119 protein-coding genes, 1 tRNA gene and 1 pseudogene (1 of these 121 cut by a window edge) are annotated in these 113,002 nt (G+C 68.3%); 34 read left to right on the top strand and 87 right to left on the bottom strand.

The annotated features are described in order from the left end of the window. The first annotated feature begins 127 nt into the window (after window positions 1-127). Window positions 128-1,411, top strand: a complete 1,284-nt coding sequence (locus WC971_04310) for a GDSL-type esterase/lipase family protein (protein ID MFA5844037.1) — start codon at window positions 128-130, stop codon at window positions 1,409-1,411. A 137-nt stretch (window positions 1,412-1,548) separates the two neighbouring features. Beyond that, complete coding sequence (locus tag WC971_04315) at window positions 1,549-2,397, top strand: FkbM family methyltransferase (protein MFA5844038.1); 849 nt, start codon at window positions 1,549-1,551, stop codon at window positions 2,395-2,397. 53 nt (window positions 2,398-2,450) lie between these two features. On the opposite strand, the gene WC971_04320 is transcribed toward WC971_04315, so the two are convergent. The 16 genes from WC971_04320 to WC971_04395 form a co-directional block, all read right to left on the bottom strand. Next, on the bottom strand, window positions 2,451-3,875 hold the full coding sequence (locus tag WC971_04320) for a hypothetical protein (protein MFA5844039.1): 1,425 nt from the start codon (window positions 3,873-3,875) through the stop codon (window positions 2,451-2,453). Between the two features lie 10 nt (window positions 3,876-3,885). Continuing rightward, window positions 3,886-4,815, bottom strand: coding sequence for a phosphoglycerate dehydrogenase (locus tag WC971_04325; protein MFA5844040.1), 930 nt, complete (start codon window positions 4,813-4,815; stop codon window positions 3,886-3,888). After that, entirely contained in the window at window positions 4,812-5,582 is a 771-nt protein-coding gene (gene kdsB, locus WC971_04330; GenBank protein ID MFA5844041.1) for a 3-deoxy-manno-octulosonate cytidylyltransferase, read from the bottom strand. Before kdsB ends, WC971_04325 begins: the two co-directional genes overlap by 4 nt. Next, window positions 5,579-6,328, bottom strand: a complete 750-nt coding sequence (locus tag WC971_04335; GenBank protein ID MFA5844042.1) for an SDR family oxidoreductase — start codon at window positions 6,326-6,328, stop codon at window positions 5,579-5,581. The genes kdsB and WC971_04335 overlap by 4 nt, the downstream gene beginning before the upstream one ends. Window positions 6,329-6,357: 29 nt before the next feature. Further along, a complete protein-coding gene (locus WC971_04340; protein ID MFA5844043.1) occupies window positions 6,358-7,146 on the bottom strand; it encodes an SDR family oxidoreductase in 789 nt (262 codons plus the stop codon). Window positions 7,147-7,156: 10 nt separating this feature from the next. Continuing rightward, the gene (locus tag WC971_04345; protein ID MFA5844044.1) at window positions 7,157-7,504 is read right to left on the bottom strand and encodes a hypothetical protein; all 348 of its coding nucleotides are present in this window, start codon (window positions 7,502-7,504) and stop codon (window positions 7,157-7,159) included. Further along, a complete protein-coding gene (locus WC971_04350; protein MFA5844045.1) occupies window positions 7,501-7,848 on the bottom strand; it encodes a hypothetical protein in 348 nt (115 codons plus the stop codon). Before WC971_04350 ends, WC971_04345 begins: the two co-directional genes overlap by 4 nt. A 283-nt stretch (window positions 7,849-8,131) precedes the next feature. Then, window positions 8,132-9,733, bottom strand: coding sequence for a methyltransferase domain-containing protein (locus tag WC971_04355; GenBank protein MFA5844046.1), 1,602 nt, complete (start codon window positions 9,731-9,733; stop codon window positions 8,132-8,134). Continuing rightward, complete coding sequence (locus WC971_04360; protein ID MFA5844047.1) at window positions 9,730-10,536, bottom strand: aldolase/citrate lyase family protein; 807 nt, start codon at window positions 10,534-10,536, stop codon at window positions 9,730-9,732. Before WC971_04360 ends, WC971_04355 begins: the two co-directional genes overlap by 4 nt. Then, window positions 10,533-11,219: a transaldolase family protein gene (locus WC971_04365; protein MFA5844048.1), complete on the bottom strand. Its 687-nt coding sequence runs from the start codon at window positions 11,217-11,219 to the stop codon at window positions 10,533-10,535. The genes WC971_04360 and WC971_04365 overlap by 4 nt, the downstream gene beginning before the upstream one ends. Window positions 11,220-11,231: 12 nt before the next feature. Next, window positions 11,232-11,846 carry an SIS domain-containing protein gene (locus WC971_04370; protein MFA5844049.1) on the bottom strand — a complete coding sequence of 205 codons (615 nt, stop codon included), beginning with the start codon at window positions 11,844-11,846 and terminating at the stop codon, window positions 11,232-11,234. Window positions 11,847-11,860: 14 nt separating this feature from the next. Continuing rightward, entirely contained in the window at window positions 11,861-12,796 is a 936-nt protein-coding gene (locus tag WC971_04375; GenBank protein ID MFA5844050.1) for a methyltransferase domain-containing protein, read from the bottom strand. After that, window positions 12,793-13,908: a Gfo/Idh/MocA family oxidoreductase gene (locus WC971_04380; protein MFA5844051.1), complete on the bottom strand. Its 1,116-nt coding sequence runs from the start codon at window positions 13,906-13,908 to the stop codon at window positions 12,793-12,795. Before WC971_04380 ends, WC971_04375 begins: the two co-directional genes overlap by 4 nt. Next, window positions 13,872-15,992, bottom strand: coding sequence for a hypothetical protein (locus WC971_04385; protein MFA5844052.1), 2,121 nt, complete (start codon window positions 15,990-15,992; stop codon window positions 13,872-13,874). The genes WC971_04380 and WC971_04385 overlap by 37 nt, the downstream gene beginning before the upstream one ends. 4 nt (window positions 15,993-15,996) lie before the next feature. After that, window positions 15,997-16,461: a YhcH/YjgK/YiaL family protein gene (locus WC971_04390; GenBank protein MFA5844053.1), complete on the bottom strand. Its 465-nt coding sequence runs from the start codon at window positions 16,459-16,461 to the stop codon at window positions 15,997-15,999. A gap of 7 nt (window positions 16,462-16,468) precedes the next feature. Beyond that, window positions 16,469-16,594: a hypothetical protein gene (locus WC971_04395; GenBank protein MFA5844054.1), complete on the bottom strand. Its 126-nt coding sequence runs from the start codon at window positions 16,592-16,594 to the stop codon at window positions 16,469-16,471. Between the two features lie 190 nt (window positions 16,595-16,784). Between WC971_04395 and WC971_04400 the strand changes: the two genes are divergently transcribed. Further along, window positions 16,785-17,510 carry a TylF/MycF/NovP-related O-methyltransferase gene (locus tag WC971_04400; GenBank protein MFA5844055.1) on the top strand — a complete coding sequence of 242 codons (726 nt, stop codon included), beginning with the start codon at window positions 16,785-16,787 and terminating at the stop codon, window positions 17,508-17,510. 46 nt (window positions 17,511-17,556) lie between these two features. On the opposite strand, the gene WC971_04405 is transcribed toward WC971_04400, so the two are convergent. The 7 genes from WC971_04405 to WC971_04435 form a co-directional block, all read right to left on the bottom strand. Further along, complete coding sequence (locus tag WC971_04405) at window positions 17,557-18,693, bottom strand: cupin domain-containing protein (protein MFA5844056.1); 1,137 nt, start codon at window positions 18,691-18,693, stop codon at window positions 17,557-17,559. After that, window positions 18,690-19,784, bottom strand: coding sequence for a 3-dehydroquinate synthase family protein (locus WC971_04410; protein ID MFA5844057.1), 1,095 nt, complete (start codon window positions 19,782-19,784; stop codon window positions 18,690-18,692). Before WC971_04410 ends, WC971_04405 begins: the two co-directional genes overlap by 4 nt. After that, entirely contained in the window at window positions 19,781-20,521 is a 741-nt protein-coding gene (locus tag WC971_04415; protein ID MFA5844058.1) for an SDR family oxidoreductase, read from the bottom strand. The genes WC971_04410 and WC971_04415 overlap by 4 nt, the downstream gene beginning before the upstream one ends. Continuing rightward, a complete protein-coding gene (locus WC971_04420; protein MFA5844059.1) occupies window positions 20,518-21,240 on the bottom strand; it encodes an SDR family NAD(P)-dependent oxidoreductase in 723 nt (240 codons plus the stop codon). Before WC971_04420 ends, WC971_04415 begins: the two co-directional genes overlap by 4 nt. 418 nt (window positions 21,241-21,658) lie before the next feature. Beyond that, window positions 21,659-23,053 carry a hypothetical protein gene (locus WC971_04425; GenBank protein ID MFA5844060.1) on the bottom strand — a complete coding sequence of 465 codons (1,395 nt, stop codon included), beginning with the start codon at window positions 23,051-23,053 and terminating at the stop codon, window positions 21,659-21,661. 366 nt (window positions 23,054-23,419) lie between these two features. After that, window positions 23,420-24,148 (bottom strand): sugar phosphate nucleotidyltransferase, encoded by a 729-nt coding sequence (locus tag WC971_04430; protein ID MFA5844061.1) that lies wholly within the window; start codon window positions 24,146-24,148, stop codon window positions 23,420-23,422. 249 nt (window positions 24,149-24,397) lie between these two features. Then, window positions 24,398-25,354, bottom strand: coding sequence for a class I SAM-dependent methyltransferase (locus tag WC971_04435; GenBank protein MFA5844062.1), 957 nt, complete (start codon window positions 25,352-25,354; stop codon window positions 24,398-24,400). 229 nt (window positions 25,355-25,583) lie between these two features. Here WC971_04435 and WC971_04440 point away from each other — a divergent pair, with 229 nt between their 5' ends. Beyond that, window positions 25,584-26,315 (top strand): class I SAM-dependent methyltransferase, encoded by a 732-nt coding sequence (locus WC971_04440; GenBank protein MFA5844063.1) that lies wholly within the window; start codon window positions 25,584-25,586, stop codon window positions 26,313-26,315. Here WC971_04440 and WC971_04445 read toward each other — a convergent pair. The 13 genes from WC971_04445 to WC971_04505 all read right to left on the bottom strand — a co-directional run bounded on the left by WC971_04445 (window position 26,312) and on the right by WC971_04505 (window position 38,107). Next, window positions 26,312-27,301, bottom strand: a complete 990-nt coding sequence (locus tag WC971_04445) for an NAD-dependent epimerase/dehydratase family protein (protein MFA5844064.1) — start codon at window positions 27,299-27,301, stop codon at window positions 26,312-26,314. The two genes, WC971_04440 and WC971_04445, sit on opposite strands and share 4 nt — an antisense overlap. Next, window positions 27,298-28,275, bottom strand: coding sequence for a glycosyltransferase family 2 protein (locus WC971_04450; protein ID MFA5844065.1), 978 nt, complete (start codon window positions 28,273-28,275; stop codon window positions 27,298-27,300). Before WC971_04450 ends, WC971_04445 begins: the two co-directional genes overlap by 4 nt. 195 nt (window positions 28,276-28,470) lie before the next feature. Beyond that, complete coding sequence (locus WC971_04455) at window positions 28,471-29,493, bottom strand: Gfo/Idh/MocA family oxidoreductase (GenBank protein ID MFA5844066.1); 1,023 nt, start codon at window positions 29,491-29,493, stop codon at window positions 28,471-28,473. 14 nt (window positions 29,494-29,507) lie between these two features. After that, the gene (locus tag WC971_04460) at window positions 29,508-30,089 is read right to left on the bottom strand and encodes an SIS domain-containing protein (GenBank protein ID MFA5844067.1); all 582 of its coding nucleotides are present in this window, start codon (window positions 30,087-30,089) and stop codon (window positions 29,508-29,510) included. Then, entirely contained in the window at window positions 30,070-31,140 is a 1,071-nt protein-coding gene (locus WC971_04465) for a hypothetical protein (protein MFA5844068.1), read from the bottom strand. The genes WC971_04460 and WC971_04465 overlap by 20 nt, the downstream gene beginning before the upstream one ends. 12 nt (window positions 31,141-31,152) lie before the next feature. Beyond that, window positions 31,153-32,367, bottom strand: coding sequence for an N-acetyl sugar amidotransferase (locus WC971_04470; protein ID MFA5844069.1), 1,215 nt, complete (start codon window positions 32,365-32,367; stop codon window positions 31,153-31,155). Between the two features lie 12 nt (window positions 32,368-32,379). Beyond that, window positions 32,380-33,063, bottom strand: a complete 684-nt coding sequence (gene hisH / locus WC971_04475) for an imidazole glycerol phosphate synthase subunit HisH (GenBank protein MFA5844070.1) — start codon at window positions 33,061-33,063, stop codon at window positions 32,380-32,382. Continuing rightward, entirely contained in the window at window positions 33,056-33,925 is an 870-nt protein-coding gene (locus WC971_04480; GenBank protein ID MFA5844071.1) for an imidazole glycerol phosphate synthase cyclase subunit, read from the bottom strand. The genes hisH and WC971_04480 overlap by 8 nt, the downstream gene beginning before the upstream one ends. Beyond that, the gene (locus WC971_04485) at window positions 33,922-34,638 is read right to left on the bottom strand and encodes an acylneuraminate cytidylyltransferase family protein (protein ID MFA5844072.1); all 717 of its coding nucleotides are present in this window, start codon (window positions 34,636-34,638) and stop codon (window positions 33,922-33,924) included. Before WC971_04485 ends, WC971_04480 begins: the two co-directional genes overlap by 4 nt. Then, complete coding sequence (locus WC971_04490; GenBank protein ID MFA5844073.1) at window positions 34,631-35,605, bottom strand: Gfo/Idh/MocA family oxidoreductase; 975 nt, start codon at window positions 35,603-35,605, stop codon at window positions 34,631-34,633. Before WC971_04490 ends, WC971_04485 begins: the two co-directional genes overlap by 8 nt. Then, window positions 35,602-36,363, bottom strand: a complete 762-nt coding sequence (locus WC971_04495) for an SDR family oxidoreductase (protein MFA5844074.1) — start codon at window positions 36,361-36,363, stop codon at window positions 35,602-35,604. The genes WC971_04490 and WC971_04495 overlap by 4 nt, the downstream gene beginning before the upstream one ends. A 14-nt stretch (window positions 36,364-36,377) precedes the next feature. After that, window positions 36,378-37,439, bottom strand: a complete 1,062-nt coding sequence (locus tag WC971_04500; GenBank protein MFA5844075.1) for a nucleotidyltransferase family protein — start codon at window positions 37,437-37,439, stop codon at window positions 36,378-36,380. 29 nt (window positions 37,440-37,468) lie between these two features. Then, window positions 37,469-38,107, bottom strand: a complete 639-nt coding sequence (locus WC971_04505) for a winged helix-turn-helix transcriptional regulator (protein ID MFA5844076.1) — start codon at window positions 38,105-38,107, stop codon at window positions 37,469-37,471. A 218-nt stretch (window positions 38,108-38,325) separates the two neighbouring features. On the opposite strand from WC971_04505, the gene WC971_04510 reads away from it, so the two are divergent. The 13 genes and pseudogenes from WC971_04510 to WC971_04570 all read left to right on the top strand — a co-directional run bounded on the left by WC971_04510 (window position 38,326) and on the right by WC971_04570 (window position 44,320). After that, entirely contained in the window at window positions 38,326-38,859 is a 534-nt protein-coding gene (locus tag WC971_04510; GenBank protein ID MFA5844077.1) for a D-sedoheptulose 7-phosphate isomerase, read from the top strand. After that, window positions 38,841-40,040 carry a D-glycero-beta-D-manno-heptose 1,7-bisphosphate 7-phosphatase gene (gene gmhB, locus WC971_04515; GenBank protein ID MFA5844078.1) on the top strand — a complete coding sequence of 400 codons (1,200 nt, stop codon included), beginning with the start codon at window positions 38,841-38,843 and terminating at the stop codon, window positions 40,038-40,040. Before WC971_04510 ends, gmhB begins: the two co-directional genes overlap by 19 nt. Before the next feature lie 43 nt (window positions 40,041-40,083). Further along, complete coding sequence (locus WC971_04520; GenBank protein MFA5844079.1) at window positions 40,084-40,302, top strand: hypothetical protein; 219 nt, start codon at window positions 40,084-40,086, stop codon at window positions 40,300-40,302. Beyond that, on the top strand, window positions 40,302-40,718 hold the full coding sequence (locus WC971_04525) for a putative toxin-antitoxin system toxin component, PIN family (GenBank protein MFA5844080.1): 417 nt from the start codon (window positions 40,302-40,304) through the stop codon (window positions 40,716-40,718). Before WC971_04520 ends, WC971_04525 begins: the two co-directional genes overlap by 1 nt. Before the next feature lie 376 nt (window positions 40,719-41,094). After that, window positions 41,095-41,331: a DUF6364 family protein gene (locus WC971_04530; GenBank protein MFA5844081.1), complete on the top strand. Its 237-nt coding sequence runs from the start codon at window positions 41,095-41,097 to the stop codon at window positions 41,329-41,331. Continuing rightward, window positions 41,328-41,750, top strand: a complete 423-nt coding sequence (locus WC971_04535; GenBank protein ID MFA5844082.1) for a PIN domain-containing protein — start codon at window positions 41,328-41,330, stop codon at window positions 41,748-41,750. The genes WC971_04530 and WC971_04535 overlap by 4 nt, the downstream gene beginning before the upstream one ends. A gap of 87 nt (window positions 41,751-41,837) precedes the next feature. Further along, complete coding sequence (locus WC971_04540) at window positions 41,838-42,308, top strand: GNAT family N-acetyltransferase (protein MFA5844083.1); 471 nt, start codon at window positions 41,838-41,840, stop codon at window positions 42,306-42,308. A gap of 155 nt (window positions 42,309-42,463) precedes the next feature. Next, on the top strand, window positions 42,464-42,745 hold the full coding sequence (locus WC971_04545) for a type II toxin-antitoxin system Phd/YefM family antitoxin (GenBank protein ID MFA5844084.1): 282 nt from the start codon (window positions 42,464-42,466) through the stop codon (window positions 42,743-42,745). Window positions 42,746-42,747: 2 nt separating this feature from the next. Next, window positions 42,748-43,038 carry a type II toxin-antitoxin system RelE/ParE family toxin gene (locus WC971_04550; GenBank protein MFA5844085.1) on the top strand — a complete coding sequence of 97 codons (291 nt, stop codon included), beginning with the start codon at window positions 42,748-42,750 and terminating at the stop codon, window positions 43,036-43,038. A gap of 46 nt (window positions 43,039-43,084) precedes the next feature. After that, window positions 43,085-43,252, top strand: a pseudogene (locus WC971_04555) (type II toxin-antitoxin system RelE/ParE family toxin). A 13-nt stretch (window positions 43,253-43,265) separates the two neighbouring features. After that, a complete protein-coding gene (locus WC971_04560) occupies window positions 43,266-43,580 on the top strand; it encodes a HigA family addiction module antitoxin (protein ID MFA5844086.1) in 315 nt (104 codons plus the stop codon). A 139-nt stretch (window positions 43,581-43,719) separates the two neighbouring features. Next, the gene (locus tag WC971_04565) at window positions 43,720-44,001 is read left to right on the top strand and encodes a type II toxin-antitoxin system RelE/ParE family toxin (protein MFA5844087.1); all 282 of its coding nucleotides are present in this window, start codon (window positions 43,720-43,722) and stop codon (window positions 43,999-44,001) included. A 13-nt stretch (window positions 44,002-44,014) separates the two neighbouring features. Next, on the top strand, window positions 44,015-44,320 hold the full coding sequence (locus tag WC971_04570) for a HigA family addiction module antitoxin (GenBank protein MFA5844088.1): 306 nt from the start codon (window positions 44,015-44,017) through the stop codon (window positions 44,318-44,320). Here WC971_04570 and WC971_04575 read toward each other — a convergent pair. The 23 genes from WC971_04575 to WC971_04685 form a co-directional block, all read right to left on the bottom strand. Continuing rightward, complete coding sequence (locus tag WC971_04575; GenBank protein ID MFA5844089.1) at window positions 44,317-44,688, bottom strand: DUF1667 domain-containing protein; 372 nt, start codon at window positions 44,686-44,688, stop codon at window positions 44,317-44,319. The two genes, WC971_04570 and WC971_04575, sit on opposite strands and share 4 nt — an antisense overlap. Further along, window positions 44,681-45,916, bottom strand: a complete 1,236-nt coding sequence (locus WC971_04580) for an FAD-dependent oxidoreductase (protein ID MFA5844090.1) — start codon at window positions 45,914-45,916, stop codon at window positions 44,681-44,683. Before WC971_04580 ends, WC971_04575 begins: the two co-directional genes overlap by 8 nt. Beyond that, entirely contained in the window at window positions 45,913-47,370 is a 1,458-nt protein-coding gene (locus tag WC971_04585) for an NAD(P)/FAD-dependent oxidoreductase (GenBank protein ID MFA5844091.1), read from the bottom strand. Before WC971_04585 ends, WC971_04580 begins: the two co-directional genes overlap by 4 nt. Next, window positions 47,367-48,338 carry a Gfo/Idh/MocA family oxidoreductase gene (locus tag WC971_04590; protein ID MFA5844092.1) on the bottom strand — a complete coding sequence of 324 codons (972 nt, stop codon included), beginning with the start codon at window positions 48,336-48,338 and terminating at the stop codon, window positions 47,367-47,369. The genes WC971_04585 and WC971_04590 overlap by 4 nt, the downstream gene beginning before the upstream one ends. 8 nt (window positions 48,339-48,346) lie before the next feature. Next, window positions 48,347-49,342, bottom strand: coding sequence for a Gfo/Idh/MocA family oxidoreductase (locus tag WC971_04595; protein ID MFA5844093.1), 996 nt, complete (start codon window positions 49,340-49,342; stop codon window positions 48,347-48,349). 17 nt (window positions 49,343-49,359) lie between these two features. Continuing rightward, a complete protein-coding gene (locus WC971_04600) occupies window positions 49,360-50,466 on the bottom strand; it encodes a TIGR00180 family glycosyltransferase (protein ID MFA5844094.1) in 1,107 nt (368 codons plus the stop codon). Next, window positions 50,438-51,943, bottom strand: a complete 1,506-nt coding sequence (locus tag WC971_04605; protein MFA5844095.1) for a radical SAM protein — start codon at window positions 51,941-51,943, stop codon at window positions 50,438-50,440. The genes WC971_04600 and WC971_04605 overlap by 29 nt, the downstream gene beginning before the upstream one ends. Then, on the bottom strand, window positions 51,936-53,903 hold the full coding sequence (locus tag WC971_04610) for a hypothetical protein (GenBank protein ID MFA5844096.1): 1,968 nt from the start codon (window positions 53,901-53,903) through the stop codon (window positions 51,936-51,938). The genes WC971_04605 and WC971_04610 overlap by 8 nt, the downstream gene beginning before the upstream one ends. Continuing rightward, on the bottom strand, window positions 53,900-55,729 hold the full coding sequence (locus tag WC971_04615) for an ABC transporter ATP-binding protein (GenBank protein ID MFA5844097.1): 1,830 nt from the start codon (window positions 55,727-55,729) through the stop codon (window positions 53,900-53,902). Before WC971_04615 ends, WC971_04610 begins: the two co-directional genes overlap by 4 nt. 7 nt (window positions 55,730-55,736) lie before the next feature. After that, window positions 55,737-56,942 carry a DegT/DnrJ/EryC1/StrS family aminotransferase gene (locus tag WC971_04620; GenBank protein MFA5844098.1) on the bottom strand — a complete coding sequence of 402 codons (1,206 nt, stop codon included), beginning with the start codon at window positions 56,940-56,942 and terminating at the stop codon, window positions 55,737-55,739. Window positions 56,943-56,979: 37 nt separating this feature from the next. Then, complete coding sequence (locus WC971_04625; protein ID MFA5844099.1) at window positions 56,980-57,972, bottom strand: kinase; 993 nt, start codon at window positions 57,970-57,972, stop codon at window positions 56,980-56,982. Window positions 57,973-57,993: 21 nt separating this feature from the next. After that, on the bottom strand, window positions 57,994-58,926 hold the full coding sequence (locus WC971_04630) for an NAD(P)-dependent oxidoreductase (protein ID MFA5844100.1): 933 nt from the start codon (window positions 58,924-58,926) through the stop codon (window positions 57,994-57,996). Between the two features lie 24 nt (window positions 58,927-58,950). Continuing rightward, on the bottom strand, window positions 58,951-60,006 hold the full coding sequence (locus WC971_04635) for a transketolase C-terminal domain-containing protein (GenBank protein MFA5844101.1): 1,056 nt from the start codon (window positions 60,004-60,006) through the stop codon (window positions 58,951-58,953). Beyond that, window positions 60,003-61,025: a thiamine pyrophosphate-dependent dehydrogenase E1 component subunit alpha gene (locus WC971_04640; GenBank protein ID MFA5844102.1), complete on the bottom strand. Its 1,023-nt coding sequence runs from the start codon at window positions 61,023-61,025 to the stop codon at window positions 60,003-60,005. The genes WC971_04635 and WC971_04640 overlap by 4 nt, the downstream gene beginning before the upstream one ends. After that, on the bottom strand, window positions 61,009-61,995 hold the full coding sequence (locus WC971_04645; GenBank protein ID MFA5844103.1) for a GDP-L-fucose synthase: 987 nt from the start codon (window positions 61,993-61,995) through the stop codon (window positions 61,009-61,011). Before WC971_04645 ends, WC971_04640 begins: the two co-directional genes overlap by 17 nt. Window positions 61,996-62,111: 116 nt before the next feature. Next, entirely contained in the window at window positions 62,112-62,768 is a 657-nt protein-coding gene (locus WC971_04650; GenBank protein ID MFA5844104.1) for a sugar transferase, read from the bottom strand. Window positions 62,769-62,773: 5 nt separating this feature from the next. Continuing rightward, on the bottom strand, window positions 62,774-63,736 hold the full coding sequence (gene gmd, locus WC971_04655) for a GDP-mannose 4,6-dehydratase (GenBank protein ID MFA5844105.1): 963 nt from the start codon (window positions 63,734-63,736) through the stop codon (window positions 62,774-62,776). Next, complete coding sequence (locus WC971_04660; GenBank protein ID MFA5844106.1) at window positions 63,736-65,226, bottom strand: mannose-1-phosphate guanylyltransferase/mannose-6-phosphate isomerase; 1,491 nt, start codon at window positions 65,224-65,226, stop codon at window positions 63,736-63,738. Before WC971_04660 ends, gmd begins: the two co-directional genes overlap by 1 nt. After that, on the bottom strand, window positions 65,219-66,094 hold the full coding sequence (gene galU / locus WC971_04665) for a UTP--glucose-1-phosphate uridylyltransferase GalU (protein ID MFA5844107.1): 876 nt from the start codon (window positions 66,092-66,094) through the stop codon (window positions 65,219-65,221). Before galU ends, WC971_04660 begins: the two co-directional genes overlap by 8 nt. Before the next feature lie 21 nt (window positions 66,095-66,115). Continuing rightward, window positions 66,116-67,399, bottom strand: a complete 1,284-nt coding sequence (hemL, locus tag WC971_04670) for a glutamate-1-semialdehyde 2,1-aminomutase (protein ID MFA5844108.1) — start codon at window positions 67,397-67,399, stop codon at window positions 66,116-66,118. Window positions 67,400-67,472: 73 nt separating this feature from the next. Continuing rightward, window positions 67,473-69,467, bottom strand: a complete 1,995-nt coding sequence (locus tag WC971_04675) for an O-antigen ligase family protein (GenBank protein ID MFA5844109.1) — start codon at window positions 69,465-69,467, stop codon at window positions 67,473-67,475. 96 nt (window positions 69,468-69,563) lie between these two features. Then, on the bottom strand, window positions 69,564-70,898 hold the full coding sequence (locus WC971_04680) for a radical SAM protein (protein MFA5844110.1): 1,335 nt from the start codon (window positions 70,896-70,898) through the stop codon (window positions 69,564-69,566). A gap of 96 nt (window positions 70,899-70,994) precedes the next feature. After that, a complete protein-coding gene (locus WC971_04685) occupies window positions 70,995-72,020 on the bottom strand; it encodes a PDDEXK nuclease domain-containing protein (GenBank protein MFA5844111.1) in 1,026 nt (341 codons plus the stop codon). Window positions 72,021-72,450: 430 nt separating this feature from the next. On the opposite strand from WC971_04685, the gene WC971_04690 reads away from it, so the two are divergent. From WC971_04690 to WC971_04700, 3 genes are all read left to right on the top strand, one after another. After that, on the top strand, window positions 72,451-72,999 hold the full coding sequence (locus WC971_04690) for a nucleotidyltransferase domain-containing protein (protein ID MFA5844112.1): 549 nt from the start codon (window positions 72,451-72,453) through the stop codon (window positions 72,997-72,999). A gap of 104 nt (window positions 73,000-73,103) precedes the next feature. Beyond that, window positions 73,104-73,394 carry a DUF1778 domain-containing protein gene (locus WC971_04695; protein MFA5844113.1) on the top strand — a complete coding sequence of 97 codons (291 nt, stop codon included), beginning with the start codon at window positions 73,104-73,106 and terminating at the stop codon, window positions 73,392-73,394. Then, window positions 73,384-73,929, top strand: coding sequence for a GNAT family N-acetyltransferase (locus WC971_04700; protein ID MFA5844114.1), 546 nt, complete (start codon window positions 73,384-73,386; stop codon window positions 73,927-73,929). Before WC971_04695 ends, WC971_04700 begins: the two co-directional genes overlap by 11 nt. Here the strand turns inward: WC971_04700 and hemB are convergent. The 22 genes from hemB to WC971_04810 all read right to left on the bottom strand — a co-directional run bounded on the left by hemB (window position 73,887) and on the right by WC971_04810 (window position 91,470). Continuing rightward, window positions 73,887-74,870, bottom strand: a complete 984-nt coding sequence (gene hemB, locus WC971_04705; protein MFA5844115.1) for a porphobilinogen synthase — start codon at window positions 74,868-74,870, stop codon at window positions 73,887-73,889. The two genes, WC971_04700 and hemB, sit on opposite strands and share 43 nt — an antisense overlap. A 31-nt stretch (window positions 74,871-74,901) precedes the next feature. Then, window positions 74,902-75,153: a hypothetical protein gene (locus tag WC971_04710; protein ID MFA5844116.1), complete on the bottom strand. Its 252-nt coding sequence runs from the start codon at window positions 75,151-75,153 to the stop codon at window positions 74,902-74,904. Window positions 75,154-75,241: 88 nt separating this feature from the next. Then, window positions 75,242-75,317, bottom strand: a tRNA-Ala gene (locus tag WC971_04715). A 61-nt stretch (window positions 75,318-75,378) separates the two neighbouring features. Next, on the bottom strand, window positions 75,379-76,170 hold the full coding sequence (locus WC971_04720; protein MFA5844117.1) for a uroporphyrinogen-III synthase: 792 nt from the start codon (window positions 76,168-76,170) through the stop codon (window positions 75,379-75,381). 12 nt (window positions 76,171-76,182) lie between these two features. Then, window positions 76,183-77,151: a hydroxymethylbilane synthase gene (gene hemC / locus WC971_04725; GenBank protein ID MFA5844118.1), complete on the bottom strand. Its 969-nt coding sequence runs from the start codon at window positions 77,149-77,151 to the stop codon at window positions 76,183-76,185. Beyond that, entirely contained in the window at window positions 77,141-78,505 is a 1,365-nt protein-coding gene (gene hemA / locus WC971_04730) for a glutamyl-tRNA reductase (protein ID MFA5844119.1), read from the bottom strand. The genes hemC and hemA overlap by 11 nt, the downstream gene beginning before the upstream one ends. Window positions 78,506-78,703: 198 nt before the next feature. Beyond that, the gene (locus WC971_04735; GenBank protein ID MFA5844120.1) at window positions 78,704-79,528 is read right to left on the bottom strand and encodes an SDR family oxidoreductase; all 825 of its coding nucleotides are present in this window, start codon (window positions 79,526-79,528) and stop codon (window positions 78,704-78,706) included. After that, window positions 79,521-80,177, bottom strand: a complete 657-nt coding sequence (locus WC971_04740) for a bifunctional precorrin-2 dehydrogenase/sirohydrochlorin ferrochelatase (GenBank protein ID MFA5844121.1) — start codon at window positions 80,175-80,177, stop codon at window positions 79,521-79,523. Before WC971_04740 ends, WC971_04735 begins: the two co-directional genes overlap by 8 nt. Further along, entirely contained in the window at window positions 80,174-81,031 is an 858-nt protein-coding gene (ccsA, locus tag WC971_04745) for a cytochrome c biogenesis protein CcsA (protein MFA5844122.1), read from the bottom strand. Before ccsA (WC971_04745) ends, WC971_04740 begins: the two co-directional genes overlap by 4 nt. A gap of 9 nt (window positions 81,032-81,040) precedes the next feature. Continuing rightward, complete coding sequence (locus WC971_04750) at window positions 81,041-81,229, bottom strand: CcmD family protein (protein MFA5844123.1); 189 nt, start codon at window positions 81,227-81,229, stop codon at window positions 81,041-81,043. A 5-nt stretch (window positions 81,230-81,234) separates the two neighbouring features. Further along, the gene (locus tag WC971_04755; protein ID MFA5844124.1) at window positions 81,235-81,939 is read right to left on the bottom strand and encodes a cytochrome c biogenesis protein; all 705 of its coding nucleotides are present in this window, start codon (window positions 81,937-81,939) and stop codon (window positions 81,235-81,237) included. Between the two features lie 56 nt (window positions 81,940-81,995). Beyond that, a complete protein-coding gene (locus WC971_04760; GenBank protein ID MFA5844125.1) occupies window positions 81,996-82,697 on the bottom strand; it encodes a heme exporter protein CcmB in 702 nt (233 codons plus the stop codon). Beyond that, entirely contained in the window at window positions 82,697-83,428 is a 732-nt protein-coding gene (locus WC971_04765; GenBank protein MFA5844126.1) for an ABC transporter ATP-binding protein, read from the bottom strand. Before WC971_04765 ends, WC971_04760 begins: the two co-directional genes overlap by 1 nt. Window positions 83,429-83,436: 8 nt before the next feature. Then, window positions 83,437-85,536, bottom strand: a complete 2,100-nt coding sequence (ccsA, locus tag WC971_04770) for a cytochrome c biogenesis protein CcsA (GenBank protein MFA5844127.1) — start codon at window positions 85,534-85,536, stop codon at window positions 83,437-83,439. A 48-nt stretch (window positions 85,537-85,584) separates the two neighbouring features. Further along, complete coding sequence (locus WC971_04775; GenBank protein MFA5844128.1) at window positions 85,585-86,271, bottom strand: cytochrome c maturation protein CcmE; 687 nt, start codon at window positions 86,269-86,271, stop codon at window positions 85,585-85,587. 173 nt (window positions 86,272-86,444) lie between these two features. Beyond that, on the bottom strand, window positions 86,445-87,368 hold the full coding sequence (locus WC971_04780; GenBank protein MFA5844129.1) for a quinate 5-dehydrogenase: 924 nt from the start codon (window positions 87,366-87,368) through the stop codon (window positions 86,445-86,447). After that, window positions 87,344-87,976 (bottom strand): transcriptional regulator, encoded by a 633-nt coding sequence (locus WC971_04785; GenBank protein MFA5844130.1) that lies wholly within the window; start codon window positions 87,974-87,976, stop codon window positions 87,344-87,346. Before WC971_04785 ends, WC971_04780 begins: the two co-directional genes overlap by 25 nt. Window positions 87,977-88,066: 90 nt before the next feature. After that, entirely contained in the window at window positions 88,067-89,167 is a 1,101-nt protein-coding gene (locus tag WC971_04790) for a HAMP domain-containing sensor histidine kinase (GenBank protein ID MFA5844131.1), read from the bottom strand. Beyond that, window positions 89,164-89,853 carry a response regulator transcription factor gene (locus WC971_04795; protein MFA5844132.1) on the bottom strand — a complete coding sequence of 230 codons (690 nt, stop codon included), beginning with the start codon at window positions 89,851-89,853 and terminating at the stop codon, window positions 89,164-89,166. Before WC971_04795 ends, WC971_04790 begins: the two co-directional genes overlap by 4 nt. A 102-nt stretch (window positions 89,854-89,955) precedes the next feature. After that, entirely contained in the window at window positions 89,956-90,495 is a 540-nt protein-coding gene (locus WC971_04800; GenBank protein ID MFA5844133.1) for a hypothetical protein, read from the bottom strand. A gap of 127 nt (window positions 90,496-90,622) precedes the next feature. Continuing rightward, window positions 90,623-91,000, bottom strand: coding sequence for a NifB/NifX family molybdenum-iron cluster-binding protein (locus WC971_04805; protein MFA5844134.1), 378 nt, complete (start codon window positions 90,998-91,000; stop codon window positions 90,623-90,625). Beyond that, a complete protein-coding gene (locus WC971_04810) occupies window positions 90,997-91,470 on the bottom strand; it encodes a PadR family transcriptional regulator (protein ID MFA5844135.1) in 474 nt (157 codons plus the stop codon). The genes WC971_04805 and WC971_04810 overlap by 4 nt, the downstream gene beginning before the upstream one ends. A gap of 174 nt (window positions 91,471-91,644) precedes the next feature. On the opposite strand from WC971_04810, the gene WC971_04815 reads away from it, so the two are divergent. After that, entirely contained in the window at window positions 91,645-92,454 is an 810-nt protein-coding gene (locus tag WC971_04815; GenBank protein ID MFA5844136.1) for a helix-turn-helix domain-containing protein, read from the top strand. Beyond that, window positions 92,451-92,699 carry a hypothetical protein gene (locus WC971_04820; GenBank protein ID MFA5844137.1) on the top strand — a complete coding sequence of 83 codons (249 nt, stop codon included), beginning with the start codon at window positions 92,451-92,453 and terminating at the stop codon, window positions 92,697-92,699. The genes WC971_04815 and WC971_04820 overlap by 4 nt, the downstream gene beginning before the upstream one ends. On the opposite strand, the gene WC971_04825 is transcribed toward WC971_04820, so the two are convergent. Next, window positions 92,665-95,727 (bottom strand): FAD-binding and (Fe-S)-binding domain-containing protein, encoded by a 3,063-nt coding sequence (locus WC971_04825; protein ID MFA5844138.1) that lies wholly within the window; start codon window positions 95,725-95,727, stop codon window positions 92,665-92,667. The genes WC971_04820 and WC971_04825 overlap by 35 nt on opposite strands. Window positions 95,728-96,043: 316 nt before the next feature. Here WC971_04825 and WC971_04830 point away from each other — a divergent pair, with 316 nt between their 5' ends. The 9 genes from WC971_04830 to WC971_04870 all read left to right on the top strand — a co-directional run bounded on the left by WC971_04830 (window position 96,044) and on the right by WC971_04870 (window position 102,853). Continuing rightward, window positions 96,044-96,241: a hypothetical protein gene (locus tag WC971_04830; GenBank protein ID MFA5844139.1), complete on the top strand. Its 198-nt coding sequence runs from the start codon at window positions 96,044-96,046 to the stop codon at window positions 96,239-96,241. A 24-nt stretch (window positions 96,242-96,265) separates the two neighbouring features. Then, entirely contained in the window at window positions 96,266-97,000 is a 735-nt protein-coding gene (locus tag WC971_04835; GenBank protein MFA5844140.1) for a FoF1 ATP synthase subunit a, read from the top strand. Window positions 97,001-97,003: 3 nt separating this feature from the next. Then, window positions 97,004-97,231 (top strand): ATP synthase F0 subunit C, encoded by a 228-nt coding sequence (gene atpE / locus WC971_04840; protein ID MFA5844141.1) that lies wholly within the window; start codon window positions 97,004-97,006, stop codon window positions 97,229-97,231. Window positions 97,232-97,253: 22 nt separating this feature from the next. After that, on the top strand, window positions 97,254-97,748 hold the full coding sequence (locus WC971_04845) for an ATP synthase F0 subunit B (GenBank protein MFA5844142.1): 495 nt from the start codon (window positions 97,254-97,256) through the stop codon (window positions 97,746-97,748). Window positions 97,749-97,758: 10 nt separating this feature from the next. After that, entirely contained in the window at window positions 97,759-98,331 is a 573-nt protein-coding gene (locus tag WC971_04850) for a hypothetical protein (GenBank protein MFA5844143.1), read from the top strand. A gap of 8 nt (window positions 98,332-98,339) precedes the next feature. After that, window positions 98,340-100,169: a F0F1 ATP synthase subunit alpha gene (gene atpA, locus WC971_04855; protein MFA5844144.1), complete on the top strand. Its 1,830-nt coding sequence runs from the start codon at window positions 98,340-98,342 to the stop codon at window positions 100,167-100,169. 10 nt (window positions 100,170-100,179) lie between these two features. Further along, the gene (atpG, locus tag WC971_04860; GenBank protein MFA5844145.1) at window positions 100,180-101,076 is read left to right on the top strand and encodes an ATP synthase F1 subunit gamma; all 897 of its coding nucleotides are present in this window, start codon (window positions 100,180-100,182) and stop codon (window positions 101,074-101,076) included. Window positions 101,077-101,183: 107 nt separating this feature from the next. Further along, on the top strand, window positions 101,184-102,587 hold the full coding sequence (atpD, locus tag WC971_04865) for a F0F1 ATP synthase subunit beta (GenBank protein ID MFA5844146.1): 1,404 nt from the start codon (window positions 101,184-101,186) through the stop codon (window positions 102,585-102,587). Continuing rightward, window positions 102,584-102,853, top strand: a complete 270-nt coding sequence (locus WC971_04870; GenBank protein ID MFA5844147.1) for a hypothetical protein — start codon at window positions 102,584-102,586, stop codon at window positions 102,851-102,853. The genes atpD and WC971_04870 overlap by 4 nt, the downstream gene beginning before the upstream one ends. On the opposite strand, the gene WC971_04875 is transcribed toward WC971_04870, so the two are convergent. Next, the gene (locus tag WC971_04875; protein MFA5844148.1) at window positions 102,850-104,043 is read right to left on the bottom strand and encodes a glycosyl hydrolase; all 1,194 of its coding nucleotides are present in this window, start codon (window positions 104,041-104,043) and stop codon (window positions 102,850-102,852) included. The genes WC971_04870 and WC971_04875 overlap by 4 nt on opposite strands. Before the next feature lie 186 nt (window positions 104,044-104,229). Here WC971_04875 and WC971_04880 point away from each other — a divergent pair, with 186 nt between their 5' ends. Beyond that, complete coding sequence (locus tag WC971_04880) at window positions 104,230-105,495, top strand: glycosyl hydrolase (protein ID MFA5844149.1); 1,266 nt, start codon at window positions 104,230-104,232, stop codon at window positions 105,493-105,495. A gap of 3 nt (window positions 105,496-105,498) precedes the next feature. Here the strand turns inward: WC971_04880 and WC971_04885 are convergent, their stop codons facing one another. Next, the gene (locus WC971_04885; protein MFA5844150.1) at window positions 105,499-107,361 is read right to left on the bottom strand and encodes a glycosyltransferase family 2 protein; all 1,863 of its coding nucleotides are present in this window, start codon (window positions 107,359-107,361) and stop codon (window positions 105,499-105,501) included. Between the two features lie 114 nt (window positions 107,362-107,475). Further along, window positions 107,476-108,240, bottom strand: coding sequence for a type III pantothenate kinase (locus tag WC971_04890; GenBank protein MFA5844151.1), 765 nt, complete (start codon window positions 108,238-108,240; stop codon window positions 107,476-107,478). 98 nt (window positions 108,241-108,338) lie between these two features. Here WC971_04890 and WC971_04895 point away from each other — a divergent pair, with 98 nt between their 5' ends. Both WC971_04895 and WC971_04900 read left to right on the top strand, forming a co-directional pair. Beyond that, entirely contained in the window at window positions 108,339-109,037 is a 699-nt protein-coding gene (locus WC971_04895; GenBank protein MFA5844152.1) for a response regulator transcription factor, read from the top strand. A gap of 18 nt (window positions 109,038-109,055) precedes the next feature. Beyond that, window positions 109,056-110,474, top strand: a complete 1,419-nt coding sequence (locus tag WC971_04900; protein ID MFA5844153.1) for an ATP-binding protein — start codon at window positions 109,056-109,058, stop codon at window positions 110,472-110,474. Here WC971_04900 and WC971_04905 read toward each other — a convergent pair. Together WC971_04905 and WC971_04910 are read right to left on the bottom strand one after the other, a co-directional pair. Beyond that, window positions 110,471-112,894: an AAA family ATPase gene (locus WC971_04905; GenBank protein MFA5844154.1), complete on the bottom strand. Its 2,424-nt coding sequence runs from the start codon at window positions 112,892-112,894 to the stop codon at window positions 110,471-110,473. The two genes, WC971_04900 and WC971_04905, sit on opposite strands and share 4 nt — an antisense overlap. Then, window positions 112,891-113,002, bottom strand: the 3' portion of a protein-coding gene (locus WC971_04910; protein ID MFA5844155.1) for a metallophosphoesterase. The gene runs 1,142 nt beyond the window's last position; 112 of the gene's 1,254 nt are visible here — the last part of the coding sequence; its start codon lies beyond the right edge, outside the window; its stop codon occupies window positions 112,891-112,893. Before WC971_04910 ends, WC971_04905 begins: the two co-directional genes overlap by 4 nt.

The raw sequence follows: 113,002 nt of genomic DNA on the forward strand, positions 1-113,002 counted from the left end.
TGCAACCCGCAATTCACGAAACGTGTATCTATGACATTTCGCGATTTCCGACTGGTCGCAAACCCCTGACCTGCACTTTTATCCTCGGACGTGGCCCAGAAGGGCAATTAGCTGCGGAACGCAGGTCTTGAGCGCCCTCTCGACGTCCGGACATCAGGCGCGACTGGGCCTTCCGGCCGCGATCGCCGTCGCGCGCGCGGTGCGTGGGTCGAACTCCGGGTCGGAGCGACTGCAGACGGGGCCGGGCATCTACCTGCTCGACTACGTGGAGTCCGAGAGGATCCCCGAAGGGTGGTCCACATCGGGCGACGTGACCGCGTTGCGCTCGAGTCTGGTCCGGCCACCGGGTATCCGGTATCGCATCCGTTTCCGGAAGCCGGCCGCCGAGACCCAGTCTTGGGCCACCGTGCCCTTCGACGCTCCGACCGGCAGGTACGTCGTGAAGTGGGACGTCCAGGCACCGGACATGAGCGCGGCACGGCTCTCGCTGCTCGACGAGAACGACGTCGAGCTCGCGCACGTGACCCTCGACAGGCTGATGATCACATTCGGGACGAACGGCACCGATGCGACCCAGGAGGGCCACTACTCGAACCAGTGGAACCGTGTATTCCTCGATGTCCTGCCCGATGGGACCGTCGCAGCGTCATCTGGCGGGGACGCCGTCGCCGACTACGCACGCCTCGGACCTGCCCTCCCGTTCGCGGGGAAGGTCGCGAAGATACGTATCAGCACGGCGGGCACGATGCCGGGGGCGTCGTACACCCAGGCCCTTCTGTGCTTCGAGCCCAAGATCGTGGCCATCGGGGACTCGCTGACCTTCGGGCACATCGAGGACATGGCGCCCTACTCCACCTGGGACTTCACGAACGATATCGCTTACCAGGCCAGCATGCGGCTGAACCCGCCGAGCTTCGTGATGAACCGCGGCATCGGTGGCATGACCTCGGCGGAGCTGAGGAAGCGTTTCGAGACCGACGTGCTCGTGCTCGACCCCAAGGTCGTCATCATCGAGTGCGGTGTCGCGGCGATCATCCGGGGCGAGCACGCCGACACCATCATCGAGAACGTGCGCGCGGTGCTCGATGCCGCCCGCAAAGCCGGGATACGCATCGTCCTGTGCGAGGCGACGCCGGCTAGCGTCTTCCAGGACGCGGACCCCGGCAACGCCGACAAACACGCGTACAACGCCTGGGTGCGAGCACAAGAGGGGCAGGGGGTGTCGGTGGCGCACACGCACGACGCATTCGCGTTCCGTCCGGACGGCAACGTCGGGAAGCCCTGGTACTACACCGACGGTATCCACCACACGAAAGCCGGAACCGCGCTGTTCGGCAGACTCGTCGCCGCCGCGGTGATGGGCACCGAGCAGGGCCAGAACCTGGCCCGCAGGGTACACCGCCCGCACTGACGTCGGCAGATCCGCTCAGACCGCCGAGACCGCGCAACGGCGGACGGTCAGGAACGGAAGAACTATGATGGTATATTGGACGCGCAGATGCTGCGGCGGCAGAGATGTTGCCCCACAGAGAAGGAGAAAGAGTATTCGTGAGCGTTAAGCAGAGAATACTAACAGTTGCTAGCAGACTTCTCATGAGAACTATCAGTATCGTCGGCGGGAACAGAGCTACACAGATATCCGCGTATTTGGCGGAGAATCTGTCGCCATATGTCACTCAGAAGACCGACCATGGCCAAATAGTGTTCTTCTGTCCTGGGAAGTTGCCTGAATGGCGTGCGCGAACCCTTCTTACGAAAGAACCCGAGACGATAGAATGGATAGGCACGTTCAAAGACGACGACGTCTTGTGGGACATCGGTGCGAATGTCGGTGCTTATTCTCTGTACGCAGCGACATTGGGACACCCTGTCTTGTCATTCGAACCTTCGCCAAGTAACTATTACTTGCTGAGCAGGAATATTGAGATCAACAGGCTGGACAACAAGGTATCTGCCTACTGCATAGCCTTCAATGACACAACGAAACTGGATGTCTTCTTCATGGCGAACACAGAACTCGGTGGAGCACTGAACAGCTTCGGCGAGGCGACTGATTGGCAAGGCAACCCATTTACTGCGTCATTGAAGCAAGCAATGGTGGGTTTTGGTGTAGATGATTTCATTGAACAATTCGGCCCTCCATTCCCAAATCACATCAAGCTGGATGTCGATGGGATAGAAGACAAGATCGTAAGAGGTTCCAGGCGCACACTTGCCGATAGTCGACTCAAGTCAGTTCTCATAGAACTACATACCGAGAGACGACAGTACTACCAAGAAGTAACGGCATTGTTTGAACGTTCGGGATTGAGGCTCCAAGAGCGGAAGCATGTTCCTGAGTCTGATGAAGGCGAATTCTCCAACGTATACAACCACATTTTCGTCAGACCAGAATGACAATGATAGGCCGTTCACGATGTGATGTCCTCGTGACACCTTCGGAGTAGGCCTCAGCCCGAGAACAACCGCGCGTAATCGACGACCGGGTGGTCGAGGCCGAGGCTAGCGCGCACAGCAGCGGGATCGACGGCCAGGTCGGCGGCACGCTCGATATCCGCCGCCTCGAACGATCCCGCATCCACTACGAGCGCGCCGCTCACACCCTCCACGTCGACGTACCGAACATACCGCTCGTCGGTGAGTTGCACGACCGGTCTGCCGAGCAGCAGTGCTTCCTCGAGCACGGTCGTACCCATACCGAGAACGACTGCCGCATCGGAGAGGTCGTCGCTCAAGGGCACGCCGCGCGAGACCTCGACGCGCCCCTCGCGCTCCCACGACGCGAGCCGACGGCGGTCGGCGCGCGAGACGTCGGCGAAGGGATGGAGACGCACCCGTACCGGCAGGCGGGAGCCGTCACGCACCAACCGCGCGACGGCGGCCAACAGGGTGTCGTTCTCGAAGCGGGCGAGAGCGCCGGCGGCGAGAACGCAGCGACCGGGCGCCACGAGCGGTTCGGCCGCCTTCCACCCCACGTAGCGGCCGGAGCAGCCGGGCGGGAAGCGCGTCGCGGTCAGGGCGGGACGCAGAAGCTCCGCCACGCGCTCGTCGAATGCGAAGAGGACGTCGGGGACGGCGAGACCCGCCTCGAGTTCCTCGCGCTGCGGGAAATACCACCGCTTCCCTTCCGTCACCGCGGCGTGCTGGACCGCCCGCCGCTCCAGGCCTCGCGCGGCTGCGACGCGCCACACGACCCGCGCGTACGGGTGCATCTCGTGGATGCAGCCCACCGCGGTCGCCGTGCGTGCATCGAGGTGGTCGTCGAGCGCGCGGTCGAGGTAGCGGTCGTGGAGCCATGCGAGGCCGAAGGACCACGCTTCCCACGTCGAGTGGAGCCAAACACGTTCGCGCGCCGTGCCTCCGGCCTCCCGCAGCGCGCGAGCGCCTGCCGCCGCAAGGCGAGACGCGATCCGAAGCTTCTCGCCGAAGCCCATCGGGCGCACGGGAGTCGCGCCGCTCGCGAGCCGGTCGGTGGTCCCGAATACGAAGACGGCGTCGTCCGATACGGTCGGGACGTACGGCGTGACGAAGACACCGTCGCGCTCCTCACCGCAGATGGCGGTCGCGACGAGCAGCTTCCCCGATTGCGAGCCGTAGGCCTTCCACGCGAACCGCCGATGCGTGGTGAGCAGCCGAACGAAGCCCTTCGCCGACTCCACGAGCTGCGCCGCAAGGACGGCGCGCGTGACGCGCCGCGGTTCGAGACGGCGAAGACCCTCGTGCCACAGCAGCGAGAGGTCGGGGCTTCGCACCGCGAGCGGGGATGCGAAGGCGAGCGTCGCAAGGTCTTCGGGCAGCTCGCGGGCGGCAGCTGCGACGAAGCGCGCGGCGGCGGCCTCGAAGCCGTCGTCGGCGATCGTCGCAAGGACTCCCACGTCGCCCCTCCTACCCGGCGCCGAGGGCGTCGAGGCAGTTCAGGACCGCCTCGACCTCCATGCGGAGCCGCGACTCGTGAGTGAGCGTCGCGACGTGAGGCGTGCAGACGACGTTCTCGAGCTCGAGGAGGCGCCCCGTGTACGGCTCGGCCGAGAAGACGTCGAGACCCGCTCCGGCGACTCGCCCGCTCGCGAGCGCGTCGTAGAGCGCGTCCTCGTCGACGTAGGCGCCTCGCGCCATGTTCACGAAGTACGCCCCGGGCCTCATAGCCGCGAACTCGGCGGCGCCGAGCCGGAACGGCACGTCCTTGGGCGCAGCGACGTGCACGCTCACAACATCGGCCGCGGCGAGAAGCTTCCCGAGGTCGCAGACGCCGACGCCGACGCGGCCCGCCCAGTCCGCATCGCACATCGGGTCGGCGCCGACGACCTCGGCGCCCACGGCGGCGAAGAGCTCCGCGACGCGGCGGCCGATGCGACCGAGACCGACGACGCCCACGGTCTTACCCGCGAGCAGGTTGCCTGTGTGCTTCTCCCAGCGGCCCGCCTTCATCGCGGCGGTCTGCACGGTGAGGCGGCGCATCAGGTCGAGAACGACGGCGAGCGTCATCTCGGCGACCGGCTGCACCACGACGTCGGGCGTGTTGCGCACGGCCACACCGCGCTCGCGCGCCGCATCGAGGTCGACGTTGTCGACGCCGACGCCGCACCGGCTCACGACTCTAAGCTCGGGAAGCGCCTCGAGGACCTCGCGGGTGTAGGGCTCGACGCCCGCGACGATCCCCGCGCAGTCGCGACCGAGCTCGACGATCTCCTCGGGCACGAGACGGCGCTTGTACTGGTTGAGCACGAACGGGCGTCCACTCGCCTCGAGCTCGTCGAGGGGACGGCGGCCGCTCTCGCAGAACGTTCCGAGGGCGATGAGTACCTTCTCGCTCACGGGCGGATCCTTTCCCATAGGGCTGCCTGTTCGGGATCGTCACGCAAGGCTCGCTCGACCGGCGGTATGTCGTCCTCACGGTCGACTCCGAGGGTGGGGCGGTCGAAGACGACGGCGCGTATCGAGCGGCCGTGCTCGAGGATGCGCAGGAAGTCGACGGACTCGGCGATCTCGAGCGGGGTCGGCTCGAGGGCGGAGAACTCGCGCAGGAACGCCGTCGTGAAGGCGGAGATCCCGGTCTGGCGGAACATCGGCGCGCCGGCGCGCACCCGCATGAACGGGATGGGCGCCCTGGAGAAGTACATGATCCGGCCGGCCTCGTCGAGCACGGCTTTCACGATGTCCTGGTCGAGCAGGTCGGCCTCGTCGTGGATGACGGAGACGAGATTCGTGCACGCCACCGCCGGGTCGGCGAGGATGGGCGCGACGAGCGGCTCGATGACACCGGGGTCGAAGAGCGGCTCGTCTCCCTGGACGATGACGATCACGCCGGCGTCGATGGACGCGGAAGCCTCCTCCACGCGGTCGGTGCAGCGCTCGTGCGTGTCGGCGGTCATGACGGCGCGGCCGCCGAAGCCCGACACGACCGCGACGATCGCCTCGTCGCACGTCGCGACGACGACCTCGTCGACGACGGGAGAGAGCGCGACGCGACGGCGCACGTGCTCGACCATCGGCAGGCCGGCGATGAGCGCGAGCGGCTTGCCCGGGAAGCGCGAGGCCCCCATGCGGGCCGGGATCACGGCGGCTATGCGCGGACGGCTCATGCGGGCATCACTCCGCAGTCGACGTGGAGGGACTGTCCGGTGATCGCGGAGGCGGCGGGCGATGCGAGGAAGACGACCGCGGCGCCCACTTCGGCCGCGCTCGGGAGACGCTTGAGGGCGGTCTGGTCGGCGGCGAACGCCGCGAGGTAGGCGCCGACGTCCCCTCCGCCGGCCGGCGAATGCGGGCCCTCGAGAGCCTCCATGAGCCCGTCCGTGTCCACGTAGACAGGACAGACCGCGTTGACGCGCACGCCCCCGGGCCCGAGTTCCTTGGCGAGCGACTGGGTGACGCCGGTGACGCCGAACTTGCTAGCGCAGTAGACGGAGTTGTTCGCGCTGCCGCGCCGCCCGGCGATGGACGAGACGTTCACGATCGCGCCGCCTGCGTCGAGACGCCCGGCGGCGACCTTGCACCCAAAGAAAGTGCCCTTGAGGTTGGTGTCGAGCATCTCGTCCCAGAACGTCTCGTCGACGTCCTCGACCCGGCGCCAGGCGGAGAAGCCCGCGCAGTTCACCCAGACGTCGAGCCGCCCCGTCCACTCGAGCGCGGCGTCGGCGAGCGCGGCAAGGTCGGCCTCCGAGCGGACGTCGCACCGCGCGAACCGCACGGCTTCGCCGAGGTCCTCCTCGAGGTGCGTGTCGGTGCGCGCGCCCACGAGCACGCGATCGCCCGCCGCCACGAACGCGCGGACGATGCCGGCCCCGATGCCCCGGTTGCCGCCGGTCACCACGACCGTGCGCGGCAAGAGAGTCTCCTGTGTCATCGCCGTCCCCTTCAGATCGTCATGCACGTGAAGCCGCCGTCGACCGTGATCTCGGCGCCGGTGACGAACGCGGACGCGTCGCTCGCGAGCCATATCACGGCGCCGACGAGCTCCTCCGGACGTCCGTAGCGTCCCATCGGCGTGTGCCCGAGGATCGCCGCCTCGCGATCGGCGTCGATGAAGTTCTTCATCGACCACTCCGTCGGGAAGAAGCCGGGCTGCAGCGCGTTCACCCGCACGCCCTTCTTGCCCCATTCGCGTCCGAGATTCTGCGTGAGGTTGCGGATCCCGGCCTTCGCGACCGAGTAGGCGAACGCCTTCGACAGCGGCGGACCGGCGGACGCCGACGACATGTTGACGATCGAGCCGCTCCCCCGCTCGACCATGTGCTTCCCGAAGACCTGGCACCCCAGCATCGTGCCGGTGGAGTGCGAGTCGACGATCGCGCGCCACTCGTCGACCTCGATGTCGAAGAACGGCGTCGGCGCGTTGATGCCCGCGCCGTTCACGAGGACGTCGACGCGGCCGAACGCCTCGAGCACGCTCGCGAGCGCCGACTCGTGACTCGCCTTGTCGACGACGTCGATGGGGATCGCGAGCGCCTCGCCACCGGCGTCCGCGATCTGCGCGGCGACCGCCGTTGCCTTGGCGGGGTCCTTGTCCAGCACCGCGACCTTCGCTCCGGCCCGCGCGAAGGCGCGCGCCATCTCCCCGCACAGGTGGCCGCCGCCGCCGATGACGGCCGCGGCCTTGCCTTCGAGGCTGAACAGCGTCCCGACGTACTCGTTCACCGCAGGCATGGATCAGTCACTACCCCTCGAGTTCGGGCTCAACCGCAAGTCGGGTCAGCCGATGGACGTGATCTCCGTCGAAGTAGTTGACGAACGGAATCCGAAGCCCGAGGACACGCGGCCCTCGCGCTGAATTATGTGGAGCTAGATAGTACCGGTGCCAGGGGCAGACACCATCAATCAGATCGGTATCAGTCTCCGACCAAGAGTACGACGCAAAATCGGAGACCTCACCGCCCGGCATCTCCTTGCGAACGCGATTGCAGCAGTAGAAGAGATTCTCAGTATCGACATTGCGACGCAGGAAATCGAAGTAGTCCCGCACCGTCTTCGGTGCCATTTCCTGCATCGACGCGATGTTCGTCACCAACTGAATGCCCCCCCCCGCGGCCAATCCGCTAAGCGTTCTGCGGGACAGTAGACGAAATCGACACCAGAGACATCTTCAACCTCGGTGTCGCCGAAGAGCACATGTGCGGCACCTGGGAACGCCCGACCAAGATGATGGGCCTGGAACAGCAACGTTTTGCCTAGGTCCACGAGACAAACCGTCGTATCGGACCAAACTTCCTTGATGAGGGCCGAGAGGAAGCCGTAGCCATCGCCGATACTCAGCGCGATCGTCGGTCCTGACGGCCAAGGAGCGCGCGAGCGTATCAGGCTGAATGCACAAACCTGCCGGAAGATGTCGTACGAGAAGATGAGTCCCATCCGGTCGGCGAGTCTGCGCGCTTGTCTCATGAGCTCACCAGACGGGCGATATTCTGCAGGCAAGCCCCCTTGATAACTCATGATGGTCATCGCGGACAAGAGTCGCGACGCCAGTGAGAGGTCGCATGCATCCCCAAAGCCGAAACCGACCAGCTGAGGTCGCTCGCCTTCGTCGAGAGTGACACGAGTCCGCTGGTGCATGAGACTCCAGTGCGAGGAGGTCACTCTGGCGGAGGGGTCCCCCTCCGCGAAGTACGTCGCATACAGCCTCCGTGTGATGTCTTCAGGTCCCATCTCGATCACTCCCCTCATTGTCGACAACCTGGTGCTTGCCTCCCACCGCGCGCAGCCAGGTGCCGTCCGCGTCGCGGCGCGAAGCGCCGAAGTACGAATCGAAGAATGCCGCCGACACGCGGGCGGGCAGCAGGCGTCTCAGCCCGTAGAGGCGCTCGACGGCGCGGACCTTGAGCGTGCGCCGCGCGCCGTTGATCGGCGACTTCACGTACGCCCGCCCGAACCCCTCGCACGCGAGCACTTCCAGACCGGCGCGCGCGAGAAGCCGCGAGAGTCCCTCGCGGCTGAAGAAGACGAGGTGCGGGAAGACGTCCGCCTTGAAGCGGTGATCGCCGTTCGGGACGTCGATGAGGACTAGCCCGTCTTCGCCGAGCTTCGAAGCGACGAGCGTCAGAAGCGCGAGCGGTTGCGCGACGTGCTCGAGGACGTTCGAGAGCACGACGAGGTCGAAGGCGCCCTCGGCGTCGGCGGCGTCGGCGCAGCCGCGCAGCGCGCAGGCCGAAGCGAGACGCGGCCACGCGGCCTCCAGCGACGAGAGCATCGCCGAGTCGGGCTCGGCGGCCCAGTACTCGACGCAGCGCACGGAAGCGCCCTGAGCGGCGGCGACGCCGAGGAAGCCGTGTCCGGCTCCCACGTCGAGCACGCGCGCACCGTCACGACCGTTCGCGGCGAGGAACGGCTCTACGAACGCCCATCGCGCGCGCGCGAGCGCCACGTGCCCCGGGTGCAGGTGCGGCCTCAGGTCGACGACATCGACCGGCTTCCAGTAGCCGCCCTCACCGTAGAGAGCGGCGGTCTGCTCGTCGGAGATCGGCGGGACGGCGACTCCCGTGCCGCACTCCGCGCAGACCGCGACCTCGCTAGGCAGACCGGGCGCGTCCTCGGAGCCGGATGCCGGGTACGGCAGACGCGGTCCGCTCTCGCGCCAGGGCTCGCCGCACGCGGGGCAGGACGCGGGCGCGCCGCCGGAGTCGAGGAACGCCGAGACGCCGCGCATGTCGGCGAAGACCGGCACGCCCTCGCCGAGCGGCTTGCCGCTGTCGCGACCGACGAAGGGGATGCCCGCCTTCTCGGCGAACGCGCGGTCCTCGGGCGTGTCGCCGACGAAGACCGCGTCGGCGGCGCTCACACCTTCCCGCGCGAGGATGTCGGCGAACGCGTCGGTCTTCACCCACGGCGTCGCGTAGACCTCGCGGAAGAAACCGGCGGCCTCGCGGGCCTCGAGGATGCGCGCGAGCTCGCCGGCGGGATTCACGGAGACGAGGTAGAGCGGCACACGCGCCGACCACTCCCGCAGGAACTCGAGCGCTCCGTCGACCCACGGGCAGGCGACGATCGCCTCGGTCACGCACGCCGAGAACTCGGCCGCCAGGCGCTCCTCCGTCTCGGGCGTGTACGGCTCGCCGAGGATATCCTCTGCGATGTGGCGGAACTTCTCGAAGCGGATCACCGCGTTGTTCGCGAGGTGGTACCGCTCGATCTCGGGCCACTCGGGCAGGTGCGCGTAGAGGGAGGCGAAGGCGCGGTCCTTGATGCCCACCGAGTCGACGAGCGTCCCGTCGAAATCGAGGATGACGACCTTCGGCGTCATGCCCGGGTGGAGGCGACGACGCCGCGCATGCGCTCGGCCCACTTCCACAGGAGGAAGACGTCGGAGGAGAGCACGACGAACGTGTAGCCCTCGTCGAAGGCGGCGGCGACCGACGCTTCGTCGGGGTCGACTATCTGGGTGCCGCACGCCTTGCCGGCGCGCCGGCACGCCTCGACCACCGCGGCGCCGGCCTCGCGCACCTTCGGGTGGTCGAGCTGCCCGGGGACTCCGAGCGAACCGGAGATGTCGTAGGGGCCGATCATCGCGCCGTCGACGGCGTCGTTCGCGAGGATAGCGTCTACGTTGGCGACACCGGTGACCGACTCGATCTGAACCAGAAGCGACCCCGCGCCGTTCCACGCGGCCGCATAGGCGTCGAAATCGAAGCCGTACCCCTGGGCGCGCGAGACGCCGAAGCTGCGCCGCCCGATCGGCGGGTACGTCGACCAAGCCACGAGGTCCGCGGCCTGCTCGGGAGTGTCGACCATCGGCACGATGAGACCGTCGGCGCCCGAGTCGAGGAAGCGCTTCATCGCCTCGGGGTTGTGAGAGGCGATGCGCGGAAGGCACAGCGTCCCTCCGGCCTGCGCGGCGGCGATCACGCACTGCGCCTGCTCGTGCGAGATCGTCCCGTGCTCGACGTCGATACCGACGAAGTCGACACCGGCGCGGGCAAAGATCTCGGTGATCGACGGGTGCGCCAGCGACGTCCACGCAGCGAGCGTGCGCTCGCGCCCGCGCAGGCGCGCCTTGAGCGCGCGGCGACGGGCGTTAAGCGAGTCGAGGTCGCTCTGGCCGCTCACAGCAGCTTCTCGCATTCCGCGGCGTCGCGCAGGAACATCTGCACCGTCTCCTTCGAGTACGGGTGCACGATCATCCCCTCCACCAGCGAGGGTACCACCGTGACGATGTGCGCGCCCGCGTGCAGCCACTCGATGATGTTGAGCACCTCGCGCGTCGATCCGACGATGATCCTGGAGTCGAGCTCGAAGTCGTCGATGAGGTCGCGGAGCTTGCGGATCTCCTCGCGCGGGTCGTAACCCATGTTCGCGACGCGGCCGCCGAAGATGGAGACATAGGTCGCGCCGGCGAGCGCGGCGAGGAAGCACTGCTGGGCGCTCATCATCGCGGTCACGTTCACGCGGATGTCGTGGACCGTCTCGAGCTCGTGGACGACCTCGAGGTTGTCGAGCTCGCCGTTCGGACCGTGGATGGTGATCTTCACGTTCACGTTCGGCGCGAGCGCGGCGATCTCCTGCGCCTGCGAGATCATCCCGGCGCGGTCGTTGGTGGTGACCTCCACCGACAGCGGCAGGGGCGCGATGAGCTTCGCGATCTCGACCGTGCGCTCTTGCACGGCGGCCATGCCGCCGGTCACGCCGCACTTCAGCAGGATCGTCGGGTTCGTCGTGACCCCGCGAACGATCCCCATGCGGTGGAACTGCTCGATCTCGGCGATGTTACCCGTGTCGAGGAAGATAGCCATGGCCTTCTCTCCTTACTCGCCGGTCTCGCCGGCCGCGGTCGATTCCCACTTGTTGCCGTGCGCCATCACCCTCGGGTCGGAGACGATGAGATGCCAGACGACCCCCGCGAACGCCTCCGCGTGCGGGGTCACCGTCGCCGGGTCGAGCGTCGGGACTATCACGCAAGCGTCCGCCACCTTCGCGGTGTGGCCGCCGTCGCGCCCGACGACGCCGATCACACGCGCGCCGACCCACTTAGCGTGGTCGAGCGCGCGCACGAGGTTCGCGCTGATGCCGCGCTTCGCGTCTCCCCCGCCGACGGAGAAGACGAGCACCGCGTCGTCCGCACGCAGGCGGCTCGTCTTCAGCCACTCGACGAAGACCGTCTCCCAGCCCTCGTCGTTGGTGCGAGCGGTGAGCTCGGAGACGTTGTCGACGGGAGTGTACGTCTCGATCCCGGCCAGCTTGCGGAAGTCGTTCACCGCGTGCGAGCACGAGCCGGCGCTCCCGCCGACGCCGAGGAGGAAGAGACGCCCGCCGCGCTCGCGCACGTCGAGCACGATGGCGATCATGCGCTCGATGGCGTCGCGGTCGAGAAGCCGGCAGATCTCGGCGGCCTGCTCGAGGTAGTCGTCGGCGTAGGACATGCCCATCTCCTTCTTCAGACCGTGGTGAGGACGACGCGGCCGTAACTGCTGAGCAGCTCGGACTGGAGGAAGCGCTGGAAATCGCGGCGCGTGTGCTCTTCGCGCGAGAGCAGGTAGCGGGCCCAGCGCGGAACGGGCAGCGAGGGGTCGCGCTCGAGGGCGGCCGCGACGATCTCGACGTCGAGGATGCCCGGCGTCGAGAACTCGATGGGCTCGAACCCGTGACGGGCTGTAAGCGTCTTCAGACCGTCGACCGAGAAGACGTTGAGGCGGTCGGGCGGGAAGATGTTGTCGGCGCGGTCCCAGAGCATCTGCAGGTCGAATCCGGACACGAGGATCGCGGTGACGAAGGCGAGCCCGCGCTCGCCCAGCATCGCGCGCGCCCGTGCGAAGAGCGCGTCGACGTCGGACGTGCGGTCGGCGACCTCGAAGAGCGTGACGACGTCGGCGCGCTCGAAGAGCGCGTCGCGGACGACGCGGTCGAACAGCCCCTCGGCCGCGATCTCGTCGATGTAGGTCGACTGCGCGGTGCCGATGTCGGCGCACAGCTTCGCGCCGGGCAGATGCTCGCGCGTCGAGTCGACGACCCACTCGCCTCTAGGTTTGACGATCTTCTCGCGCCGCGCCGCGCCGGAACCGGGCGCCAGCTCCTCGCGCCAGAAACGGCGGGCGGAGGACTCACGGTCGTAGCGATCGAGGCCCGAGTCGCACGGGCGCGGCGTCACGTAGAGCGTGCCGCACGAGGCGCACTCCGCGTACGTGAGGCCGAACTTCTCGAAGGTGGAGGCGACGTCCGGGCTCAGACACGCGGGGCAGGGCACGCGGAGCGCGGCGGCCGGTACGAGCATCTCCCGCACGTCCCGCTCGGTCAGCTCGACGTACTCGCGCAGGAGCGCGGGCGGCTTGAGGTCCTTCTCGCTGTAGTCGTCGAAGATGACGATGTTCTTCATCGTGCGGCCTCCCGCGGTCCGGCGTGCGCGTCCGCGTACGCCGCCTCGACGATCTCCATCACGCGCAGCGCGTCGAGAGACGAGCTGACAGCGACCGGCCGGTCCTCGAGCACGCACGCCGCGAACTCCGCGACCTCGAGGTCCCACGACTGGTCGCGGTCGAAGTACGTGACCTCCTCGGCCGGATTGCCGACCGCCTCGGCCTCGTCCTCGAACTGGCGCTTGCCGACGACGATGCGCTCGCGCCCGTAGCTTCCCGACTTCGAGAGCAGGCCGTCGACGACGAGGTAGCCCTCCTCGAGTATGACGTCGAGGCGGAACGTGTGCTTCCACAGCGTCGCGGACGAGTGCAGCATGGCCGAGCGCCCGGAGTCCGAATGGAGGACGACGTATGCGTTGTCCTCGATGTCGAAGCCCCAGAACGTGTTGTCGACGAAGCACTTCACGCGCTCGAAGTCGCCGCCGACGTAGCGGAAGAGGTCGAGCATGTGGATCCCCTGGTCGAGCAGGATCCCGCCTCCGGAGACGTCCTTGTCGTTGCGCCACGACGCCTTGAAGCCCACGCCACCCGACTTGCCGTAGACGCCGCGCAGCCCGATGACGCGGCCCATGCGGCCGGAGTCGACGATGACCTTCGCCTTGATGATGCCGGGGTGGAAACGGTGGTTGAAGCCGAACATCAGCTTGACGCCGGGCGAGGCGGCTTCCGCCTCGCGGATGCGCTCGATGTCGCTCACGCTGCGCCCCGGCGGCTTCTCGCAGAAGACGTGCGCCCCGGCGGCCATGGCCTCGACGCATGCGTCGGGCGAGAAGCGGTTCGGCGTGCAGACGAAGACTGCGTCCACACCCGAAGCGAGAAGGTCGCCGAGTGACGAGAACGCGGGCACGTCGCCGGCGCGCGCCCGGACCGCGGCGTCCGGCTCGACGACCCCGGCGAGCTCGAGGTCGGGCGAGCGGTCGACGACCGCGCGGCGGATCTCACCCATGTATCCGTAGCCGACGATGCCGGCCCGCAACACGCGCCCCACGACCTGCGTCACCTCATCTCGACCCGACTGTTCGGTTATTGAACATTCTACCGGCGCGCGGAAGGCGATGTCAAAGGCGCCCATGCGCGCGAGCCTACCCGCGCCACCTTGTCCGCTCCCCATGCGCCGGCGTATCGCTCGGCGGCCCGCTCGAGGACGGACTCGCGCGGCATGCCTTCGCGGAATCCGTCGAGGAGCCACGCCAGGTACGTGCCCATGCGCTCGGCCGCCCTCCCGTCGCGGAACGGGTCGAGCTCGGGCAACAGCGGCGACCAGTCCCCGAACCCCGGTGTCCCGCCTGGGACGCGAAGGTGCTCCTCGAGCGCGGCCCACAACTCGGGCCAGTCCGGGAAGGCGACCGTGCCGTCGAGAGCGTGCAGGCGGCTCCCCGGCCATCCCTCGCGATCCAGCAACAGCGTCGGAACGCCGACGAGCGCCGCCTCGAAGCCGGCGGTAGCGGCACACAGGTGCCCGTGTATCGCGATGTCCGCCGCGAGAGCGGCGATCGCGGGCGGATACGAGCCGTGCATCGCGCCGCGCTCTAGCACGAGGCAGCGCCCGGTCGCGATCGCGGCTTCGAGGAGTTCCGCGACCGGCCCGAGACGGCGTCTCAGCGTCCCCGGGACCTTCGGCTTGAGCACTAGCCCGAGCGTCGGGTCGGCCAGCAGACGCCCGAGGATGAACTCGTAGTTCACGCGCATGAAGCTGTCGCCCGTGTGCCACCGATCGTCCGCGGCGGAGTTCTCGTCGAAGAAGGCGAGGACGCGCGATGCCCCGGCGGCGAGCACGCGCTCGCGCAGCTTCGCGGCCGGCGCCTTCAACAGCGGGAACCGATGGTCGCCAACGTAGCCGGTCACCACGAGGTACGGGATCTCGGAGCCCTGCCGCGCCTCGATGTCGAAGGACTGCGGGGCGAAACAGAACGCCACGTCGGCGCCGATGGCCTGCTCGGGCGAGGGGAACTCCTCGAGGGCCCGCTGGTAGATCGCGGTGGCTCCTCCGGCGGCCTCCATCGCGTCGGCTATGACGCAGTGGTCGGCGACGTACTTGAACCACGAGACGTAGAGCTTCGACCCGGTGCTCGTGAAGAGGTCGTACCAGCGGTCGTGCTCCGCCCTGTACTGGGCGACCTCCTGCTCGAGCCACCGGCCACGCGGATCGCGCGAGCCGCGGGACACGGGGGAAGCGACGGGGCCGTCCTCCACGCGCCGCCAGTGATAGAAGACCGGCGCCTCGGGAGCGGTGCGCGCGCGAGGGGTGAGCGCGATCGCCGACATCCCGTGACCCGCGATCTCCGCCCACTTCGCGGGGTCGAGGGGATCGCCGGGGGTGTTGAAGGTCAGCAGCACGTCTTCTCCGCGCAGCTCCTCGGAGCGCTGCCAGAAGAAGGCGTCGCAGTAGAGTTCCGGCCGGTCGAGGTTGAGCTGGCCGTAGTACTCGACGGCGAGCTTCGGCTCCCCTTGGGACGGAACCGCGGACCTGCGTCGCATGGAGCGCAGCGTCCCGGCGACGCCCTGGTCGGCGATGGAGTCCCAGACCGATCGCGCCTGCAGGAAGCGCGTGCCGAAGACGCGGCGCACGACGTTCTTCGCGCCGCCTCGCGAGACCCTCGCGGGGACGACGCGCACGCTCCAATGCGCACCGTACGCCTCCACCTGCGGCTGCCAGGTGCTCCGGTTGATGAAGAGGACGGTCTCGGCGCCTTCGAGACCTTCGACCCGGCGCTTCCAGACGACGACCTGCGTGAGGTAGAGCGCGCGCCACACCGTGGTGGCGTTGAAGAAGTCGAACGCCGCGAGGCGCTTCGTGAGGAAGAGCGGGAGCCGGCCCGTGGTGGAGGGATCGCGCAGCACCCGCTCGAACGCGGGATCGCGCAGTATCTCGTCCGAGACCTCGCCGTAGTCGCTGTAGGCGGTGCGCAGCCGGATCAGTCTCCCCTGCTCGTCGCGCACGTCGACCATCCGGAAGTGGAACGGCTCGACCGACGCGCCGGCCAGGCGCGCCGTCGCCCGAGCGAGAGCGAGACCGCTTCCGGAGGCGTCGATGTAGCGCAGGACCGGCCGGCCGTCCGTCCGGCGCGCACGAGCGAGGAAGGGCAGGAGGACGCGGAGCCATGCGCCCGCGGTGAGGGTCTCGACGACGTAGAGCGCGGGCGGTGTCTCAGGCATATCTTCAGGCGACCTTCGTCTTGAAGACCAGCTTCACGACGTCGCCGGGGAGGCCTTCCGCGCGCACACCCGGCTCGTGCGCTTCTCCGGGGAAGAAGACGACGAACGAGCCGGCCTCCGCCAGGATCGTCGACACCCGCTCGGGCGCCCGGCATGCGAAGAAGCCGCAGTCGCCGGCGTCGTCCCAGAGCTTGAGCGGCGCGAGCGTCTCGGCAGACACGACGCGCATGATCTCGGCGCCCGAGACGACCACCTGGATGTCGGCATAGCGGCGGTGCGTCTCGAAGCCGTTCGTGCCCGGCTCCCAGGGGGCATAGCGCAGCACGCGCACGAAGAGGTCGCCGCCATCGATGACGTGCTCGCCGCTCGTGAGCGACGCCACGTCGGTCGCGGCCAGGTACTCGGCCACGCGCTGCGCGCGCGGGACGTTCGGGTACGCCGTGAGGCGGTCGATGCGGTCGAAGATCAAGAACGCCCTACCCTTCGGGATAGACGTGCGGGACGAGGTCGCGACTCACCACAAGTCGCACCGCGGGCTCGTCGCCGGCCGCGGTGATGCAGGGCACCCGGTCCTTGCGCATGAAGAGCGGCGACGCGCTCATGCGGAGACACCCCGAGCCAAATTTCGAGCAGAGAAGCCCCGCGGCGCGCGCGTTGACCCGCATTCCGCGTACCTGCTAGTGTTCGTGGCGGCGTTGCCGCTGTCCCAAACACCGAGCGGAAAAGGGTCGCCTTGTGCCTGTGCCTGTGCCTTACTCGCTGAAGCGCGCTATCCGCTCCGCCAGTCGGCGGATGATCGAGAAGTTCGTGCCTATCCCCAAGACCCATTGGGAGACGATCGCCGAGTACGTGTGCGCGGAGGCCGTCGAGGGCGACTACCTCGAGTTCGGGGTCTTCCGCGGCGGATCCTTCATCTCCGCGTACCACGCTCTCGAGGACGCGATCGCCGACTGGTCGTCGGAACGACGCAACGCGTGCGCCTACTCTGGCGATGCGAGACTGGGTGCCCCGGCCCCCCTCGTCAAGACAGGCGCCCGCTACTTCGCGTTCGACTCCTTCGAGGGACTGCCCGACGTCTCGGGCGTCGACGCTGGCAACTCCAGGTTCACCAAGGGTCGCTACAACTGCAGCGAGGAGGAGTTCCGAGCGATACTCTCCCGCTACGGAGTCGACCTCGATAAAGTCACCACCGTCCCAGGCTGGTACGACGATTCGCTCACGGACGAGATCAAGCAGCGGCATGGACTGACGGCGGCGGCTGTCGTCATGGTCGACTGCGACCTGTACGAGTCGACGCGACCGGTGCTGGCTTTCATCACCGATCTGGTCGTCGATGGGACCGTGATCGTTTTCGACGACTGGTTCAACTACCGCGGCAACCCCCTCAAGGGCGAGCGCCGCGCCGTTGCGGAGTGGCTGGCGGCCAACCCGCGGTTCCAGCTGACCGACTATCACATGGGCGGGTCGACGCAGAAGAGCTTCATCCTCAACATCGTGGAGCCCGCCGACAACGAGTGACGCGACGCGTGGCATACGACCGATGAGGCATTCCCGTATCACTGCCCTACCCTTCCGGATAGACGTGGGGGACGAGGTCCTTGCTCACCGCGAGGCGCACCGCGGGCTCGTCTCCGACCGCGGTGATGCAGTGCACCCGGCCCTTGCGCATGAAGACGACGTCGCCGGGGCGCACGATGCGTTCGGTCCCCTCGATCTCCCAGCGCCACGTGCCCTTCACGATGTACCACCACTCGTTCCACTCCGGGTGGTAGTGGAGCCGGTTGCCCTCGCCCGGGAGCTGCGAGATCAGCGTCGCGCTGTTGTTCTCGGTGTTCACGACGCGCCGGCACCAGGACCGGTCGTCGTCCGCCTCCTCGATGATCTCGAAGACGTTCACGCACTCGAGGTTCTCGTGGTCGAAGTCCTCGACGAGAACGCCGTCGCGCTTCAGTATCGCCGGGACCTCGCACTCGGAGACGAGATCGGGCTCCCAGAACCGCGGCTCGAGGCGCGTCGGGTCCGCGCGGTACGCGAGCGCGACCTCGGCGAGGTGGAAGTCCTCCTCGTTGTCGATGTCGATGGTGGCCAGGCCCTTGACGACGTGGTATCCGATGCGGCTCGACCCGCCGTGGTACGCGCAGCCGAGCTCGGCCATGTCCCGCTTCCAGGAGTCGTACGTCCACGCCATCAGCACGGTCGCGTAGGACTGGACGGGAGTCATCGTCTGCGACGACCTGTGCGGCTCCAGCGTCGAGAAGTTGACCGGCTCGCCTTCGAAGACGCACGCGATGCGGTGGTCCTCGACCGAGACGAGCGTCTCGAAGCCCTCGCGCACCATGCGCTCGACGAACTCCCGGATCTCCTCGGGCGTTATCAGAGGAGACGTCGGGAGGAGCTGCACGAGGACGTCGGCCTCGACGTTGCGCACGAAGTCGTCGGCGAAGGCGTCGTTGATCGCGGCGTTCGACGCGAGGTCGGCGGGTCGCTTGTAGAACCGCACTCCCCAACGCGCGGCGACGTCGGCGAAGACATCGGCCTCGCTGTTGACGTACACCTCGTCGAAGACGCCCGAGTCCTTCGCGGCCTCGATCGCCCACGCGATGAGCGGCTTGCCCGCGAGCAGGCGCAGGTTCTTGCGAGGCACCCGCTGGCTGCCGAGACGCGCCGGTATCATCGCGACGATCCGCTTGCCGTCGATCATGGGGTCGTCCTCTCCGGATAGCCCCCGACGAAGTCGTCCCAGGCGCGGGCGACCTCGTCGGGGGTGAGGTCGTCGGCCTTGAGCATCTCCCCGACGCCGCAGGCGAGGATCATGGTGAGCCCTTCCCCGACGCGCTTCTTGTCCCTGCGCATGTAGCGCACGATCTCGCCGGCCGGCACGCGGGCGACGTCGAACCGCGGGTAATGCGGCCGAAGCAGCGCCTCGAACTCCTCGTAGGTCTCGCGCGACATGAGCCCGCGGCGCATCGAGACGAGGTCGGCGACGCCCATCCCGACGAGGACCGCCTCGCCGTGGCTGACGCCGAAGTCGCTCGCGCTCTCGAGCGCGTGACCTACGCAGTGCCCGTAGTTCAGGAGGTTGCGCCGTCCGGTGTCGAACTCGTCGCCCTCGAAGTACGAGCGCTTGACCTCGAGCGTCGAGCGCACGACCTCCGGCAGCATCAGCGAGCGACGCAGGTCCGGCTCGGCGAGGTAGGCGCGCAGCAGGGCGTAGCCGCGCTCGTCCGACATGAGGTGGAACTTCACGATCTCGCCGAGGCCGGAACCGAAGTAGGCGTCGGTGAGCGTCTCGCAGAACGCCGGGTCGACGAAGATGCGGTCCGGCGGGTAGAACGTGCCGATGAGGTTCTTCGCGTCGCCGAAGTTGATCGACGTCTTCGAGCCGATGCACGAGTCGGCCTGAGCGAGCAGCGTCGTCGGGAAGAAGACCCACGGGATGCCGCGGTAGAGGGTGCTCGCGACGAAGCCGCTGACGTCCTGGAGGATGCCGCCGCCGAACGTCACGAGCACGTCGTTGCGACGGAAACCGGCGTCGACGAGCCACCGGTAGGGCTCGGCCAGCGCCGCGTACTCCTTGTTCGTCTCGAGCGCCGGGATCACCAGCATCGGATCGACTCCGACGAATGTCTCGAGGCGGTCGCGGTAGAGACGATGGACGTTGCCGTCGACGAAGAAGAAGAGCCGCTTGCCCGGCCACGGCGCCATGAGGCGCTCGCGCGATTCGAGAGACCCCGCGACGACCTCGAGCGCGTAGTCCTTGACCTTCGATGTGATGAGCATCTCGCCGCTCACGCAGCCGTCACCCCGCCGTCGACGGTCACGGTCTGACCCGTGACGTAGGTGTTCAGTCCCGAGCACAGGAAGAGCGCGACCGAAGCGATCTCGGCGGGCTGGGCGAGGCGGTCGAGCGGGACGGCACGACGCAGATCCTCGCGCTGCTCGGCCGTGAGCGTGCGCTGCGCCATGTCGGTCGCGGTGTACCCGGGGCACAGCGCGTTCACGAGGACGCCGTATGGCGCGAGATCGAGCGCGGCGGCGCGCGTGAGGCCGACGAGCCCGGCCTTCGCCGCGGCGTAGGCCGCGCCTCCCGGGCGCGAGACGAACGCGGCGATCGACGCGACGTTGAGGACGCGGCCCGAGCCGCGCTCGCGCATCTCCCGCGCGACGGCGGCGGTCAGGCGCGCGGGACCCTCGAGGTCGACGGCGATGACGCGGCGCCACGTTTCGAGGTCGAGGTCGTCGATGGGGCGCGGGGCGTGTATGCCCGCGTTGTTGACGAGCACGTCGAACGGGCCGATGTCCGGCAGCGCGCCGAGGAACGCGGCCGCGCACGCCTCGTCGAGCCAGTCGAGCCGGGCGTACGAGCAACCCTCGCGATGCGCGACCCACTCCGGCGCGTCGGCGCCAGTACCCGTCACGACCACCGTCGTGCCGCGCTCGAGGAAGGCCTCGGCGATGGCCCTGCCGATGCCGCGCGTCCCGCCCGTGACGAGCGCGCGCGTCCCGCGATAGTCGATGCGCAGGCTCATCTGGCGACGTACCCCCCGTCGACCACGAGCGACGTGCCGGTCATGTAGGTGTTGAGGTCGCTGACGAGGAACGCGCACGCCGCGGCGATCTCCTGCGGCGCCGCGAAGCGGCCCAGCGGGATGCGCGAGGTCATCTCCTCGGCATCGGCGTCGGTCAGTATCGAGGCGGTGAGGTCGGTCATCGTCGGCCCGGGGCAGACGGCGTTCACGAGGATGCCGTGCCCAGCGAGGTCGAGCGCCGCTGCGCGCACGAGCCCGAGCAGCCCCGTCTTGCTCGCCGAGTACGCGTCGCGCATCTCGCGCGAGACGAAGCTGAAGATCGAGCCGAGCATGAGCACGCGCCCTCCGCGTCCAGCGCGCTCCATGACGCGCGCGGCGGAGCGGGTGACGAGCATCGCGCCGGTGAGGTTGACGTCGAGCACGCGGCGCCAATGCGCCTCGTCGATAGCGTCGATGGGCTCGATGATGTTGATGCCGGCGTTGTTGACGAGGATGTCGAGCCGCTCCCAGGTCTCGAGCTCCGCGCAGAAACGCTCGGTGTCGGCAGCGTCGGCGAGGTCGAGGGGCAGGTAGCGCCCGTCCGGCGCGCCCTCGGGGCGCTCGGCGGCGGTGCCGGTGTACGCCACGTCCGCGCCGGCCTCCGCGAGCGCGACGACGAGCGCGGCGCCGATACCGCGCGTGCCGCCGGTGACGAGGGCCGTCTTGCCGTCGAACCTCACGCGCTCACCGACTTCGTCATCCGGCCCGCCTCGTAAGTCGCCTCGACGAGGCGGAGCACCTTGCCTGAGTCCAAGAGCTCCTCGATGTCGCGGCACCCCGGCACGCCCCCGACCGTGGCGCGCTTGTCATCGCTGTACTGACCACGCGGCGACAGATCCCCCGATGTAGCCGTGTCCGACGACGCCTGCTGTGAGCGATCCGGGCATCTATGCACTGCCCTCGCAACTTGGGTGGTCCGGCGGGCTGCAATACAAGCGCCCTCGCCGGGATCGAAGTTGTTCATTTGATGAACAGTATAGCAGGCTTCCGCAGGTAGCAGAAGCACTTGGACGTCGCATGACAAGCACAGTGTGAAGGTCCTGCCCCATCCGAATCGGCAGCTGGGGCCCCGAAGAAAAGACGCACCGGTGGGACGACTCAGACGGGCTTCGGTGGCGATGTCCCGGCCTCCCCCGCCGACCCATGGCTGACCGATCGCTCACGTCGACGCACGAGGAGAACGATGGCCACACAAGCCGCCATACCGCACAGGCCTAGGAGCGACCCGAAGAAGACACTGTTGCGATAGAGGGGTGACACGGGCAGATCAAGCAGACTTGCTCGCATGGTCAGCTGTACAACCCTATCACTGGGTCTCCACACACTCTCCGTCGCCGCGACACGCCACACGATGGAGTGGGACAGCAGCGAGCTGGCCAGGACGATCGGCACAAGCCAACGGAGTAGGGTTCGCCACTTTGGCACGACGCCCACGGTCAGTCCGGATAGTCCGTGGGTAGCGGGCAGCAGGATCAACAGCAGCGGCACGATGATGAGCCTGCTTGGGACGCGGTCAAACACGGGCACGGGCAGGATGAGCCGCACCGCCCTGAACACCGCAAGATAGATCGGCCCCATGCTCATCGCCAGCAACACTGCGCCGACCGCCATCAGACGACCATACGGCCCCCTGAGCCAGCGATCCGAATCCTCACGAAGTGCCCAGACCAGGCCGACGACGATGACCAGAAGACCGAAAAGGCCGACGTACACGTCCAAGTCCCAGTAGCTACCAGCACCGTAGTGGGCATTGTTCACCACCGTAAGGCTCTCTGCAAGACTGGACAGCCAGGCCTCTGGCGTCCAGAACGGGAGTACCCCATGGAGATATGCACCGTATCCCCCGCCTGGAACACGCACGGCAGAAGAGTAGCCGCTAGCCAGCCATACGGGTATCAGACGTCCGGCTGATGCGATGACCGAGAGACCGAAGGAAACGGCGAAAGGCCTGAAAGCCTTGGGGGCGACAATAGCGCAGACCGCAATCAACTCGAGCATGTGGAAGTACTGGTGGACGCTTCCCTGGTAGATGACGGCAGCCGTGAGAAGGGCCAGCAGCGCCGCATGCATCCATTGCGCCCTGTCGTTGGCCTGAGCGGACTTCAACACGCGCCACGCCATAAGAAGAACCGCGGGCCACAAGAAGAAGCCGACGCACATAAGGGAGCCCGCAGCCATCTGGGCGGTGAAGTAGCCGCCCGCCGTGAACACCAGTGCGGCCAGGATGAACGCATAGTCGTCAAGCTCCGCCTCGTCCATCAACGCGCGAAGACCGAGCAGCCCTAGAACGTACAGACCCACTGTCTGTATCCCGATGAAAGCCTTCGTCGACACGAACAACAGCAGGAAAGCCTGTGGCGAGAACAGACACTGCGGCATGGCCATGAGGCTGCTGCTCCCCGTCCAGAAGCCGTGGATCAGCTCCTCTGGGGCGAAAGCGACGTGCCATGGCAGGGTCCCATGCCGCAACGCCAACCGGATGGATTCGATCATCTGGTGGGAGTAGAACCAATCGAACGCAACGTAGCGGGGGTTCCCCGAGTACAGAAACCAAAGCCAGAACATCGCTCCTGCCGCAGCGACCATTCCGGTGACGAACCGCTTACGCGCTTCAGGTCGAACGTTCAACCTACCCACTTCTCCATCCCAAGGTCTGAGCCACGATCGCCCACAGCGCGCACCAGAACCGCCTGGGCCGCATGAGGACCGGCACGAGCAAGCCGATTGTCGCAGACCGTCCGCATGTCCGACAAGCCGATCCCAGAACCGCGGGACGGCGACCAGGCGCGGTGCAGAAGTCCTGATACACCCGGCCTCGTACCGCATCGGCGCCGGCACCGCCAGTGATCAACTACGTGCTCACGAGATGACCCTGTTCTGGGTCGATAGCATCATGGCGGATGCCTCGGACAACGACTCGAAGGTGCCAGCGTCCGACCAACCACCCGCGACGATCCCGTAGCTCAGCGTCCCGCGGCGGGCGTATTCGTTGTTCACGTCCGTGATCTCCAACTCGCCCCGGCCGGACGGGGCAGTGCCCTCGATGATCGACCACACGCTCTTGTCATACATGTAACAGCCGACCACCGCGTAGTCGCTCGGGGGCTTGGACGGCTTCTCCTCTATCGAGACGATCTGCTGCTCGTCGAGGGCAGCGACCCCGAAGCGCTCCGGATCACCGACTTGCTTGAGCAGGACTCGAGCTCCCTCGGCCTGCTCGGAGAACGCCTGCGTGTGCGGAGCGATGGCGCGCTCGAACACGTTGTCCCCCAGAAGCACCACCACTCGATCGTCGCCCACGAAGCCGCGTGCCATCGACAGGGCATGCGCGATGCCTCCGGCCTCCTCCTGGACCCGATAGGTGAACTCGCAGCCGAAACGCGCCCCGGAGCCGAGTGAGTTCACGATGTCGCCCATGTGCTGTGTGGACGTCACGACAAGGATATCTGTGATCCGGGCAGCCACGAGCTGTCGAACCGGATGCCAGATCATCGGCTCCCTGCCGACAGGCAAGAGATGCTTGTTGGTCACCTCAGTGAGCGGACTCAGCCGTGTTCCGCGGCCACCCGCGAGCACCACGCCCTTCAATGGATCACCTCGTCCCTCACTAGCCGGCCTTAGGCGGCACGCACCGCAGCGTCACACCCGGACAGCGCTCACTCCGGGAACGCCTTGCGCGAATCTCGGACCCGGGCCCGGTTCTGGCAGGCTAGCAACCGTTCGAGCCGGACGTCAAGAACGATCGCGACACCTGCCGGAGTCCATAGCCTTGGAGATCGGTGACTCCGCATTCCCCAGCCTCCAACAGATCCACGAGCAGTTCCGCCCGAAGTCCGGCTACGGGGACTTCCTGCACACGATCGTCTGCAAGATCCCGTTGCGGAACAGCGTCGACGTGGAGAACAGTCCCCAGACCACCGTCGTGTACGCCGCCCGGAGGGCGGGCGAGCCCTCCGGAACATCAACCGCACGCAAGGGGTAGTTGTGGTTCTCTTGGAAGACTGCCTCCAGACCGGAAGACCGCATCAGACGCCGAAGAGATTGGTTCGTGAAGTGATGCAGGTGGTGCGGGCTGTATAGCCGACGATAGGCCGCACTCTGGCCCAGACCGTTCAGCGTCCTGGCGACCCGGTAGAACAGCCCGTCGTTGTTCACCGTCATCATGATGACGAGCCCCCCAGGCCGCAGCCCTTCCATCACTCGCCGAACGAACAGGTCAGGGCGCTCCAAGTGCTCTATCAGAGCAAGCCCCGTGATCGCATCGAATCCTCGGAGCAACTCCTCGTCCATCACATGGCCCATCACGTCGCCGCAGACGATATCGATGCCCGGCAGGGGTCTTGGGTTCAGATCCACTCCCCACAGCTCCAGCTTCGGATCGTTGCGCTGCAGATACTGGAGGAAGTCACCTCTGCCGCACCCCACATCGAGAACCCTGAGAGGACCGTTACCCAACCTCTCTCTGATCTGAGAATGGGCCAAGCGGAACAGGGCGACATTGGGATGAGCGAACCAGTTCGCGTGTTCGGCGTCATAGTACTCATCCTCATAACCCTCGCCGTCACTGCGCTGTCCAGCTGCCGCCAGTAAGGTGAAAACATGCGTGCACTCCGCGCATCTGAAGAGTCCCTGTTCGGGATCGAGTACGCGGACCCCCTCCACGGCGCCACACACCACGCAGACTGGGGTTCCCGTCCCAGCGAAGGCGGACGCCTCGCCGATCTGAGACGTTCCAGCACCGGGATCGGTGATCTGCCGTTCTTGTCCGGCGGTGCCTGGTCTCTCGCGTCCCACAACATCCTCCCCACATCCGAAACGCCGCAGACCTGAACTCGGAGTCGATCGGCCATGTGTCGGGATATGCGGCCGATGCTGGATTCTACCGCAAGTCCCCTTTCGATGTTCGGGCCTTCGGGCGCTGCGACAAGGCGGCTGGAACACTCGAAGCGACGCGCTGCGCGTCCCACAGCCGCGAGCGGTATCCTATTCTGCGACGCCCGATCACATCCCTGGAGAAGAGTACATGGATCCGCAGTATCTGGCATCGTTCGAACGGATCGAGAAGGACCACTGGTGGTTCAGAGCACGGCGTGAGATCGTCGGCGACGCGCTGCGCAGACACGCCCCCCCCGGTCCCGGGATCTTCGTCGACATCGGATGCGGCACCGGCGGGAACGTCGCGCCGCTCGCCAACGTAGCATGTTGCGACGTGGCGATCGGCATAGAACCGGATGCCGGAGCCCGTGCAGCGTGCGAAACCAAGGGCCTCGACGTCCGCGATGGGACGGCGGCGTCGCTGCCGTTCGACGAGCGGTCAGCGTCGGCAATCACGATGCTCGACGTCATGGAGCATCTGGATGATGACGCAGGCGCCTTAGCTGAGTCAGCGCGTGTGCTGGCACCCCACGGAGTGCTCGTGGTCACGGTACCGGCCATGCGCGCCCTATGGAGTCCGCATGACGAACGCAACCACCATCGGCGTCGCTACTCCCTGAGTCAAGCCACCGGACTGGTGGAGAGCGCCGGGTTCGACGTCGTCGAGGCCACGTACTTCAACACGCTGCTCCTGCTGCCCGTGGCGCTGGTCCGCATCGCTCAGCGCATTCTGCGCCACGGTGGAGCCTCGCAGGAACGCATGCCATCGCCCGCACTCAACCGTTGCCTGTATCGAGTGTTCTCGCTGGAGCGACGCTGGCTCGCATGCCACGCGTTTCCTATAGGCGTCTCTATCCTCGTCGTCGGACGACGCCGCTAGGTGCGCTGAAGACCGCCGACGCCTCCGGCGACCACCTCGGCGACCGTCGCGCGCAACCCCTCGTCGAGAGCGGTGGCGGGCGTCCAGTGCAAAATTCTCGCCGCGGTGTCGACCGAGAACACGAAGTCCCCTGTCTCCACAGCAGCATGCTCGGTCGGCCATGGGACGGTCTCGACCGCCCCGTCGGACACGATGTCCACCACCATGCGCGCGGCGTCGAGCAATCGTGTCCCGACACCGGAGCCCACATTGACCACCCTACCGACCGAGGCGTCGGTCGCAGCTGCGGCTAAGAGCGCCTCTATCACGTCGTCCACGAAGACGTAGTCGCGCAACTGACTGCCGTCGCCGAAGACCTTTATGGTCTTGCCCTGCATCGCGAGATCCACGAAATGGTTCAGGATCGAGTAGCGTGGACCGGTCGAGCAGGCGCAGGGTCCGTAAGGGTTGGAGATGCGCAGCACCGTGGTCCTTACGCCATGGAGGCCGTGGAAGACCAGATGGTAGTGTGTGCAAGTCAGCTTATGCACCCCGTACAAGCTGGTAGGCACAGTCTGATGCGACTCGTCGACCGGCAAGTGGAGTGCCCTGCCGTACTCGAGCCGCGAACCGGGGTACACGACGCGAGCCCCTAGGCCCGTTGCGACGATCGCCCCCAGCAGAATCAGCTGCCCACGACAGTTGCTTTCGAGGCTCTCGACCGCACCAGCGGGGGTATCGACCGTGCCAGACCTGCCCCCCATGGGGAAGATGACCTCGGCATCGGCCACCAGTGACGTCACAAGCATCTCGTCCAGCACGGAGCCCTCGACATACCGCACGTCTGGGACCTCCCGTGCGGGGGGACGCAGATCGAGCGAGACGCACCGAGCACCCGCGGAGGCCAGTCGAGAGATGAGCCTCGATCCGATGAAACCGCTGCCGCCCGTGACGAGGACGTCACGCCCGGACCACGGATCCGGCGCACGGCGGTCGTAACGACTCATCGAGCCGTCCCGCCGTCCTGACACCTGTCGTCGGGAGCGGGTCGCTGCCCCGTGGCTGCTCCGGACACTCGGGACACGAGGTACAGCGGCCGTCGTTTTGTCTCATAGTAGATGCGGCTCGTGTACGCGCCGAGCATCCCGATGGACACGAGCTGGACACCGCCTAGGAACAGCACGGCGATCAACACCGACGTCGTGCCTGGCAGGATGGATGCCGGGTCCACCAGCCTCTTGTACAGCACGACCGCTGCGTAAGCGAACGCAACGCACATCACCACGACGCCGAACCGCGCCGACAGCGCCAGAGGCCATGCTGAGAAACTCGTCACCCCGTCCATACCAAGACGGACCAGTCGACGCAAGCTGTAATTGGTCCGACCCGCGAACCGACGATTGCGCACGTAGGCGACCGAGGTCTGTCGGAAGCCGGCCCATGCCACCATGCCGCGCAGGTAGCGGCTCTCCTCCCGCATCCCTCCGATGGCATCCACGACTACCCGGTCCATTAGGCGGAAGTCACCCGCGTCGACCGGTATGTGCGTATCGGACAACCAGCCGAGCACCCGGTAGAACGCTTTGGCTGCGGTGAGCTTGATGGCCCCCTCGCCCTCGCGTCGGTCGCGCACGGCGAAGACGGTCTCGAACCCCTCACGCCATTTCGCGACCATCTCCGGGATGACCTCGGGGGGGTCTTGTAGATCGTCGTCCATCACCACGACGGCGTCGCCAATGGCATGATCGAGGCCTGCTGTGATCGCGATCTGGTGACCGAAGTTCCGTGACAAATGGAGCACTCTGACGGACTCGTCGCGCTCAGCGATAGCGTCGAGCAGCTCCGCCGAACGATCCGCACCGCCGTCGTCGACGTAGACGATCTCGTGAGCCATCTCAGGCGCCATGCCATCGAGGACGCCCTTCAGCCTCCTGTATAGCTCGTCGACGACTTGCTCGCTCAGGTAGACCGGGATGACCACGCTCAGTGTCGGCGTTTGATGCGAATTCACCGGCTCCCCTTGGGTCGATCATGATCGCCGCGGGTCCCCGCCTGCCCCGCCCGAGGCAACACTACCATGACCTTGAGCGTTCTCCAACGGACCGGGAGGTCCACTCGGTCGGGTGCCGACGACACACTGCATCGCCCGTGACGAGCGCCGTCTTGCCGTCGAACCTCACGCGTTCACCGTCTTCGTCATCCGGCCCGCCTCGTACGTCGCCTCGACGAGGCGCAGCACCTTGCGCGCGTCCTCGCTGTTGCCGACGGGAACGGGAGCGCCGGTGCGGATGCAATCGACGAACATGCCTATCTCGCGGTCCCACGACGTGTCGACGTGGTAGACGAGCTTCTCCTCGTCGGTCCACGACGCCGCGGGGGGCGCCGAGCGGTTCTTCGCGACGGACATGACCTCGTCTCCGTAACTGTTCGAGCTCGTCTTGAGGCCGTTGATCGCGATGTAGCCGCGCGAGAGGAACACCTCGAGCGAGAAGATGTGTCGCCACTGCGTCATCGTCGAGTGCAGCGACGCGCATTGCCCCTTCGCGTTGCTGTAGATGGCGAAGACATTGTCCTCGATGTCGAGGTTCCAGTAGAGGTTGCTCACGTGCGCCTGCACGGTGTCGAAGTCCCCGGCCATCATGAGGAAGAGGTCGAGCATGTGGATGCCCTGGTCGAGGAGGATCCCGCCGCCGGCGATCTCGCGCTTCGCCCGCCATGTCGAGAAGAAGTCCTCGTCGACCGACTTGCCGTAGCGTCCGCGCATCCAGAGCAGCTCGCCGTACTCGCCCGATTCGATGAGCTCCTTCGCCTTGATCATCGACTCGTGGTGCCGGTGGTTGAAGCCGAACATCAGCTTCGCGCCCGGATGCGCGGCTTCCGCGGCGACCATCTCCCCCAGCTCGGTCATGTCCCGCCCTGGCGGCTTCTCGCAGAAGACGTGCTTCCCCGCGTCGAGACCCGCCACGACGAAGTCGCGCATGACGTCGTTGCTCGTGCAGACGACGATCGCGTCGAGCATCGGGTCGGCGATGACCTTCATCGGGTCGGTCGTGAAGAGGGCCTCCTCCGGGATGTCCTCGACGGGCGCGCGCTCGCACACCACCGCGACCTCGCATCCCTCGATGCGCGCGAGGGCGTCGTGGCGTATGCGCCCCATCTTGCCGTACCCGATGATGCCGAACCGCAGGATGTCGCTCAACGCGTGCTCTCCCGTCAGCGGATGACGTACTCGACGGCGCCGATGATGGCGTCGTTCACGTAGTGGATGAGAAGGTTGTGCGCCATCTCCACGTACCCGTAGGCCTTCGAGTCGACGTAGACGTTCACGTCGCCGGCGGCGCGCAGCGGGTTGTCGGGGTCGAATCCGGAGAAGGTCAGGACGGTCATGCCGATCCGGCGCGCGACCGCGACGGTGTTGAGGATGTTGCGCGACGTGCCGCCGCTGCTGATCGCGATGAGCACGTCGCCCGGGCGGGCGTAGCGATCGAGCGCCTGCGCGAAGGCGTGCTCGTAGCCGTAGTCGTTCGCGAGCGTCGTGATGGTCGGCGTGCCGGAGAAGGCCATCGCGCGCAGGCCGGCGTTCTTCGTCAGGTCGATCGTCATGTGCTCGGCGATAGCCGCCGAGCCTCCGTTGCCGACGAGGAAGACCGTGGCGCCCGATCCCCGCGTCGCCTCGATGATCCGGACGCACTCGACGAGCGCGTCGCGTTGAGCGGGGTCGTCGAGCACATCGCGCACGCATATCTCGAAACCCTCGAAGTACCCGTCGAGGTACTCAGGCGTAGTGTTCGCCATCGCGCATCCTTCCACCGAGATAGGTCTCCTCGTACATGTCGCAACAGCGGTCGAGGGCGGCCATCGCTTCCGGCCCCGCGGTCAGCGCCGCGAACCTGCGGCGCACCTCGAGCTCGTCCGCCTCGGTCGCGCCCTGGGCCGGCGGTTCCCAGCCGCAGCGCTCGTAGATGTCGAGCCTGATCCCCTCGCCCCATCTCGCGCGGGGCACGTTCTGCTTGCGCAGCATCCTCAGCGTCACCTCGTCCGAGCGCGTGCCGAGCGCGTCCTCGATCTCGGCTAGGTAAGGCGCCGGCTCGACGACGAACCGCTCGAACGGGATGGTCACGATGCGGGCGCCGTAGCGCGCCTTCAGCGTCGCCTTCGTCTCCTCGGTGAGCGCGGTAAGCCGGTCGACGGCGTGTATCGCCCGCTCGGTCTCGTTCGAGCGCGCGAAGAGGTCCTCCCAGCCGACGGTGTAGCACGGCACCTCGCCGCCGTCGCCGTGGGCGACGTAGACGTCGAAGTCGCGCGGGTCCGCCACGAGCGAGGCCATGTTCAGCGCCTGCTGCTTGAGCATGTAGAGCGGGTGGCGCACGACCTCGAGGAGGACGGCCCGCTCGCCGAGTGCGGCGAAGACCGGCTCCGCGAACGCGAGGAGCTTGTGCGTCGTGAGGTGAAGGATCGGCCGCTCGTCGCGGATGCGCGCGGGGACCGCCTCGTCACCGGCGGCGAAGAGGCGCTCGAAGTAGCGCCACCGCCGAGGCGCGCGCCACGCGCTCGAGAGGTCGCGGGGGCGGAAGTTCGTCTCGCGGGACATCATCGTGTCGTAGAGACGCAGGTCGGTCTGGAGCCCGACCATCGCCGCGGCGGCGTCGAGGGTGATCTTGCCCAGCGAGTGCAGGTCGCAGACGTGCTCGATCGCATACGCGTACGTCAGCAGCTCGACGCGCGGCATGGCCGCGACGATCGGCGAGAGCATCGTCTTGCCGCAGCCGGGGAGACCGTCGACGAAGACGACCTTCTCGGCGAGGTGGCCGCGGCGTACGACCTCTATGTCCGTGACTGCGGGCACTTCCGCGCTCCCTTAGAGGTTCTCGACCCGGTGGCGCAGCTTCCACTCGCCGCCGTCGCGCACCCATAGGTGCGGCGAGCGGGCCTTGTCGCACAGCTCGTCGAACTCCTCGAGCGTCATGCCGATGTGCTCCATGACCTCGGCGATGTAGCGCTGCGGCTTCTCTCCGTCGAAGCGGTGGACGAGCGCGACGGCCTCCTCGCGCGTGAGGTGCTTGTTGCGCACCTCCTGGCTCGAGTCGTAGGTGGCGCGCCCGAGGCCGAACTTCATGAACGTCGTGTAGTAGTGGAGGTCGTCGATCTTGTCGTCGATCGAGTTGTACTTGCTGTACGTCCCCTCCGTGCGGAACGGACGGGCCTTGAAGCCCGTGTGCTCGACGGCGTAGTAGTAGGACTCCTGCGGCGTCCACTTCAGGTAGTAGCCGAGGTAGTGGACCTCGATGTTCGAGCGCTCGATCTCCTCGACGGGCGGGGGCAGGTAGATCATCAGGTCGTTCATGTCGACGCCGAACTTGGAGCGGAGCTCCTCGATCGAGACCCCGCCGAGGTACATCTCGTCGAGGTGCTCCATCGTGTAGTAGCTCTTGTCCCGCAGCGAGGACGTGTTGTCGGCGAGCGGGTTGCCGTACTCCGCCTCGTTCTCGCCGTAGAAGATGAGCTCGATGCCCCACTTCGCCGCGATCTTCGGACCGAGGTTCTTCTGCCCGAGGATGAAGGTCTGGAACGGGTGCAGCAGGTTCTGGATGGAGAGACGCGTGAGAAGCTTCTGCACGCGGCCGTTGGGCTTGAACGAGATGTTGTCGAAGCCGCCGACCTCGATCCAGTTCGTGAAGTTCTTGTAGCCGTAGTCGGTGTAGAGGATCGGCGGCCACGTGCACGTGAGCGGGTGCATGCCGTACTTGTACTTGAGGACGTGCGCCTGGTAGGCGGAGTCCTTACCGCCCGAGCCAGGGACGAGACAGTCGTAGGAGCCGTCCGTCTTGCGGTAGCGGTCGCAGAGCTCGACGAGCTCCCTCTCGCGCGCCTCCCAGTCGATGAGCTCCTTCTGCTCGGCGTGGCGGCAGGCGTCGCAGATGCCCTCCTCGTCGATGTGGAGGGTGGGCGCCTTGCGGTCCTTCGTGTGCTTGAACTCGGGGAAGGACGAAGGGCGCTGGTTGCTCATGACGCAGCGCTTGCAGAAGACGACCTCTTCGGGCAGACCGCAGTACGTCTCGAGCTTCTCGGACACCGTCCAGACCTCCTAGAGGGACTCGCGCGGGGCGAGCGCCGCCGCGAAATCGGAGTAGACGCGCAGGCCATCCGGGCCGCTGCGCTCGGGATGGCACTGGCACGCGAACACGTTACGATACCGCAGCGCCGAACAGAACGTCACGTCGCCGTAGCGCGTGCGGGCGAGCACGTCGGCTGCGCCCGCGGGGCTGACCACGAAGGAGTGGACGAAGTACATCGCGGTACCGTCGGCGAGGCCTTCGAACCACGTCCCCGCCCACGCGTCGGACCCGTCCGCGCGCGGCTCGCGCATCAGCGCGTTCCAGCCCACCTGCGGCACCTTCAGCACGCGGTCGCCGTCTCTAGGCGCGCCGAGGTGGACGACCTCGCCCGGGACGAGCCCCAGGCCCTCGTGCTCGCCGAACTCGTGGCTGACCTCCATCAACAGCTGGAGGCCGAGACAGATACCGAACAGCGGCGTTCCCCGCTGCGCCACCTCGCGCAGCGCGGTGTCCATCCCCAGGTCGCGCAGGGTGACCATCGCGTCGCCGAAGGCGCCGACGCCCGGCAGGATCACGGCGTCGGCGGCGAGCACCGCGTCGCGGTCGGCGGTGATCTCGGCGTCGAGGCCCACATGGGAGCACGCGTGCTTCACGCTGAAGAGGTTGCCCATGCCGTAGTCGACGATGGCGACCTTCGCGCCTCTCTCAGGCATGCGCGGCCTCCTTCGGCACGTACCGGCATGGGACGCCGTTCTCGCTCAGGTGGCGCTTGACGTCCTCGATGCTCGAGGGCGTGATCTTCGCGAAACCGGCGCGACGGCCGGAGAGGTACTCGACGTTGCCCTCGACCGCGAAGGTGTCCTCGTCGCAGACGCCGAGGCAGCCGTAGTGGAGGATCGAGGCCATGCTCACGGCGTCGGCGCGTCCGTCGACGACGACCTCCCTCACGTGCTCGGGACTCCCCGCCCCGCCGCACGCGATCACGGGGATCGGCACCGACTGTGCGATGCGGCGCGTGAGCTCGAGGTCGAAGCCCTCGCCCGTGCCCTCGCGGTCGATCGACGTGACCATGAGCTCCCCCGCGCCGAGCTCGGCCGCGCGAAGCGCCCACTCGTAGGCGTCGAGGCCGGTGCTCTCGCGCCCGTTGTCCGTGTGCGCCTCGTACGTGCCGTCCGGTTGCCGGATGGCCTCGATGGAGACGAGGATCGTCGACGAGCCGAAGCGCTTCGCGGCCTCGCGCACGAGGTTGGGATCGGCGATCGCCGCGGTGTTGAGCGAGACCTTGTCGGCGCCGGCGCGCAGCGCGGTGCGGATGTCGTCGAGCGAACGGAGCCCGCCTCCGACGGTCAGCGGGATGAAGATCTCCTTGCTCGTGCGCTCGATGATGTCGAGCAGGCTGTTGCGGCCGTAGAGGCTGGCGACGACGTCCATGTAGACGAGCTCGTCGGCGCCGTGCTCGTAGTAGTGACGCGCGTAGACCTCGGGCTTGCCCAGCACGCGCAGTCCCTCGAGGTGGATGCCCTTGACGAGGTTCGGCCCCTTGATGTCGAGGCGCGGGATGATGCGGACGTTCACCGGCCGTCTCCTCGCCACGGCGCGCCGGCGAGCAGCAGCTCCGCGATGCGCCAGTCGAGAGGCTCGTCGATGTCGACGCTGCGCTCGCGGGGCATCACGACCACCCTGCTGCGCTCGAGGACGACGCGGCGCTTCTCGCGCAGGACGGCGGGAGGCCACGCGTAGATCGACGAGTTGAGGTCGTAGACCGGCGGCGCGGCCTGGCGCGTGGAGAACGAGCCCGCCTTGACGAGGTGCGCGTAGCCGTCGGCGTCGAGCTCGACCATGTTGAAGTAGGGGTTGCGGTACGCCTCGGCGACCGTGAAGACGCTCTCGGCGCCGGTGTCCACGAGCGTGCGGACGACCTCGTCGATGTCGGAGACCGCCCGCAGCGGCGTGGTCGCGTGGAGCAGGAGCAGCACGTCGAAGGCGTACCCGTCGGCCTCGGCCCAGTCCATCGCGTGGAGCAGCACGTCGATCGTCGACGCCGAATCGGTCGCGAGCTCGGCCGGGCGCACGAACGGCACCTCGGCGCCCCACTCGCGAGAGACCGAGGCGATGTCCTCGTCGTCGGTGGAGACGATCACGCGGTCGACGGTCTCGGCGGCGAGCGCGGCCTCGATGGAGTAGGCGATCAGCGGCTTGCCGTGCAGCGGCTTCACGTTCTTGCCGGGCACGCCCTTGCTGCCGCCGCGCGCCGGGATGACGCATAGCACCTTCGAGCCCTTATACATCGCCGCCACCACTTTCGTGACCATCCTCGAGCAGCCGCAGAGCCCACACGCCGTCCTCGAGCGAAGCGAGGCCCCCGCCGCGTCCGCGCGTCGCGAGGAACTCCGCCGTCTCGGCGACGTATGTGGCCGCCATGTCGAACAGCGCGGGGTCGGTCAGAAGCGTCTCGACGCCGTCGATGACGATGCGAGTCCGCTTCCCGGCGAGGTCGCATTCGATCTCGCCGTTCGAGCCGACGATCCTCACGCGCCGGCGGGTGCCTTTCTCCAGGTAGTCGAGATGGACGCTGCACGCGAATCCGGAGGCGTACGCGTACATGCCCTCGAAGACGTCCTCGGAGTCGATCTCGAGCTCGCTCGCCCGAGCGCACAGCACCTTCCAGTGCGCCGGGTCTCCGAAGAAGAAGCGCATGCAGTCGAGCTCGTGCGAGAGGTCGAGAGCGACCCCGCCGCCGCGGTCGGAATGCGCGCTGTAGGTCTCGCGGTAGTCGCGGCCCGCGCGCCAGTCCGGCAGGTACTGGCCGACCTCGAAGCGGGCGAAATACAGGCGCCCGAGCGCCCCGCTCGCGACGATGTCGCGCACGCGGCGCAGCGCGGGCAGCAAGCGCATGTTGTACGCGACGGCGACCCCGGCGCCCGAGCGTGCCGCGGCGTCGCGCAGCGCCTCGACGCCCTCGGTCGACGCGGCGAGCGGCTTCTCGACGAGGAGGTCGACGCCCCTCTCGGCGAGCGCGACCGCGGCGGCGAGATGCCCCACCGTGTCGTTGGCGACCACCGCGACGTCGCCGAAGGCGGCGTCCAGCGAACCGGCGACGCTCACGCGCGGGTCGCCGCCGAAGTGCTCGCCACAGCCCGCGTACGAGCTCACGACGGTGACCTTGTCCGCGCCCGCGTCGAGCAGGTTCGCGACGTGGCGGCGGCCTATCGAGCCGCAGCCGACGACGATGGCGCGCACGGCGTCCACGCTCACCACGCCGTCCATCCGCCGTCGACGACGAGGTCGTGCCCCGTCACGTACGACGACGCGTCCGAGACGAGGAAGACCGCGGCCCCGACGAGCTCGTCGGGACGCGCCATGCGGCCCAGCGGGGTGCGCTCGCCATAGCGCTCGACGAACGCTGGGTCCTGCCCGGCGAAGATCCCCCCGGGCGAGAGCGTGTTCGCGCGCACGCCTTCGCGGCCGTAGCGCGTGGCGAGGTATTTGGTGAGGGTGATGAGGCCACCCTTGATCGCGGCGTAGGCGACCGGCATCGTCATCTGTGTGCCCTCGTAGACCGCCCAGGTCGGGCCGACGATGCCGTAGATCGACGCGGTGTTCACGATCGAGCCGCCGCCCGCGGCCGCCATCGCCGCGGCCGCCGCCCTACTCGCGAGGAAGTAGCCGCCGAGGTGGTCGTCGACGTTGCGCTTCCACGACTCGAACGTGACGTCCTCGATGGACGCGCCCCAGTCGGATGTGCGCGGGTAGGCGCAGTTCACGAGGGCGTCGACGCGACCCGCCCCTCCGGCGGCCTCGTCGAGACACGCGAGCACCGACTGCTCGTCGGCGATGTCGAGCGGGAGGTAGCGCACGCCTTGGGGGAGCGCCTCCGGCTCGGCGACGTCGGCGACGACGACCGCCGCGCCGAAGGCCGCGAGCCCCGCGGCGATCTCGGCGCCCAGCAGCCCGCCTCCGCCGGTGACGACGACGGTCTTCCCCTCGCACGAGAACAGGCCGGTGTAATCCATGCCCGACTCCCCCCTCACGCGGTCCCGAACCGCTTGAGCATCTCCTGGAGTTCTTCCCACTGCCCCATGTCGAGCCAGGACTTCTCGGACACGGGGTAGACGCCGACCTTCTTGCCGGCGGCGATGAGATCGTTCACGAGGTCGGTCATGTGGTACATCCGGCCCGCCGGGATGGCGTCGAGCGCCTCCGGCTCGAGGATCGCGAACCCGGTGGAGACGAGGAAGTTGTACTCCGGCTTCTCGTTGATGAGCTTGAGCGTGCCGTTGTCGCCCATGTCGCAGACGCCGTACGGGATGGTGAACTGCTTCATCGAGCCGACGAGCGTGACGATGTCGCCGTGCTCGCGATGGAAACGCGCGATGTCGCTGTAGTCGGCCTCGACGAGCACGTCGCAGTTCGTGACGAAGAAGGTCGACGTCAGGCGGCCGCGCAGCAGGGCGAGACTTCCCGCCGTGCCGAGCGGCTCGTCCTCGACGACGTAGTCCATGTGGTAGTCGTGCTGGAGGTCGGCGAAGTACGCGCGGATGAGGTCGGCCTTGTAGTTGACGGAGAGATGGAAGTCGGTGCAGCCGTACGCGGTGAAGTGCTCGATGATGAGCTCGACGATCGGAGTGTCGCCGATCGGCATGAGCGGCTTCGGGAGCACCTTCGTGAACGGCGCGAGCCGCGTGCCCTCGCCGCCCGCCATGATGACGACCGGCAGGTCGATGTGCTTGTGCTCGGCGATGCGCTTCTCGAACAGGTCCATCCACCAGACCGCGGAGATGACGTGCCCGCCTTCGTCGATGACGGGGAGGCACTCCTTGCGCGTCGTGATCATGGCCTCTTTCGCCTGCTCGATGGTGTAGTCGGCCGGCAACGACCTCGGATGCGTGTTCATGACCTCGTCGAGACAACCGTCAAGGCTCTTGCCAGCCAGGATCCAGCGGCGCACGTCCCCGTCGGTGACGACGCCGATGAGGCGGTCCTCGTCATCGGTGACGATGAGGATGCGCTCGGCGGCGTCATCCATGGCCCGGATCGCCTGCTTGACGGTGAGCCCCGGCCGTATCATCACCTTGCGCACTTTTTCCATGACGGTCTCTCGCTTCCCGCTGCCCGGACCTAGACGGCTTGGCCTGCGAACCGATATGTCCTCATGCCCGGAAACGCCGATGCTATGCGCGCCTCGATCTCGGCGAACTCGGCCTCGGGCACGTCGGCGCTTATCGCGATGGCATCGGCGCCGTTGCGCCCGACGGCCTCGGGGCCGCCTACCTCGATGCCGGCGAGCGTGTCCTTGAGGTACGAATCGCCCTCGTCGACGATCGCGACGATCTCCACTCCCGCGTCTCGCGAAGCGATCACGACGATCTCCGCGAGCTCCGTCGCGCCCCACAGCGCGAGGCGGCGCACACCGTCGGCGGACATCCTGGCGAGGTTGCCGGAGACGCGCGAACGGGCCTCTCGGTAGAAGCCGATGGTGTTGCGCGTCCACTCGACCGCCAGACCGCTCTTGGCGAGGACGCCCTTCTTCGTGAGGTGGTACGAGATGGAGCGGTTGTTCTCGCCGCGAACCTTCACGAGCCCTTTGCGCACGAGGGTGTGGATGCACGCGTTCACGATGCCGAGCGCGACGCCCATGCTCTGGGCGAGCTCGCGCTGGGAGAGGTTGGGATTGCGCTCGATGGCCTCGAGCGTGCGCAGGTCGCGCAGCGCCTCGGTCTCCTTGAGGAAAGCGTTGTCCTTCGACACTGTGCCCATCGCTCCGTCACATCGCCGGGAAGGCCCCGGGCGGACTGTTCGACTTGTGTACGGTCTACTGTTCAGTTACCGAACAATACGATAGTCTTCTGCAGGTGAAGGGTCAAGGCTGGTGTAGAATGAGCAGGGCTTCCGGACGAGGAGGAACGGCGATGGACGCGTCGCGGCGGGGAGTGTTCGAGTCAGGGGCGAAGACCGCGCTCGACGAGCACGATGTGATGGTCGCGGCCCTGCGTCCGCTCGCACCCGCGATCGCCGAGATGGCGGGCATCGTCGCCGACTGCCTGCGCGACGGTGGCCAGCTGCTCGTCTGCGGCAACGGCGGGTCGGCCGCCGACGCCCAGCACATCGCGGCCGAGTTCGTCGGCCGCTTCCTCAAGGAGCGGCGTCCCTGGCCGGCGCTCGCGCTGCACACCAACACCTCGGCGGTCACCGCCATCGGCAACGACTACGGCTTCGAGGAGACCTTCGCGCGCCAGGTGCTCGCACACGGACACCCCGGAGACGTGCTCTGGGCGATCACGACGAGCGGCTCGAGCCCGAACGTCCTGCGCGCGGTCGAGGCGGCGCGCGAGGCCGGGATGCGCGTCGTCGGTCTCTCCGGCGGCGAGGGCGGACCGCTCGCGAGCGCCTGCGACGTCTGCGTGAGCGTGCCGCACGCGAGCACTCCGCGGATCCAGGAGGGCCACATCCTCGTCGGCCACATCGTCTGCGGGCTCGTCGAGGACGAGCTGTGCTCCGAGACGCGCTGATCCTCGCCGGCGGGCTCGGCACGCGCCTCGGCGAGCTCACGCGCGAGACCCCGAAGCCGATGCTGCCCGCGGGCGGCGTCCCCTTCCTCGAGCACGTCGTGTGGAACCTGCGCCGCCACGGCATCGACCGCGTCCGCTTCTCCGTCGGCTACCGCGCCGAGGCGGTCCGCGCGCACTTCGGCGACGGGAGCGCCTTCGGCGTCGAGGCCACCTACACCGTCGAGGACGAGCCGCTCGGCACGGGTGGCGGCTTCCGCCTCGCCGCCGCGGACATGGACGCCGACGAGATGCTCGTCATCAACGGCGACACGCTCTTCGACCTCAACTACCTCGACCTCGCGCTCGCCTGGCGAGACAGCGGCGCCGACGCCGCGCTGGCGCTGCGCGAGGTCGACGACGTCGCGCGCTACGGCAGGGTGCGCCTCGACGGCGCGCGAGTCGCCGGCTTCGACGAGAAGGACGCCGCGGGCGGACCGGGGCTGGTCAACGGCGGCGTCTACGCGCTGCGCCGCTCGCTCGCGGCCGAGCTGCCGGACGGCCGTTCCTCGCTCGAGCGCGACCTCTTCCCGCGCCTGGCGAGCGAGGGACGTCTCGCGGGCCGCGGCTACCGCGGCTGGTTCATCGACATCGGGCTGCCCGAGACGCTGGCCGAAGCCGACGCGGCGATGCGGGCGTGGCGCCGGCGTCCGGCGGTCTTCCTCGACCGCGACGGCGTGATCAACGAAGACTCCGCCTACGTCCACACGCCCGAGGAGTGGCGCTGGACGCCGGGAGCCGTCGAGGCCGTCAAGTGGCTCAACGACGCCGGCTACCTGGTCATCGTCGTGACGAACCAGGCGGGCATCGGGCGCGGCTACTACACCGAGGCGGAGTTCGCCGCCTTCACGCGCTGGATCGGCGAGCGGCTGCGCGAGCGCGGGGCGCACGCCGACGCGACGTACCACTGCCCGCACCACCCCACCGCCGGTGTCGGCGACTACCTGCGGGAGTGCGAGTGCCGCAAGCCCGCGCCGGGCATGCTGCTGCGCGCGATCGCCGAGTGGGACGTCGACGCGGCGGGCAGCCTGCTCGTCGGCGACAAGCCCAAGGACCTCGACGCCGCGACCGCAGCGGGCGTGCGATCGGTGCTCTACTCCGGAGGCGACCTGCTCGCGTTCGTGCGGGAGGCGGTTGGAGGATAGGCTTCTGCTTGCCCTTTTTCCTTCTTTCCGTCATACTGCATCCATGACCAAGCAGAAGACCACCATCTACGTCGATGACGAGCTCCTCCGCGGAGCGCGCATCGTCGCCGCACGCTCTGGCAAGAAGGACTACGAGGTCTTCGAGGAGGCGCTTCGCTCCTACCTCGGCATGGAGACACTCGAGAAAGCCTGGGGCCGGAGCGATCTCACGGAGGACGAGGCGCTCGACCTCGCCTATCGCGAGGTCCACGTCGACCGCTGATGCTGGCGCGCGCCGTCCTCGACCCTGGCGTCCTGGTCGCCGCGCTCCTGTCCCGCGAAGGAGCGCCCGCGCGTCTCGTGACGGCGTGGTTCGACGGCAGTTTCGAGATCGTCACGTCACCCGCGCTGCTCGCGGAGCTCGCGCGCGTGCTCGAGCGGCCCAAGTTCCGGCCGTACGTCTCCGCCGACGAGGCGCGACGGTACGTCCGGCTCTTCGCGCGCGGTGGGCTGCTCTTCGATGACCCGCCGACGGCGCCTTGGGTACCGGCGGACCCCGGTGACGACTACCTGGTCTGCTTGGCGAAGGCCGCTCGCACGAACGCGCTGGTATCCGGCGACGCGCATCTGCTCGCGCTGGTGGACCTCGAACCGCCGGTCATGACGCCGCGGGCATTTCTGGAGAGGGTCGAGCGGTAGCAGGCCTCGGCCCGACGATACCGTGCAATATCACCACTTGCTGTTCAATATGCCAGCTATCGGCCCGCTCAGGAGCGACCTCGACGACTCGATCGTCGCCGATGAGGAGAGACCGATGGACGCGCTGCGGGCCGGGATAGACAGACTGCGATCGCCGTCGGGCATATCTCGCGAGACACCAGCGAAACCGCTGGTGAGGGCGAGATTCCGGGTACCTCTCGGCCCGAGGGGATGACGTCATAGGCAGAAAGAGGCAGTCTGTGCATGTGGATAGTGCAGACTGTCCAATCGTTGTTGGGAAGACCGGCGGCGACCTTGTCTCGCGCAACCGCGTGACGTATCATGTGCATGTCGTGTGTACGTCAGGAGGCTTCACATGAACACCAAACTCACCCTTCGGCTCGATGACAGGCTCATCGAGAGCGCCAAGCGCCATTCCGCAGAGACCGGCAGGTCGATCTCGCAGTTGGTCGCGGACTTCTTCGCCCTGATCGACGCCGATGCTGGGAAAGTCGAGGTCACGCAGCGCGTTCGCTCGCTTCGCGGAGTCCTCGCGGGATCCGGCCTGGACGAGACCGACTACCGGCGTCACCTCGAGGCGAAGTACCGGTGAAGGTGCTCTTCGACACCAATGTGGTGCTCGACCAACTGCTTGAGCGTGAGCCGCACGTTGACTCCGCGGAACAGCTCCTGAGCCTCGTTGATGCCGGACGTCTCGAGGGCCTCATCTGCTCGACGACCGCGACCACGATCCACTACTTGGCCTCCAAGGCCGTAGGGGCGCAGGCTGCGATGGAATTCATCCGCAAGTTGCTGTCGTTCTTGGACGTGGCCTGCGTGGATCGCGAGGTCCTTCGCAGTGCGCTCGATCTCGGATTCGCGGACTTCGAGGACGCGGTGATCCATGAGGCTGCTCGCCTGGCCGGTGCCGCCGCGATCGTGACTCGCAACGGCAGGGACTTCGCGCGATCGGAACTGCCCGTGTTCAGTCCGGCCGAGCTGCTCGCGGCTGTGCAGGCTGAATCGGAGTAGGCCGGCATTCCCAACCATGGCGTCCAGCGGACTGCGCTACACTTGCCGCTGAAGCCACAACCGTTAGGACTACGCCACGGGGGGCCAGTGGAACTGAGGGAGCTCGATCAGGCGGATCGCGTCGCCGTGCGCTCACTCATCCACCGCACTATCGATACCTGCTACCCAGCCGCGTACCCTCCGCGAGCGGTGGCTTTCTTCAAGACGTTCCACTCCGCTGAGGCTATTCAGGAACGCGCAACGGCCGGTCACGTCGTCGTTGTCGCCGAAGACGATCACATCGTGGCGACGGGTGCGGCGGTGGATGGCGAGATCACAGGGGTATTCGTCGTACCGGAACGGCAGGGTGAAGGACTCGGCTCACTGGTGATGGACGAGCTTGAGGCCACCTCGTTCCTGGCTGGGCATCGGGCGGTTCGCCTCAGCGTGTCGCTGCCCTCCCGGGGCTTCTACGAGGGCCGCGGCTACCACATCATCGAGGACTGTTCCATCGACGTCGGCGAAGGGCAACTGCTGGAGTACTGGGAAGCGGAGAAGCCGCTCGCGGGTGAGTCCTAACCAGCGCATCCGGACGGCAAGGAGCGCTAGATTGATGTGAGCGCACCGGCCGCCGCTGATGCGCCCGACGTTGGACCCAACCTCTTGGGTCGTAGACCAGCCGTCACTCCGATGCGCTATACTGTACGGAATAGCGTATGGAAATGGAGGCCGTCATGCCACTGCTTCGCCCCTCGGTTGACGTTCGCGCAGTCACGGAGTTTCGGGCTCACACATCGGCCGTGCTCGATCAGGTTCAGGCCACCAAGCGCCCCGTCATCCTCACACAGCACGGGCGCAGCGCTGCCGTCCTTCTCGATGTAGGCGTGTACGAGGGTCTGGTGGACGAGGTGGCCGTGATTCGCGACATCCGCACCGCGGAGGCTCAACTGGACGCCGGCATGGGGATTCCCCACGAGGTCGTCGAGAAGCGCCTTCGGGAGCGATATCTGAAGTGAGGGTGAAATGGTCCCCGCTCGCGGATGAGCAGGTGGACGACGCCGTCGCATACATCGCCCAGTACAACCTGACGGCTGCGCTGGAGTGGCTCGTGAGGGTTCTTGATCAGGTGAAGCCCCTGTCCCGGTTCCCAGACTCGGGTCGCGTGGTTCCCGAATTGCAGCGTGACGACATTCGGGAGCTCATCGTCAGCCCGTATCGGGTGATGTATCGCCGCAGCGACACGTTGGTGGAGATTGCGGCCGTGCGACACGAGGCCCGCGAGTCCGATCCCGAGGAGATAGCACGGTAGGGTGGGCGTAAGCGCTTCAACTCGACTCGTTCACCGTTGATCCATACTCGCGATGGGCGTGGATGACCTGCGAGTGCCGCCCGGCAATCGTCTTCACGTACTGGAGGGTGACCGTAAAGGACAGCACTCCATCTCCGTCAACGACCAGTGGCGCATCTGCTTCCGATTCGTCGACGGTGACGCCTACGACGTCGAGATCTGCGACTACCACTGAGACGAGGTGTGACATGAGTATCCCGAACACCGGCCGGATGCTGCGCCGGCCCACCCATCCCGGCGAGATGCTTCGGGAGGATTTCCTGCCGGACTACGGCCTCACGGTCTCCGGTCTCGCCGAGGCCATCGGCGTATCCCGCCAGTCCGTCAACGAGCTGTTGCGCTGTCGTCGCGCCGTCAGTCCGGAGATGGCACTGCGGCTCTCGCGGCTTTTCGGCAATTCGGCGGAGTTCTGGCTGAACGCCCAGCGTGCCGTCGACCTGTGGGATGCGGGTCAGGCCATCAAGGTCGAGGTCGACAGGATCGAGCCGTTGAGCGTCGCATAGCAGCGGCGTCCAGCAGACAATGCGCTGGTGAGATGTGCGGTTTTGGGCGGAAAGCGTGCGGCCGCGCATTGCAGTTGACGCCGCAGGCGTTCGGCGTATAACGCTTGCCGTTTAACGCGACGCGTTATACCATCGGTCCATGATCAAGTCGTTCGCGGATACCGAGGCCGAGAGGATCTTCCGGCGCGAGTTCTCCAGGAAGCTTCCCGGTGACATCCAGTCGATCGCCTTGCGGAAGCTGCGCATGCTCAACAACGCCCATGGGATCAACGACCTGCGTCTTCCGCCAGCGAATCGTCTGGAGAAACTGTCTGCCGACCGACAGGGCCAATACAGCATCCGCATCAACGACCGATGGCGCGTCTGCTTCACCTGGCAAGACGGCGACGCGTGCGACGTCGAGATCACGTACTACCACTGAGAGGAAGAGAGTCATGCCCAAGAAGATGCTCGCCCCCGTGCATCCGGGTGAGGTGCTGCTCGAGGAATTCCTCAAGCCTGTGGGTCTCAGCCAGAACCAGCTTGCCCTGAGCATCGGCGTCTCTCCGCGCCGCATCAACGAGATCGTCCTCGGCAAGCGCCGCGTGACCGCCGAGACTGCGCTGCGTCTGTCCGTCTACTTCGGCACCTCGCCGCAGTTCTGGCTCGGCTTGCAGGCCGATTTCGACCTCGACGTGGCGTCGGACGAACTCGGCGACCGGCTTGAGCGCGAAGTCCGTCCGCGCGCGATCGCTAGCTAGACGCGCCGCCCCACGCTCGCCGTCGCGACGAGGCGCGCGCCGCCAGGCAGCCCTTCGGCGACCACGTCACCCGCACCCACCGGCGCCTCGGCGACCACGCGCCCGGCCGCTCGCGCGACTTCCAGCAGCGCGTCGCGGTGGACCATGCCGTCGCTGCGCACCGCCACAAGCGGAAGCGAGCCGCCCCTCACGCGCACCGTGCCCGTGAACGAGCGCACGGGCGTCGAGCACTCGCAGCGCGCATAGTCACGCCCGCGCTCGCAGGCGGCGCCGCGCACCTCGATCGCGTCGCCGTCGACACGCACGCGCAGGCGGCACCCGGTCGGGCAGACGATGCAGACCAGCTCGCGCTCGGTCGCCTCAGCCAACGCGCACCTCCAGGTCGCCTCCGCCGGCGGAAAGCGCCGGGACGTCCACTGAGGCGAGCTCGGAGGGCGACAGATACGGGAACTGCACGGCGACGATGTCCTCTCCGTCACGCGAGACGGTCACGACCGCGCGCCGCAGCGGCTCGGCGACCCTGAAGGCAAGCGTCGCCGCCTCCCCCGCCACGAGCGTCTGGGGCACGACGTAGCGCACGTCGCCGGCGACGCGCACGGCGATCGGCTCGGCGCGCTCCCACGGCGCCGCGGCGTACGCGGCGGCCCTCTCCCCCGCGCGGCGGCCCTCGAGGCTCGCCCAGTCGGCGAGGTCGTGGACGTGCAGCGCGTTGCCGCAGATGAAGACGCCGGGCACGCTCGTCATGAGTCGCTGGTCGACGACCGGGCCGCCGGTGGCGCGGTCGATCGCCGCCCCGGCGCCGCGCGTGAGCTCGTTCTCCGGGATCAGCCCGACCGAGACGAGCAGCGTGTCGCACTCGACGACCCGGCGCGAGCCGGGCACCTCTCGGCCGTCGTCGCCGACGCCCGCCATCACGACGCCGGTCACGCGCTTGTCTCCGAGCACCTCCACCACCGTGTGGCTCAAAAGCAGCGGGATGCCGAAGTCGTTCAGGCACTGGCTGACGTTGCGCGGCAGACCTCCGGGCCAGGGATAGCGCTCGAGCACGCACTCGACGGTCGCGCCTTCGAAGGTCAGGCGCCTCGCCATGATGAGCCCGACGTCGCCGGAGCCGAGGATGACGGCGCGCCTGCCGATCGTGAGCCCTTCGAGGTTGACGAGGCGCTGAGCGGTGCCGGCCGACCAGATCCCGGCCGGGCGCGGCCCGGGGATCGCGAGCGAGCCGAACGAGCGCTCGCGGCAGCCCATCGCCGCGACGACCGCGCCGAGACGCAGCGTCTCGTGACCGCGCGGCGAGAGCACGTGGCACGCCGGGCCGTCCTCCACGCGCAGCACGAACGAGTCGAGGAGCACCTCGACGCCGGTGCCGTCGAGCTCTCCCACGAGACGCCCCGAGTACTCGGGGCCGGTGAGCGAGTCGCCGAACATCTCGAGGCCGAAGCCGTCGTGGACGCACTGGTTGAGGATGCCGCCGAGGCGCACGTCTCGCTCGACGAGGAGCACGCTCGCCCCCGCTCCGGCCGCCGCGCGTGCCGCGGCGAGTCCCGCGGGCCCTCCGCCGACGACGAGGACGTCCGGGTCGCGGCGCGCGCTCACGACAGCAGCTCCTTCGCCTCGCCGGGGAAGAGCTCGCTGCCCGGCCCCTTCGAGGTGATCGCGGTCGCGGCGACGCCGAGCTCGTCGCGCATGATCCCGACGACGCGCGGCGTGCAGAATCCGCCCTGGCAGCGCCCGGTACCGGCGCGACAGCGCGCCTTGACCGCGGAGAGCGTCCGCGCGCCGACCGGGTCGCGCAGCGCGGCGAGCACCTCGCGGCGCGTGACCTGCTCGCACCGGCAGACCACGGCGCGGTCGTCGGGATCGGTCTCGGCGCGCGCGGCCTTGCCCGCGGCGTCGAGGTCCTCGAAGCGTTGCTGCGCGCGCACCGTCGGGTCGAACCCGGCGCGCTCGGGGCGCTCGCCGAGGCGGCCGAGGACGAGCCCCGCCGCCATGCGCGCGATCGCGGGAGAGGCGCTCAATCCCGGCGACTCGATGCCGACGAGGCCGACGAAGCCCGGCGCGGTCTCCTCCACGACGAAGTCCGCCTCGCCGTAGCTGCCCTTCGCGATCTTCGCGCGGATGCCGGCCATCGAGGAGATGGCGTCGCGCCGGTCGATGTCCGGGCACAGCCACGCCGCCTCGGTGAAGAGCTGCTCGAGGACCGGGCCGGTGGTGGAGTAGTCGAAGCCGCCCGGGATGTATTCGGCGCTCGGGCCGAGGAGGGTGTTGCCCGCGATCGTCGGCGTGAAGTGCACGCCGAGGCCGCCGCTCTTCGGCGGGACCGGGTAGACCATCCGCCCGGGCACGCCCACGGCCGCCTTGTCGAGGATGAGGTACTCTCCGCGGCACGGGAACGACTCCCATCGCCCGAGCCCGGCGAGAGCCGCGACCTCCGGCGCCCCGACTCCGGCGGCGTTGACGACGACCGCCGCGCGCACCTCGGAGCCGCCCGCCGAGACCACCCACGCCTCGCCGTCGCGAACGATCGCCTCGACCGGTGAGAGCAGCGCGAACGCGCCGCCGTTGGCCGCGACGTTGGTGGCAAGCCGCGTGACGAGCAACAGCGACTCGACGATCGCGCCGTCGGCGGAGTGCAGCGCCGCGATGCCTCTCACGCGCGGCTCGAGCTCCTCGAGCTCGTCGCGGCCGATGACGCCGATGCGCTCGAGACCGTTCGCGCGGCCCTTCTCGCACATCGCATGAAGCGTGGGGATCTCGTCGTCCTCGCGCGCGACGACGAGCGTGCCGCACTCGCGAAGCGGCACCGACAGGTCCTCGCACACGCCGCGCATCGCGCGGCTCCCCTCGACGTTGAGACGCGCCTTGAGCGAGCCGGGCGTCACGGAGAATCCCGGGTGGAGCACGCCGCTGTTGCGCCCGCTCGCGCCGCGGCCGACGTCGGCCTCCTTGTCGACGACGAGCACGGAGACCTCGCGGCGCAGCAGCTCGCGGGCGAGCGAGAGGCCGACGACCCCGGCGCCGACGATGACGACGTCGTACGACTCGCTCACCTGGCGACGTCCTCGACCTCGGCGCACATGCGCTGCGCGAGGGCCATCGTCTCGTAGGAGCCGCGCAGGTCGAGCGCGGGCGGCTCGAGGACGCCTTCGCGCACGAGCCGCGCGAACGCCTCCATCTGCCGCACGTAGCCGACCTTGACGCCGACGTCCTCGGGGTCCGGCTCGATCACATGCGTCTCGAAGGACTTGCCGGTCCAGCGCCCCTCCTCGAGAGGGCGGAACTCGACGGTCACGCCGTCGCCGTAGAGCACCGCGCGCCAGCCGCCGGGCGAGTACCAGTTCGCCTGGTAGGTCCCGATCGCGCCGCCGTCGAGCTCCATCAGCGCCGCGAACTGGTCGCCGTGCGCCTCGCCGTACGCGCGCCGCGCGAGCGAGTGCACGGAGAGCACCTCTCCGCCGAAGAAACGCATCAGGTCGATCGTGTGGACGCTGTTCGCGTAGATCCACTCGTCGAGAACGCGATCCGAGAACTTGCCGCCCTCGCGGATGCGCCACATGCGCTCGTGGCCCTCCACCGTCACGCCGAGCAGGCGGCCGTGGACGCGTACGATATCGAGCCCCTTGCGGAAGACGGAGTAGAAGCGGCGGTTGAAGCCGACCATGCTGAGCAGGCACGCCTCTTCGGCGCGGCAGGCGAGGTCGTGGTTCTCCTCAGGGGTGAGACCGGCGGGCTTCTCGACGAAGAGCGGCAGTCCGAAGCGCATCGCCTCGAGGGCGACGTCGTGGACGGCCTCCTCGGAGACGAGCACCATCAGCGCGTCGGGCTGCGCCTTCTCGACGAGTTCGCCGACGGAGTCGGCGACGATCGCGACACCGTGCTTGGCGGCGAGCGGGACGCTGCGCTCGCGCGTGCGGGCACAGACTCCTGCGGCTTCGACGCCCTCGATGCGCGCGATCGCCTCGAGGTGGCGCTCGGCGACCCAGCCTGCGCCGATCAGACCTATGCGGACGGGGTCCATGTCGCCTCCTAGGTGATCGGGCAGACGTCGTCGTCCTTGCCGAGCAGGCGGTTGAAGTGCGGTAAGAGCGCGGTCAGGACGAACTCGTGCGCGGGGAAGGTCTCCTTAAGCGTCGGCAGCTCGCACTTCTTGCCATGGAGTATGTCGGACGCGAACGCCTTCGTCATGTGGCTCACGGTCCAGTCCTCGTCGATCGGCACCTGCGTCCAGGTCCAGCCCTCGCTCTCGAGGCTGGCCCACGCACTCTTACCGAAGTGGTCGACGACGAACCGCGCGCCCGGCGCCGCGATGGTGACGACATCGGGCGCGGTGTTGGAGCCCGCGAACGAGAGGCAGAAGTCAGAGCCGCCGTCCGTCGCGCCGAGCAGCGTCCCCGATAGGTCGAAGACGTCGCCGCCGCGCTTCGACGGGTGCAGCATCTCGTCGACCCGCCCGCCCTTCACGTGGATGCGCTCGCCGCCGGTGTAGAAGGAGAAGAGGTCCGCCGCGTGCACGCCGTTGTTGCCGAGGCCGTGGTTGCCTCCCACGTCGGAGAGGAAGAGTGGCTGGCCCGAAGGCAGCAGCGACTTGATGTGCTTGTGGATGCCGTAGGTGCGCGTCTTGCAGTTCACCCACACCGAGAGCTGCTTCGAGTCCGCGAAGGACATGAGCTCCTCGTACTCGCGCACGCTGCGCGTGACGACCTTCTCGATGAGGAAGGTCTGCGCGCCGAGGGAATCGGCGAGCCGCATGACGAGCTCGCCGCGGCCGGCCGACTGCGTGGCGACGATGCAGAGGTCGGGCTCGGCCGCCGACTCGTCGGGCGAGGCGTGCCAGTGGTACTCCACGCCCGGCGTCGCCGCGCCGCCGACTTCCGCCAGGCGCGTCCTGCCGAGCTCGAGCGAGGCCTCGCTCGAATCGATGACGTGCACCTCGGCGATGTCCGGCAGCTGCGCGACGGCCTGCAGATGGCGGGTGCCCAGCTGCCCGCACCCGACGAGCAGCACCTTGTAGCCTTGTGTCATGGCGTGCCTCCCGGCGGTCAGCGGTCGTTGGCGGCGCCGGTCAACGCGCGGTACACCGGCATGAAGTCGTCATAGTATCTGGACCCCGGCGCCAAGAGATTCGTGAGCGAGATGGCGTCTCTGTCGAGGACGCGGTACTTCACCCATCGGGCGGCCGATGCGAGGAGCCCTCGCCGACTCGCTCGCCGGGTCTCCGCTGCACGCATGGCAGAGAGCTTGGATCGAAGCACGTTGGTCAGGTAGGCCAGGAAAGCCTCCTCGACGACCGCAAGACCCTCCGCGACGGAGATGCCGTCCTTCTCGGCGACGCGACCTGCGATGACCTCTCGAAAGCCGAGATAGGCCGGCCGCCATCCCTCTCTCATCATCCAATCGATCGGACCGGGCAGCGAATACTGTCGATCGTGTACCTGCCTCACCACCTGCAACTTCTCGAGTTGCCGGCTAGGTCCTTCCACGACCGACAGACAACACGGAAGCAGCTCCGATTCGAAGGATTTATCCGGCAGCGAGACGTCCGGATACATAGCCCGCCACACCGCGGCCCTCTGCACCGAGAACAGCATGACCGAGTAGTCGGAGAGGTAACCCCGAAGACGCGCGGCCGCCGTCGCGCCCTCTACCGGCTTCAGCGCGGCGTAAGGACCGGCGGTCACCACTCTGCCCCGCGGGCCGGAGTCATCGAGCACCACCGTCGCGCCGACGCCATGCGCGCTTGAGTACCCAGGCTCCAGATCGAGGAAGGTCATGGACTCCTCGAGCCCCGCCGGCACGAGGAAATCGTCATCGGCAACGAACACGGCGTATGGGGTGTCGAGAGCGAGCACGAGTTCGCGAAGGCAGTCGCGGTCATTCAGGCCGGGACATTCTTGATAGACGACGTCGAGACGACCCTCGAAGCGTTCAATGTCCGCGCGCATCGCCGCGACCACGTCGGCTTCGCTGGAATCACCAATAACGACGCGATGGCGGAAACGAACTCCGGAGTAGTAGTCGAGAAGCCGAAGCACGAATCCTGGACGACCCATGGTCGGTATCATGATGGTCAGGCGGGGATCCTCCGCAAGCCCGAATGGACGACCCGTCCTCAAGATGTCACGAGGCATCGGGTCGGGCCCCTCCATCGATCAGGATGTCGCGCTCGATCGAGTGCGAGAGCATCTCGCGAACGGCTTCGACCGCAGGTTCGCCGAACGTGCGGCGCATCATGTCCTGATAGGCGGGGTCGTTGAAGTACTCGACGAACGCCTCGTCCCGGAAACGCAGGACCTCCTCCGAAGTCAGCCGCAGGGTCGGAAGCGGTAGCGTCTCCCGAGAGAATTGCGAGTAGCCCCGCCAGGTCGTGGGAAGCCTCGTTCCGTCACGCAAGGCATCCTCGTAGAGTCTGCTTCCGGGGTAGGCCATTGTCACGTAGAAATTGGCATACTCGCAGGCGAGATCCTTGGCCAGGCTGAGCGTATCCTGCATCGACATGCTGTCGTCGTCGGGAAGCCCGAACATGTAGTTGCCCAGAGCCCAGATGCCAGCCGCCTTGGTCATCCGAATCGCGCCATGGATCTCTTCGGCTCCGTAGCGCCCCTTGTGGACAACATCGAGCGAGGCCCGGCTGCCCGACTCAATCCCATAGGCTAGCCAGCGCATGCCGGCGCTACGCATACGCTCGAGCATCTGCTCGTTCACGGTGTCCACGCGAGAGTACGCCCACATGTTCAGGTCATATCCACGCTCGATGATCCGATCGCAAATCTCCAGTACATAACGCTCCTTGAGCACGAAGCACTCATCGAGAACCTTGATGTTCTTGACACCGTACCGTTCCACCAACACCGCAATGTCCTCGACCACCTTCTCCGGTGAGCGGAAGCGAACCCCGGGCTTGCCTGCGAATAGCTTGTTGAGCGAGCAGAACGAACAGTCGAACGGACAACCCAGGCTTGCATAGACAACGCCGTAGGGCTGCCTGTGATCCAGATCGTGGAAACAGTGCCAGTTATGCGCGCGATATGCCCTCATCGGAAGAAGATCCCACGCCGGCGTGGGGAGTTCATCGAGATTCTTAAGGGGCGTAGCCTGCGGCCAGGAGACGAGGACCGAGTCCTCATCGAGGTAGTTCAGTCCTGGAATCCCGCTGCCGTGGGCGTTGCCCGACTCCTTGATGACCTCAACGAGCCGCACAACCGTGTCGAAATCATCGCCCTTGCAGACGTAGTCCGCTCCTTCGTTGCGCAGCGTTCGCTCAGGCAGCGCCGATGGATGCAGACCCCAGAAGAAAGTGGGGATGCCGCCAGCTACCTGATGTAGTGCCTCGTGGTAGGCCGTCGCTCCGTCCATGTTCCACGTGGATGCCGACAGGTTGTTACCGATGACGATGAAACCCACTACGGTTGGCGACCACTCCGCCAGCGTGGATGCAGCCTGCTCGGGACTCAATCCCTCGGCCTCAATATCTAGGATGCGCACACTGATACCGCGATCGCGAACATAGGCCGCGCACAGAGCCGCCCATAAGGGAGGTTCGATCGCAGAGAGGGAGCCACTCAATTGCCCGTAGACCCGCTTCTGATCTCCCGGGCGCACGAGCGCCAGATCGACGTCACCCATCACAACCTCCTGTCGTTCGAGCTGACAATTGCTTTCGTTCCTCGGAATCGAGCTTCAGGAGCCACGCCATGCCACGCCACCTGTCCTCATCACTTATCTCATGCATCATGAGATCCCGGTAGCTCGAGACCTCGCTCTCGTGGACCCAGATCCGGCTGGTGCCGAAGGTCGGTAGCCCGGCGACGGCGACGTCCTCGATGCCCTTCGACGCGAGCAGCCGCTCGAGGACCGGATCGGACGCGAAGTCCTCTCCCGTGTATCCCTCGCGGGTCGACTCCATGTTCAGCGCCTTGCTGCTGGTGCCGGGCACCACGACGAGCGCGCCTTCCTCGCCGACGTCGGCCAGCGACGAGATGCGGCGGACGTCGAGCCGCGAGAGCAGCTCCGGCGGAAGGACGCCGAGCAGCGCGTCGTTGAAGGGCGTGTCGTACGCGTACACCCGCGTCGCTCCTTCGCGCTCGAGCAGCGCCGCGAGACGCGCGGGCGCCATGCGTGCCGGGAGGACGTCGCCGAAGAAGACCCGCGCGCTCCACGCCGCGTTCGCCGCGACGATGACGGCGGCGGCGACCGCGGCGGCCGCGACCGGCGCCCCCGCGTCGAGCGCCACGCGCGCCGCGAAGGCGATCGCGGCCAGGACGCCGAGAAGCCCGGGGAGGTAGGACCGCGCGAGCTGCGGCCCGCGGGTGATCTCCCCCCACGCGATCGGCGAGATGCTCACCAGCGCGACGCCGAACAACACCGGCCATTCGACCCGCCCGTCCCAGGCGGCGAGCTTCAGCCACCCGACGGCCGCGATGTACGCGAGCGTCGGCACCGGCGCGACGCGCATCAACACGCGCCACACCCACAGCCAGCCCGCACCACGCATGTCGTCGGGGATGGGCGTCCCGCGCTCGGCGAAGTACTCGCGGTAGAGCCGGAAGTGGCCGAAGACGGCGGCGATGCCCCAGTACGAGAAGTAGCCGCGCAGGTTGGCGACCACGCCGGGAAGCAGGAGGACGAGGACCGCGGCGAGGAAGCCGGCGAAGAACGGCGCGAGCACCGTGGCGAGCGTGATCGCGCCGAACGTCGAGGCGTACGCCGTCCCCGCGATGATACCGACGGCGAGCGCGCGCAAGGCTGAATAGGCCATACGGACCGCCCGCGCGATGTCGCGCGTCTCCGCGGAACCGCCCGCGAGCCTCAGCACCCACTTCGGCGCATCGCCGGCGGCCGCGCGCTTCGCGGCTCCGCGAAGGAGCGCCTGCAGCGGCAGGACGATCGCGAAGCAGGCGGCCGCGCCGAACGCCACCGTGCCCGCCCGGTCGTCCCACGGGCGCGAGGCCCATCCCGCGTCCGCGATCCCGGCGGTCGCGACGAGCAGAGCCGCGGCGACCGGTGCGATGAACTTGCGCGCCGAGGCGGACGAGAACTGCATCCACCCGAAGGCCGCTCCCGCGACTGCGAACAGCGCGGCCGAGACGAGACCGCCGACGCCCGACGCCGAGGCCTGAAGCAGCGCGACGCAAGCGAGGAACGGGACCTGCGCCACGCAGACGTGGCCTCCCATGAGCGCGATCTGCCACGGCCACTGGCTCGTGAGGTAGAGAGATGCGACGAGCAGGCCGGGCCCAGTCCCCCACCAGCCGCGCGCTACCACGAAGACGAGCACCCCCGCGAGCGCGTTGCACCAACCGCACAGCAGCACGAGCGGCCGGTCGGACTCCGCGCCCAGCCCGGTGAGACGCTGGAACAGCGCGACGCCGATTATGACGACGTCCTTCATGTACGACTTGCCGCCCGAGGAGCGGTGCATGTCGGACGGCCAACGCCAGGTGCGCGACTGCGCGGCCGTCGCCGCCTGCTTCTGGTTGTCGGTGGCCGTGCCGAAGAACGTGATGCCGCGCGTCGCGCGGGCGAAGCCGAGCCCGAAGACGATCGACGCGACGCACACGGCGAGGAGGGCGGCGTCGAGCGTCATGTCAGCGCGTCGACCTCCGGCGACCCGTCGCTCGGCTCGAGGTCCTGCATCTCGACTAGGCGACGGTAGACGCCGCCGAGGGCGAGCAGCTCCTGGTGCGTCCCCTGCTCGGCGACGCGGCCGTCCGCCACCACGAGGATCGTGTCGGAGTCGGCCACCGTCGAGAGCCTGTGGGCGATCGTGACGACGGTGCGCCCCTCAGCCACGGCGTCGAGCGCCTCCTGCACTATCTGCTCGGACTCGGTGTCGAGCGCCGAGGTGGCCTCGTCGAAGACGAGGATCTCGGGCTCGGCCAGGATCGCGCGGGCTATCGCGAGCCGCTGGCGCTGGCCTCCCGAGATCAGCACGCCCCGATCGCCGACGGTCGTCGCATAGCCGCTCGGCATGGCGGAGATGAAGTCGTGCGCGTACGCCTGGCGCGCCGCGCGTTCGACGGCCTCGTCGCTCGCCTCGGGGTCGGCGAAGGCGATGTTGTTGCGGATGGTGTCGTTGAACAGGAACGTGTCCTGCGTGACGACGCCTACGCGCCGGCGCCACGACTCGACCTCGATCTCGCGCAGGTCGACACCGTCGACGAGGACCGCTCCGCCCTGAGGGTCGTAGAAGCGCAGGAGCAGCTCGGCGATGGTCGACTTGCCGCCGCCGGACGGTCCCACGACGCCGACCTTCGCGCCCCGCGGTATGCGGAAGGACATCCCGCGCATCACCGGGGTGCCGGGCTCGTACGAGAACTCGACGTCGCGGAACTCGATCGCGCCTTCGAGGCGCTCGAAGGAGCGCGTCCCCGAGGGAAGGTACTCCTTCCCCGTCTCGGAGAGGAACGCGTCGAGCTCGTAGAGTGTCGGCAACTTCTCCATCACTCCCGCGCGGACCGTGTTCAGCTGCTTCACCGGCACGATGAGGCGCGCGAGGATGAGCATGAAGGTCAGCAGGATCCCCAGCCACGCCTTGCTGTCGTGCGAGACGAGCAGCGAGCCCACGACGAGGATGGCGGCGAGGACGCCGATGCCCACGACCTCGAAGAGCGGGCCGATGAGCCCCACGAGCTTCGTGGACCGGTAGCGCGCCGCGTTGTACTTGACGTCCGCCTCGACGAAGCGCTCCGTCATCAGCTGCTCGCGGTTGAACAGCCGGATGACCTTCATCCCGTGGATGACGTCGAAGAGCGTGCGGCTGAAGGCGTAGCGCGTCGCCACCAGCGCGCGACCCGCGTCCATGATCCGCCGCGTCAGCCCCGTCAGCACGAACGACGCGAAGGCGACGAGAGCGATCGAGACGACGGTGAGCTTCCACGACAGCAGCACGAGCAGCAGGAGCAGCCATCCCATCGTGAACAGCTGCGGGAGAGCGGCGCCCACGAGGTTGACGATCGCCCCGGCGGTCGACTCCGTGTAGCCGTCGATGACCACCAGCAGGTCGGACGTGCGCTGCTTGTTGAGGAAGCCCATGCCCACGCGCATCGTCTGCGCCGCGCAGTCGTCGCGGTAGTGACGCACGACGCGCACCTGCAGCCGCGCCGCGACCACGACGGTGGTGTAGATGAGCATGCCCTTCACGAGCGTGATGGCGAAGAGCAGCACGCCCACGACCTGGAGACGCTCGCGCAGCGGGAAGCTACCGAGCGCGGCGTACACCTGGTCGAACGGGAACGGGATCGCCAAGCCGCCGGCGGTCGCGCCCGACCCGCTCATGCCCTGGAGTATCGGGAAGAACAGGGTCATCCCGACGCCCTCGAGCAAGGCGGAGAAGACGCTGGTGCACACGAGCGCGCCGACGAGGAGCCGGTGGCGGCCGAGGTAGCCGAGGATGCGCGTCCGCGCGTTCACGACCGTCCTACGTCCGCGCGCCGACGAAGCGATCGATCGTGGCGATGAAGTGCTCCATGTGCCTCTCGTCGAGGTCCTGGTGGACGCCGACGTGCAGACCGTGCTCGCCCGCGTACTCGGCGTTCGGGAACTGCCCGAGCTCGTATCCGAGGAACTCGAAGCCGGGGCACTGCGTCGGCATCGACAGGAAGAGGTTGCGCGAGTCGATGCCGTTCGCCGCGAGGTCGTCGACGAGGTCGTCGCGCGTGAACGGCGCGTCGGGGCCGACGATGACCGGGAACGCGTGCGGCCCGATCATCTCGTGCTCCTCCTCGTGGATGCTCGTGAGCATCGGGGCGAAACGGTCGAAGCGGTCGAGGAGGTACGTCAGGTTCGCCCGGCGCCGCGCCAGATGCTCGGGCCACGCCTCCATGTTCCCGATGCCGACGGCGGCCTCGAGCTCGTTCATCTTGCTCGAGTAGCCGACCCTCTCGAAGACGAACCGCTTGTCGACGCCGTCGACGAAACGCTTCGCGCACGTCTCGGAGCCGAGGTTGATCACGCACACGGAGCAGTTGCACGAGCGGCCGTGGCTGCGCAGCGAGCGCAGTATCTCGGCCTTGTCGGGGTCGTCGGTGGTGACGATGCCGCCCTCGACCGTCGAGATCATGTGCGCGACGTAGAGGCTGTACGCCCCCATCTCGGCGATGGAGCCCACGTCGCGGCCCTTGTACTTCGTGCCGTGCGCCTCGGCGGCGTCCTCGATGACGTGGAGGCCGTGCTTCGCGGCGATCGCCATGATCGCGTCCATGTCCGCCGGCTTGCCCATGAGGTGGACCGGCATGATCGCGACCGTGCGCTCGGTGATCGCGTCCTCGATCCTCGACACGTCGATGTTGAGCGTGGAGAGCTCGACGTCGACGAAGACCGGCGTGAACCCGGCGTGCAGCACCGCGTTACCCGTCGCGACGAACGACAGCGACGGCACGATGACCTCGTCACCGCGATGGGCGCCGTAGTCGTGGAGCACCGCGAGCGCGAGCGTGTCGGCGTCGGTGCCGCTGCTGAGAGCGACGGCCTCCTTCGTGCCGATGAGCTCGGCAAACCGGCGCTCGAAGTCGCGGACCAGCTTGCCGCTGGAGAGGCGACCCGACTCCATCACCTCGGCGACGAGCCGCTTCGCGGTATCGGTGACGGACATCGTCCCGAACGGCATCTCTATGCGATCGCCCAACGCTTCTACCTTCCTTCGCTTCCGGAGGCGCCGGACCCTACGACGCCGTGTCGCCGTAGTACATGATCTGGCTGCCCGTGGTGTCGAACCTGAAGCCGACCTCGAGCAGCGAACCGAGCGCCTCGCGTACCGAGGCCTGTCGCTCGGGCGGCACGAAGAAGAGCATGAAGCCGCCGCCGCCGGCGCCCAGCAGCTTGCCTCCGACGGCCCCCGCGCCGCGCGCGGCGTCGTGGATGGCGTCGATGTCGCTCGTCGAGATCTTCTCGGTGAGCGAGCGCTTGAGGCGCCACGACTCGTCCATGAGCTCGCCGAAAGCGCGGATGTCGTCGGATGAGGCCAGCACGGCCTTCGCCTCCTCGACCATCTCGTGCATGCGCGTCAACTCGGAGAGCCGCTTCGGCGTCTGTTCGATCTGGGCGGCCGCGATCGTCGAAGCGTATCGCGAGAACCCGGTGAAGAAGAGCATCAGGTGGTCCTGGAACTCGTCGAGCCGCTCGCGCGGGAGGATCATCGGCTCGACGGCGAAGCGCCCGTCGCGGCGGAACGAGATGCGGTTCAGACCTCCGTACGCGCACGCGACCTGGTCCTGGCTGCCGACCGACTCGGCGAGCATATCGCGCTCGACGTGGATGGCCTCTTCGGCGAGCTGCTGCTTCGTGCGCATGCGATGCCTCAGCGCGTGGACCGAGTTGAGGATCCCGACGGTGAACGCAGAGGACGAGCCGATGCCCGAGCGGGCGGGCAGGTCCGCGTCGTGGTGTATCTCGACGCCCTGCTCGACCTCGAGCATCTGTAGCACCGCGCGCACTGCCGGGTGCTTGATCTCCTCGATGGTCTTCACGTTCTCGATGATCGAGTAGACGATGCGATGCTTGTGCTCGAAGAACGGCGGCAGGTTGCGGCACGTGATGTAGCAGTACTTGTCGATCGTCGTGGAGAGCACCGCGCCGCCGTGGTCCTCGTACCAGGCCGGGTAGTCGGTGCCGCCCCCGAAGAACGAGATGCGGAACGGTGTCCTGCTGATTATCACGGGGTGTCCTCCGTCGCCGCGCTACACGTTCGCGTACTGGTTGCGCTTGGTCACCTGGTACGCCTTCACGAGCTCGGCGATCCCGGCCTGCAGGTCGTACTCGCAGCGGAAACCGGTCGCCTCAAGCTTCTCGTTGCTCACGACGTAATCGCGCTTGTCCTCGTCCTCGCCGATCTCGGCGCGCACGAAGTAGAAGTCCGGCACCTGCTTGACGATCTCCTCGCACAGCTCCCATTTCGAGAGGTTCGCCGAGGAGAGGCCGAGGTTGTAGGCCTCGCCGCTCATCGTGTCGGCGTTGCCCAGCGCGTGGATGAACGCGCGCGAGACGTCGCGGACGTGGACGTAGTTGCGCTTGAAGTCCGCCTCGAAGAGCACGATGAAGCGGTCGAAGACCGCGCGGTACGTGAAGTCGTTGACGAGCAGGTCGATGCGCATGCGCGGGCTCGTGCCGAAGACGGTGGCGAGCCGGAACGCGATCGAGTTCCCGGCCTCGAGGATCATCGCCTCGGCCTCGCACTTCGTCTTGCCGTAGAGCGAGATCGGCTTGATGGGCGTCTCCTCGGTGCAGAACCTGCCCGCCTCGCCCACGCCGTACCCGCTGTTCGTGTTCGGGTAGACGATGAGCTGGTCGGCGCTGCGCACCTTGAGCATGTCGCGGATGGCGTCGACGATCGTCGTCTGCGCGGCGATCGGGTCCTTCTTGCACAGTGGCGCGCCGGTGAGGCATGCGAGCGGGAAGATGACATCGGCGTCGCGCAGCAGGTCCTTCATCAGCGCGTTATCGCGCACGTCGCCGCGCACGATGCGCAGCTTGGGATCGGCGCAGACGTCGAGCAGCGTCGCCTGGCCGAACATGAAGCTGTCGACGACCGTGACCTCGTGGCCCTCGCGCAGCAGTGCGGGGACGAGGATCGAGCCGATGTAGCCGGCACCGCCGGTCACGAGGATGCGCATGCGTGGCTCCCTTCCGTCTATCGCCTAGGCGCGCGCGAGCAAGTCGCGAACGGCACGAGCGACCTTGTCCTTGTCGAGGTAGAACGCGGCCTCCAGAGTGTACCCCGCAGGCGTCGGGCAGTCGGGCGCGCCGAGCCGCACGACGTTCGCCTTCAGGAGGTCGGCGCCCTTCTCCGCGACGACCGCCGCGACCTCGGCGGTGATCCCGCCGGTCTTCCAGCCGGTGTCGACGACGACGAGGCGTCCGGTCTTCGCCACCGAGTTCAGCAGCAACTCCTCGTCGAGCGGGCGCACCGTGCGCAGGTCGACGACCTCGCACGAGATGCCCTCGCCGGCGAGCTCCTCGGCCGCGCGCTGCGCCTCCAGCAGCGCGTGCGACGTGCCGGCGATGGTCACGTCGGTGCCCTCGCGACGCACGACGCCCTTGCCGATGGGCACGAAGTACATCTCCTCGGGCACCTCGCTGGCGTGGCGCATCGCCCAGCGGTGCTCGATGATGACGATCGGGTCCTGGTCGGCGATCGCAGCGAGCAGCAGGCCCTTCGCGTCGTACGCCGTGCTCGGCATGACGACCTTCAGCCCGGGGACGTGCGCGAAGATCGCCTGAGGCGCCTGGGAGTGCTGCGCGCCGCTGCCCCATCCGCGTCCGATCGCGGCCCATACCACCATCGGCACGCTGTGCCGCCCGCCGAACATGTAGCGCCACTTCGACGCATGGTTGACGAGCTGGTCGAGAGTGAGCAGGAGGAAGTCCGGCCGGTTGTGCATGTAGACGGGGCGCATCCCCGTCAGCGCGCTGCCGGTCGCCACTCCCATGAGCGCGTCCTCCGAGAGCGGCGTGTCGAAGACGCGCTCGCCGCCGAAGTCGACGTGCAGGTCGCGCGTGCAGCCGAACATGCCGTCGGGGTCGTCGACACCCTGCCCCATCACGTAGACGCTGGGATCGGCCGCGAGCGCCTGCGAGAGCGCCTCGCGCACGGCCTCGGGGTACTTGAGCACGCGGCCGCCGTGACCGCCGGTCACGACGGTGTCCGCCTCGTCGCGCACGATGGAGAGCCAGTCCCAGCCCGACATGCTCATCGCGTGACCTCCGCGTCCGCGTAGACGTGGTCCGTCAGCGTCGAGTCGTCGGGGAGCGGGCTCGCCTTCGCGAAAGCGAACGCCTCGTCGATCTCGGCGCCGATCTCCGCCCGCATCCGCGCCAGCGCCGGGTCGTCGAGCGCGCCGGCGTCGCGCAGCCGCGCCTCGGTCTTGTCGATGGGGCACTGCGCCTTCCAGCTCTCGAGGTCGTCGACGGAGCGGTCGCCCTTGCCGGCGTCCTCCTCGCCTCCCGAATGGCCTTTCCAGCGGTAGGCGCGCAGCTCGAGCAGCGCGGGGCCGAGCCCCGAGCGGACGTGCGCCACGGCGGTCTCGGCGGCGACATGCACGGCCGCGACGTCGGTGCCGTCGACCACGGTCGCGGGGATGCCGAAGCACGCGGCCCGCTGCCAGACCTCGTTCGCGGCGCGGGCGCGCTGCGGCGACCACACCGCGAAGAAGTTGTTCTCGCACACGTACAGGACGGGGAGCTTCTTCAGCGCCGCGAAGTTCAGGCTCTCGTAGAAGACGCCCTCCTCGGCCGCCGCGTCGCCGAAGAAGACGCAGGCGACGCGGTCCTCGCCGCGCATCTGGAAGGAGAACCCGGCGCCGGTGGCGAGCGGGATGCCGCCGGCGACGATCGAGGAGGAACCCGGGAGTCCCGCGTCGAGATCGACGAGATGCATCGACCCTCCGCGGCCCGATGAGCAGCCCGTCGACTTGCAGAAGAGCTCGGCGATCATCGCCTTGAGGTCCCCGCCTTTGGCCAGGTAGTGACCGTGTCCGCGATGGTTGCTGAAGACGAGGTCGTCGCGACGGAGCGCGTCGCACACGCCGACCGCGCCCGCCTCCTGGCCCACGCACAGGTGGACCGGCGTGCGCATCTCGTCCTCGTGGTAGTCCGCCGCGATGCGGTCCTGCACCATCCGCACGCGCAGCATCCCGTGGAAGAGCCCGAGGAGTTCGGACGCGTCGAGCGCGGCGCCTTCGGTCGCGGGCGCGGAATCATCGTAGAGGTACATCGTCCCACGCTCCCTTCGCGCCCGGCCCGTACGCGGCGAGCCACTCGTACGTGCGGCGCAGTCCTTCGTCGAAGCTTGTCGACGGCGCCCAGCCGAGCGCGCGGAAGTCCGCGCTGTCGAGCAGCTTGCGCATCGTCCCGTCGGGCTTGCCGGCGTCCCACTCGACCGCCCCGTCGTACCCGACCACCGCCGCGATGCGCTCGGCGAGCTCGCGGATGGTCATGTCTTTCCCGGAACCGACGTTGTAGTGACGGTCGCCCATCTCGTGAGCATGGTCGAGGGCGAAGATCGAGGCGTCGGCCACGTCGTCGACGAAGACGAACTCCCGGCGCGGCTCCCCGCTTCCCCAGAGCGTGACAGAGACGTCTTCGCCACCGTCGCGAGCGAGCTTGGCGACGTGGAACTTCATGAGCATCCCCGAGAGCACGTGACCGGTGCGAGGATCGAAGTTGTCGTTCGGCCCGAACATGGAGTTCGGCAACAGGCAGATGAAGCGCCCCGCGCCGTGCTGCGCGTTGTAGGCGCGGCAGGCGATGATGAGCGCGGTCTTCGCGGCAGCGTAGGCGGCGCTCGTCATCTCGATGGGGCCCGAGAAGAGGCTGTCCTCGCGGATGGGCTGCGCTGCCTCGCGTGGGTAGACGCACGACGATGCATAGGTGACGACGCGCCCGACGTGACGGCGGACGGCGGCCTCGAACACCGCGTCCTGGATGGCTATGTTGACGTGCAGGAGGTCGGCCGGGTACGTCATGTTCGCGACGATGCCGCCCGTCATGCCGGCAGCGAGGAAGACGAACTCCGGGCGCTCGGCCGCGAAGAATGCGTCGACGGCGGCGCTATCGGTGAGATCGAGTTCGTCATGCCCGGGCGTGAGCAGACGGTCGTACCCGAGCGATTCGAGCCTGGCGAGCAGGCTCGACCCGAGCAGGCCGGTGTGTCCTGCGATGAGTATCCTCGCGTGTGTGTCCACGTTCCACCCGTCGTGAGCAGCGACGCCTGAGCGCCGGACGACTGTTCGTAACCTGAACAGTATCCGGCCGCGTCGCGCGGCGTGTCAAGGCGAGAGGCGGCTCGCGGGGCCTATCGTCACTCGCCCGTCATCTTGAGCATCAGACGGATGGTCCGCCAAAGGACGACGAGGTCGGTCCGCAACCGTCGCCACTGGGAAGCGTCCCGCGCCTCGGCGATGTACGCCAGGTCCGCCGCCAGGTCGTCGTCGGCGGTGCGCACCGTGCCCTTGAGCAGCTGCGCGGGACCTGTCAGGCCGGCGCGGATGACCTTGCGCCGCCAGACCCCCTTCGCCACTTCCGCCTCGTACTCGGCGACCGGCTTCGGGCGCGGCCCGACGAAGCTCATGTCGCCTCGCAGGATGTTGAAGAACTGCGGCAGTTCGTCGAGACCGGTCTTCTTCAGGAACCGCCCCATCGCGGTGACGTTCTCCGGCCGGTTCTCCACCGTCTTGGGCGCCAGCCCCTGTTCCCCGATCTGCTCGACGATCGCGCGTACCTTGAGGATGCGGAACTTGTAGAGCGTGAACGGGACGCCCTGAGAGACGCGCGTCTCGCGATAGACGACCGGGCCGCGGTCCTCGGCGCTCAGCATCGAATCGAGGATCTCGCCGACAGCGATGGCCAGCGAGACGGGCGAGGTGAGAACGAGCAGCGACAGCGAGAGCGCGACGTCGAGGGTGCGCTTCGCGGACCCCACCTCGACACGGTCGTCGGGACCGGAGAACACCTGCACGCCGACTACCCGTTCAGCCGCGCGAGGTCCGCGTCGACCATCATCCGCGCGAGCTCGTCGAAACCGACCGTGGGCTCCCACCCGAGCACGCGCTTCGCCTTGCCGGGATCGCCGAGGAGCAGGTCGACCTCGGCCGGGCGGATGAACGCCGGGTCGATGGTCACGTACTTCTCCCAGTCGAGGCCGGCGTGACCGAAGGCCACCTCGAGGAACTCGCGCACGGTGTGCGTCTCGCCGGTCGCGACGACGTAATCGCCCGGCTCGTCCTGCTGGAGCATCAGCCACATGGCGCGGACGTAGTCGCCGGCGAAGCCCCAGTCGCGCTTCGAGTCGATGTTGCCCAGACGCAGCGAGTCGGCCAGGCCGAGCTTGATGCGCGCGACCGCGTCGGTGACCTTGCGCGTCACGAACTCGATGCCGCGGCGCGGCGACTCGTGGTTGAAAAGGATGCCGTTGCTCGCATGCATATCGTAGGACTCGCGGTAGTTCACCGTGGCGTGGAAACCGTAGACCTTCGCGCACGCATAGGGCGAGCGCGGGTGGAACGGCGTCAGCTCCGTCTGCGGCGTCTCGCGGACTCGGCCGTACATCTCCGAGGACGACGCCTGGTAGAAGCGCGCCTTCGGTGCCACGCGGCGGATAGCCTCCAGCAGGCGCACGACGCCGAGGGCGTTGACGTCTCCGGTGAGGACCGGTTCCTTCCACGACTCGGCGACGAACGATTGCGCGGCGAGGTTGAACACCTCGTCGGGAGTCGCGGACTCAAGGGCGGACATCAGCGAGGACTGGTCTGTGAGGTCGCCCCCGACGAGCGTCACGCGGTCGCGGATGTGCTCGACGCGTTCGAGCGTCTCCGTCGAGGTGCGGCGCACGAGCCCGTACACGTCGTATCCCTGCTCGAGCAGCAGCTCCGCCAGGTAGCTCCCGTCCTGGCCGGTGATGCCTGTTATGAGCGCTCTGCGTGCCATCAGCGGTCCCCTCCTTCTCGTCCCCAGTCGTCCTCGTGACGCACTATGTCGTCCTCCTCAAGGTAGTCGCCGACGGCGACCTCGATGACGCGCAGCGGGCCGGGGCCCGGATTCTCGAGCCGGTGGAGTGTGCCCACCGGGATGTGCACGGACTCGTTCGCGCGCACCGTGAGGTCCTCGGTGCCCCGGCGCACGAGGGCCTCGCCCTCGACGACGACCCAATGCTCGCTGCGGCGGGCATGGCTCTGCAGCGAGAGCCGCCGGCCAGGATCGACCGAGATCGACTTCACCTGGAAGCCGTCGAGTTTCATGAGCAGCGTCCATTCACCCCACGGGCGCGCGGCGGTGCGAGACGAGACCGCCTCGGCATGACCGGCCGCCTTCAGCGCCTCGACGACGAGACGGACGTCCTGGGCGCGCGACCTGTCGGCGACGAGCGTCGCGTCGAGCGTGTCGACGACGATGGCGTCGCGCAGACCGAGTGTGGCGACGAGCCGGTCGGGCGAATAGACGAGACAACCGCTCGAGTCGACGTCGACGGCGCGTCCCACCAGCGTGTTCCCGCCGGCGTCCGGCGTCCCGAGACGTTCCACCGCGAGCAGCGAGCCCACGTCGGACCAGTCCATCGACGACGGCACCACCGCGACACGGTCGCTCACTTCGAGGACGGCGACGTCGACGGAGACCGACGGCAACGAGGCGAACCGCTCGCGCGCCGCGCTCTCCCGCCACATCTCGGGCGGCTCGGCCGCGATCTCCCGCGCGACCGAGACGATCCGGCGCCCGTCCTCGCCGGCCGACTCGAGCTCTTCGAGGAACCTCGCGGCTCCGGCGACGAGGATGCCGCTGTTCCACAGGTGGTCGCCCGCGGCGAGGAAGCGCTCGGCGCTCGCCCGGTCCGGCTTCTCGACGAACGCGGCGGCACGACACCCGATGACGCCGCCCGCGGCCTGCCCGGCGATCGGCTCGCCGGTGCGGATGTAGCCGTAGCCGGTCTCGGGCGAGGTCGGCCGCAGTCCGACGGTGACCAGGTAGCCGTCGCGCGCGAGCGCGGCGGCCGCGCGGATCGTCGCTTCCCATTCAGGGCCGTCGTCGAGCAGATGGTCGGAGGGGAGCATCGCCATGATCGCGCGAGGGTCGCGCGCGGCGAGGAACGCCGCCGCCAGCGCCGCGGCGGGCGCGGTGTTGCGCGCGACGGGCTCGACGAGGTAGCCGATGTCGAGACCGGCCGTCTCCGGCCGGCTCGCGAGATGGGCACGCAGGTCGTCGACGAGCCTTTCGCCGGTCGCGACGAAGACGTGCCCGGAGCCGGTCAGCGGCGCGATGCGGCGGACCGCCTTCAGGATGAGCGTCTCTCCGCCGAAGACCGACAGCAGCTGCTTCGGCGTCAACTCGCGCGAGAGCGGCCAGAAGCGCGCGCCGCTGCCTCCCGCTAGGATGACGGCGTCGAGGTCGGGGACCCGGCGATCGCCGGCCGCGGCCTCAGCCATCCACGCCCCCGGCCCCTCCGGCGAGCATCTTCTCCAGCGACGCGCGCAGGGGCGGCCCGAGCTCGTCGCTCTCGAGGGCGAGACCGATGTTCGCCTCGAGCCAGGCCAGCACGTTGCCGGTGTCGTAGCCCGGCGAAGGAGAGGACACCGCGTAGACCGGTTCCACCTTGAGCAGCTTGCGCAGCGCGTCGGTGAGCTGGATCTCGTCACCGCGCCCGGGATCGACATGGGGCAGGATCCCCATGACGGCGGGAGTGAGGAGATACCGACCGAAGATGGCGAGGTCCGACGGCGCCTCGTTCAGCGGCGGCTTCTCGACGAGATCGGTGATCTTCCACACGCCCGGCTCGACCTCCTGGCCGGCGATGACTCCGTAGCGCGAGACGAGATGCGGCTCGACCGGCGTCACCGAGACCACGCTCCCGCCGTAGCTCTCGTGCACCTCGCGCAACCGCGGCAGACACCCGCGGCCGGGTACGAGCACGTCGCCGAGCATCACGAAGAACGGCTCGCTGCCGACGTGCGCGGCGCCGCACAGCACGGCGTGGCCGAGGCCGCGAGGCCGCTTCTGACGCACGTAGAAGATGTCCGCGAGTTCGGAGACGGCACGGACGCGCCGCATCATCTCCACGTTGCCCGCACGCTCCAGCAGCTCCTCGAGCTCGACCGAGCGGTCGAAGTGGTCCTCGATGGCGCGCTTCCCGCGCCCGGTCACGATGAGGATGTCGTCGACGCCCGCGGCGACCGCCTCCTCGACGACGTACTGGATGACCGGCTTGTCGACGACGGGCAGCATCTCCTTCGGCTGCGCCTTCGTCACCGGCAGGAACCGCGTGCCCATGCCCGCGGCAGGGATGATCGCCTTCACGCTGAATCCCTCCGTCCGGCCCTAGAGCGCGGCGAGCGCAAGCGCCGCCGCCTCGCAGGCCGCATCGATGTCGTCGTCGGCGTGGGCGAGCCCGACGAAAGTAGCCTCGAACTGGCTCGGTGCGAGGATGAACCCCGCATCGAGCATGGCACGGAAGTAGTGCGCGTACCGGTCCGTGTCCGCCGTGGCCGCGCTCGTCCAGTCGACGACCTCGGTCTCGGTGAAGAACATGCACGCCATCGAGCCCACGCGCGTGAGGAAGACGGGCAAGCCTGCGCGCTGGGCCGCCGAGCGGAGCCCGGCTTCGAGCCGCGCGCCCTTCCTCTCCAACTCCTCATATACCCCCGGGCGCCTCAGCCGCTCGACGAGCGCGAGGCCCGCGACCATCGCGACCGGATTGCCCGACAGCGTTCCGGCCTGGTAGACCGGGCCGACCGGGGCGAGGCGCTCCATGATCTCGGCGCGCCCGCCGAACGCACCGACGGGGAAACCGCCGCCGATGATCTTGCCCAGCGTCGTGAGGTCGGGCGTGACGCCGTAGAGCTCCTGAGCGCCGCCGAGCGCGACTCGGAAGCCGGAGATGACCTCGTCGAAGATGAGGACCACACCATGCTCGTCACAGAGCTTGCGGAGCCCCTGGAGGAAGCCGGGCCTCGGGGGGACGACCCCCATGTTGCCCGCGATCGGCTCGAGGATGATCGCCGCGACGCTCGCGCCCTCGCGCGCGAGGGCGCCGGCCACGGCGTCGAGATCGTTGTACGGAAGGACGATCGTGTCCTGGGCCGCGCCCGCGGTCACGCCGGGTGTCGAGGGGATTCCCAGCGTGACGAGACCGGAGCCGGCAGCGACGAGCAGAGCGTCGGAATGGCCATGGTAGTTGCCGTCGAACTTGATGAACTTCTCTCGGCCGGTGTAGCCGCGGGCGAGGCGTATCGCGCTCATCGTCGCCTCGGTCCCCGAGGAGACCATGCGCACCATCTCGATGGACGGCACCGCGTCGCACACGGCTTGCGCCATGCGGACCTCGGCCTCGCAAGGGGCGCCGTAACTGGTCCCCTTCTCGAGCTGCCCGCGGACCGCGTCGAGGACCTCGTCGGGCGCGTGGCCGAGGATCATCGGTCCCCAGGACGCCACGAAGTCGACGTACTCGTTCCCGTCGACGTCGACTACCCGATCCCCTTTCGCCCGCTCGTAGAAGAGAGGCTGTGAGCCGACGCTGCCGAACGCGCGCACCGGCGAGTTCACTCCGCCCGGGATGGTCTTCCGGGCATCGGCGAACAACGCCGAGGAGCGGCTGTGATCCATGGGTAGGGTTCCTTTCCGAGGCTACCGACGAATGGTAGCACGAACCGCCCGGCTCGGACCCCGTCTTGCGACGTCAGTGACGGCCGAGGAGATCGCCGGGGTACGCGAGCGCGGCGAGCCCAGGATCCTCACGTCCGAGCGTCGCCGCGTACTCCAGGGCGAGCGTGGCGTCGCGGGACACGGCGGCGTAGTAGTACTCGTAGAGGGTCCGCCGCGGGTTCATCCCGATCCACCCCTTGGAGTCGTCGAGCACACGTCGCGCGGTCTGGAGATCCCCGCGAAGGAGCGCGAGGTGCGCCACCTCGAGCCGCACGTCCGGAGCGCCCGGGGCGAGCGCCAGGGCACGACCCACGACGGACTGCTCCCACCGAAGATCGGTGCGGCCCGACACGAGCGCCTCGTCTAGGCCGACTCCCGCCAGTGCGGCCAGGTAGACGCCGTTATTCCGCACGCCGGTAGGAGCCTGATCGACGAAGGCCCTGTAAGCTGCGGGCGTGACGATCCCGCGCAGCATCAGGCGCCCGTAGAGCATGTCGGCCTGGAAGACGAGGAACGGCCGGGTCGGCTGGAAGCGGCGTGCCGCGACGATCTTCTTGAGGGCGGTGGCCTCGTCCCCGGCCGCCTTCGCGCGCTGGACCAGTTGTTCCCCGGCGATCCCGGCGAACGCGAGCAGACCGAACGACAGGGCGAGCAGGCCAGCGACGACCTCTCGCGCCTGCGGCGACCACGAGCGCGCGGACGACGCGACCGCAGCGGCCTGCTTCCCCCGGACGGACTTCGAGGCGGCCGACTCGGGGGGCGCGACGGCGAGGCCCGCCCACAGCGCCGGCAGCCCGCCGAAGACGATGCTCCACGGGATCAGCAGCATCGTCCCGAGGAACCCGGCGACACCGATGGCGAACGCTAGGCGCAGCCTGCCGCCGTCGGTGTCCACCACGGCCAGACGCCAGACCTCGCCCACCCACGCGACGAGAAGCCAGAGCAGGCCGCCGAAGCCCACGACGCCCAGCGACGCCAGCGCCGCGAACGGGAGCGAATGCGGGTCTATCAGCAGCGTGTCGATGCCAGCAGCGGCCTGCGGCTCGAGCCCCAGGAACCGCTCGGTGACGTGACCCTGGGAGGCGAGCTGGAGACCGTCGGGCCCGACCCCGAGCAGCGGGCGCTCGCGGAAGACGGCGGCTGCGACCTTCCACATCTCGATGCGCGTGAACGTCGTCGCCCCGAAGGCCGCGGGGCGGACGTGGTCGCGCACCGCGGCGGGGAGCAGGCCTGGCGTGTACGCCGCCGCACCTACGACGAGGGCGACTCCGAGCACGAGCGCCCCGACGACCGCCGACGCCCTCAACACCGCCCGGTGCAGGGCCATGCCGCGGAAGAAGTGCAGCACGAGGATGCCCGTCATCTCGACCAGGCTCACGACACGCACTGTGCTGCTCCCCGAGAAGAAACACCCCGCGACGAGCAGGATCGCCGCGGCCCACCACGCGAGCCGGGTCTCGGTCGTGTGCCCCGGTTCGACAGCCCGCAGGCAGGCGATCGGCAGGACGACCACCAGCGCCGCGCCGAGGTAGTTGCCGTTGCCGAACCCGGCGCGGACGGAGCCGCTCGTCGCGTACTGCAGCAGAGCGGCGGCGGCGGCCGGCGCGGCCCAGACGTACGCCAGCGACGCGGCGTCCTCGAAATCGCGTCCCAGTCGGGTGCGAGAAGCCACCCAGAAGACGGTCAGCAGCGCGAGCCACGACGGAGCGCCCATCCAGCCGCCCTCGGCGCCGAAGGTGAGCGCTTGCGCCGGGGATGCAGAGAACAGCGAGGAGAGAACGAGTGTGCCGGCCGCCACGGCGGCAGCGAGGTCGAGACGGCGCGTCCGCAAAGGCTCGGTCTCGCCACGCGCCCAGACCCACGCCCATACGCCAGCGGCGATGAGAAGCCCGGCGAAACGCGAAGCGTACGGATGGAGCCGCTGGTCGACAGCGTAGGCTGAGATCGAGGTCAGGCCGGCCGCGACGGCTGCAAGCCGCAACCTCCGAGCAGGCTTGGCGGTCCGTCCCTTTGCGGGAGCACGTGCCATCGCGTCTCCGGTCCTCCCCGACCGCGGAGCACATACGCGGATTGCGTCGTCCGCCGCGATGGTAGCACGCGTGAAGCGGCGATAGCGCGAAGGATCCTAGGAGTCCCCGCCCTCGACCGCATCGGGTTCCGTGTCGCCGCGCACCCAGGCCGGCGGCTCGTAGACGCAGTACGGCTCGGCGGCGAGATAGTCGCCGGTGACCTCGAGCGCCCGGGCGCGGCAGCCGCCGCACACGGCCTTGTACTCGCAGGCCCCGCACTTCCCCTTGAGAAGGGAGTAGTCGCGAAGCTCGTTGAAGACCTTCGAGGAGGTCCATATCTCGGAGAACGGCTTCTCCTTGACGCTACCGAGCTGCATGTCGAAGTAGCCGCATGGCTGCACGTCGCCGACATGGCTGATGAAGCAGAAGGTGATGCCGCCGAGACAGCCGCGCGTCATCGCGTCGAGGCCGTACTCCTCGCGCGTGACCTTCTTGCCCTCGGCCTTCGCGAGCTGGCGGATGATGCGGTAGTAGTGCGGCGCGTCGGTGGGCTTGAAGTGCAGCGGCGACGTCTTCTGGCGCTCGTAGGCCCACGCGAGCACGCGCTCGTACTCCGCCGGTGGCAGCTCCTTGTCGAGCAGGTCGGAGCCGCGGCCCGTCGGAACGAGCATGAAGATGTGGAACGCGTCGACGCCGAGCGCCTCGGCGAGGTCGTGGACGGCGTCCACCTTGTCGGCGTTGAGCGTGGTGACGGTCATGTTGATCTGCACGCCCACACCGTGCGCCTTCGCCATCTTGATGCCGCGGATGGTCTCGTCGAAGCAGCCGGGCTGGCCGCGGAACACGTCGTGCTCCTCCGCGGTCGGGAAGTCGACCGAGACCGAGATCCGCGGGATGCCGTGATCGTGCATCTTCGCCGCGATCTGTTCGGTGATCAGCGTCGCGTTCGTGCCGATGACCGGCATCGCGCCCTTGGTCTGCGCGTAGTCGACGATCTCCCAGATGTCGGGGCGCATCAGAGGCTCGCCGCCGGTGAGGATGATGATCGGGTTCGAGATGGTGACGATGTCGTCGATGGTCGACTTGATCTGGTCGAGGCTGAGCTCGCCGGCGTACGCGCCGAACTCGGCGGCCGCGCGGCAGTGCGCGCAGCTCAGGTTGCACGAGCGCGTGATCTCCCACGCGATGATGCGCGGGGCCTTGATGCCCGTGCGCTCCTGGTAGGCGAGCGCGGCGGGGCCGCCGCCGGGACGGAAGCCGACCGAGCGCGCGCCGCCGTGGCGCTGGCGCTCCATCGGGACGCCGGCCGGATGACCGCCGGGGTGGCCGCCGGGGTGGCCGCCCATCGGGACCGCGACGCCCTCGGCGCCGCACGGAGCCTCGGCGGCGGCCATCTCCCCTTCGAGGTCGAGATCGGGGCGGGCATCGGAGTTGCCTACGTTCTCAGCCATGTGCGAAGACTCCCGGTGGTCGGATGCGTGACCGCACCAGTCTGCAAGAACCGGGCCGGGGACGCCAGGGGCAGGGAGCGTCGACGAGAGCCACGGTCAGCTCTCCAGCGCGTTCGCCCGCGCCACGATGCGCTCCAGCCCCGTGCGCACCTCGTCCACCACGTACTGCGCCGCCCTCACCTCCCCGGAGTCGAGCCCGAGCAGCGCCACCTGTTCCGGTCCCTTCTCGGTGCACAGGATCAGCCCGATGGGCGCCGAATCCCCCGGGTGCCGCTGGTGGTGGTCGAGCCAGCGCAGGTAGAGCATCATCTGCCCGTAGTCGCCCGGTTCGAGCGGGCGCGTCTTGAGCTCGAGGGCGACGTAGCACCGCATCGTGATGTGGTAGAGGAGCAGATCGAGCCTGTGGTCGTGCCCGTCGACGGTCATGCGCTTCTGCCGCTCCACGAACGCGAAACCGACACCGAGCTCGAGCAGGAAACGCTGCATCTCGTCGAGGATCGCGCGTTCGAGGTCGGCTTCGCCGTGTTCCGGGGGCAGGCCGAGGAAGTCGAGCACATACGGGTCCCGGAAGGCGAGGGCCGGCTCGACGGTGCCGGTGGTGGCGAGCGCGGCGAGGTCGGCTTCGAGCCCGTCGGCCGATCCCCGCGCGGCGATGGTGCGCTCGTAGAGCTTGCCGGCGATCTTGGCCCGCAGTGTGCGCTTCGACCAACGCTCGTGCACGCAGAATGCGAGGTAGAAGTCGCGTTTCCGCTGGTCGTGGATGGTGAGGAGTTCGGCGATGTTCGTCCATGTCAATTGTCTCGCCAGTGGCGAGACAATTGAGGCATCCGGGTAGTCTGTCGCGAATCGAAGCATGCGCAAGAGGTTCTGCTTGCTCCAGCCCCGTCCGTATCGTCCAGTGAGCCTTTCGGCGAGTCGCCTGATGACTTGCTGCCCGTACGCAGCGCGTTCTCCGCCCAGAACGTCCGCGCGTACGCGCTTACCGATGCTCCAATAGAGCATGACGAGCTCGCTGTTGACCGACGTCGCGACCCGCTGGCGCGCGCTGTCGATCAGGCTGGCGACATCGCCGAAGAGGGCGTCGTCCACGGGCGTCAGCGCCCTCAGGTCATCGTCGTCCATCCGGTCGCCTCTCGTGCGGCGCATGCGCCAATCCGCGTGTGCCCCACGAGACTACGAGGGCGGCCTTACCGGAATCTGAGCGGAGCCTGAACGGCGGCGGCGCATGAGGAGTTCGACGAGGCGGCTCCAACTCGATTTGCCCGCCAGTGGCGCGCATTTCTCGGGATCGTGGCTGCACACGCCGGGCTCGCAAGCGCCGCTACGACTCGTTCTCGCATCGCCTGTCGCATTCGCCCCTGCAGATGAAAGCGCTCAGCAAAGTGAGGAGACTGCTGCGAATCATCACCCGGTTGGAGTAGACCAGCGAATCCAGGATCCTGGTCATGATCAGCGAGACCGTAAGCACGCCGGATACGCCAGTCCCGACGTCGCTCACGTGTTCTGATACCCTTTGTGTTATTTTCCATATCGTTCGTGTTATTGTCAGAACATGATGAGGCCATCGGATATGGGGACGACTCTCGTGTGGACCCGCCGCATGCTCGGGATGAGCCAGCGGGAGCTGGGAGAGCGCGTCGGAGTGAGGCAGCCGCAGATCGCGCGCTGGGAATCGAACGCCTACAAGACCGCGACGCTGGCGCGGGTGGACGCTGTGGCGCAAGCGCTGGGGATCGGCGACGAACAGGCACTCATGGCGGCTGAGAGCACTGCCATATACGCGACGCCGGCGACGACCGGCCCCGTGCGCGATCTCGGCGAGATAGCCGCCCGCGTACGCGCCGATACCGAGGACCTTCGGCGTTTCGGTCTGTCTCGGCTGCGCGTGTTCGGCTCGTTCGCGACAGGCACGCAGTCGGCAAAAAGCGACGTGGACATCCTCGTCGACTTCGACCGCCCCGTCGGGTTCGAGTACCTGCAGGCCGGCAAGCATCTCGAGGACCTGCTCGGCCGAGAGGTCGACCCCGTTCGAGAGACCCTCCTCAAGCCCCGACTTCGCGACCGCGCCCTCCGCGAGGCGGTCGAGGTGTGGCGTGCGTGACGAGTCCCTGGTGCTGGTTGTACGTACAATGGGTAGACATCTTCTCGATACCGTGAGTACACTGGGCTCACGATCCCGCGACTCAGGGCTAGGAAGAACCGCCGATGAACCCACCGAACGTCGCCGATACGAAGGTCGAGCGCTTCAACATCCGCGCCACGAAGGAAGAGAAGTCGCTCGTCGAGCAGGCGGCTCGCGCGCGGCACGTGAACTCGAGCCAGTTCGTCCTTCAAGCCGCCTTGAGTTCGGCCGAGCAGGTTCTCGCGGAGCAGACCTCCTTCTCGCTCGAACCGAAGGCGTGGGACGAGTTCGTGGCGCTCCTGGATCGACCGGCCCGAGAGATCCCCGAGCTGAAGCGCGCCATGGCCGAACCGAGTCCGTTCGGTGACCGCTGAGCCTCTGCTCGGTCCACAGCCCCTCGACTCTTCGCACGAACTGGGGGCGTTCGACTGCGGCGCGCCCGCGTTGAACGAGTACCTGCACCGCTGGGCGTTGGTGAACCAGCATGGCGGCAAGAGCCGCACCTATGTCGCCGCTCGTGGCTCGCGCGTGGTCGCCTACCACAGCCTCGCGGCCGCGAGCGTCCGGCCGATCGAAGGCACGGAGCGTCTCCGAAAGGGACAGGGCCGGGGACCTATCCCGGTCATCCTGCTCGGTCGCCTCGCGGTCGACATCCCGGAGCAGGGACACGGCCTCGGCACGCAGATGCTGCTCGACGCCCTGAGACGCTCAGCAGCGGCGGCCGAAGCGATCGGAGCCAGGGCGGTGTTCGTCCAAGCGAAACACGAGATCGCGAGGTCGTTCTACGCGAAGTTCGGATTCGAGCCCGCGCCGATGGATCCGCTACGTCTGTTCCTTCTCATGAAGGACATCCGCAAGACCCTCGGTCAGCCTTCCTTGAGCCAGCGCGCGGCGTCCTTGGCGTGGTAGGTCAGGATGAGGTCGGCGCCGGCGCGCTTGAAGCCGGTGAGGGTCTCGAGCACGATGCGCCGCTCGTCGCTGAACCAGCCCAGCTTCACGGCCGCCTTGATCATCGAGTACTCGCCCGAGACGTTGTAGGCCGCCGTCACCATGCCGAACTCGTCCTTCACGCGGCGGATGACGTCCATGTACGCGAGCGCCGGCTTGACCATGACGATGTCGGCGCCCTCAGCGATGTCGAGAGCGGTCTCGCGCAGCGCCTCGGCTCCGTTCGCGGGGTCCATCTGGTACTGCTTCCGGTCGCCGAACGCGGGCGCGGAGTCGGCGGCCTCGCGGAACGTCTCGTAGTACGCGGACGCGTACTTCGCCGAGTACGCCATGATCGGGACCTCGGTGAAGCCCTCGTAGTCGAGCGCGCCGCGGATGGCGGCGACTCGGCCGTCCATCATGTCGGAAGGGGCGACCATGTCGGCGCCGGCCTCCGCATGGCTGACCGCAGTCTGGGCGAGTAGCTCGAGCGTCACGTCGTTGATGACGCAGCCGTGCTCGTCGAGCGCGCCGCAGTGGCCGTGGCTCGTGTATTCGCACATGCACACGTCGGTGATGACGTAGAAGTCCGGGTCGGCCGCCTTGATCGCGCGGATGGCCCGCTGGACGATGCCGTCCTCGGCGTACGCACCGCTGCCCGCCTCGTCCTTGCTCTCCGGAAGACCGAAGAGTATGACGGCCGGGACGCCCAGCTCACGCAGCTCGGCGATCTCGCCCGGCAACTGGTCGATCGAGAGCTGGAAGACGCCGGGCATCGACGAGACCTCGTCACGAATCCCGGTCCCCGGCTTCACGAACAGCGGGTAGATCAGGTCGTCCGCGGTCAGCTTCGTCTCGCGCACCATGGCGCGCACGGTCTCGTTGCGGCGCAGGCGCCGCATGCGAAAGGTCGGGAACTCCATGAAGGCCCTCCAGGCTCAGCGCTGCGCGCTGCTACTCGACGAACTCCTCCACGCTCACGGACTTGTCCTCGTCGGCGGCTTCGGCGTCCATCTCGGCCTTCTTGGCTTTCGGCGCCTTGCCGACCTTGTGGTCGACCAGCCGCTTGAGCTCCCAAGCGGCCCAGACCGCGGCGACCGCGACGGCGATCCAGAAGAGCATCTGCGCGAAGAACAGGATGATGTTGCCGTACTGCGTTAGCCAGGAGATGAACGTGGTGCCTGTCGGCTCCGGGACTGCTCCCATCGAGGAGCTCCTTTCCGTTGCTGCGGACCGTCTACCCTCGAACAGTCGAGGCGCCCCGCGATCCGGGTCGCCTCGACATCATATCCGATGGTGGAGATGAGCGGATTCGAACCGCCGACCTCTGCCTTGCGAAGGCAGCGCTCTCCCAACTGAGCCACATCCCCACGGCCTCCGCGACGCGCGGCCGCGAAGCACAGAATAGTCTGCCGAGCGGGACCACCGTTGTCAATCCGAGAGGCGCTCCACGAGCGCTCGGACGAGGCCGTCCGCGGTCGCCTCGGCGGCCTCGACGTCCGCGTGGAAGCCCGCCGCCGATAGGGCCTTCGTCGTCACCGGGCCGATGCTCGCGACGACGAGGCGTTCCATGACCGCCGCCGGGTCGAGTCCCGCGTCGCGCAGCGCCTCGAGGAAGCCGCGTACGGTCGACCCGCTGGTGAACGTCACGGCGTCGACGGTCCCCCCACGCAGTCGCTCGAGCGCCGCGGGATCGGGCGCGGCGAGGACGGTGCGATAGACCGCCACGACGTCGACGGTCGCACCGAGAGCACGCAGCGCGTCGGGGAGCACTTCGCGCCCCTCCTGCGCCCGCGGCACCAGCACGCGCCAACCAGGCCCCGCGCCCATCTCACGGAACGCGTCGACCAGGCCCTCCGCGCGGAAGTCCTTCGGCACGAGGTCCGCGACGACGCCGTAGCCCGCGATCCGCTCGGCCGTCGCGCTCCCGATCGCCGCGATCTTGACCTTCGAGAGCGCCTCCTCGGTCCGATCGGTCGACACGACGCGGGCGAAGAACCGCTCCACGCCGTTCGCCGAAGTGAGCACGATCCAGTCGTAGGACGCCAGCTCGCGTACGGCCCGCGCGACGGGCTCGACGTCCTCGGGCTCCTCGATGGAGATGACCGGGAAGGGGACCACTTCGGCGCCGAGTGCTGCCAGCGGTCCCGCGAGAGACGCGGACTGCTCCCGAGTGCGCGTGACGAGAACGGCACGTCCCGCTAGAGGAGGCTTGGCGGACACGACGCTTCGCGCCTAGGTCTCGAGGAGCGTGCTCACGGAGCCGTCCTCGCCCACGGCGCGGATCGCCTCGAGCACGGCGTCGGCCCCCATGTCGAGCAGGCGATCGACCATCGCGGCGCCGAGCGCCTCGGGCTCATCGGGCGAACCGGTGAGGCGGTGGCGGAGCACCGTCGTGCCGTCGACCGAGGCCACGACCGCGTCCATCACGAGCGTGCCGTCCTCGATGCGCGCGTACGCTCCGATCGGCACCTGGCAACCGCCCTCGAGCGTGCGCATGACGACGCGCTCGGCGCGCACGCAGGTGAACGTGTCCTCGTCGCGCAGCGCGTCGCAGACCCCGCGCATGAACTCGTCGTCCTCGCGGATCTCGATCCCGATCGCGCCCTGCCCGACGGCGGGACACATCACGGACGGGTCCTCGTAGTGGGTGATACGGTCGGCCCAACCCAGACGCGTGATGCCCGCCGCCGCGAGGATGACGGCGTCGAGCGTGCCGTCCTCCGCCTTGCGCATCCGCGTGTCGAGGTTGCCGCGGACGTCGACGATCTCGAGGTCGGGCCGCAGCGCCAGCACCTGCGCTCGGCGCCGCAGGCTGCTCGTGCCGAGCTTTCCGCCCCGCGGCAGGGTCGCGAGGTCGTAACCGGCGCCGCTCACGATGACGTCGCGCGGGTCGACGCGGGCCGGCGTCGCGGCGATGAAGAGTCCTTCGGGCAACTCGGTCGGGACGTCCTTCATCGAATGCACGGCGAGGTCGACGGTCCCCGCCGAGAGCTCGACCTCGATCTCCTTCGTGAACAGGCCCTTGCCGCCCACCTTGGCGAGCGGCACGTCGAGGATCTTGTCGCCGGTCGTCTTGATGATCTTGAGGCTCACCGGTAGCCCGGTGGTCTCCTCGATCCTCGCCTTGATGTACTCCGACTGCCAGAGCGCGAGCTTGCTGCCCCGGGTGCCGATGGTCAGTCCACTACGCTCAGCACCCAACGTCGTCTCCCGTCTCCGGTACGTGTCCCTTGTCGTGTCCCCTGCCGAGCAGTCCCTTGAGCAGACCGCCGTGGTGACCCTTGCCTTCGGCCGGCTCGAGGCCGTAGAGCTGACGCGCCGTGTCGACATACACGTATCCGTCCTTCGTCCCGGCGGCCTGCTTGAGGCGGCTCGTCGGGCCGTGGAGCATCTTGTTCACGATCGCGCAGGTGAGCGCGTCCACGGTAGCCAACTCCTTCTCCGAGAGGCCCTCGAGCCGCTTCAGCGCCTTCGCGAGCTCCTCCTGGCGGACGCGCTCGGCGTCCGAGCGGATCGCGGCGACCGTCGGCACGACCTCCATCGACTCGAGCCAAGCGGCGAACTCGTGGAACTCCTCCTCGATGATGACCTCCGCGCGGCGCGCCTCTCGCGTGCGCTCCTCCAGGTTCGAGGAGACGACGCCGTTGAGGTCGTCGATGTCGTAGAGGAAGACGTTGGCGAGGTCGTTCACGGCCGGGTCGATGTCACGCGGCACGGCGATGTCGATGAGGAAGAGCGGGCGCGGGCCGCGGCCCCGCATCGCGCCCGCGACGCGGTCGCGATCGATGACGTAGTGCGTGGCGGCGGTCGAGGAGATCACGATGTCCGCCTCGCGCATGCGCTCGAAGAGGTCCTCGTAGCGGATGGGCTCGCCCGAGAAGCGCTCGGCGAGCTCGACGGCGCGTTCGTAGGTACGGTTCGCGACGAGGACCTTGCGCACTCCGTTGCTCAAGAGATGCTTCGCGGTGAGCTCGCTCATCTTGCCGGCGCCCAGGACGAGGATCGTGCGGCCCTCGAGCGTCTCGAAGACCTTCTTGGCGAGCTCGACGGCGGCATAGCTGATCGAGACGGCGTTCTCGCCGATCTCGGTCTCGCTACGGACGCGCTTGCCGACCTCGAACGACTGGCGGAACAACTTGTTGAAGACGCGCCCCGTTCCCCCGGCGGCGAAGGCGTGCTCGTACGCCTCCTTCACCTGACCGAGGATCTGCGCCTCGCCGACGACCATCGAGTCGAGCGACGCCACGACGCGGAAGAGCTGGCGCACGACGGCCTCGCCGTTGACGACGTACAGGTAGCGGGCGAGATCGTCGCGGTCGAGGGCGTGGAAGCCGGCCATGAAGTCGACCACCGCGCGCGCGCCGGCCTCCTCGCTCGCGGTGACCGCGTAGATCTCCGTGCGGTTGCATGTGGACACGATGATCGCCTCGGCGACCTCGTCACCCCCCGTGAGCAGTGAGAGCGCCTCTTCCTGCCGGTGGGCGGGGAAGGTCAGCTTCTCTCGGATCTCGACGGGCGCGGTCTTGTGGCTCAAGCCGACCAAGGTCAGGTGCATCGCGCGTCTCTCGCCTCACAGCGTTCGCTGTCGATGTGCAAAGGGTCGCCCCCGCCGGAGCAGTGCGTGTTGTTCAGGCAAGCAGGCCCGGCCGGGGGCGATGAAGGGTGACGCGTATGGGAGCACTACCTGCGACTGAGCCTGAACGCTCGAATGATACCACTTCCGTGCGGCTTCCGACAACGCTTGTGACCTTCGTCACGAGCGCACCTTCCCCTTGCGCGCCTTCGCGACGTCGCCGTCGAAGACTGCGAAGATGAGCTCGGGCAGCACGCCTTTGAGACGGAAGTAGAACGCGCTCAGGGCGTCGGGGATGATCAGGTACCTCCCGCGCTCGACGCCGCGCACCACGGCGGCGGCGACGCGCTCCGGCGAGATCGGCTTGACGTTGCCGGCGATGGCGTCGGTCTCCGGCGGACGGAGCGTGCGCTCGTACTCCAGCGCCGGCGTCTCGGTGTCGGGCGGGCACACGACGTGCACGGAGACGCCGCGCGGCTTCATCTCCAGGCGCAACGACTCTGTGAACCCCATGACCGCGAACTTCGCCGCGGAATAGCCCGTGTAGCCGTAGACGCCGATGAATCCGCCGACCGAGGAGACGTTGACGATGTGACCGGAGCCGCGTGCGACCATCCTCGGCACCGCCGCCCGGCACGGGTGCACGACGCTCCAGAAGCCGTTGTCGATGTTGCTCTCGAAACGCTCGAACGGCATCGTCTCGAACTCGCCGGGGAGGATGACGCCCGCCGAGTTCACGAGGATGTCGGGCACGAAGCCGTCCTCCGCGAGCGAGTCGATCGCCGTAGCGGCCTCGTCGGCACGCGAGAGATCGGCGCTGCGCGTGGCGACGCGCTGCTCGGGCGAGGCGCACGCCGCCCGGATGTCGGCTGCCGCGCGCTCGAGCTTGACCGGGTCGCGAGCGACGATGGCGACGTCGCACCCCCGAGCCGCGTACGCCCTGGCGCACGCGAGCCCGATGCCGCTGCTGCCCCCAGTGACGACCACGACCGTCCGCTCAGGCATTCTCGACCCCTTCCCCCTCGAACTCCGCGAGCACTTCCTCGGCGCTCGGCTCCCCGCCCGCCTCGATCCGGTCGAGCAGGTCCGAGTCCGCGACGGCTTCGAGTATCGCAGCCGCGCGGTCCTCACCGAGCCGTGTGAAGGCCAGAGAACGCACCTCGCCCGCGAGCGCGACGTAGGCCGCCCAGGCCGGCCCGTACTCCTCGTCGAGACGGCGCCTGACCCGCTTGGCGAGAGCGGGCGCCCCGCCGCCGGTCGAGACCGCGATCTGGAGGTCCCCGCGGCGCACCACGGACGGGATGACGAAGCTGGACAGGTCGGGCGCGCCCGCGACGTTCACGAGGCAGCGCCGCTCCTCCGCCTCGTCCCTCACCGCACGGTCGACCTCCTGAGAGCCGCTGGCACAGACGGCCAAGAAGGCGTCCTCGAGATCGCCGCGAACGTACCCCCGAACCTCCAGGGTGATGCGACCCTCGGCCTCCAGGCCGCGCAGCGCCTCCCCCGGTTCGGGCGCCACGACGGCGATATCCGCACCGTGTCGAAGCAGGGTGCGCACCCTGCGCTCGGCGAGCGAGCCGGAGCCGACGACGACGGCGAGGCGCCCTTCGAGGTCGAGGAAGGCCGGGTAATAGGGATGGGCGCGAGGACTCACGCGCCCGGCCTCAGAGCCCCGAAGATGTGGAACCCGGCGGGCAGCGTGCGCGCGATCACGGCGAGGATGACGACGAACACGAACCCGACGATGGCGATCCAGGAGACGCGCCGGCCGGACTGGTGCGTCGCGTAGTGCAGGTAGAGATAGGTCCCGAAGATCAACCAGACGACACCGGCGGTCATGACGCGCGGGTCGGCGTACCACCCGCCGACATCGGTCTCGATGGCGCGCACGGTCCCGAGCAGCAGCCCCGCGGTGTACGCGGGGTACGACCAGGCGATCGCGCGACGGGCGAGCTGGTCGGTCTGGGCGAGTGACGGCAGGCGCCGGAAGAGCCGACTCGTGCGATGGGACTTGAGCTGCCGTTCCATGAGCAGGTACGCGACGGACGCGGCAGCGCCGATCGCGAACCCGGCGTTGGCGAGCATGATGAGCACGACGTGGATGCCCACGCGCCAGCTGTCGAGAAGATGCGCCTGCGAAGCGCTCAACTCGGCCGTGGTCGGGCCGAGGCCGAGCGCCTGGGAAAGCAGCAGCAGCGCGGCGGCGACCGGTACGAGGATCGTGCCGTAGACCTTCAGCTTCACGAGGTGCTCGACTATGAAATAGACGAGAACGAGCGTCCACGCCGCGAGGACGAGCGAGTTCGCACCCGTCATGATCGTGCCGTGCGTCGCCGTCGAGCGCATCCCGACCGACGCCGTGTGGAGAAGGAACCCCGCGCCCGTCAGGAAGGTGGCGTACCAGGCGTAGGCGCGCGACTTCGACAGGAAGTTGTAGGCGTAGAGGACGGTCGCGCCGGCATAGAAGACCGTCGCGAACCAGAATGTGATGAGCGAGCCCTGTTGCACGCCTTCCTCCTACGCCTTGGCCGAGCGCCGCTCGACGGCGTCCGCGACGATCTTCAGCTCCCGCTCGAGGCGGCCCAGCCGGCGGAAGACCATCGCGATGTAGACGACGAGCGTCGCCCACAGGATGCCGTACGCCGCGATGACGAACTTGGCGCCCGGGAGCACGAGCGAGTAGATCTCCTTCAGTGTCGGATCCATGCCACTCACCCTTCCAGGGAGGCCTTGAGCACGTCGAGACGCTCGCGCAGGTGTTCCTCGCCCATTCGTAGCTGGTAGATCGCGTAGCCGAGCATGAGCATCCCGACCTGGGCGATGATGAACGTCAGAAGCATCTTGCCGTCGAGGCCGCGCTTGAACACGACCGGGTGCACGGACGACGGGATGATCCGCGTGATGACGAAGGACAGCGGGGCATCGATGAAGGCGAAGATACCGAAGACCGCGGCGTATGCCGCGCGTCTCTCCTCGTCCTCGACGGAGCTGCGCAGCACGAAGTAGGCGATCACCAGCAGCGTCATGATGAAGTACGTGGTCAGCCGCGGTTCCCACACCCACCACTGGCCCCACTCCATGCGCGTCCACAGGTCGCCGGTGACCATGGTGAGGATGACGAACATGAGCGTCACCTCGGTCGCGATGCGCGCCTTCGTGTCGAACTCCTTGCGCCGCGTCATGAGGAACCTGATGCCGTAGAACGCGGTGAAGAAGAAGACGAGGAACGACGCTTCGGCGACCGGCACGTGGAAGTAGAAGATCTTCTGCGCGAAGTCGATGCGGTCGTACGTGATACCGCCGACCTCGACGGTGCCGAACGGCTGCGGCGGGGCGTAGAGGAAGGCCAGGAAGAACGCGAGCGTGGTGAGGACGCCGCCGATGGCGAGAAGCGCGAGCGTCACCCTCTGTTTCATATGGGGCACCTCCGTCGACGGGTCGCGCTGGATCGCCGGTGCGCTCGAGGCCGCCTTCAGGCCCCGACGATGAACTCGTAGAGGCCGAATGCCGCCAACAGCATTATGCCATCATACCCGGCGACCGTCGCCAGCGCGCGCCAGAATGCGGGCACGGCGTCGGCCGTCCCGTTGATGAGCACGGAGGTCGCGGAGACCGCCCCGAGCAGCAGCGGGTACATGAGCGGGATGAAGAGCACGGCAAGGACGACGTCCTTGCCCTTGGTGTTCACCGACATCGTCGCGAGCAGCGTCCCGACCCCGGCGATGCCCACCGAAGCGAGCACGAGCACGAGCGGCATGAGGGCGATGGAACCGGTGAAGCCCTCTCCCCGCAGGAAGAGGAAGCCGAAGACGGGCAGCGAGATGGCCTCCACGATCAGCAGGAAGATGAGGTTGCCGGCCGCCTTCGCGAAAAAGATCACCGGACGATCGACCGGCGAGAGCAGCAGCGCCTCGATGCACCCCTGGTCCTTCTCGTGGACCAGCGACCGGTTGAGGCCGAGCATCGAGGTGAAGATGAACGTCAGCCACACGAGGCCACCGGCGATGTCGCGCGTGTCGAAAGCGGAGCCCGCCTGAGAGAGCGCCACCTGGTAGACGACCATGGTGAGCAGCGTGTAGAGCCCCATGGAGGTGAGCATCTCCTTGGTGCGCAGCTCCATGACGATGTCCTTGCGCAGGATCGCCTTGAACTGCCTCCACGACAGGCCGCCCATCAGGCCACCCCCATCCCGACGACCGAGCGGTACGTCGCGGCGAACGCATCCGGGTCGAGGTCCTCGGTGCGCTCGAAGAGCACGACCGAGCCCTTCGCGAGGATCAGCGCGTGCGTGCACAGCTCGAGACCCTTCGCGAGGTCGTGGCTGACCATGACGAACGTATGGTGTGTGCGCACCTCGGCGATGAGCCCGTCGAGGATGTCCACGGCGTGAGGGTCGAGACCAGAGTACGGCTCGTCGAGGAAGAGGATCTCCGGCCGGTGCAGCAGCGCGCGAGCGATGGAGAGGCGCTGGAGCATGCCCCGCGAGAACGAGCTCACGACGTCGAGGCGGCGATGGTCGAGCTCGACGTCGCGCAGCAGCTCGTCGACGCGCGACTCCGGCTGGGAAAGACCGTACATCTGCGCGAAGAACAGCAGGTTCTCCTCGGCGGTGAGGTCGGGGTAGAGCAGCGGGTTGTGGCTGATGAGCCCGATCCGGCTCCTCAGCCCGACCGCGTCGGTCACGACGTCCGCGCCGAGCACCTTGACCGACCCCGAACTGGGCGGCATGAGCGTGGTGAGCACCTTGACGAGCGTCGTCTTACCCGCGCCGTTCGGCCCGAAGATGGAGAGGAACGCGCCGACCGGCAGGTCGAGCGAGACCCCGTCGAGCGCCTTGCGCGCTCCGAACGCCCGGGACAGGTCCCGGACCTCGAGAGCGAGCGCGGGCGCCCCCTCGGACGTCATCCGCGACCTCAGGCGGCCAGGGCGCGGCGCTTCGGCCAGACGGCCAGCGCGGTCCCGATGATGGTTATGAGGAAGCCCGTCCACACGAACCCGATGAGCGGGTTGATCTTCACGTTCATCGAGATCTGGCCGTCGTCCGAGACCGCCTCGAGGATGACGAAGACGTCGCGAAGCGGCTCGTAGATGATGTCGACGTTGACCGTCGCCTGCTCCTGCACCGCGTGGTATAGCTGGCTCGGCTGGATGGTCCCCGCGGGCTTGCCGCCGCGCGTGACGTTGTAGCGGACCGCATTGAGTTCGTCACCGTTCGGCCGCACCTGGCGGACGATGTCGGCGAACGCGAACGTGTAGTCGCCGGCGGCGAACGAGGCGCCGGCCTTCGACGGGAGCGTCGCCGGGATGTCGTGGACGAACATCGTCGACCCGACGAGTCCGATGAGGATGACGCCGATGCCCAGGTGGGTGAGGTACCCGCCGGACTGGCTGCGCGCCTTGACGAGGATGTTCCAGAGAGCGACCCCGAACGACTCCTCGCGCGCGGATGCGCGCTTGAGAGCGCCGTCGACGAAGAGGTAGACGGACATGCTCACCGCGAGGGCGCCGACGAGCAGCCCGATGACCGCCATCCACCCATGGACCGGGTCGGCCAGCGGGGGTGGCATGGGACCGCCAGTCGGATGCAACTTCGCGTACTCGGCGGCCCAGTTCGGCCAGAGGACCACGCGCCACACGACCATCAGCAACGCCCCGAGGCCGGCGGTGCCGACCAGCGGCCACTGCGCGCGCTTCCAGAACGTCGAGGGCTCGGTCATCTTCCATGCGAGGATCGGGCAGACCGCCATGATGAGCACGTAGAAGATGCCGACCGGCCTCGCGACGGCGTCGTAGGTCGCCGCGCCGAACGACTGGCCACCTCCAGGGAGCCACTTCGGAAGGGCCGAGGTGACGGTGAGATAGGCCGTGAGCAGCGAGGCGACGAGCATGAGGACGTTGTTGAAGTAGTAGGAGCTCTCCTTGGAGAGCAAGCTGTCGAACTCGTCCGCGCCCGCGAACGTGTCGCCGCGCAATAAGAGTCCGATGCCGCCCGCGAGCAGCGCGCCGCCCATCATCCCGAGGAAGAGCCAGAACGACAGCGGGTCCTGCTCGAAGGCATGCACCGACTGGACGACGCCGGAGCGCGTGATGAACGTGCCGAGCAGCACGAGGACGAAGCTCACCGTGGCGAGCATGATCGCCCACTTCTTGAAGCCGTCGCGCCGCTTGTAGACCGTGAAGCTGTGCAGCAGCCCGACGCCGGTCAGCCACGGCAGCAGCGAGGCGTTCTCGACCGGGTCCCACGCCCAGTAGCCGCCCCAGCCGAGGACGACGTACGCCCACACGGCCCCGAGACCGATGCCGATGCCCAGGAAGAGCCACACGAAGACCGTGATCCGGTCGACGTGCTCGACCCACTTCTTCGACGAATCGCCCGTGATGAGGGCGGCCATCGCGTACGCGAACGGGATCGTCATCCCCGCATAGCCGATGAACAGCGTCGGCGGATGGAAGATCATCGCCCAGTGCTGCAGCAGCGGGTTCATCGCCGCGTTCACGAGCAGTTTCCCGGTCGCCGGGTCGATCCAGTCGGTGGGCGTCACCTTGAAGGGGTTGTTCTTCTCGATGAAGAGAGCCACGAGGAAGAAGACCTGCACGAAGTTCGTCACGGCGAGCGCGATGTTCGAGAGCCGGTCCGTCTCGGACATCCGCTTGTAGGCGACGTAGGCCGCGAATCCGGAGAGCAGCCACTCCCAGAAGAGCAGCGAGCCCTCGCGACCGGCCCACACGCCCGAGATGCGATAGAGCCACCACAGGCGCGAGACGTCCGTGCTGTGGTTCTCGGCGACGTACTTGAACGCGAAGTTCTCGCCGAAGAACGCCGCGAGCAGGAGGCCCGTCGCGAACGTGACGAAGGCCAGCGACGCGAAGGTCGCGATGTATCCGGTGTTCGTGAGTTGCTCGCCCTGTTCGTCGTCGCGCCGCAGAGCGCCCCAGACGAGCGACGCTATGGCGACGACGGACGAGATCAGGCCGAGCAGCAGGAACAGGTTTCCGACTCCGGTCGATCGCATGTGCGGTCTCCGCTCTCTCTCGTCATCCCCGGCCGCTCCGCGCGCGGCCTACAGGCCGCCGCCGACCGCTATCGAGACGCTCGTGGCGTCGAACGTGCCGTCCGTGCCGAGCGCGCCGCCGAGAACCACCCTGGCTCCGTCCTTGAAGCCGGCCGGCATGGCGGCGTCGAACGCGACCGGGAGTTCCTTGCCGCCCATGGCACTCGCCTGGACGCGGAAGCGCTCGGCGTCCCCGGCGGTCTTGAGCGAACCCGCGACGACGTAGCCGGTCAGCTTGACGGGCTTGCCGACGCTGGTGGGCGAGGCGAGCAGGTCGGTGATGGACAGCGCCGTCTTGGCGGACTCGTACTTCGAGGGGCACTTGGTGATCATGTCCTTCGCCTGGATGGTGCCGTCCTCGTTGACGATACCCGTGACGATAGCCACCGTACCGTCGCCGAACGTCGCGGGCACGGCGCCGTCGTAGATGACGGCGATGACCGGGCCGTCGGCCTTCTTCTCCTCGCGGATGCGGAACTTCATGGGGCGGGCTTTCTTGTCCCACGAGCCCGCGACGACGGTACCCCCGACCTTGACGCGCTTGCCGACGAGCGAGCGGTCCTTGACGACCTGTCCGACCGTCTTGTAGTAGGCGCCGCCGTTCTCACCTTGGCTCGACCCGAAGAATATCGCCGCGATGGCGACGAGGATTATGGCAGTGACGCCGATCAGCCTGTTGCGGGCCCGCCTGTTCACACGCGCTCACTCCTCCGCGGTCATGTCGTCGAAGCGCAGGGGATGAACCGGGCGACGCGTGCCTGTGCGCGCCGGAAGGGTGCGGAGAGACGCACCGCATTCCACCTGCTTGCCTGAACGATTGTAGATGGTAGCACAAGCGAGCAAACGGGGTGCCGGTCTTGCGGCCGCGCTCAGCCGGTCTCCTGCAGCCGCAGCACGTCCGGCTTGAAGCCGACATCGGCGAGCAGTTGCGCGTACTCCGGCGTCGAGAGCTGTCCTTTCGCGCCCTTGAGCGCGACCATCGTGGCCTCGATGACGTTCGTGCCGAAAGAACGGCCCTGCAGTCGCGGCGTGCTCGTCACGAGCAGTTCGATGCCGCGCGAACGAAGGAAGTCGACATCCGCCGCGGTGGTCGTGTTCGTGATGACCCACTTCCCGCGCATGTCCTCCGGCATGTACTTGCGCACGTACTGGTAGTCGCCCGCGATGATGTCCGCCCACCGGTACATGTCCTCGTGCTTACCCGTCTGCACCGGCTTCTCCTGGTCGGAACCGAGCGGGTAGAGCCACGCGAACGGCATCAGCGCCACCGCGGGCATGAGTATGCGCGCGAGCACGCGCAGCGACGTCCAGCGCTTGATGAGGACCGGTATGCCGAGGGCGTAGAGAAGGTCTCCGAAGACGAGTTCGCACCCGGCGTCGCGAAGGCCCTCGGCCATGCCCCACCGGTCGACCGCCGACGTCATGAGGACCTTCTTGCCGCGCAGTTCGATACCGAGCTCCTCGCGCAGGTATCGCGGGACCGACGCCTCGACGGCGCCCTTGAGGCCCGATCCGTCGAGGACCGGCGTGCGCTTGACGGCGCGCGTGATGCGACGGCCGTCACGGAACCAGTAATCGTGGCCGTCGGCGCGCAGGTAGAGGTCGACGCCGCCGAGCCCGAAAGCGTCGACCTTCCCGTCGAGCTCCGCGAAACGCGCGGCCGCGCGCTCCATGTCGCCGTCGGTGCCCTCCCTGCGGATGCGGAAGCTCTCTCCCAGAAGCTCGATCTCGACCTCGTGATCGCGCTTCGAGGAGCCGATGCTGATGCTCACGACCTCTTTGATGGCGTCCACCTCCCGGCGGTCTCGCGGGCCTTCTCGATGACGGCGCCGGCGAGGCGCTGCGCGCGCCTGTCCGGTCCGGTGGGGGCGGTGACGTCGTGGAGCAGCTCGCGCAGCTCGTCGAGATCGACGGTCACGTCCGCACGCAGCGGAGAATGACCGAGCGGGATGCCGACGACCTCGCGGCCGAGGATCTTCTCGACGGTGCTGATGCGCCAATCGCTCGCCATGAGCACGATGACGTCGAAGTCGCGAAGCGTCGCGAGCGTGTCGAGTACGGAGTTGAACATCTTGGCGGCCGGACCGCTCTCGAGGCCCTCGCGCTCGGCCTGGGAGAAGACGAGCGTGAAGTCGACGGCGCACTCATCGGCGACGTCCAGGACCGCCTCGACGTTGGCGACCGGGAAGGCGACGAGCGCGACACGAGGCCCCCGGCGGACCTCGCCGAGCGACTCGAGGAAGGAGACGAACGTGCGCTGGACGCCGTGGGCGACCGCGACCTCCTCCTGCGTGGCGCCCGCCTCGCGCGCCTCTAGGACGTCCGAGACCATGCGCGAGAGCTTCTCGCGGCTGATGACCTTCTCACCGATGCGGTAGAGCCGCACGCGGTCCCCCCTCACGCCGGACGCACGCCGAAGCGCGCGTGTGCACAGGAACGTGCACGAGGAGTATACGACAGGGGGAGAGGAAGACGGGCAGGAGCCCGGGTCTCAGCAGGCGAGCGGGACCTCGAAGCCCACGACCGCCCCGCCCCCCGAGGCGTTCGAGGCGAAGACCTTGCCGCCGTGGTCTTCGACGATGCGCCGCGACACGGCCAGGCCCACACCGCTGCCGCCGGTGTCGCATGCCCGAGCGGTGTCCGCACGGTAGAAACGCTCGAAGATGTGGGGAAGGTCGGCGTCGGGGATCCCTTCGCCGGTATCGCGCACCTCCACCCGCGCGTGGCCGTCGGTCGCCGCGCACGAGACGGTCACGCTGCCGGTCTCCGTGTGTCGCAGGGCGTTGTCGATGAGGTTGCGCAGCACCTGGCCCAGTCGGCCCTCGTCGCCGTCGACCATGATGGCGGAGTCGGCTTCGCAGCGTAGCTCGACGGTCGCGCGAGCGCGGACACGGGCACGATCCACCTCACCGCACGCGAGCGCGGCGAGGTCGGTCGACTGCATCTCGTAGCGCAGCTGACCCGCCTCGGCGGCGGAGAGCTCCTGGAGGTCCTCCACGAGGCGTGACAGGTGGCGCGTGTCGTCCGCGAGAGAGCCCAGCCTGCGCTCGTCCGCGACGAGAACACCCTCGGCGATCCCCTCGGCCTGCGCGCGCAGTGAGGCGATCGGATTGCGTAGCTCGTGCGCGACATCGGCGACGAGCCGCCTTCGCAGTTCCTCGGACTCCGCGAGCGAGTCGGCCATATCGTTGAACGCTTCGCCGAGCGCGGCCACCTCGCCAGGACCGCCCACGTCCACGCGATGCGTCAGATCACCGCCCGCGAGCATGCGCGTCGCGGCGGTCAGCCGCTCGATAGGACGCGTGAGGTAGTAGGCCACGACCCATGCCGCCACGCCGGCCAGCCCGATGGCGATCAGCGCGCCGACGAGGATCCCGCGGTCGACCGAGCCGAGGAACGCCTGCTCGGCACCTCCGAGCATCATGTGACGCCCCATGCCCATGCCTTGGCCGGCGGGCCGCGGCAGGGTATCCAGGTAGCCTTGGAAGGCGGACGAGAACAATGTCCGGGTGATGAGCCCGGACAGCACCACCGTGAGCAGCGCGACGACGAGCATCGCGAGGAAAGCCTGGACGAGCAGCGGCCGTTTCACGGCCTTTCCTCCAACTTGTAACCCACTCCGAACACCGTCTGGACGAAACGCGGCGAGCGCGGATCGTCGCCGATCTTGCGGCGCAGGTTCTTCACGTGGGCGTCGATGGTGCGCTCGTAGCCTTCGAAGGCGTCGCCTTGCGCAGCCTCCATGAGTTGCATGCGCGTGTAGACGCGCCCGGGGCGGGCGGCGAGCGTAGCGAGGACGTCGAACTCGGTGCGGGTGAGATCGACGGGCGCGCCGTCGATGGTCACGCGGCGTGCGTCCGGGTCGACCTCGAGCGTGCCGATGCGAAGAACCGCGCCGCCGATCGCCCCGGTATGTTCCGCGCGGCGCAGCACCGCCTTGACGCGCGCCACTACCTCGCGCGGGCTGAAGGGCTTCGAGATGTAGTCGTCGGCACCGACCTCGAGCCCGATGAGGCGGTCGATCTCGTCGCTGCGGGCGGTGATGAGGATGACCGGAAGACCGTGCTCACGCTGGAACCGCTTCGTCAGCTCGATGCCGTCGACGCCCGGCATCATGATGTCGAGGAGGGCGAGGTCCGGCACTCGCTTCGCCACGGCGGCCTCGGCCGCGGCGCCGTCGGCCGCCGTGACCACCTCGAACCCGTCGGCGGTCAGATACGCCGTGAGGACCTCGACGATCTTCGGGTTGTCGTCGGCGACGAGGATGGTGCGTGGCATGGCGAGGTCCTCCTCTCTGGGGGTTATCGTGCGCCCGCACGCCTTACGAGCGCAAACGGGGCGGACCCGCGTTCGCGGACCCGCCCCGGGAGTCGTGCGGTGCTACTGGTTGGCGCAGGCGCCGCCACACGCGCCGGCACCGGCGCCACGGCTGCCGCCGGACCCGCCGCCCATCATGCCGCGACCCTGGCCACGTCCGGCACCGGGACCGGTGCCGTCACAACCGGCCGGAGCCGCGCTGTCGACGCGAGCCGGGATCCGGTCGTCCATGCGGTCGTACATGAGGTCGGCCCGTGCACGCGTGATCGTCCCGGCCGCAACGGCCGCGTCGAGCGCCGCTTTGCGGGCCCTCAACGCTTCGGAGACGACCGTAGCCGACGAGACGCCGTTCTCGGACGCGATCGTCGCGAACGACTTGCCCGCCTTGCGCTCGGCGTAGATGTCCGCGGTCGTCTTGCCGGTCAGTCTCGCGACGACATCCGCGAGCGACGCACCGGCAGTGCGGCAGATCCCGACGAAGCCCGCGACCGGACCCGCGGTCCTCGTCGCCGACGTGGCTGCCGAGGCGATACCGACGCTACCGAGAGCGAGCCCGGCGACGAGCGCCGCGGCCACGAAGATGGCTACCTTTCCTTTGCTCATCGTGCTACCTCCACTTGTCTGTCCGCGGCACGACCTTCGCGCACCGTCATGGAGAAGTATCCCGCGCGGATTCGAAGGACTCGTGAACGCGGAGCGGCGGTGTGGTGAAGGAAACGCGCTCGGCGTCCTAATGCCCGCGACACTGATGGTCGTCGCCGAACGTCTCCTGCGTTCCGCCGAGATACGCGGTCACGGCCGCGCCCGGCGTGGGCGCGTCGGCGTCGAAGAACACCGGGATGCCCGCAGCCGCGAAACCGGCTCTCGGACCGCCGCCCATGCCTCCCGCGATGACCGCCCCGACGCCGACGGCAGCGAGCCGGTCCACGATCGAACCGCAGGCGCCATGATCGTGTGGCCCGTTCTCCAGGACGGAGACGGACACGATGGCGCCGTCGGCGACGTCGACCAGCGTGAACGAACCGGAGTGCCCGAAATGGGCAGAGCGCGGGGCATCGGCGCCGCCCTCACCCTCGGTAGGAACGGCTATGCGCAGTGTGTCGGTCATCGTCCGGTGCCTCCTTCGGCGAGTCCCTGCTCGAGCAGGTCGGCGATCCGCGCCGACGCGCTCACTCGGGTACGAAGATGCGCGATCCAATCGCGAGCCAGGTCACGCCCTTCCGCGTTCAGTTCGTACGTGCGGCGCTGCGGACCTGCCTCGCTCTCGATCCATGACGAACTCACGAAACCATCATCCTCGAGCCTGCGCAGCGTCCGGTAGAGTCCGCCCGGGTCGACGCTGATAGAGCCGTTGCCGAGGTCCTCGATGGTCTTGCGCAGGTCGTAGCCGTGGCCGCAGTCGCGCAGCAGGGCAGCGAGCACGGCGGGCTCGATCACGGCGCCGCCGCCCTGGCCGCCCACACCGCGCGTGCGGCCCCGGCAGCCGCACGCTGCGCCGTGGTCGTGACCGTGTCCGGGTCCGTGCCCGGTCTCGTGGTGCGCGGCGTGCCCGCAGCAGTCGCTCTCTTGTCCGCACATGGGGAACCTCTCTCGGAATCTGATCGACGTGCATATAGATGCATAGTACACCTAGCCACGACGAGAGCCAACGCCGCCAACGCCTGGGTATACCCTGCCCTCGGCGACCCCAGGGACTAGCGGTCGCGGTTCCTATCGGTTCCGCTATGTTCCTATAGGTGCTATCCTGAGTCCATGGACGGACTCTGGGACGTAGCACGCGTCGCCGCCTACCTGGGCGTGACCGAGCGCACCGTGTACAACAAGGTGCGAGCGAGCGAGCTGCCCGCTGTCAAGGTCGGGCGGCTGTGGCGCGTGCGCCCCTCGGACCTCGAGGACTGGCTAGGCCGCACGCAGCGTCGACCCGAGGCGAGCGGGTCGACCGTTCCGGGACCATATCCCTACCCGGAGGTCGCGGGGCGTACGTCGATCGCCGCCGAGGAAGGCGCGATCCCATCGCGCGCCGATCTCGAGGCCGCGCTCGCGGGCGTCGATGAGATCGTGGAACGCCGGCTGAGGCTCGTCTCGCTACTCGCGAAGGGCGTCGTAGCGCTCGGGTGGAGCGCGCCGGTCGTCGTCGGCGGGTTCGCCGTGCAGTACTACACCGCCGGCAACTACGGCACGCTCGACATCGACCTCGTCGGCGCGTCAGAGCCGGTCGCCCAGGTACTCGAGTCGTGGGGTTTCGTGCGCGAGGAGCGTCACTGGTACGACGCGGAGCTCAAGTTCGCGGTCGAGGTACCGGGTGGTCAGCTGGAGCCGTCCGAACGCGAGCGCGTCTTCGGCATCCGGATCGCCGGGATCGATGCGTACGTCCTCGGCATCGAGGACCTGATCATCGACCGACTGAATGCGTGCATGCACTGGAACGACACCGAGTCATGCCGGTGGACGAAGGTGATGGTCGTGACCGCGCCCGAGCTGGACTTAGCGTACCTGGAGCAGCGCGCAGAGGCCGCAGGCGTGCTCGAGAGGCTGCGAGAGATGCTAGCGGACCGGCCATGAGGATGCAGACGATCGAGGAGTGGCGCGCGATGCAGACGCGCAACTTCCGCATGGCGGTCCTGGTCGCGCAGGAGCCGCGCTCGCCGCGCCGCAAGCCGCGCGATCCGATCGAGGACCGGATCCTCTACGAGTTCGCTGTCGCTTCGGTGCGCGAGCGAGCGGAGTCGGGGCGGCTCGTGCGGCTGGGGTCGCGCCACTACGAGTACCGACCTACATCTCGGCACGTATGTACTCGATCATCTTAGGCGTGATGTGCGGGATGAGCAGCGGCAGGTAATTCGGCATGAGCGAACCCATCGTCTCGGGCAGGAGGCCCGGCATGAGGTCCGTCATGTCCTGAGGCATCTCGCCGATGCGGCGGCCCACAGCCTCGATCATGTCGGGCATGACCTTCGCCATTATGCCGTCGACCATGAGCGGGAACAGCAGCGGCATCATCCTCGACATCATCGCGAGTCCGCCGGGAACGTGCTTCATCGCCTTCATCATCGGCTTCATGCCGGGCGGCATCGCATCCATCATCTGCGGGAAGATCTCGGCCATTACACCCGCCATCTCCTCGGGCTTCATCAGGTCGATGAACTTGTCGAAGAAGCCCCACATGTACATCGAGTGGTCCGTGGAGCTCGGGATCTCGTAGCCTCTCGCCTCCGCGACGAAGCGCGCGAGGTCGTCCACCTGGATGTCGAGGCCGTTCTTGAGCGCCGAGTCGCGCAGCTGCACCTGGCAACACGGGCAGAGCGCCACCAGCTTGTCCACCCCGACGTCGATCGCTTCCTGGAGCCGCGCCCCGCCGAGGACCGGCGCGATCGGCTTCTCGCCGATGAGAGTGAGCACGGAACCGCAACAGAGCCCTTCTTCGCGGTTGTGCTCCATCTCGACGAGCTCGACTCCCGGCATGGCCTTGATCATGTCGCGCGGCGGCTCGTACACGCCCTGCGCCCGGCCCATGTGACACGAGTCGTGGAACGCGACCTTCGCGTCGACCTCGTGATCGAGCACGAGCCGACCGTCGGCTATGGCCGGCGCGACGAGTTCGGAGTAGTGCTTCACCTCGAACGGGAAGTCGTCGCCACGCTCGCGAGCGAGGTCGGCGTACATCTCCTTCCACACGAGCGCGCATGCGGGGCACGAGGTCACGATCGTCTTCGCGCCGCGCTTCTTCGCCTCGGTGGTGTTGTGTTCGTAGATCTCCTCGAAGAGGTCCCACTTCCCGGCGACCTTCATCGGGATGCCGCAGCATGCCTCCTGATCGCCCATGTAGGAGAGCTCGTAGCCGGCGTCGGTGAGCAGTCGCACGCTCGCTTCGGCCACGTCGGTGTTGACGAAGCTCGCGGTGCACCCCGCGAAGTACATGACCGGGCCGGAGTCGGCGAGCGGCTTCGCGAGGTCGCCGGGCACCCAGTCGGCCCGGTGCTGAGCCTTGCCCGCCCAGATGTCGCGCTCGCCACGGAGCGAGGCGGCCATCATCTCGAAGGGCGGGAAGGTCATGCGCCCCTCGTCGTGCACGAGCCGTCCGCGCATCTCCATCCAGGAGTGCTCGACCGGCAGTTGCAGCTGGCAGCGCGTGTTGCAGACCTCGCACGTCGTGCAGACGAGGAACGTGTCGACCATCCTCTGATCGAACTTCTCGCGCCCCTCCATGACCTCGCGCAGGTAGAGGTACTTGCCGCGCGGCGAGTGGCTCATCCAGCCGCGGCCGGAGTACTCCTCGCACGTGTGGACGCAGTAGCCGCACTGCGCGCAGGCGTAGGCGTAGTACGCGACGTCGGCCGGGATACCGCGCTTCTCGGCGAGCTTCACGGTCGCGGGCGGTTTGGACGCGTTCGCGATGGGGCGGATCAGGGGCTCGAAGGCCGAAGCCGCACCCATGATCGCGTCGATGACGCCCTTGCCCAGCACTTTCTTGGGGTTCATGATGCCGCGCGGGTCGACCAGGCGCTTGAACTCCGTCAGGTCGTGGACCCGCTGCTCTCCGAGCACGGAGACCGCCTCCCGGCGGAAGTACAGCCCGGTGGAGTACGCGGAACCGCCGTGCCGCTTCGCGATCCCGATCACGGAAAGAGAGAGCGCGAAGGCCGCGTTGAAAGCGAACGTGCGGCTGTCGTGGGGGATGAAGCCGAGCAGGACGACCTTGTCGCCCTCGCCCACCATCCCCTCGAGCACGAACGGCTGCCCGATCTTGGCTGCGATCTCGTCCAGGACGGCCGAGAGCTCGGCCAGCGGGACCACGACCTCGGTGGGGATGATCGACGGTCCGATCCGCTTGAGTCTCATCGGAGCGAAGCGCTGGTCCCACTCGTGCTCTGCCGCTTCCGCGGGAAGCTCCGTGCCGCCGCGCGCGTCGACGATCCTCGACAGGGCGTCGTTGACGAGAGGCCGGCGCGACCACGGGTACGCGATCACGGCGAGGTACGTGTCGGGCAGCTCGGGCTCGTAGTGCTCGTGGGCCTCCTCGTAGGGATGCCCGTGACGGTGCGGGAGCCGCTTCTTCAACCTGGTGGACTCGGGATTGAGGAAGGTGATCGACCAGATCGGGAGCTTGCTCGACGAGATGTCGGCGAGCGCCGCGCCGATGGAGGCGGAGTCCGGGAACGCGATCAAGCGGTGCACCTCGGGCTCGAGCTCGCGGAGCATGACCGTGATCTCGGTGATGATGCCGGTGATGCCCTCCGCGTCGGCGATGTAGCGCGCCAGGTCGTCTCCGGAGAATACGCGCACCTCCGCGGTAGGGAGCACTACGCGGGCGGAGACGACGTTGTCCTTGAACATGCCGTACTCGTAGGAGCCGAAGCCGGCGCCGCCCTGCGCGAGCCAACCCGCGACGGACGACGACGGCGTCGACGACGGGTACAGACGCAGGGTCAGTCCCTGCTTCTCGATGTCGCGCTGAAGATCCTCCCACACGAGACCCGGCTGCACGCGCGCGGTCTTGCGCTCGGCGTCCACCTCGAGGATCGCGTGCATGCCCGAGACGTCCACGACGACGGCGCCCTCGACCGGGAGCACGCCCCCATAGCCGGAGGTGGACGCGCCGCGGGGCACGAGACACAAGCGCTCGGCGCCGGCGAGCTCCACGAGCTCGACGATCTCATCTTCGTCTTTCGGACGGACGACCGCGCCGGCCAGGCCTGCGGGAACGAACGGCTTGACGAGCTTCGGCATCTCGCCGATGTCGGCCGAGTACAGCTTCCGTTCGACCCTATCGGTCCGCATACGGTCGCCGAAGATGCCGGCCAGTGCCGACTCGTGCCGGTCCGAGATGACAGCCATCGCTGGAAACGCTCCTTCTGTGGTGTGAATGGCAAGTACTGCCTGATAGTATACCCATTAGGGTATGCCTGGTCAACGAGACCGGGACGCGCCTCGTCTACCGTTCTTCCCGAATCCCGTCATCCGGAGCCCGTTTTGGGAAGAAATAACTGGGACACCGGTCCGGCTTGCGCTCGATCAGCGAAGCGGCAGTCGGCATCCCGCAACGGAAGGCCCGGCGATCCCGAGAGTGTGGCGACGCGTTCTGGGGGCGAATCGCGTGCCGAGGGGAAGATCGTCCGAGGCCGGACCCGCGGGCCCGGTGCATGATGCGCAGATGGATCTGATACCTAGGGACTTCCTGCGGATAATCGCGCTTTGGTCCCTGCTGCCCGCCTACTCCGTGGCCGGGGCGTTCCTCGGCTACATGGCGGACCGCTTCCTCGGCTGGTTCCCCTACCTCACCGGTCTAGGCCTGCTCCTCGCATTGGTCCTCGCCGTTCGCGACATGCTCCGACTGCGCGACGACATGTAACCGGCACGGGGAGGTGCCACCGGTATGGATACCGGTCCGGCCGCAGAGGCCACGTGGCTCATCGTGATCGTCAACACCGCGCTCGTCGGCGCCGCGCTCGCCGGCGCGGGCAGACTATTCGGCAGACGCCGGTTGACCGAGGGCCTGCCGGACACCTGGCAGAACGCCGGCGAATCGGTGCTCGACTTCTTCGTCAACAAGGCGCGGGAGATGGCGCCCTCCGGGCAGCGGGAGCGCGCCGTGAGGGTGATCGCGCCGGTGCTCGCGATGTTCTTCATCTTCATCTTCGCCAGCAACCTGGTGATGGTCCTGCCGATCCCAAGGCTCAACGCGCCGCCCACGAGTCACTTCAGCGTCACCCTCGCGCTCGCGCTGTGCTCCGTCTTCGGCACCATGGCCATCGGCGCACTGTTCCGCGGACCGCTCGGCGCGATGAAGCACCTGTTCTGGCCGAATCCCCTCCAGTGGATCTCGGAGATCACCGACGTGATGTCGCTGTCCTTGCGGCTGTTCGGCAACATCGCCGGCGAGTACATGACCGTCGTGCTCGTGACCGGGTCGGTCGTCTTCGGCATCCCGCTGATCCTGCACATGCTCGGTCTCATCCCGGCGTTCGTGCAAGCGCTCGTCTTCACGCTGCTGACGGCGAGCTTCCTCGCCAGCGCGGTGCACTCGGAGTCGGAGGGCGACCGCCCTCGCGTGATCGACAGGGCGGAGCCGGGCGCCGGCGCCACCCCGGACATGGAAAGGGGGGCGTGAGCCATGGAGGCGGTCATAGCCGGAGGAGTCGTGGTCCTGCCCATCGTGGTCGGTGCCACCGCCGCATCCGTCGCGATGCGCTGGATCTCGGTGTCGGCGATCGAAGGCATGACCCGGCAACCCGAGATCGCTCCACAGCTGTTCACGGCCATGCTCATCGGGATGGCCCTGGTCGAGGCGCTGTGCATCTACACGCTGGTCGTGACGCTGGTGATGGCGGGGAAGATGTGACCGGCCGGCAGGGGTGAGCGGGATGGACCTCAACCCCATCAACCAGCTCGACTGGCGCGTGATCCTCGCCGCCATGGCGATCTTCACGCTCACTTTCCTCGCTATGCGCCGATACTACTTCGCGCCCTTCATCGAGGTCATGGAGCGCCGGCGCGCCTTCATCGAGGAAGCCGACCGCAAGACTGCTGAGGCCGAGGAGGAACGCGAGCGAGCCTCCGCGGACAGCGAGAAGATGCTCGCCGAAGCGCGCGAACGTGCCGAGGAGATCGTGCGCGAGGCGCGCGAGGCGACCGAGACCGAGAGACGAAGGATGCTCGGCGAGGCGAGCGCGCGCATGGGCGAGACCCTCGAGGCCGGGCGCCGGAAGATAGCCGCCGAACGAGACGCCGAACTCGCGAACCTGCACTCTCAGGCGGTCGAATGCGTACGGCTGGCATGCGCGAAGATCGTCGGCGACGTGGACGAGCGGCGTGTCATCGACGCCGTCGACTCCCGCATCGCCCGACGTCAGACGTAAGGGGGCGTCGGTGGTCGGGGAACTGTTCGCCGAAGTCGGTCACGAGATAACCGCGGACATCGGTCGCTTCGCGGTCGAGGTCGTGCAGTTCCTCATCCTCGTCGCCGCGGTCTGGGCCCTCACGGTCGGCTCATCCAAGAGGCGGGGCATCATCACCGGCAGGCTCGCCGACCGGCGAGCGGCGCTCGAGACGCGCCTCGAGGCGGCCGGCCGAGCCGAGGGGGCCCTGGAGACGGCGCGCGCGGAGGCACAGGCGGCTCGAGGGGCCGCCGAGGCGCAGGCGCGGCAGGTCGTCAGGGAGGCTCGCGCACGCGCCGCGGCCCTCGTGAAGGAGTCGCACGCGGTCGCCGAACAGCGTGCGGTCGAACTGGAGGCTCGCGCCGTCGAAGTGCTCGCCGCCGAACACGGCGACATGCAGACCGAGGTCCGCGACCGCCTCATCGAAGTGGTCGCCGACGCGACGCGCTCGATCGTCAACGATCAGTACACCCTGCCCGAGCAGCGCGCGCTCATCCAGAGAGCCGTGATCGCCGGACTGGAGCGCTTCGAGCGAGCCACCTCCATCGCCGCCGAGAGCCGGTGAGACGTCACATGCCGACGAGCGAGCGATCCGACGCCGAGCTGGGCACGGCACTGCGCTCGGCGCTCTCCTCGTGTGAAGGCGTCGCCGTCACGCTGTGCAGCAAGACGTACCTCGAGGACGAGATCGTCCACCGCGTCGCCGAGATGCTCTCCCGGATGGCTGGGCGCAACGTGGCCGTCGAGCTCCGCGTGAACCCCACGATGGACGCCGGCGCCATACTCTACCTGGGCGGCGACCACAGGGTGACTCTCGATGCCCGCGCGACGTGGCTGGCCGGGATCGAGCGGGAGCTGGACGCCGCGGGCGAGGAGGAACTCACCGGCGCGCCCGAGGACACTTACGGACTCCTGCACCGGCTTCTGGAAACGACCTCGCCGAGCGTGTCGGTCGAGGAACTCTCCGAGAGCGGGACCGTGCTGGAGGTCGGAGACGGCGTCGCGTTCGTCGCGGGCCTGCGCAGGGTGGGCTCCCAGGAGCTCGTCGAGTTCCCCGGCGGGGTGCTCGGCATCGCGTTCAGTCTGCTCGAGGACAAGGTCGGGTGTCTGCTGCTGGGCCCGGAGGAAGGCATCTCCGAGGGGAGCGACGTGCGCAGGACCGGACACCTCCTCCGCGTTCCCGCGGGCGAGACGCTGCTCGGTCGCGTCGTCAACTCGCTCGGGGACCCGATCGACGGCAAGCGGCCGATCACGGCTCGCGCGTACCTGCCCGCCGAACGCAAAGCGCCCGGCGTCGTCGAGCGCCAGCCGGTGACCACGTCGCTGCACACGGGGATCAAGGCGCTCGACGCGCTGGTCCCCCTCGGCAGGGGGCAGCGCGAGCTCATCATCGGCGACCGGCGCGTGGGCAAGACCACGATCGCCATCGACACGATCCTCGCCCAGCGGGGGACCGGCGTCTGCTGCATCTACGCGGCGATCGGGCAGAAGGCGTCGTCCGTGGCACGCGTGGTGTCCATCCTCGAGGAGCATGGGGCGATGGAGTACACGACCGTGGTGGTCGCGTTCCCCAACGAGCAGCCGGCCTTCCGCTACCTCGCGCCGTACACCGCCTGCGCGATGGGCGAGTACTACATGGAGGCGGGCCGCGACGCCCTGGTCGTCTTCGACGACCTCTCCAAGCACGCCGTCACGTACCGCGAGGTGTCGGCGCTGCTCGGCCGCCCTATCGGCCGCGAGGCATACCCGGGCGACATCTTCTACGTGCACTCGCGGCTGCTCGAGCGCGCGGCGCGCCTCTCCGACGAGCGCAGGGGCGGCTCGTTGACCGCCCTGCCGATAGTCGAGACGCTCGCCGGAGACATCTCGGCCTTCATCCCCACCAACGTCATCTCCATCTGCGACGGTCAGATCATGCTCTCGGCCGACCTCTTCAACGAGGGCTCCAGGCCGGCGATGGAGGTGGGGTTGTCGGTCTCGCGCGTGGGTGGATCGGCGCAGACGCGCGCGATGAAGCAGGTCGCCGGGCGGCTGCGGGTCGACCTCGCGCAGTACGAGGAGATGGCGCAGTTCGTGAAGTTCGGCGCCGAGGTGGACGAGGCCACGGTCCGCCAGCTCGCGCGCGGCGAACGCGCCCGCGAGCTGCTCAAGCAGGCCCAGCACGCGCCGATGAGCGCCGAGGTCGAGGTCCTCGTCCTGTACGCGGTCGGAAGAGGGGTGTTCGACGCCGTGCCCGTCGACGGCATAGCCGAGGCCGAGCGACGCCTCGTCGAGTACGTGTCCAAGGATCACCCCGGTATCCTTGCCGAGCTGGGCGAGTCCGGCTCGCTCTCGCCCGAGATCACCGAGCGGCTCGACTCGGCGCTCGCGTCGTTCGCCACCGAGCCCCAGCACGCGACGTGAGGGGTGCGAAGTGCCCAGACTCGTCGAGATACGCCACCGGATCGGCGTGGTCCGCAACATCGAGACGGTCGCCCGCACCATGGCGACCGTGGCTTCGGCCAAGCTGAGCAAGACCCACGAGCGCGCCATCGGGATGCGCGCGTACATGGAGCGCGTGCGGCGGATGGTCGCCCACCAGGCCCTCGCCGCCGGCGAGGACCTGGCGTCCCTGACCCCGTACCACCGCGCCGAAGAGACCGGGGGTGCCGTGCTCGCCCTGGTCCTGAGCGGAGACCGCGGGATGTGCGGAGGACACAACCTCGCGGTGAGCCGGCTGGCGGCGGATCTCGCCGAGACGTGCTCCGCGGCCGGTCGCGAGGTAGCGTTCATCGCCAAGGGCCTGAAGGGAGCCCGCTATCTGGAGCGCCGTGAGAACACGAACGTCCTGCGCTCGGAGAACTGGCCGAAGGCGGGCGTCACGCCCACCGAGGTGGAACGGCTGGCCGCCGAGCTGTCGGCCGCGTTCCTCGACGGCGGGTACTCCCGGATCGTCTGCGTGTACACGCGTTTCATCTCCACGGTCCGTGGAGAGCCGACGGTCGAGACGCTGCTCCCTCTCCCGCTCGAGGTCGGCGCGGCGGACGAGCCGGGCGCCGACGTGCGTTGGTGCTACGAACCGGAGAGGCGCGAAGCGATCGAAGCTCTGCTCGACGCGTACCTGACACTCCAGGTGGAGGACGTGATGCTCGAGTCGTACGCCTCCGAACAGGCGGCCCGGATGATCACCATGGAGGAGGCATCCGAACGCGCCCGCACCGCTCTGCGAGAGCTCACGGTCTCCGCCAACCGCGTGCGCCGCGAAGCGATCACCACCGATCTGATCGGCGTGCTCTACGCGGCCCGCATGCGCCACGGGGCGCACGCATGAGAGAAGAGGAGGCGGGTGCGGTGTCCGATCCCGACGGCGCGGCGGCGACGGCCTCGCCCGAACTCGAGCGTCTCGTGCACGACGCGGTCAGCCGCATCTCGGAGAAGATGAGCCGGGAGATCAGCGCGGGCACGGTCCTGCAGGTCCAAGGCCCGGTGGTCGACGTCGGGTTCCGTGGCTCCCTGCCGCAACTGGGCAATCTGCTGATCGCCGAGGACGAGGGGATACGCCTGCCGATGGAGGCCGCGCAACTGCTGGGCGAGGGACTCGTGCGCGCCATCGCCCTGGACTCGACCGACGCGCTGCGCCGCGGCGTGAACGTCCTCGACACCCGCGAGCCCATCACCGTGCCGGTCGGGCCGGGCATCCGCGGCAGGCTGCTCAACGTGCTCGGTGAGCCTATCGACATGCGTGGGCCCGTGGTCGCCTTGCGGCGCGACTCGATCCACCGGCCGCCGATCCCGTACGCGCGCATACGCTCGTACCCCGAGGTCTTCGAGACCGGCCTCAAGGCGATCGACCTGCTCACCCCGTTCCCCCGCGGTGGCAAGATCGCGTTGTTCGGCGGCGCCGGTGTGGGCAAGACCGTCGTCATCATGGAGCTCATCCGCAACGTCGGCCTCGAGCACAAGGGTGTGAGCGTGTTCGGCGGCATCGGCGAGCGCACGCGCGAGGGCAACGACATATGGATCGAGATGGAGCGGGCGGGTGTGCTCGAGCGCGCGGTGCTGTTCTTCGGACAGATGAACGAGCCCCCGGGTGCGCGGTTCCGCCTGCCGTTCTCCGCCCTGCGCGCGGCCGAGTACTTCCGCGACGAGGAACACCAGGACGTCCTGCTCTTCTTCGACAACATCTACCGCTACGTGCAGGCCGGCCTTGAGGTGTCGCTGCTCCGCGCCCGCATCCCCGCCGAGATGGGGTACCAGCCGACGCTGTTCACCGAGATCGGCCAGCTCGAGGAGCGCATCGTCTCCACGGAAGACGGAGCCATCACCAGCGTGCAGGCGGTCTACGTGCCCGCCGACGACCTCGCCGACCCCGGCCCAGCGGCGGTCTTCTCGCACCTGGACGCCGCCGTGGTGCTCTCCCGCAAGATAGTCGAGCAGGGCATCTACCCGGCAGTCGACCCGCTGCAGTCCTCCTCGCAGATCCTCGAACCTTGGGCGGTGGGCGCGGAACACGTAGAGCTCGCCTCGCGCACCCGCGCGTACCTGCAGCGTTACGCGGCGCTGAAGGACCTCATCGCCATACTCGGCGTGGAGGAGCTGTCCCAGGAGGACAGGACCGTGGTGCTGCGCGCCCGCCGCCTGCAGAAGTTCCTGTCGCAGCCGTTCTTCGTCGCTGAGCAGTACACGGGCATCCCCGGCCGGTACGTCACCATCTCCGAGACGTTGCGCGGCGTTCGCGAGATCTGCGACGGGATGCACGACGATCTGCCCGAGCAGGCGTTCTACATGACCGGCACCATCGACGAGGTGCTCGAGAGGGTGTCGGGAGGCGAAGCGGCGTGAGCGGGTTCGAGCTCGAGGTCGTGACGCCGCTCGGGGTGATGGTGGCCGCGCACGGCGTCGAGTCCGTGGTCGTGCGTCGCGAAGACGGCGGGCGGCCCGGATGCGAGGTCGCGGTGTTGCAGGCGCACGCGCCGATGCTCACGCACACGTCGGCATGCGAGATGCGCTGGATCGTGGACGGGCATACGCACCGGACGCCCGTGGGCAGCGGTGTGATGGAGGTACTGGACGGCCGGGTGACGATCGTCGTCCCGTCGGCGTCCTAGCGCCCGAGGCCCTCCAGCAGCGTCCGCTCGCCAGTGGAGAGCGCGGCGAGCCAGTCGCGCAGCGCCGGCGGAGCGTCGGCGCTGAAGTAGGCGGGAGCGACCGCCCGGCGGAACGCGTTCCGGCTCCGCGTCGTCGACTCCATGCGCCAGTCCTGATCGCGCGTCGGCCCCTTCTCGTGCGCGTCGTAGTAGACGACGGCCTTGACCTTCGGGTGCTGGGCGATCCTCCTGTACGCGTCGAGCAGCCAGGCGGCCTTGTCGCCGCCCTGCTCCACGGTGGCGAACTCGGAGATGCAGATGGGCTTGCGCAGCGTCTCGAGGTAGGTCAGCGGTTTCTCGTACCAATGCCACCACGGCTGCCACTGCCCGAAGGAGCTCGACGTGCCCCAGTTGAAGCCGCTGATCGAGGTCCAATCCACATAGGCGTCCCCCGGGTAGTAGGCGGCGTACCGGTTGTTCGTCGACGCGGGCACGCTCTCGTGGTTGATGCTCCATACCCACGCGACGTTGTCGGCGCCCTCCTGCGTGAAGATATCGTGCATGTGCCTCCACGCCTGCACGTACTCCGGGGGCCGGTTGCCGTTGACGGTGCCGCACCACGGGTACCAGTTCCCGTTCATCTCGTGCATCGGACGCAGCAGCACCGGCCCTCCCAGCGAGCGCAGATCGCGCGCCCAGCTCCGTATGTAGTCGTCGAAGTCGCCCGCGATGATGCGCGAGAGGCGGTACGTGGGGTTCACGCCGGGATTCTTCACCTGATTGGCGTTCGAGCCCGGGTCCCAGGGCTCCCAGGTGATGAGCGGGACCTTGCCGTCGATCAGCAGCGCGGAGACCGCCTTCGAGTCGACGCGGTAGCGGTTGTCGCGCGCCCAAGGCTGGTACCACATGACGATGCCGACGCCCTTGCCCGCCGCGCTCTCGAACGACGCCACGGCGGACGCCTCGAACGGCGCCGGCGGCGCGTAGACGCCGAGGTAAGCGCCCTTGGGGAGCGGGAGCAGCTTCGCGGCGAGGGAGAGAGTGGTCGGTTCCGCGACGACCGGAGGCGTGGGTGAGGCGGTCGCGGCCGGGGGCGGGGCCGTCGAAGAGACCCGCACTCCACCGCACCCGGCGAGCAGACCGACGACGAGCGCGCCCGCGACGAGTGTTGCCGCGGCGCGTCCCGCGAGACGAAGAACCCCGTCCGACATCCCTCGGCCCCGCTTCCCGACGTCCGGCGTATGCCTCCAGATACCCATTACGGTCCGCGGCCAGCCCTCCGCCCGCCGTTGGTCCGAAGCGGCTCTATGCAGATAGCGTTCGAGCCGATACATGGAGTAACATCATCAGACATGAACGGCCGCACGCCCGGGCCGATGAGCATAGAAGCGACAGACATGAGACGCCCGCACAGGATCCTCGCATGTTGCGCGATCGCCGCCCTCGCGGTCGGGGCGTTCCCCGGCGCTCCCGCAGCGGCATCCACGCGCTACGTATCGGCGGCATCCCCTCTCACCTCGTTCTCCCCCGATCGCGACGGCTATCGCGACACTCTCCCCATCTCGTATCGGCTCACGGCGTCGGCGCGGGTCACGGTTCGCGTCTACCGCGGCGCGACGCTCGTCCGCACGCTGCGTTCGGGGCTGTCGCAGCCGGCTGGCCGCTACGCGATACGCTGGGACGGCAGGACCGCCACGTCGAGCCCCGCCCCGAGGGGCTACTACCGCTGGATCGTCACCGCGGCACGCGGCATCGAGCGGCAGTCGTCGTCCGCCCCCGTGACGCTGACCCGGGTCGCGCTCCCCACCGACCGTTGGGTCGGCTACTTCGTGCAGGACGCCCCGCGCACGATCCAGCCGCTCGCGACCCTCGAGTCGATCACCGGGGTCGACGCCTCCGTCGTCAACTACTTCCAGACCACCGCGCAGGGCTTCGACGCGGTGGCGGCCGCCAACGCCGCCGGCACCGGCGCCGTAGGGATGGCCACGCTCGAGTTCTGGGACCCCGCCCGCGGGGTCGACCAGCCCGGGTACTCGCTGCACGCGATCGTCTCCGGCGCGTGGGACGCTTACCTTCGCCGCTACGCCGCCGACGCGAAGGCGTTCGGCCGCACCGTCTGGCTCCGCCCGCTGCACGAGATGAACGGGAACTGGTACCCGTGGGCCGGCACCGTCAACGGCAACTCGCCCGAAGAGTACGTAGCCGCTTGGCGCCATGTGCGCGACATCTTCCGCGCCGAGGGAGCCGATAACGTCCGGTTCGTCTGGGCGCCCAGCAGCGACAGCGTGCCGGCCGTGCCGGAGAACGCGATCGCGCGCTACTGGCCGGGAGACGCGTACGTGGACTACATCGCCTTCGACGGCTACAACTTCGGCTCGAGCGCCTCGTGGTCGACGTGGAGGTCGTTCGCCGACACGTTCGGCCGCGCGTACGCAGAGGTCACCCCGCTGACCGCCAAGCCGATGTTCATCGCCGAGACCGCCAGCTCGACGGACGGCGGCGACAAGGCCGCCTGGATCGCCGACATGTTCCGGGTCATCCCGCAGCGCTTCCCTCGCATCCAGGGCGTCTGCTGGTTCAACGTCGCCAAAGAAGCCGACTGGCGGGTCGAAAGCAGCCCGGGCACGCTCGCCTCGTTCAGCCTCGGCGCCGCGAGCTTCTGACCCTCAAGCCGCCGCTGGCCGGTCGTCGTAACGATGCTCCGCCACAGCGAGTGACTCGGCGAGGTACGCCTCGAGCAGACGCTGGTGCTCGTCCGACGCCGAACCGAACTCCACCCCCGCGAAGAGCAGCCCGGGCGAGGGCGTGAGAGACCGCAGTGTGACCGACGCCTCCAGCGTGCCGCCCGGCAGTTCCACCAGCAGCGAGAGCCTCTCCAGTGTCGCGAGGACCTCGGCGGCGTCGAGGGGCTCGAGACTCAGCAGCGCTCCGTGCAGCGAGAGGTCGACCACGGCGACGGGGGCCCTCTCGTCGTCCGCCAGCAGCGTGCCCGCGATCGCTGAAGACAGCTTCCGCCGGAAGTACCGCCTCTTCTCTCGCGCGGCGACGGTGATGCGCCGCGCGAGCAGGAGGAAGACCACCGCGAAGTAGAGCGCGAACGCCCCCGCCATCACGAACAGTCCGCGGTACCCCGTCACGCCCGGCGCGATGCCGGCCTCGACGAGCAGCCGGTAGGTCAAGGAGCCCAGCATCACGGCGGCGACGACGTACATCGCGGCGAGGAACGGACGGAAGAGCGATCTCGCGTTGAGCGACTTGCTCGTCACCTTGAACGCCGGCCGGCGGCGAGCGAGCGCATCAAGACCGACCGTGATGTGTATCAGCGTGTACAGCGGCCGGTACATGCTCGTCTCGAGGAACCGGAAGGTGCGCGGAGCGGCGACGTAGTTGGCCGCGATGAACAAGACCGTGAACGTCCCCCACCTCACGAAGAACGCCATGGGCGTCACGGTGAACGCCACGGGGGAGACCGCGAAGACGAGCACCACCGGCGGGATGAGGTACTCGAGCGAGAACAACCACCCCTGGAACCAGAAGCTCATGGACTCGAGGTACTCGAGCCGCTGGCGGGGCTTGAGGTCGGGCATCACGAGCGGGTTGAACCGCCTCGTCGCCAGCAGCTGCAGCGCGCCGCGACCCCACCGCAGCCGCTGCGTCATGAACCCCTCGATGTTCGCCGGCGCCTGACCCACCGCGACCGTCTCGTTGTGGTATCCGATGACCCAGCCCTGCGACTCGAGGACCAAGCTGGTCTCGATGTCCTCGGTGATGGAGTGGGTGCTCACCCCTCCGATGCTCTCGAGCGCCGCGCGGCGAAGCATCGCCGGAGTCCCGCACCAGAACGCGCTGTTCGACTGCGCCTTGGCGGGGAGCACCGTCCGGAAGAAGTGCGTCTGATCGTTCCAGGAGCCGTCGCGCGAATGCTGGAAGCTATCGACGTTGTAGAAGGCCTGCGGACCCTGCACGACGGCGACCCGCTCGTCGTCGAAGTACAGCAGGAACGCGCCGATCAGGTTCGGTAGCGCGATGAAGTCCGCGTCGAGCACGACGAGGAACTCGCCTTCGGAGACGCCGAGCGCGTGATTGATGTTGCCCGCCTTGAAGTGCGCCCTGTCCGGGCGCGTGACGTAGCGGACCTCCTCCTGTACGCAGAGCTCCTCGACCCAGGAACGCGTGCCGTCGTCGAGCACGAACGTCTCGTGGGGATACGCGATGTCGCGCGCGGCGCGGATGGTCTGCTCGAGCACCTCGCTCGGCTCGTCGTACGTCGGGAGGAGCACGTCGACCGTGAAGCACTCGCTATCGAGGCTGCATGCCGCGAGAAGGTGCGCGACCGCGTCTGCGCCGATGGAGCCGCGCGTGTCGGCGCGCATCCGCACGAAGGCGAGGAAGAGCTGGTAGCAGGCGAAGGCCTCGATGGCGATCAGTGGGATCCCGAGATACCAGGCCCGCATGTCGACCGTGCCGGCCGCCACGCGCCAGACGATGTAGTACGCGCCGTAGGCGACGGCCGCCGCGACCGCACCCATGCGTAGCGCGAAGATAGCCTTACGCCTGGTCTCTGTGATCTCTGTCCCCTCCAAGGTGGCGTCGAGCGCATCTCCGGCGTTACGTTGATACCCCGGAAGCGGCAGGCTCTCGCCTCACGCGTTGAGCGCGTACACCGCCATGAGCCCCTTGAGGGTGAGATCCGGATCGACGGCTGTGATCGTCTCGCACAACGGCGCCATGCGCGCGGCGAGCCCGCCCGTCGCCACGACCGGCGCCTCGACGCCGATCTCCGCGAAGACGCGGCGCACGAGGCCGTCGACCATCGCCGCCTCGCCCAACAGCAGCCCGGCCTGCACGGAAGCCCGCGTGTTCGTGCCGATGACCTTATCGGGGGCCTCGAGGTCGACCTTGCTCAGACGCGCCGCGCGAGAGAAGAGCGCCTCCGCGCTCGTCTCGACGCCGGGAGCGATCGCACCGCCGATGTAGGCGCCGGAAGCGTCGATGACGTCGATCGTGGTCGCGGTGCCGAAATCGACGACGACGACCGGGGCCCCATGCTCGCGCACGGCCGCGACCGCATTCACGATGCGATCGGCGCCGACCTCGGCGGGGTTCTCGTACGCGATGCGGATGCCGCTGCGCAGTCCCGGACCGACCACCATCGGCCGCTTCCCGGTCGCGCGCTGGGTCATCTCCTCGTACGCGACGGTGAGGCGCGGCACCACCGACGAGACGATGATGCGCTCGACGTCGGCGAGCCCCAGCCCTTCGGACGCGAGCAGCCCGTCGATCTTCACGCGCAGCTCGTCGGCGGTCATCGCGGGGTCGGTCGAGACGCGCCAGTGCCCATCGAGGTCCTCGCCCGAGAAGAGGCCGAGCACGGTCTGCGTGTTGCCGACGTCGACGGCGAGGATCACGGTCGGGTTTCCTTCCACGGGACAGAAGCGGCGTCCGTGCTTACCTGGGGTGTATCATCGCGTCGGACCCGCCGCCGAGCAAGGGGGAGGCCGTTACCGTGACCGCACCGCAGGTACTCGTCGTGGACGACGAGGAGAACATCCTCCAGTTCGTCTCGTACAACCTCCGCAAGGAGGGATACCAGGTGACGTGCGCGTCCACCGGAGTCGAGGCGCTCGCGCTCGCCGAGGCTCATCGTTTCGAGCTCGTGATCCTCGACATCATGCTCCCGGGGATCGACGGCTACGAGGTCTGCCGCCGCCTGCGCGCCAAACAGGACGTCCCGGTGCTCTTCCTCTCCGCGCGCGACACCGAGCTGGACAAGGTCGTCGGTCTCGAGATCGGCGGAGACGACTACCTCGCCAAACCGTTCGGCATCCGAGAGCTCCAAGCGCGCGTGAAGGCGCTGTTGCGCCGTGCCGCGGGCTCGACCGCGCGCGTCGGCGACCCGGAAGGCGACCGGCTGGAGGCCGCAGGGATCGTCCTCGACGAGACGTCGCATCTCGCGACGTCGGGCGAGCGCGAGATCGACCTCACGCCGCGTGAGTTCGAGCTCCTCGCATGCCTCATGCGCCACGCGGGGAAGGTGCTCTCACGCGAGCAGCTGCTGCGTCAGGCCTGGGGATGGGAGTACCTCGTCGAGACGAAGACCGTCGACACCCACATCAAGCGCCTGCGCGACAAGCTCGAGGCCGCCGACGTCGACCCGGCGATCGTCGAGACCGTCCGCGGGTACGGCTACCGCCTCGGCGGATAGCCCGCCGGGGGCGCTGCGATGCAAGCATCCATCCGCACGAGACTGCTCGTCTCGCTGCTCGCGGTCGCGCTCGTCTCGGCCGCGGGACTCTCCGCGTACTTCCTCAAGGAGCTCGAGGGCTTCGCACTGCGCAAGCTCGAGGAACGGCTCGCCACGGAATCCAGGCTGCTCGCCGCCCTCGTGGCGCCGCGGACCGGCGAAGACGGCCTCGGGGCGTCGAAAGGGCTCGCGGCCGCACTGCGCGACGTCGGGCCGCAGACCGCTTCGCGCGTGCGCCTGCTCGACTCGCGCGGCGTCTCGCTCGCCGACTCCGGCGGGCGCGCCGGCGTCGCGTACGGGTCGCTGCCCGAGGTGCGCCAAGCGCTCGGCGGAGTCTACGGCGCCCGACGGCGGGTGACGTCGGCCGGACGCGTGGGACTCTACGTCGCGACCCCAGTGCTGGTGGACGGCCGCGTCGCCGGTGTGGCGTACTCTTCGGCCTCGACGTTCTCCACCCTCACGCTTCTGAGCGACTACCGACTGCGACTCATCGCCGTCATCGCGCTCTTCGCGGCGGGGACGCTGCTGCTGACCGAAGCGCTCTCGCGATGGCTCGCGCGTCCGCTGCGCGGCCTCGAGGCCGGCGCGGTCGACATCGCGCGCGGCGATCACTCGCGTAGAGTCGCGCCCGAGGGCTCCCGCGAGACCCGCGCCCTCGCCGACGCGTTCAACATAATGGCCGAGGAGGTCGAACGCGTCGTCACCGAGTTGCGCGAAGAGGAGCGTCGCAAGAGCCGGTTCGTCTCCGACGTGAGCCACGAGCTGCGCACGCCGCTCACCGCGATCCGCGGCGCCGCGGAGACGCTGCTCGAGGACGGCGTGCCCCCCGACGACTCGCGACGGTTCCTCGGGACGATCGTCCACGAGTCCGACCGGCTCGCGCGTCTTGCGAACGACCTGCTCACGCTCGAGAGGATGGAAGGCGCGACGGGAGAGCTGCCGCTGCGTCTCATCGACCTCGGCGCGCTCGCCCGCCGCGCGCTCGAATCGCTCGCCCCCGTCGTCGACGCGCGCGACGTGCGCGTCGAGTTGCGCGGCGCGGCTCCGGACGTGCTCGGCGACCCGGACCGGCTGCAGCAGGTCGTCGCCAACCTCGTCGACAACGCGACGCGCATGACGCCTCCGGGCGGAACGGTCGCCGTCGAACTCACGGAAGAGGACGGGCGCTCGACGATCTCGGTCCTCGATGGCGGACCCGGGCTCGCAGAGAACGACCTCCCGCATGTCTTCGAACGCTTCTACCGCGCGCAGCCGAGCCGCGACCGCGGCACCGGCGGAGCGGGGCTCGGGCTCTCCATCGTCAGGGCCATCGTGACCGCTCACGGCGGCGACGTCCTCGCGGTGAACCGCCCGGAGGGAGGGGCCCGCTTCACCGTGCGGCTCCCGGCGGCGCGCTAGAGCTGGAGCCGGACGGCTTCCGGAGCGACCTGCTCGAAGATCTCCGCCGTCGCGGGGTGGCAGGTGAACATCACGACCTGTCGGCGCGTCGCCAGGTCGGCGACCGCCTCGGCGGCGCCGAGCGCGCGCTCGGAATCGAAGTTCACGAGCACGTCGTCCATGAGCAGCGGAAGAGCGGCGCCGACCTCGCCTAGCGAGTCGAGTAGTCCTATCCGCAACGCGAGGTGGACCTGGTCGGCCGTCCCCTGCGACCACTTGCCGGCGCCCTTCGCGCCGCCCGCGGCGTCGAATACCTCGATGGCGCCCCCGCCGAGCGGCACACTCAGGCGCTCGTAGCGCCCGCGGGTCGTACGCGCGAAAGCAGCGGCCGCGGCGCGCAGCACCTCGGGCTGACGCTCCCGTTCATAGCGTTCCTGGGCCGCCTCGAGCAGCCGCGCGGCGACCTTGAGCACGACGTGCTCGCGGACGGCTTCCGCGAGTCTCTCCTCGAGCCCGGCGACCTCGAGACGCAGCTCCGAAGAAGTCGACTCGCGCCTCTCCGCGGCGAGTAGGGCGGCGAGATCCGATCGCTCCTCGGCGAGGATGTCGTAGGCGTCGGCCGCCCTACGGGCATCATCCGCGGACCCTGACGCTAGCGCGCTCAACCCCGCGAGGCCGTCGGATCCGACGCCGCGCGACGCGATGAGGGCTCGTGCCTCCCGCTCGGCCGCCTCGCGGCGCGCCTCGAGCTTGGCGAGGTCATCTTCGGCCGCGCGAAGGCGCTCCTGCGCGATCCCGCGCGCCTCGGCCGCCTCCCGCGCGGAGCGCAAGGCCTCGCGAGCGCGCTCCGCGAGCATGAGCGTCTCGGACGACGCCGCGGCATCGGGCAGGAACGCGCCGACGGTCTCGACGAGACGCCCCGCCCATTTGGCGGCCGCCTCGCGCTCGCGGCGCGCCCCAGCGCGACGATCGTCACGCTGGGCGGCGAGATCGCGCACGCCCTTGAGAACGTCGAGGTACCGGATGACCGCAGAGGGATCCTCTCCGGCCCGAGCGAGACCGTGCTCGGCGAGCCACGCTCGCCACTCGTCGCGGCACCGCTCCAGGTCCTCAGCGTCGCGTCGCGCCGCGTCACCGGCGACGCCCGTCCCTGCCCCCGAGACGCGGGCCGGGCGCGCGAGCGCGAAGACCACACCCGCGGCGGCGGCGAGTGCGCCCACAGCCTCCGCGATCGGCTGCCTGGTGGCGAGACCGGCGGCGAACCCCAGCACGCCGAGCACCGCGATCGTCCATCCGGCCGCAGGTACGACCCAGCGCACGCGCCCCCCCGCGTCCGAAGCGACGCCCGCGATGCGCGCGCTAGCGGCGGCTAACGCCTCCGCGCGAGAGAGTCGCTCGCGCCAGCTCTCGACGCCCGCTTCGACATCGGTGGTCACCGAGACGCCCTCGCCGCCGTCCTTGAGTGCAGCGGCGGCCGACGCCCTGCGCCTCTCGAGCGACTCCACTTCGGACTCGAGCGTGACTGCGCGCTCGAGACGCTCGCGGACCGCGCTCGATTCCGCGAGCAGCGCATCGAGCGCGGTGGCGACCTGGAGCACGCGCTCGTCGGGCGAGAGGCGCTCCACCTCGCTCCCAAGCGTGGCGAGCGCGCGACGAGCCTCCAGCAGCTCGGGCTCGAGACCCGCGATGGTCGCCTCGAAGCCGCGAAGCCTTTCGAGATCGATAGCGAGGACCTCGCGCCGGGACGCGGCGGAGTCCCTGGCGAGGCGCGCACCTTCGAGCTGCGCCTCAAGCCCCTCGAGCCGGCCGATGTCGTTCGCGAGCGAGACCGCCTCGTCCTCGATCCCCCGCAGCTTCGCCCGCGCATCCCGGATCCTCGCGTGCAGCGCGTTCGCAGTGCGCGTCGTCGCGCGCGGCGCCCAGATCTCGTCGGCCGCTTTGTCGAGCGCTGCACGGACATCGTGCGGGCTCACGGTCAGGCCCGCGCCCGCCGCGTAGAGGCGCGCGAGGACGTCGTCGTCCGAGCCTCGCGACTCGAAGATGCGCGGAAGGTCCGCGAGACCGAAGCCGAAGACGACTCGGAATGCGAGAGCGCTCACGCCGTGGCGCACCTCGTCGAGAAGGCCCGGGCGCTCGGCACCCTCCATCGCCCGCACGGAAGCCGATCCGCCGTGCGGCCCCTCCGTCCGCTCGACGACCCAGCGCCCGCCGTCCCCCTCGAAGACGAGCCGGCCGACGCGCTTCCCCGCGTCCGAGACGTACGCCGGCTCCTTCGCCCCCGGCGTGGGGAAGCCGTAGAGCACGTGGCGCACGAGCGCGGTGAAGGTGCTCTTGCCGGCCTCGTTCGGCCCGACCACCACGGTGAGACCGTCTCCGAGATCGCCGAGGGAGACGCCTTCGAGGCCACCGAAGCGAACCGCCTCCACGCGACGGAGTCTCATCGCGTCTCCCCGTCGGCGAGCAGGCGGTCGAGACACGTCTCGCGAGCGCGCTCGACGATCTCGGCCGCGCTCGACCCGAGATCGACAACGCCGACCGCACCCTCCACC

Source organism: Coriobacteriia bacterium (assembly GCA_041658765.1).
Classification (GTDB): domain Bacteria; phylum Actinomycetota; class Coriobacteriia; order Anaerosomatales; family JBAZZO01; genus JBAZZO01.

Bases quoted from the DNA above. Each gene is read 5' to 3' on its own strand.
- WC971_04630 (MFA5844100.1), bottom strand. From the start codon at position 58,926: ATGCGCATCCTCGTGACCGGCGGTGCCGGCTACATCGGCTCGATCCTC.
- WC971_04425 (MFA5844060.1), bottom strand. From the start codon at position 23,053: ATGATCGAATCCATCCGGTTGGCGTTGCGGCATGGGACCCTGCCATGG.
- hemL (MFA5844108.1), bottom strand. From the start codon at position 67,399: ATGGATCACAGCCGCTCCTCGGCGTTGTTCGCCGATGCCCGGAAGACC.
- WC971_04560 (MFA5844086.1), top strand. From the start codon at position 43,266: ATGAGTATCCCGAACACCGGCCGGATGCTGCGCCGGCCCACCCATCCC.
- WC971_04505 (MFA5844076.1), bottom strand. From the start codon at position 38,107: ATGGGCACAGTGTCGAAGGACAACGCTTTCCTCAAGGAGACCGAGGCG.
- WC971_04905 (MFA5844154.1), bottom strand. From the start codon at position 112,894: ATGAGACTCCGTCGCGTGGAGGCGGTTCGCTTCGGTGGCCTCGAAGGC.
- WC971_04415 (MFA5844058.1), bottom strand. From the start codon at position 20,521: ATGAGCCTGCGCATCGACTATCGCGGGACGCGCGCGCTCGTCACGGGC.
- WC971_04795 (MFA5844132.1), bottom strand. From the start codon at position 89,853: ATGCCACGCACCATCCTCGTCGCCGACGACAACCCGAAGATCGTCGAG.
- gmd (MFA5844105.1), bottom strand. From the start codon at position 63,736: ATGGCACGCAGAGCGCTCATAACAGGCATCACCGGCCAGGACGGGAGC.
- WC971_04600 (MFA5844094.1), bottom strand. From the start codon at position 50,466: ATGGAGGGGCCCGACCCGATGCCTCGTGACATCTTGAGGACGGGTCGT.
- WC971_04680 (MFA5844110.1), bottom strand. From the start codon at position 70,898: ATGGCTGAGAACGTAGGCAACTCCGATGCCCGCCCCGATCTCGACCTC.
- WC971_04370 (MFA5844049.1), bottom strand. From the start codon at position 11,846: ATGTCCTACGCCGACGACTACCTCGAGCAGGCCGCCGAGATCTGCCGG.
- WC971_04875 (MFA5844148.1), bottom strand. From the start codon at position 104,043: ATGTCGGACGGGGTTCTTCGTCTCGCGGGACGCGCCGCGGCAACACTC.
- WC971_04885 (MFA5844150.1), bottom strand. From the start codon at position 107,361: ATGGGTGCGGTCGCGGCGGCCGTCGCCTACGGCGCGTACTACATCGTC.
- WC971_04835 (MFA5844140.1), top strand. From the start codon at position 96,266: ATGGATACCGGTCCGGCCGCAGAGGCCACGTGGCTCATCGTGATCGTC.
- atpE (MFA5844141.1), top strand. From the start codon at position 97,004: ATGGAGGCGGTCATAGCCGGAGGAGTCGTGGTCCTGCCCATCGTGGTC.
- WC971_04440 (MFA5844063.1), top strand. From the start codon at position 25,584: ATGGATCCGCAGTATCTGGCATCGTTCGAACGGATCGAGAAGGACCAC.
- WC971_04825 (MFA5844138.1), bottom strand. From the start codon at position 95,727: ATGGCTGTCATCTCGGACCGGCACGAGTCGGCACTGGCCGGCATCTTC.
- WC971_04400 (MFA5844055.1), top strand. From the start codon at position 16,785: ATGATCGAGAAGTTCGTGCCTATCCCCAAGACCCATTGGGAGACGATC.
- WC971_04735 (MFA5844120.1), bottom strand. From the start codon at position 79,528: ATGCCTGAGCGGACGGTCGTGGTCGTCACTGGGGGCAGCAGCGGCATC.
- WC971_04880 (MFA5844149.1), top strand. From the start codon at position 104,230: ATGAGACGCCCGCACAGGATCCTCGCATGTTGCGCGATCGCCGCCCTC.
- WC971_04800 (MFA5844133.1), bottom strand. From the start codon at position 90,495: ATGAGCAAAGGAAAGGTAGCCATCTTCGTGGCCGCGGCGCTCGTCGCC.
- atpD (MFA5844146.1), top strand. From the start codon at position 101,184: ATGAGCCGGGAGATCAGCGCGGGCACGGTCCTGCAGGTCCAAGGCCCG.
- WC971_04690 (MFA5844112.1), top strand. From the start codon at position 72,451: ATGATGAGGCCATCGGATATGGGGACGACTCTCGTGTGGACCCGCCGC.
- WC971_04810 (MFA5844135.1), bottom strand. From the start codon at position 91,470: ATGTGCGGACAAGAGAGCGACTGCTGCGGGCACGCCGCGCACCACGAG.
- WC971_04485 (MFA5844072.1), bottom strand. From the start codon at position 34,638: ATGTATAAGGGCTCGAAGGTGCTATGCGTCATCCCGGCGCGCGGCGGC.
- WC971_04900 (MFA5844153.1), top strand. From the start codon at position 109,056: ATGCAAGCATCCATCCGCACGAGACTGCTCGTCTCGCTGCTCGCGGTC.
- hemB (MFA5844115.1), bottom strand. From the start codon at position 74,870: ATGGAGTTCCCGACCTTTCGCATGCGGCGCCTGCGCCGCAACGAGACC.
- WC971_04685 (MFA5844111.1), bottom strand. From the start codon at position 72,020: ATGGACGACGATGACCTGAGGGCGCTGACGCCCGTGGACGACGCCCTC.
- WC971_04660 (MFA5844106.1), bottom strand. From the start codon at position 65,226: ATGGCTGAGGCCGCGGCCGGCGATCGCCGGGTCCCCGACCTCGACGCC.
- WC971_04405 (MFA5844056.1), bottom strand. From the start codon at position 18,693: ATGATCGACGGCAAGCGGATCGTCGCGATGATACCGGCGCGTCTCGGC.
- atpA (MFA5844144.1), top strand. From the start codon at position 98,340: ATGCCGACGAGCGAGCGATCCGACGCCGAGCTGGGCACGGCACTGCGC.
- WC971_04395 (MFA5844054.1), bottom strand. From the start codon at position 16,594: ATGAGCGCGTCGCCGCTCTTCATGCGCAAGGACCGGGTGCCCTGCATC.
- WC971_04635 (MFA5844101.1), bottom strand. From the start codon at position 60,006: ATGAGCATGTCGGGCTGGGACTGGCTCTCCATCGTGCGCGACGAGGCG.
- hisH (MFA5844070.1), bottom strand. From the start codon at position 33,063: ATGCCTGAGAGAGGCGCGAAGGTCGCCATCGTCGACTACGGCATGGGC.
- WC971_04595 (MFA5844093.1), bottom strand. From the start codon at position 49,342: ATGACACAAGGCTACAAGGTGCTGCTCGTCGGGTGCGGGCAGCTGGGC.
- WC971_04710 (MFA5844116.1), bottom strand. From the start codon at position 75,153: ATGGGAGCAGTCCCGGAGCCGACAGGCACCACGTTCATCTCCTGGCTA.
- WC971_04350 (MFA5844045.1), bottom strand. From the start codon at position 7,848: ATGGGACTCATCTTCTCGTACGACATCTTCCGGCAGGTTTGTGCATTC.
- WC971_04355 (MFA5844046.1), bottom strand. From the start codon at position 9,733: ATGACGCCGAAGGTCGTCATCCTCGATTTCGACGGGACGCTCGTCGAC.
- WC971_04565 (MFA5844087.1), top strand. From the start codon at position 43,720: ATGATCAAGTCGTTCGCGGATACCGAGGCCGAGAGGATCTTCCGGCGC.
- WC971_04815 (MFA5844136.1), top strand. From the start codon at position 91,645: ATGGACGGACTCTGGGACGTAGCACGCGTCGCCGCCTACCTGGGCGTG.
- WC971_04755 (MFA5844124.1), bottom strand. From the start codon at position 81,939: ATGAAACAGAGGGTGACGCTCGCGCTTCTCGCCATCGGCGGCGTCCTC.
- WC971_04365 (MFA5844048.1), bottom strand. From the start codon at position 11,219: ATGGCTATCTTCCTCGACACGGGTAACATCGCCGAGATCGAGCAGTTC.
- WC971_04760 (MFA5844125.1), bottom strand. From the start codon at position 82,697: ATGGGCGGCCTGTCGTGGAGGCAGTTCAAGGCGATCCTGCGCAAGGAC.
- WC971_04340 (MFA5844043.1), bottom strand. From the start codon at position 7,146: ATGCCTGCGGTGAACGAGTACGTCGGGACGCTGTTCAGCCTCGAAGGC.
- WC971_04460 (MFA5844067.1), bottom strand. From the start codon at position 30,089: ATGGCGAACACTACGCCTGAGTACCTCGACGGGTACTTCGAGGGTTTC.
- hemA (MFA5844119.1), bottom strand. From the start codon at position 78,505: ATGCACCTGACCTTGGTCGGCTTGAGCCACAAGACCGCGCCCGTCGAG.
- WC971_04500 (MFA5844075.1), bottom strand. From the start codon at position 37,439: ATGGAAAAAGTGCGCAAGGTGATGATACGGCCGGGGCTCACCGTCAAG.
- WC971_04590 (MFA5844092.1), bottom strand. From the start codon at position 48,338: ATGGACCCCGTCCGCATAGGTCTGATCGGCGCAGGCTGGGTCGCCGAG.
- WC971_04805 (MFA5844134.1), bottom strand. From the start codon at position 91,000: ATGACCGACACACTGCGCATAGCCGTTCCTACCGAGGGTGAGGGCGGC.
- WC971_04765 (MFA5844126.1), bottom strand. From the start codon at position 83,428: ATGACGTCCGAGGGGGCGCCCGCGCTCGCTCTCGAGGTCCGGGACCTG.
- WC971_04510 (MFA5844077.1), top strand. From the start codon at position 38,326: ATGGTCGCGGCCCTGCGTCCGCTCGCACCCGCGATCGCCGAGATGGCG.
- WC971_04445 (MFA5844064.1), bottom strand. From the start codon at position 27,301: ATGAGTCGTTACGACCGCCGTGCGCCGGATCCGTGGTCCGGGCGTGAC.
- WC971_04695 (MFA5844113.1), top strand. From the start codon at position 73,104: ATGAACCCACCGAACGTCGCCGATACGAAGGTCGAGCGCTTCAACATC.
- ccsA (MFA5844127.1), bottom strand. From the start codon at position 85,536: ATGCGATCGACCGGAGTCGGAAACCTGTTCCTGCTGCTCGGCCTGATC.
- WC971_04830 (MFA5844139.1), top strand. From the start codon at position 96,044: ATGGATCTGATACCTAGGGACTTCCTGCGGATAATCGCGCTTTGGTCC.
- WC971_04640 (MFA5844102.1), bottom strand. From the start codon at position 61,025: ATGTACCTCTACGATGATTCCGCGCCCGCGACCGAAGGCGCCGCGCTC.
- WC971_04610 (MFA5844096.1), bottom strand. From the start codon at position 53,903: ATGACGCTCGACGCCGCCCTCCTCGCCGTGTGCGTCGCGTCGATCGTC.
- WC971_04605 (MFA5844095.1), bottom strand. From the start codon at position 51,943: ATGGGTGACGTCGATCTGGCGCTCGTGCGCCCGGGAGATCAGAAGCGG.
- WC971_04545 (MFA5844084.1), top strand. From the start codon at position 42,464: ATGCCACTGCTTCGCCCCTCGGTTGACGTTCGCGCAGTCACGGAGTTT.
- WC971_04380 (MFA5844051.1), bottom strand. From the start codon at position 13,908: ATGGGCGCCTTTGACATCGCCTTCCGCGCGCCGGTAGAATGTTCAATA.
- kdsB (MFA5844041.1), bottom strand. From the start codon at position 5,582: ATGAGCCGTCCGCGCATAGCCGCCGTGATCCCGGCCCGCATGGGGGCC.
- WC971_04495 (MFA5844074.1), bottom strand. From the start codon at position 36,363: ATGGATTACACCGGCCTGTTCTCGTGCGAGGGGAAGACCGTCGTCGTC.
- WC971_04570 (MFA5844088.1), top strand. From the start codon at position 44,015: ATGCCCAAGAAGATGCTCGCCCCCGTGCATCCGGGTGAGGTGCTGCTC.
- WC971_04750 (MFA5844123.1), bottom strand. From the start codon at position 81,229: ATGGATCCGACACTGAAGGAGATCTACTCGCTCGTGCTCCCGGGCGCC.
- WC971_04525 (MFA5844080.1), top strand. From the start codon at position 40,302: ATGCTGGCGCGCGCCGTCCTCGACCCTGGCGTCCTGGTCGCCGCGCTC.
- WC971_04530 (MFA5844081.1), top strand. From the start codon at position 41,095: ATGAACACCAAACTCACCCTTCGGCTCGATGACAGGCTCATCGAGAGC.
- WC971_04675 (MFA5844109.1), bottom strand. From the start codon at position 69,467: ATGGCACGTGCTCCCGCAAAGGGACGGACCGCCAAGCCTGCTCGGAGG.
- WC971_04375 (MFA5844050.1), bottom strand. From the start codon at position 12,796: ATGAAGAACATCGTCATCTTCGACGACTACAGCGAGAAGGACCTCAAG.
- WC971_04385 (MFA5844052.1), bottom strand. From the start codon at position 15,992: ATGCCTGAGACACCGCCCGCGCTCTACGTCGTCGAGACCCTCACCGCG.
- WC971_04820 (MFA5844137.1), top strand. From the start codon at position 92,451: ATGAGGATGCAGACGATCGAGGAGTGGCGCGCGATGCAGACGCGCAAC.
- WC971_04520 (MFA5844079.1), top strand. From the start codon at position 40,084: ATGACCAAGCAGAAGACCACCATCTACGTCGATGACGAGCTCCTCCGC.
- WC971_04845 (MFA5844142.1), top strand. From the start codon at position 97,254: ATGGACCTCAACCCCATCAACCAGCTCGACTGGCGCGTGATCCTCGCC.